We start from the raw sequence: 99687 nt of genomic DNA, 5'->3' as shown, positions 1-99687 counted from the left end.
GGTCAGAAGGGTGTTGATGTCTGTCGTCACAAACGGATCATCAACACCCTTCCCCCGTCTCCGCAGCCCCGAATGACTTCGGACTTACTCGTCTAGAGGGTTCGGGCGAGCCGGTCGGCGAGGATCCGGGTGAACCGGGACGGGTCGGCCAGCTCCCCACCCTCGGCGAGCAGCGCCATGCCGTACAGCAGCTCGGCGGTCTCGGTCAGGGCGGTGCCGTCGGCATCCTGCTCGTGGGCCTTGCGCAGCCCGGTCACGAGCGGGTGGGTGGGGTTGAGCTCCAGGATCCGCTTGACCTGCGGCACCTCCTGCCCCATCGCCCGGTACATCTTCTCCAGCGTCGGCGTCATGTCCTGCGCGTCGCCCACCACGCAGGCCGGCGACGTGGTGAGCCGGGTGGAGAGCCGGACCTCCTTGACGCTGTCGGCGAGCGCGCCGCTCATCCAGGTGAGCAGGTCGGCGTACTCCTGCCGCTCGGCCTCGGCCTTCTCCTTCTCCTCGTCGGTATCCAGGTCGACCTGGCCCTTGGCGACCGAGCGCAGGGCCTTGCCGTCGTACGCGCCGACCCGCTCGACCCAGACCTCGTCGACCGGGTCGGTGAGGATCAGCACCTCGTAGCCCTTGGCGCGGAACGCCTCCAGGTGCGGCGAGTTCTCGATGGTGGCCCGGTTCTCGCCGGTGGCGTAGTAGATCTCGGACTGGCCGTCCTTCATCCGCTCGACGTAGTCGGACAGGGTGGTCAGCTCGGCCGGGTCGTTGGTGGACGCAGCCCGGACCAGGTCGAGCAGGGCCTCGGTGTTGTCGAGGTCCTCGATCAGGCCCTCCTTGACCACCGCGCCGAACTCGCTCCAGAAGGTGCGGTACGACTCCGCGGACATCTCCTTGAGGGTGGCCAGGACCTTCTTGACCAGGCGGCGGCGGACGGCGCGGATCTGCCGGTCCTGCTGGAGGATCTCGCGGGAGATGTTCAGCGACAGGTCGTGCGCGTCCACCACGCCCTTGACGAAGCGCAGGTAGTTCGGCATCAGCGCGTCGCAGTCGTCCATGATGAAGACGCGCTTGACGTAGAGTTGCACGCCTCGGCGGCCCTGCGGGGAGAAGAGGTCGAGCGGGGCGTGCGAGGGCAGGAAGAGCAGCGCCTCGTACTCGAAGGTGCCCTCCCCGCGCATGTGGACGGTCTCCAGCGGGTCGGCCCAGTCGTGCGCGACGTGCCGGTAGAACTCCTTGTACTCGGCCTCGTCGACCTCGTCCCGGGAACGGGCCCAGAGCGCCTTCATCGAGTTGAGGGTCTGCTCGTCGCGGGTGGTGGCGCCGTCCTCGCCGGACCGCTCGACGGTCATCCGGATCGGCCAGGCGATGAAGTCGGAGTATCGCTTGACGATCTCCCGGATGGTCCACTCGGCGGTGTAGTCGTGCAGGTTGTCCTCGGCGTCGGCGGGCTTGAGGTGCAGGGTGACCGAGGTGCCCTGCGGCGCCTCGTCGACCGACTCGACCGAGTAGGTGCCCTCGCCGGTGGACTCCCACCGGGTGCCATCGCGCTGCCCGGCCCGGCGGGTCAGCAGCGTGACCTTGTCGGCGACCATGAACGTGGCGTAGAAGCCGACACCGAACTGGCCGATCAGTTCCTGTGAGGCAGCGACGTCCTTCGACTCGCGCAGCTTGCGCAGCAGCTCGGCGGTGCCTGACTTGGCAATCGTGCCGATCAGCGCGACCACCTCGTCGCGGGACATGCCGATGCCGTTGTCCCGCACGGTCAGCGTACGGGCGGCCTTGTCGACCTCGAGCTCGATGTGCAGGTCGGAGGCGTCGACCTCGAGGTCCTTGTCGACCAGCGACTCCAGCCGCAGCTTGTCGAGCGCGTCCGACGCGTTCGAGATGAGTTCACGCAGGAAGACGTCCTTGTTCGAGTAGATCGAGTGGACCATCAGCTGGAGCAGCTGACGGGCCTCGGCCTGGAACTCCAACGTCTCGACCCGGTCGCTCACGCCGACTCCCTTCCATGTCTCGGGCTTCCGGCGGAAAGGATACGGGGTGTGACGGCGACGGCACCGTCGGGCCGCGTCGGCGCCGGCCGTCACCGGCGGCGGCCCGCTTCCGCCGCCCGGCGGTACGCGGCGCGCACCGCGGCCACCGCGTGGCTCGCCCCGAGCTCCCGGCGCAGCCCGAGCAGGTAGCCGGTCGGGTGGGCCTGCCGGAGCTGGTTGCGGCCGCCGAGCATGGTGGCCGTCGCACTCACGACAGTGGCCGCCACCGCCCCCGATCCGGTCACCACCGGGGGAAGGTCCAGCGCGCCGCCGAGCATGGCGAGGGCCGCCGGCGGGACCAGCGTCTGGGTGGTGAGCAGCGCGCGGACCGGCTCCAGGCCGAGCTTCGACAGCTGCCGGCCGGTGGCGTCGATCCGGTCGACGATCTCCCGCTCGACCAGCATCTGCAGATGCGCCGACCGGACGGCCGGGTCCGGCACCGAACCCAGCTCGGCGAGGGCGGGCGCCAGCGAATCGAGGTAGGCACGGTAGGCGAGCAACTCCGGCTGGAGCCGACGCCGAGCCTCGATGATCCGACGCACCGGCACGTTTCGCAGGCCCTTCGGTACGGCCACCGCCAGCGCCAGAACGGCGAACGACTGGGCGGGCTCGGGGCGGGCGAACGAGGCCGGTTCCGGATCGTCCAGCAGGACGGCGGCCATCGAGTCAATGGTCCATCCGCCGCTCGCCGCCAGGGTCACCGGCAGGTCGGTGACCATCGCCATCCGGTTCTCGGCGGCCACGGCGTCGGCGAGCACCGCGAGATAGAGGGTTGCGAGGTCACGGTGCAGCCCCAGATAAGGGAGCGGCTCACGCCGCCCGTCGTCGCGCTGACGTTGGAGCTGGACCAGCAGGCCGCTGTCGGCCAGCCGATCCGCCAGCGACCACAACACCTTGCCGGGCAGCATCGATGCCAGGCGCGGGTCGCGTGGCTCGACGCGGCCGGTGCCGGCGCGGTCCTCGGCGATCGGATCAATCCCGAGGCGTCGGACGCCGTACCGGGGAAGCAGCGCCGCCAGGTGCAGGTCGAGGAACCGGAAGAAGAGTTGTTCGACCCGGTCGAGCGGGCCACCGTAGTCCCGCTGCCGAAGACGTACGTCGACTATGCAGTCAAGCTCGTCCCGGAACTGTCGCACCGCCTCAGAGTCGCCACTGGTCCAGGTGGTGTCGGGGACCATCCGAGCGATCTTCGGCCAGTAGAGGACGGCGCCCTTCAGCCACGCCTCATCGCGGAAGTCAACGTACGGGTGGTAGAGGGCGATGTCACTCACCGCTCCATTGTTGAGCAACGATGCCGGCATGGCGACGAGACTCTGGTCCAACCAGTTGACGGGTTGATGTGTCGGAGACCACACTGCCCGCATGGCCTTCGCCCCCGTACCCCGTACCTCGGTCTCCGACCACGTCTTCGGCCAGCTCCGCGACGCCATCGTCAGCGGCCGCTACCTGCCGGAGGAGACGCTGCCCGGTGAACGCGAACTGGCCGCCGCGTTCGAGGTGAACCGGCACGCCGTCCGGGAGGCGTTGCGCCGGCTCCAGCAGCTCGGCCTGGTCCGGGTCAGCCAGGGCGGCGCGACCCGGGTGCTGGACTGGCGGGTGCACGCCGGGCTGGACCTGGCGTTGTCGCTGGCCCGCTCGGTCGACGTACTCCCGGTGGAGACGCTGGTCCGCGACATGCTGGAGATGCGGGCCTGCGTCGGGATCGACGCCGCCCGGCTCTGCGCCGAGCGGGTCGTCCCGGCGGTGACCACCGCGCTGGTAGCCGCCGCCGAGGAGTACGGCTCGCTCGCGCCCGACCTTGCCGCGATGGCCGAGGCCAACATCGCGATCTGGCGGCTGGTCGTGCACGGCAGCGGCAACACGGCCTACCTGCTGGCGTTCAACAGCCTGGTGGCCGGCACCTTCGCCGTCGGGGACGTCCCGCCGGACGCCCGCGCCGCCGAACTGCTCGACGTCGCCGGCCATCGCCGGCTCGCCGCCGCCATCGCGGCCGGCCAAGGTACGGCCGCCGCCCGGCACGCCCGGGCCCTGCTGACCGCCCCGGTCACCACGCCCACCACCCCCGCCCCCCGAAGGGAAGCCCGAGCATGATCCCCGCCGTGCTCTACGCCGTCCCGGCGTTCCTGCTGCTCATCATCATCGAGGCGGTCTCGTACCGGTTCCTGCCCGACGACGAGGAACGCGGCTACGAGCTGCGCGACACCACCACCAGCCTCTCCATGGGGCTGGGCAGCCAGATCATCGGCGTGCCGTGGAAGCTGCTCACCGCCACCCTCTACGCGGCACTGTGGCTGGTCGCGCCGTTCCACCTCTCCCCCGGCGACTGGTGGACCTGGGTGATCGTCTTCTTCGCCGACGACCTCGCCTACTACTGGTTCCACCGACTGCACCACGAGGTCCGCGTGCTCTGGGCCAGCCACGTGGTGCACCACTCCAGCGTCTACTACAACCTCTCCACCGCGCTGCGGCAGAGCTGGACCCCGATGACCTCGCTGCCCTTCTGGCTGCCCCTGGCCCTGCTCGGCATCCCGCCCTGGATGATCTTCCTGCAGCAGTCGATCAGCCTGCTCTACCAGTTCTTCCTGCACACCGAACGGATCAGCGTGCTGTCCCGGCCGATCGAGCTGATCTTCAACACCCCGTCGCACCATCGGGTCCACCACGGCTCCAACGCCGAGTACCTGGACCGCAACTACGGCGGCATCCTCATCGTCTGGGACCGGCTCTTCGGCACCTTCGAGCCGGAACGCGCCGCGGTCCGGTACGGGCTGACCAAGAACATCACCACCTACAACCCGCTGCGGGTGGCCACCCACGAGTTCGCCGCGATCTGGGCCGATGCCCGCTCCGCCCGCTCCTGGCGAGATCTGTTCGGCTACGTGTTCGGCCGGCCCGGCTGGCAGCCGTCCCGGTGAGGCGCCTCTGGTTGCCCCTGTTCGGGGCCGTCGCCGTGGTCGAGCTGGTCGGGGTGGCGCTTGACTCGACCGCGGTGCAGTGGGTGGCCAAGCCGCTGCTGGCCCCGCTGCTGCTGGCGTACCTCTGGTCGGTCCAGCGGCGGGTCGACGGCGTCGCGGTCGGCCTGGTGTTCGCCACCGCGGGGGACGTGGCCCTGCTGGTGCCGGGCCAGGCTGCGTTCCTGGTCGGCATGGGCTGCTTCCTGGTCACCCAGCTGGGCTTCCTCACCGCGTTCCTCCGGCACCGCCGGCCGCGGACCCCGGCGATGGTCGGCTACCTGCTCGTCTGGGCGGCGGCGAACGCGCTGCTGTGGGGTGCGCTGGGGCCGCTGAGGCTGCCCGTGCTCGGCTACAGCCTGGCACTGTCCCTGATGGCCGCCGCCGCGACCGGGGTGTCCCGGCGTACGGCGGCCGGCGGGGCGCTCTTCCTCGTCTCCGACCTGCTGATCGGGGTGGGCGCGGCCGGGGTTCACCTGCCGGGCCAGGGCCTGCTGGTGATGACGACCTACCTCGCCGCGCTGCTGCTGATCACCACGGGCTGGGCGGCTGCCTCGGCCAGCCCCGAACCGGCCCGTCGCCGGTCACCGGTCGAATCCGGCCGCCCCTGAGCGGCCCTGGGGCGACCGCCGAAAGGCCGCCGTCCGGCTCGGTGAGCGGGACGGCGGCCTCGGCGCCGGCGGCAAGCCCGCAGACCGCTACTTCTTCTTCGCCTTGGGCGGCAGCGTCGCGACGTACGCCTGTGCCTTGTTGAGCCACGTGGCCGCCTGCTCGGCGGTGAATGACGGGGGCAGGGACAGGTATCCGCCCATGGGCCGCTCGGCCGGGCCGAACGGTTCCGCGCCTTCGATCGTCGCCAGTTCGGCCAGCTCGTCGGCGGCGAGTTTCACGCCGACCGACGACCCGAACAGCCCGGCGAACATGTTGCCGTTGACGAACGCGCCGAGGTTGCCGAACATCGGCTTGACCTCGACCCCCGGCACGTCGGGGACGATGGACCGGAAGAACTGCTTGTCGGCGTCGGTGGCCTTGGGCATCTGCATGTCGGAATCCTGTCAGGCAGCCACGGGGCGACGGCCGGTGTAGGCGGCCAGCCGCTCCATCGGGTCGGCATCGGCGGACGGGGCGACCTCGTCGGCGAACGCGGCACCGCGGGCACCGGGGACGATCTGCTCGGCGATCTTGTGGACGTAGGCCGCCACCTCCTCGCTGACGACCAGGGGCGTGCCGCTGCCCTGGGCCATGTCCCACGCGTGCAGCAGGAATTCCACGGGCATGATGCTCGCCGCGACCCTGGCCGGCATCTCGCCGCCGCCGGGGGCGGGGACGGTGCCGTCCAGACCGCGGGCGCGCCATCCCTCGATGGCCTGGGCCGCCATGGTGGCCACCCGGTTCTCCAGCGAACCCGTCTCGGGGTTCACGACCTCGACGCCGGCCATGGCGCCGAAGGCGACCATGGAGCCGAACAGATGCTCGGCGAGGTCGTGGCAGGTGAAGTCCGCGCACGGGGTCTGCTTCGGGCGGTCCGCAGCGGTCAGCTGGCGCAGGACCGTCTGGAGCACGGCCAGGGTGGCGTCGGCGGCGGACAGTTCGTCGAGCCGCTCGGGAGCGGCGGACCACTCGTCGGGGCCGGCGTCCCCGGCGGCGGCGGCCTTCTCGAGACGACCGAAGTAGTGGTTCCAGCCCTCGGCGTGCATCGCCGCCTGCTCGTCGGTCAGCCCCTCGTGGGTGAGGGTCACCTGGGTGCCGTCGGCGACCGGTTCGACGGTGATGGTGACGGTCGAGGCGTCGGGGGCGAGGTCCGGGTTCCCTTCCCAACCCCAGCCGAACACGACCCGCTTGCCGGGCTCGACCTCCCGGAACGTGCCGGCTGCCACGTGGCCGGGGGTGATGGTCCAGCGGTAGTCACCACCCGCGCGCAGGTCGACCCGGGCCGACACGGTCTGCCAGCGGCGCAGCCGCTCCGGCTCGGTGATGAGGGCGAATGCCTCGTTGAGGTCGACGGGAAGGACGACGGTCTTCGTGAACATCAGATATCTCTTTCCATCCGTGGAGACTTCAGGGCGTGGGCGTCGGCGACCAACAGGTCGAGCTCGGCGGTCCAGAACCGGTCGATCTCGGCCTGCAACTGGCGGAGTCCCTCGGGAACAACGCGATAGATGCGCTCCCGGCCGACCTTCTCGGCCTCCACCAGGCCGACCTCCGCCAGCAACAACAGGTGCTGAGAGATCGCCGACCGGGTGACCGTGAACTCCGCGGCGATGCTGCTCACCGTGCGGGGCCGCGACGCGAGCAGCTGAAGGATGCGTCGCCGCGTCGGCTCGGCAGCGGCGGACAGCGCGTCGATCACCCGAAACACGTTAGCGGCGGCTAACGCTTTCGTCAACACGGCGGACGACCGGGCGACCCACCGGCCCCGGGTATCCTGCTCCCCGTCAACCAGACAGCTGCGCCATCGGGAGGTCGACGTGCCCAGGGAGACGGAGCGCAAGCTCGTTGCCTCCAACAAGAAGGCGCGGCACGACTACACGATCTTGAAGACCTACGAGGCCGGGATCGTGCTGGCCGGCACCGAGGTGAAGTCGCTGCGCGAGGGGCGGGTGTCGCTGGTCGACGCGTTCGCCCAGGAGCGCGACGGCGAGATCATGCTCTACGGCCTGCACATCGCCGAGTACGGCTACGGCACCTGGACCAACCACCAGCCCCGGCGTACCCGCAAGCTGCTGCTGAACCGGATCGAGATCGCCCGGATCCTGGAGAAGCTGCGCGACGACGGAATCACCCTGGTCCCCCTGTCGATGTACTTCGCCAACGGGTGGGCCAAGGTCGAGCTGGGCCTGGCCCGGGGCAAGAGGTCGTACGACAAGCGGCAGGCCATCGCCGAGCGGGACGCCAACCGGGAGATCGCCCGCGAGGTGGGCCGCCGCCTCAAGGGCCGCCGACCCGCCTGAGCTACCGATGCGCCACCCCGCGCTCGCTGCCGTCCCCAAATACAAGACTTCTTGTACATCGTTTGTTGTGGGTCTAGGCTGACGGCATGGCAGACGAGCCGGAGACGCTGCACCTCACCGATCCCCGCGCGATGCGGGCACTGGCCCACCCCACCCGGCTGCGCCTCCTCGGCGAGCTGCGCGTCCGCGGCCCGCAGACAGTCGGGATGCTCAGCGAGATCGTCGACGAGGCGGTCGGGTCGGTCAGCTACCACCTGGGCAAGCTCGCCGAACACGGCTTCGTGCGGGAGGCCCCCGAGCTGGCCCGCAACCGCCGGGAGCGCTGGTGGCGCGCGGCCCACGCCCGCACCGACTGGGAACCGATCGAAGCGCTCGCCGACCCGGAACGCAAGGCCGCCTCCGACCTGCTCCGCCGCGCCATCCTGGACCGGTACGTCGACCGGTTGAGGGCGTACCTCGACGCCGAGGCCACCCTCGACCCGGACTGGGTACGCGGCACCGTCAGCAGCGACTCCTGGCTGCACCTGACCAGCGACGAACTGGTCGAGCTGCGGGCGGACCTGGAGGCCCTGGGCGCCCGCTGGCAGGCCCGCAGCGATCCAAACCGGTCCGACGCCCGGACCGTCACGCTGATCTACCACGCCTTCCGGGACCCGCGATGACGTCGACGCCTCGCCGTTGGTCCCCGCTGCTCGGGTTGCTCACCGGGCACGTGGTCTCGCTGACCGGCAACATGCTCACCCTGATCGCGCTGCCGCTGTACGTGCTGGCCGAGACCGGATCCCCGGCGGCCACCGGACTCGCCGGCGCGTTCGCCACCGCGCCCGTGGTGCTCGGCGGCGCCTTCGGCGGCGTGCTCGTCGACCGGATCGGCTACCGCCGGTCCAGCGTCCTCGCCGACCTGGTGTCCGGTGTGACGGTGGCCGCCATCCCGGCGCTGCACGCCACCGTCGGGCTGCCGTTCTGGGCGCTGCTCGGGCTGGTCTTGCTCAGCGGCCTGCTCGACACGCCGGGCCAGACGGCGCGTACCGCTCTGCTGCCGGAGGCGGCGACCGCCGCCGGCGTACCGATCGAGCGGGCGATCGGCTGGTTCGAGGCCACCGAGCGCGGCGCCCGCCTGATCGGCGCGCCCGTCGCCGGGCTGCTGGTCAGCGCGCTCGGCGCGCTGCCGGTGCTGGCGGTGGACGCGGCGACGTTCGCCGTGTCCGCCTTGGCGGTCGCCGCCCTGGTGCCCGCCGCCATGCGACCGGCCGTCGACCCGGACGCCGGGTCCGGCGGCTACTGGCGCGAGTTCGCCGCCGGGCTGCGCTTCCTGGTCCGCGAGCCGCTGCTGCGCGCCATGGTGCTGCTCGTCCTGGTCACCAACCTCTTCGACGCGACCAAGAGCAACGTCCTGCTGCCGGTCGTCGCCGCGCGCGACCTCGGCGGGGCGACCGCGTTCGGTGTGCTGGTGGGCGCGATGGGCGGCGGCGCACTGGTCGGCTCGCTGCTGTTCAGCGCCGTCGGTCACCGGCTGCCACGCCGCGCCACCTTCGTGATCGCCTTCGCCGTCGCGGGCGGGCCGCCCTTCTGGGCGCTGGCCGCCGCGCCCCCGCTGCCGGTCGTCGCCGCGGTGTTCGCCGTGGCCGGCCTCGCCGCCGGCGCGATCAACCCGCTGATCGGCGCGGTGAAGCTCGAACGGGTACCGGTGCACATGCGGGCCCGGGTCTACGGGGTCATCGGCGCGGGCGCGTGGGCCGCCATGCCGCTCGGCGCGCTCGGCGCCGGTCTGGCCGCCGACCATGTCGGCACCACCGCCACGCTGCTCACCGTCGGCACCTGCTACGTCCTGGTCACGCTCACCCCGCTGCTCGGCGGCCCGTGGCGGACGATGGGTCGGCCACAGCTCCCGGAGCAGCGGCCCGCGGAGCGGTCGAGCCGGCTCCGGAACCGGGTCGAGGCGGCTCGGTAAGCGCTCTCTTGGCAGCCGCTTCCCCCCTCGGCGGGACGACCGGAATGCCCAGGGCCGTGCGCAGCAGCGGCTCGCGGGTACCAGGAAGCGCAGCAAGGCGGCGACCTGTCGCGTGCGAGGGGGCGCATCGGGTACTCACCTGCGGCCGGTCAGCAGGAGTGCGGCAGGTCGACCGCGCCGGGCCGCCGCTCGCCGCTCACCCGAGGAGCACGTCTGATGAGTATCACCGAGTCGAGGCGCCTCTCGCCGAAAGTGTCCCTGGTCCTGCTCGCGTCGATCCTGGTGTCCTTCCTGGCCGCGTCGGCGGCACCGAGCCCCCTCTACGGGATCTACCAGGCGCGCTGGCACTTCTCGCCGATCACGACCACGGTGGTGTTCGCCGTCTACGCCGTCGCGGTGCTGGCCTCCCTGCTCACGTTCGGCAAGCTGTCCGACCATGTCGGGCGGCGGCCGGTCCTGCTCATCGCGACCGCGGTCCAGATAATCTCGCTGGTCATCTTCATCTTCGCCAACGGCGTACCCACGCTGCTGGCCGCCCGTGTCGTACAGGGGCTCGCGACCGGCGCCGCCACCGGCGCCGTCGGTGCCGCCATGCTCGACATCGACCGCTCCCGCGGCACCCTCGCGAACTCGCTCGCCCCCGGCATCGGAACCGGTACCGGCGCCCTGCTCTCGGCCCTGTTCATCCAGTACCTGCCCGCGCCGACGCGACTGGTGTACATCGTCCTGCTCGTCATCCTCCTGATCCAAGGCGTCGGCCTCGTGCTGATGCGGGAAACGGTCACACCGATGAAAGGAGCGCTGCAGTGCCTGCGGCCGGAGATCAAGCTGCCCCGCGCCGTGCGCGGGCCGGTACTGGTCGTCCTACCGGTAGTCTTCGCCGTCTGGGCGCTGGCCGGATTCTTCTTCGCGCTCGGCCCGGCGCTCGTGCGCGCCCTCATGAACAACTCGATCGTGGTTGCCGGCTTACTCCTCTTCGTCTTCGGCGTCGTCGGGTCCATCACCGTTCTCCTGCTGCGCAACGCTGCCGCGCGTACTGTGATGCTCACCGGAATCACCGCCCTCATCCTGGGCATGATCATCACGCTGGTGTCGGTCATGATCGAGTCCATCCCCGGCTTCTTCATCGGCCTCGCGCTCGGAGGCGTCGGCTTCGGTGGCGGTTTCCAGGGCAGCCTCAAGACGGTCATGCCGCTCGTGGAGGCGCACGAACGCGCCAGCGTGCTCTCCCTGCTCTACATCGTCTGCTACGTCGGCCTCGGCCTACCCACCGTCATTGCCGGCTTCCTCGTGGTCTACGCCGGCGGCCTGCCCCGGACCGCCGACGAATACTCCATCGCCATCATCCTCCTCGCCCTGGTCGCCCTCCTCGGCCTGCGCCGGGCCACCAGGACAGCACCCGGCTGAGTTCCACCAGGCGGCGGTCCCGCCGGCGTCCGCTCAGAACGGGGCGTCCACCGACAGCCGCCGCACCTGGGTCAGGTAGGGGTCCAGCTCCCCCACCTCGAACCGGCAGGTGCCGATGGCGTGCCAGAACTGGCCGCCCGGGTCGCCGTCCAGCTTGTACCGGCCGTCCGGGCTGACCGCGGCCCAGCCGTCCGGCAGGCCGATCAGAGTGGTCCGCAGCTGGGCGTGCTCCGGGTCGGCGACGTCCCACAGCCGGACCGTGCCGTCGTCGCCGGCGCTGGCCAGCAGGCTGCTGTCCGGGCTGAACGCCACCGACCAGACCCGCCGGGTGTGCGCGGCCAGGGTGCCGTGCAGCCGCCCGGTGCCCGGGTCCCACAACCGGATGATCAGGTCGTCGCCGGCGGTGGCGAGCAGGGCGCCGTTGCCGCTGAACGCGCAGGACCAGAGCCGGCCGGTGTGCTCGGTGAGCACCGTACGCCGCTCGCCGGTGAGCACGTCCCACACCACGGCGGTGCCGTCGTTGCTGGCGCTGGCGAGCAGCGACCCCTCGGCGTTGAAGCAGACCGCGTACACCCGGTCGGTGTGCTGTTCCAGGGTGAGCCGGCAGGTCGCGGTGGCGGCGTCCCAGAGCCGGACGAGCTGGTCGTCGCAGCCGGTGGCGATGGTCTCGCCGTCCGGGCTGAACGCCATGGCCCGCACCCGGCCCCGGTGCGGGGTGAGGGTGGCGAAGTGCCGGCCGGTCCGCCGGTACCACAACCGGACCGTGTCGTCGTCGTTGGCGGTCGCCAGGGCGTCCCCGTCGGGGCTGAACGCGGCTGCCCAGACGTGGTCGGTGTCCACGTTGAGCTCACGTTCGTCGACGCCGGTGTCGGTGTTCCACAGGTGCACCCCGCCGTCGCCGCTGGGCGACGCGACCAGCGACTCGCCCGGGCAGAAGACCACGGAGAGCAGCCGGTCGGCCGGGCTGGCGAGCTGCCGGACCAGCTGGCCGGTACGCGGCTCCCACAGCCGGACCACGCCGTCGTTGCCGCAGGCGGCCAGCACCTCACCGTCGTCCCGGAAGGAGAGCGCGGTGACCCGGCGGCCGTGCCCGCGCAGGGTGTGCTGGAGCTGCCCGGTGTGCACGTCCCACATCCGGGTGGTGCCGTCGTTGCTGCTGGTCGCCACCTGGGCCTGGTCCGGCCGCCAGACGACCGGCCAGACCGAGCCGCGGTGCCGGGTCAGCTCGTGTCTGAGCTGGCCGTCGGCGGTGTCCCAGAGCTGGATGCCGCCGTCGCTGGCGGCCGTGGCGAGCAGGGAGCCGTCGGCGTTGAACCGGACACTGTAGATCGCGCCCCGCTGCCGGCCCAGCACCCGCACCGGCCGGCCGGTCGCCACCTCCCACAGCCGCAACGCGCCGTGGGTGTCGCCGGTGGCCATCAGGTCGCCGTCGGGGTGCACGTCGAGGGCGTACACGTCGGCCTCGTGGCCGCGCGGCTGGCGCACCAGTTCCCCGTCGGTGGCCCGACGGATCCACACCCGGCCGTGCTGGCCGACCGCGACCAGCGACCGGCCGTCCGGGGTGTGCACCACCCGGTAGACCACCTCCGGCTCGCGTACCTCGAAGGCGAGCTTCCCGGAGGCGATGTCCCAGCCCCGGACCACGCCGGCGCTGTCCACCACCACGACCCGGCGGCCGTCCGGGCTGAACGAGGTGCCCCAGATCGGTGCAGCGTGCCCGGGCCACTCGTGGCGCAGGCGTACGGTGCGGGTGTCGTAGAGCCGGACCACGCCCGCCGCGTCGCCGACCACCAGCCGGCCCCGCGCGCCGTCGGTGAGCAGCGGCCACACCCAGCCGGCGAAGACGTCCTCGATGACGTGCCGCACGTCGCCGTGGTCGGCGTCCCACAGCCGTACGCTGAGGTCGGCCGCGCCGGTGACGAGCTGGTGCGAGGCGGCGTCGAACCGCACGGCGTAGACCCGCCCCCGGTGCCCCTGGAGGGTTCGCACCGGCAGGCCGGTGGCCGTGTCGCAGATCAGCACACCACCGTCGTCGCTGCCCACGGCGAGCACCGCCCCGTCCGGGCTGTACGCCGCCGGCACGGGCAGCCGGCCCACCTCGAAGCCGTAGGAGACGCCCACGGCGGGCGGGGCGAGGCCCGGCGCCACCGGGCGGCCGGGGGCGATCACCGCGCCGCGCAGCTCCGGCGCGCGCAGCAGCGCCGCGTCGGCGCTCACGTCGATCAGCGCGGCCCGGTGCCAGCTGCTGCCGGAGATCCGGGCGCCACGCAGGTCGGCCCGGAACAGCCGGGCCCCGGCCAGCTCGGCGTCGCGCAGGTCGGCCCCGCTGAGCCGGGCCTGGTCCAGACGGGCGCCGCGCAGCCGGGCGTGCTCCAGCCGCGCCTCGGTCAGGTTGGTGGCGACCAGGCGGGTGTCGGTCAGGTCGGCGCCGGTCAGATCCGCACGGGTCAGTTCCCGGTGGGACAGGTCCTCGCCGCGCAGCACCGCGCCGCGCAGGTCGGCCCGGTCGGGCAGCCTTAGCCGGGCGCTGAGCCGCAGCGCGTTGGCCCGGACCGTCTCCCCGGCGGTCTCGTCGCCGAGCACCCGGGCGGTCCAGGCGGCGCACCGGGCCGGGTCGGCGAGGTCGCCGAGGAACTCCACGGTCAGCGCCGACAGCGGGCGCACGGCCAGCGCCGAGGGCTCCTCGCCCCGGTTGATCTGGGCGGCGATCCCCTCGGCGACCAGCCACTCCATCACCGAGGTGTGGATGAACCCGAAGAGCCCGTCGTCGGTGCGGACCAGCAGGGTGCCGGCGCCCACCGCGTGCGCCGCCTGCGGCCCGGAGAGCCGGGACTCGGCCAGCCCGGCGAGTTGGCCGGCGGCCTCGGCCAGTTCGGCCAGCCGCAGGTACGACTCGCCGCTCTCCCAGAGCTGAAAGGCCAGCCGGCTCACCGCGTGCCACAGCTCGGGACGGCGCAGGCTCACCGGCACGCCCGGTATCCCCTGGGTGCGCCGTTCCTCGAAGTCCAGCCAGGACTCCAGGATCTCCCGGTAGAGGGCGGCGGCGCTGAACGTGCCGCCGGCCCCCGCCACGGCGGCCAGCCGACCCTCGTCGAGGTTGGCGATGAAGCCGAGCATCCGCGGATTGCGGGAGAGGCCGAGCAGGTCCTTCACCCCGGCGAGGAGGTCCATCCGCTCCCGCGCCGCGCGCTCGTCGCCGCCGTACCGGTTGCGCAGGAAGGCCTCGATCTGGCCGGGGGTGAAGTCCTCGATGGCCAGCACGCGCCGGTGCGGCAGCAGCCCGACCCGCTCGCCGAGCGCGGTCAGTACCTGGGAGTTGGTCTTGAAGTGCTGGGTGCGGCTGCTCACCACGACCTTGGCGTTTCCCTCGGCCGCCTGGAGCAGCGTCTCCAGGTGGTCCGCCGCCCGGTCGTACGTCACCCGGGCCACCAGCTCGTCGAAGCCGTCGAAGAGCAGCACGATCCGCCCCTGGCGGAGCATGTAGCGGAACGCCTTGAGGTCGATCACCTGCTCACCGTGGTTGGCCAGGTGCGCGGCGACCAGGCCGTCGACCGAGTGCGCCTTGTCCAGCGCGCGCAGCTCCACCAGGATCGGGATCACATCCGGGGCGGCGGTGGGCAGCCGGCGGGCCACCTCGCGCAGCGCGAACGTCTTGCCCCGGCCGAAGTCGCCGAGCACCAGCACGAACCGGCCGTCCGGCGTGGAGACCAGTTCGAGCAGCTCGTCCACCACGTCCTCGCGGACCCGCTGGTCGGCGCCGACCAGGTGGCGGTAACGCTGCGGCACGTACTGGCCGGGCGGGTAGAGCCGGTCGGCCTGGAGCCGGGCGGTCTGCGCGGCGACGTACTCGCGCAGGTCGAGCAGGCCCTGGAACTCGGTCAGGTGCAGCACCCGTACGCCCTGCCGCCGCGCCTCCTCGGCCAGCCCGCGGGGCACCCGCTCCCCGTCGTAGACCAGCTCGGACGGGATGTCCGGATCGGTGGCGTGCACCCGGCGGGCGAACTGGTCGACGTCGGCGGCGGTCGGGGTGCCGACGTGCCCGCCGACCCGCTGCTGGCGGACCACCCCGTCGGCCCGGTAGGTGACGAACAGGTGCGGCGGCTCGGCCGGCACCCGGCGGACCAGCACCCGGTCGTGGCGCGCCTCGCAGACCTCGGCGAGACGATCGAGCAGGCGGTCCAGCGGTGCCGGCGGCACCACGGCGGGGGCGGCGGCCGGACCGTCGGCTGGCCGGCCCTGCGCCGGCCCCTCGTCGACGGTGGGCCGCCGCGGGTCGGGCACCTGCGCCGGCCCGGCCGCGCCGAAGGTCGCCTCCGCCCGGGGCCAGCTCACCACCGTCGGCTCACCCAACTCCTGCCGGTCGTCCCGGCCGAGCACCCAGCGAGTCATCCCGTCGGCGGCCAGCCGCAGCACCTGCGCCCGGCCGTCCCGCGAGGTGGTGGCCAACGGCACCGCCGGGTCGACCTGCCCGCCGGGCGCGGCGTCGGCGAGGAGCAGGTTGAGCATCGGCCCGACCAGACGGTGGAACGAACCCCGGTCGCGCAGCGTCACCCCGTCCGGGGCGGCCAGCTGGTCGGCGTACGGGGTGCGCGGGCCGGGGGCGTGCGCCATCGCGCCCAGCCGCAGCCAGCCGGACTGCTGGTAGTGGCGCATCCGCTGGGCGAACCAGGTGGACTGCGCCTCGCCCAGGAAGCCGTACCGGTCCTCCTCGCGGTGGGTGATCGCGACGGTGGAGTTCAGCCCCGCCACCACCACCCGCAGGTCGGGCACGGAGAAGAGCGTCCACGGCTGCTCGCTGTCGAAGATCCGGTCGTCGAGACCCTGGTAGAGCTCGTCGAAGAGGCGCGCGTAGTGCCGCCACTTCGGCCAGTACGGCGGCTGCGGGTCGACGTCGTCGGCCTCGCAGGTGGCGAAGTACGCACGGCTGGCGGCCATGGTGACGTCGCGTGCGCCGGGCACCACGACCAGCCGGTGCGGCTCCAACCCGAGCAGCACCCGCAGCCCGGTGAGGAAGGTCAGCGCGTCGGAAAACTCGCGCGGGCTGCCGGACTCGGTCAGGTTGCCGGCCACCACCAGCAGGTCCGGCCGGGGAACCCCGTCATTCATCAGCAGGGTGAGGTCGCCCATCAGGTGTTCCTGCAACTCGCCCGGGGTGACCGGGGCGCCGGGAGCGATCACGCCCCGGCCGAAGCGCGGCCCGGCCACCTGGAGCACGCTCAGCGTGCCGCGGGCCACCGGCACGGCGGTGGCGGCGGGCGGGAACGGCGGCGGGTCGATCGGCGTACGCCGGGCGCGGCGCGGCGCGGGCGGGCCGGCGACGGGAGTGGCGAGCACCCCGGCCGGGTCGGCGGGGTGGTGCGGAAAGGCCGGTTGCAGGTCGGGCTTCGCCCGGCCGTCGAGCGCCTCCCGGATCCGGTCGAGCACCCGGCCCCGGGCCCGCGCCGGGTCGGTCACCCCGACCAGGTCGACGTAGGTGATGGTGGCGAGCAGGCCGTCGATCGGGCAGTCCTCCACCCGCACGGTGACCAGCTTGTTGCCGGTGCCGTCCGGGTCCGCGCGCAGCGCGGCCTGCCACTCCAGCTTCCCGTACGTCGAGTGCAGGTAGCGCTCGGAGAGGACCGCCACCACGACGGCCGCCTCGCGGACGCCCCGATCCATGAAGTCGATGAAGTTGGTGCCGGCGACGAAGTCCCACGCCTGGAGCAGGGTGCGGTAGCCGGCGGCCTCGAACTCCCAGGCGAGCCAGGTCGCCCAGCGCTCGTCCGCGGGCGAGTAGCTGATGAAGAAGTCGATGGGGCGGTCGGACCGGGAGGGGTGCACGCCTACAGCCACGTGGCCATTATGGCCACTCACCGTCGATCCGTGGCCACCCTCGGCAGCCGCGTCGGGCGGGCCTGCCCGGCCGCCGGTGTGCGAGGATCATCCCTCGTGGAGACCGTCGGGGAGCCGCCGTCCGCCGCGCCGGACCGATCCCGCTGGGGTCGGCTGCACGTGCTCGACTGGATCGCGATCGGGCTGGCGGTGGTCGGGCTGGCCTGTGTCCTCGGCGGACTCCTCCCCCGCGCGGACGCCGAGGCCACCGTGCGCCGGATCGTACCCATCCTGATCTTCCTCGGCACGGTGGTGGTGCTGGCCGAACTGACCGCGGTGGCCGGGGTGTTCGACGCCCTCGCCGCGCGGGTCGCGATCACCGCGCGGGGCAGCTACCGAGCGCTGTTCTGGCTCTGCGTCGGGTTCGCCTCGGTCACCACCATCGCGCTGAACCTGGACACCACCGCGGTCCTGCTCACCCCGGTGATGATCGCTCTGGCCCGCAAGCTCGGTGTGCCGCCGACACCGCTGGCGATGACCACGGTCTGGCTGGCGAACACGGCGAGCCTGCTGCTGCCGGTGTCCAACCTGACCAACATCCTGGCCAGCGACCGGATCGGCCTGGATCCGGTGCCGTGGGCGGCCCGGATGTGGTGGCCGCAACTGGCCGCCATCGTGATCACGATGCTGCTGCTCTGGTGGTGGTACTGGCGGCCCGCCCGGTCGGGCGCGGACCCGTTCGTGCCCCCGCCGCCGCACGTGCCGCCGGACCCGGTGCTGTACCGCACCGCCCTCGCCGCGTGCCTGCTCTTCGTCGCCGGGATCCTCGCCGGCGTCGAGATCGGACTCGCCTCCGGGGTGGCCGCCGCGATCCTGGTCGCCGGCTTCGCGGTCCGCGCCCGGGGCAGCCTGAAGCTCGCGTTGATCCCGTGGCGGCTGCTGGTCTTCGTGACCGGGCTGTTCCTGGTGGTGCAGACCATCGGCCGGCACGGGCTGGACACCGTGATGGGCGCGCTGATCGGCGGCGACCCCGGCGCGGCGGGCGCGCTGCGGGCCGGCGGCGTCGGCGCGCTGGTCGCCAATGTGGTCAACAACCTGCCCGCGTACGTGGCCGGGGAAGCGGTCATCGCCGCCGACCACCACACCCAGCTGCTCGCCCTGCTGGTCGGCACCAATGTCGGTCCGCTCGCCACCCCGTGGGCGTCGCTGGCCACCCTGATCTGGTACGAGCGCTGCCGGGCCGCCGGGGTGGCCGTGCCGCTGGGCCGCTTCGTCGCCACCAGCGCCGCGCTGGCCGCCCTGGCCACCACGGCCACCGTCGCCGCCCTGCTGATGGGTCCGTGACCCGCCGGGGCTACGCCCGCCGCTGCCGCGCGGACGGCTCCGGCACGGCGCCCGCGTACCGGGCGCGCATCACCTCGCTCGCCGCGGGGCCGGCGGCGAAGACGAAGTTCTCCGGGTCCAACAGTCGGCCGGTGGCCCGGTCCACCACGGCCGGCTCGACCTCGGCGCCGGTCTCCCGGTCGACGAGGATCATGCTGCGCCGCTCGGGCTCCAGTCGGGAGTTGCCCCAGGCGGCGAGCGCGACGATCACCGGGCGCAGGCTGCGGCCCAGCTCGGTGAGGACGTACTCGTGGCGATCGGGGTGCGTCTGGTAACGGCGGCGCTCCAGCAGCCCATTGGCCGTGAGGGTCCGGAGCCGGCTGGTGAGCATGCTGGAGGAGATCTTCAGATTCTCCTGGAACTGCTCGAACCGGGTGTACCCGTCGAAGGCGTCGTGCAGGATCAGGAGGGTCCACCACTCGCCCACCACGCCGAGGGTCGCCGAGAGGGGGCACTCGCGGTCCTCGAGGCGGATCTTTCCTGCCATGCGCGCTCCTCGCCGAGTGGGTGCTAAAGTCACAGTGACTGACTTCTAGTTTAGCAGTAACATCGCGACGCCGCCGCGCGTCCGTCCCGTGCTGCCCGAGGAGAGGACATGTGATGGCGCAGCTCCTGCCCGCCCGGGACTCGCTGGCCGGCCGGCGGGCCCTGGTCACCGGCGGCACGAAGGGTGCCGGCGCGGCGATCGCCGACCGGCTGCGCGAGGCCGGCGCGACGGTCTGGGTCACCGCCCGCAACGAACCGCCCGACCACCCGTACCCCGACCAGTTCATCGCCGCCGACATCGCGACGGTCGGCGGCGCGGAGGCGGTCGCCGACCGGCTGTCAACGGTCGGCGGCGTGGACATCCTGGTGCACGTGGTGGGCGGCTCGCACGCCCCGGGCGGCGGGTTCGCCGCTCTGGACGAGGCGACCTGGCTCGAGGAACTCAACCTCAACCTGCTCGGGGCGGTCCGGCTGGACCGCCGGCTCGTCCCCGCCATGATCGAGTCGGGGCGGGGCGCGATCGTGCACGTCTCGTCGATCCAGCGGCGCAAGCCGCTGTACGAGGCCACCCTGGCGTACGCCGCGGCGAAGGCCGCGCTGACCACGTACAGCAAGGGGCTGGCCAACGAACTCGCCCCGCACGGCATCCGGGTCAACAGCGTGGCACCGGGGTTCATCCAGACCTCGGCGGCCGACGCGCTGATCGACCGGCTCGCCGCCGCGTCGGGCATCGACCGCGACGCCGCCCTCGACCAGCTGATGGACAGCCTCGGCGGCATCCCGCTGGGCCGTCCCGCGTACCCGGCCGAGGTGGCCGACCTGGTCGCCTTCCTCGTCTCGGACCGCGCCTCGGCGATCGTCGGCGCCGAGCACGTCATCGACGGCGGCACCATCCCGACGGTCTGACCTGCCACGACCACCGAGGAGCAACCCATGCGCACCGCACCCGACATCATCCGCCGCTACTTCGCGCTCGCCGGCCAGCCGGACAAGGACGCCTACTTCGCCCTCTTCGCCGACGACGCCGTCGTGGAGGACGAGGGGAAGACCCACCGGGGCATCGAGGAGATCCGCGCCTGGCGCCGCGAGACGCCGCTGGTCTCGTACGAGATCACCGACGTCGAGGACAGCCCGGCGGGCACGGTGGTGACCGCCACCATCAGCGGCGACTTCCCCGGCAGCCCCTTCGCCGGGCTGCGGTTCCGCTTCGCGGACTACGACAACGCCCGCATCCGCCGGCTGCGTATCGCCCCCTGATCCGGCGGGACAGGCGGCGGGTCAGCGCCCCCGGCGGGAGAGGCGGCGGGCGGCGTACAGCAGCGCGCTGGGGGCGAAGAGCACCGCGCTCACCGTGAGCCACTGGCCGAACCTCGCCCGGGGCGCCATGCCGGTCGCCGAGAGGTACGTGCCGTCGCCGAGACCGAGGATCCCGGGCAGGTAGACCAGGAGGAGCAGCCCGGCGCCGAGCGCGGGGACCCGGACGTGGTTCAGCACCGACGGGACTCCACCGCGACCCCGCGCGGCCCCCAGCGCCCGGTCGACCGACGCGTACGCCGGGAAGAGGACCAGGTCGTGCGCGATCGCCGCGCCCACGAACCACGCCAGCATCCGGCCGGCCATCGGCTCGCCGGCCAGCCGCAGCGCGATCCAGCCGGTCACCGCGAAGCAGCCGAGCAGGAGCAGCAGGTGCCAGGACGCCGCACCGTACGCCCGCCGGAACTCACCCATCGAACGTGATCTCCTCAACCCACTTGGTGCAGTGCACCCCGGGCAGCGCGGGCACGATGACCCGCGCCGGATAGCCGTGGTCCGGACTGAGGTCGACGCCGTTGACCCGCAGGGCGAGCAGCGCGTCGCCGTCGGCCACCTGGTTGCCCTGCAGGGTCGCCTGGCGGAACAGGCCGGCCCGCTCCAGCGAACGGACCCGGGCCGCGGCCGGCGCGGCAGCCCCGACCAGGGCGGCGAGGTCACGCAACCGGACCCCCGTCCAGGTCTGGGCGGTGGACCAGCCCTCCACGCAGGCGATCGGCAGGGTCGCCGTGTGCTGGGCCATGGCGAGCAGCCGGGCGCGGTCCAGCGTGACGGTGCGACCCCCGCCCCGCAGCGTCAGCCGCCAGCCCGGGCCGGACTGCTCCGGGGTGACGCCGGCCGCGGCGACGCTGCGGTTGACCGGGAACCCGTTCGGTCCTTCGCCGATCCGCCGGCCCCGGGGCAGCAGCAGCGCGGAGCGCCGCAGCGCGTCGACGCTCTGCCCGACGGTCAGCGCCGCCAGCAGCAGCGCCCCGCCGCCGACCAGGGCCAGCACCCCGCGCCGGCTCATCGTCGCCGGCCCGGGCCGGCGGGCCACCAGACCGTCGGGATCCGGCGGCTCCGGCCGGGTCCGCTCGACCGGGGTACGCCCGGAGCCGGGCCCACGCAGCGCGGTGACCAGCCGAGGCAACTTGATCGCCACGTGGGTGACCAGAGCTGCGGTGAAGACCCAGGCGCCGAACCAGTGCGCGGTGTAGAAGTCGAAGCCGAACAGGTACGAGTACTGGATGTTCAGCAGGCCGGCCGCCGTCTGGAAGAGGATCCCGCCGACCAGCAGGAGCAGCGACAGCCGCTCCAGCACCTGGGCGACCGAGCGGGCCGGCGGCCAGTCGAAGAGCTTGGGCACCACGGACCAGAGCTTGCCGAGGACCACCGGCACCACCACGATCCCCAGCGTCACGTGCAGCCCCTGGGTGACCCGGAACAGCCAGGCGGGTCGGGTCGGCCAGTCGAACACCGGTGGGTGCAGCCACCCCACTTCGCGGGGGAGCGCCTGGCCGAACCGGGGCCCGTAGGCGATCCAGTCGAGCAACCCGGTGACGATCACCAGCGGCAGGGTGGCGAGCAGCACCACCCCGAGCACCGAGGTCAGCCAGGGCCCGCGGACCGGGCTGCGCCAGCCGTCGCTGACCGCGTCCGCGCCCGGGGGGCGGTGCCGGTCGAGCCACCGCCACAGTCGCGCCGGGGTGGCGGGCGGCGGACCGTCCGGACCGGCCGGTGCGGATGGGCTGGCGGACACGATTCCTCCTGTGGTGCGCGCTCCGGGCTCCAGCCCAGACGCTAGACGCCGCAGCCGGCGATCGGTCCGCTTTGCCGCATTACCGAAGCCTTACCAGCAGCTCTTACGGACTGCTGACGTCCGCCGTGAACCGCCCGACCGGGGCCGCGCGGTGCCCTAGCGTGGGCCCATGCGGGTACTGGTCACCGGCGCCGCCGGTTTCATCGGATCGCAGGTCGCCGACCTGCTGGTCGCCGAGGGGCACGAGCCGGTCTGCCTGGACGCGCTGCTGCCCCAGGCGCACGGCGGCGCGCTGCCGGAGTGGTCCCGGCGGCACGACCCGGTGGTCGGCGACGTACGCGACGCCGGACTGCTGGACCGGCTGCTGTCCGGGGTGGACGTGGTCTGCCACCAGGCGGCCATGGTGGGGCACGGGCTGGACCCGTCCGACGCCCCCGACTACGCCAGCCACAACGACCACGGCACGGCGGTGCTGCTCGCCGCGATGCACCGGGCCGGGGTGTCCCGGCTGGTCATGGCCAGCTCGATGGTGGTCTACGGCGAGGGGTGCTACACCTGCCCCCGGCACGGCGTGGTCCGACCCGCCCCGCGCCGCGCCGCCGACCTCGCCGCCGGCCGGTACGACCCGACCTGCCCGGACTGCGGCGGCACCCTCGCCTCCGCCCTGGTCCACGAGGACGCCCCGCTGGAGCCGCACAGCACGTACGCGGCCAGCAAACTCGCCCAGGAGCACTACGCCGCGGCCTGGGCCCGGCAGACCGGGGGCGGGGTGTGGGCGCTGCGCTACCACAACGTCTACGGCCCACGGATGCCCCGCGACACCCCGTACGCCGGGGTCGCCTCGCTGTTCCGGTCGGCGCTCGCCGACGGACGGCCACCCCGGGTGTACGAGGACGGCCGGCAGCGCCGCGACTTCGTGCACGTCACCGACGTGGCCCGGGCCAACCTGCTGGCGCTCGACGCGCCTGATCCGGACGGGCTGGTCCCGGTGAACGTCTGCTCCGGCGAGCCGCACACCGTCGGCGACCTGGCCGCCGCGCTGGCCCGGGCGATGGGCGGTCCCGAGCCGGAGGTGGTCGGTGGGGCGCGGGCGGCCGACGTCCGGCACGTGGTGGCCGATCCGACCCGGGCCCGGGAGCTGCTCGGCTACACCGCCCGGGTCGGCTTCGTCGACGGGGTGACCGCCTTCGCCACCGACCCGCTGCGCGAGCCCGCCGCCCTCGTCGGCTGACCCCCGCCGGGCCGCTCAGGAGACGGTGAACAGCAGGTGGTTGACGGCGAGCGCGGTGAGCACCTGCCCGGCCAGCCACCAGCGGCGGGCCGGCCCCGGCAGGTGCGCGGCGCCGATCAGCAGCCAGACCACGAACGGCAGCCAGATCCGCTCCACCTCGGCCTTGCTCATCCCGGACAGGTCGGCGGTGAGGACCGCCAGCGTGGCGGCGGCCGGCAGCAGCACGGTCGGCCCGAGCGCGGCGAGCTCTCGTCCGCGCGCGGTCAGCCGCGCCAGCGGCCCCGGTCCGGCCCGGCCCCCGCCGGACCCGGGCCGGCCGGCGGCGGGACGGGCGCCGGGCGACCACCAGGCGACCCGGGCGGCGAGCACCGTGCGGCGCAGCGCCGGCCCGAGCACCGGCCCGGCGGAGAGCAGCAGCGCCGCCAGGTTGGCCCAGACCCAGTAGCCGTACGGGCGGTCGGCCGCCCAGCCCTGGTAGTAGCGCTCGACGACCCGGCCGTACCCGTCCCACCAGCGGAAGCCGGCCAGCACGAACAGGGCGGTCACCGCGGTGATGCCGGCCGTCCCGGCGAGCAGCGCGGCCGGGCGGCGGTCCCGACGCGCCACCAGCACGGCCCCCGCCAGCGCTCCGACCAGCACGAACCCGTACGACAGGTGCAGCGCGAAGCCGAGCGCCAGCCCGCCGAGAAGCGCGGCGACCGGCCCACCGACCGCCAACAGGGCGAGCCCGGCGGCGACCACGCCGGTGAAGATCGCGTCGCCGGAGGCGCCCAGCCAGACCGCGCCCGGCAGCAGCACCAGAAACGGCAGCACCGCCCGGGCCGCGCCGGCGGCTCCCAGCGCCCGCAGGGTGACCGGGACCGACACCACGGCGGTCGTCCCGACCAGCACGCAGCACAGCGCCGCGGCGGTGCCGCCGCCCAGGCCGATCCGGTCCAGCCAGACGAAGACCAGCAGCGCGCCCGGCGGGTGGCCGGCGGTGTGGGTGGACCAGGAGTCGGGCTGGAGGTCGAGGATCCGGTCGGTGAAGCCGGCCAGCATCCGGGGGATGTCGACCACCCCGGGCACCTCGTGCAGGTACTCCGCCTGCGGGGTGAGCCGCCGGGTCAGGCCCGCCGACCAGCCGTCCACCAGGGCCAGCGACAGCGTCCACGCGACCGCCGCCAGCCAGCCGGCGGCCAGCAGCGCCCCCCACCGGGCGGTCCGGGCCCAGCGCAGGCCCGGCCCGAGCACGACGACGGCGACCAGCACCGCGAGCGGGGTGCCCCAGCCGACGTGCGGCCGCCAGGTGGCGTAGAGCGGGGCGGCGTCCGCGTGCAGGCCCACACCGCGCCGGTTGAGCACCAGCCCGACCACCACCGCGGCGGCGAGCAGCACCGCCTCGACGGCCAGCACGAGCAGGTCGCCCCGGTCCCGGAGTGCGGGCCGGTCCACGCCGGAGGTGCGGGGCAGGGTGGGTGCGGGTCTCATGACGACCGGACGGTACGGCGTGCCCGCGCGCGCCGTGGGCCGAACCGCCGACCCGTCATCGGACGGTAAGAATCACCTGGTCGGTAAGGGTTCCGTAAGCACGATCGGGGCGTACGCGAGCCGGTGCCGGCCTAGCGTCGGCGGCATGCGGACACAGATCGACGTGGTGCTGCCGTGCCTGGACGAGGCCGCCGCCCTGCCGGGTGTGCTGACCGCGCTGCCGCCCGGCTACCGAGCGATCGTGGTGGACAACGGATCCCGGGACGGCTCGCCGGAGGTAGCCCTCCGGCACGGCGCCCGGGTGGTACGCGAACCCCGCCGGGGCTACGGCGCGGCCGTGCACGCCGGGATCGAGCACGCCGAGACGGAGCTGGTCTGCGTACTCGACGCCGACGGCTCCTTCGACCCCGGTGAGCTGCCCGCCCTCGTCGCCCCGGTGGCGGCCGGCACGGCGGACCTGGCGGTGGGCCGGCGTCGGCCGGTGCGCGCCGGGGTCTGGCCGTGGCACGCCCGGGCCGGCACCGCGCTGGTCGCGGCGCTGCTGCGGCAGCGGGGCGTGCCGCTGCGGGACCTCAGTCCGATCCGGGTCGCCCGGCGGGAGGCGCTGCTCGCCCTCGGGGTCACCGACCGGGCGTTCGGTTACCCGCTGGAGCTGATGATCCGGGCCGCCGCGGCCGGCTGGCGGATCCACGAGCGCGACGTCACGTACGCGCCGCGCATCGCCGGCACCCGGTCCAAGGTTTCCGGCTCGGTACGCGGCACGCTCCGCGCCACCCGCGACTTCGTGGCCGTGCTGCGCAGCGTGGACGGTCGACGGTGACCATCCTGCTGGTGATGGCCAAGGCACCCGTGCCCGGGGCGGTGAAGACGCGGCTCTGCCCGCCCGCCACCCCGGCGCAGGCGACCCGGATCGCCGTCGCCGCCCTGCGCGACACCCTCGACGTGGTCGCCGCCACCCCGGGGGTCACCCCGGTCCTCGCGCTGGCCGGCCGGTTCGCCGACGCCGAGGACGGCGCGGACCTCGCCGCGGCGGTCGCCGGCTGGCCGGTCCTGCCGCAGCGCGGCGAGGACTTCGCCACCCGGCTCGTGCACGCCCACGCCGACGTGGCGGCGGCGCACCGGGGACGACCGGTGCTCCAGATCGGCATGGACACCCCACAGCTGACCTCGGCGGGACTGGCCGCGGCGGTACGCCGGCTGGGCGCGGCCGGAACCGACGCGGTGCTGGGCCGGGCCGCGGACGGCGGCTGGTGGGCGCTGGGCCTGCGCGACCCGCGGCACGCCTCGGCGCTGCGGGGGGTGCCGATGTCCACCCCCGCTACCGGGCGGCTCACCTGGGCCGCGCTGGCCGCGCGTGGCCTGCGGGTCGGGGCGCTGCCGGTGCTGCGGGACGTGGACGGTTGGGCCGACGCCCTCGCGGTGGCCGGCCTGGTGTCCGGCGGCCGGTTCGCCCGGGAGGTGGCCGCGATCCGGTGCAGCCTGGTGCCCGGGGGCCGGCGGTGACCACCGACGGCTTCGGCACCACGCTGCGGCACCGGGCGGTCGGCACCCACTGGCTCGTGCACGCCGACGGGACGCGCAGCCGGCTGCCGGTGGAGCGGTGGCACGGGCCGGCCGAGGCGGCGACCGCCTCGGTGGTCGCCCGCTGCGCCGGCCCGACGTTGGACCTGGGCTGCGGGCCGGGCCGCCTCACCCAGGCACTCACCCGCGCCGGGCTCACCACGGTCGGCGTGGACGTCTCGGCCCGGGCGGTGGCGCTGACCCGGGCGCGGGGCGCCGTCGCCATCCAGGCGGACCTGTTCGATCCGCTGCCGGCGGAGGGCCGGTGGCCGCACGTGGTGCTGCTGGACGGCAACATCGGCATCGGCGGCGACCCGGGGGCGCTGCTGCGCCGGTGCCGTGCGCTGCTCCGCCCCGACGGCAGCGTCCTGGTGGAGTTGGACCCGCCCGGCAGCGGCACCTGGCAGGGACAGGCACACGTGGTGTCCGGCCGGCACCGTGGGCCGAGCTTCCGCTGGGCGCGACTGGACACCCGCGCGGTGCACGACGTGGCCGCGGCGGCCGGGCTGGCCGTCCGCGAGGTCTACCCGGTCGGTCGACGCTGGTTCGCCGACCTGTCACCGAGTAGCGGTCCGGCCGGGTCAGTCGGCGAGCCCGGCGAGGTCGAGCCGGCGCAGCCGCGCCGGGTCGGCGATCACGTCGATGGCGGCGATCTTCCCGCCGGCGACGGTGAAGGCCATGACGGACAGCGGGCGACCCGCCGCGGTGACCAGGACGCCGGCGGCACCGTTGACCAGCACGGGTCGCGCGAACGGTGAGAACCGTCCGAAGGTGGTGGCCTGCGCGGCCACGGTGCGGGCTCCGGTGAGCACGGTGGTGTGTCGGGCGCGGGTGGCGCCGCCGTCGGCGCGCAGCACGACGTCGGGGTGCAACATGGCGACCAGCCCGTCGAAGTCGCCGTCGTGGGCGGCGGCGAGGAACGCCGACACCACCGCGCGCTGCCGGGCGAGGTCCGGGTCGGGGGCGGGGGCGCGGCCCTGCACCCGGCGACGCGCCCGGCTGGCCAGTTGCCGGGCGGCCGCCGGGGACCGGTCGATCATCTCGCCGATCTCCTCGAAGGGCACGGCGAACATGTCGTGCAGCACGAACGCGAGCCGCTCCGTCGGGGTCAGGGTGTCCAGCACCACCAGCAGCGCCAGCCCGACCGAGTCGGCCAGCACCGCCGCGTACGCCGGGTCGTCCGCCTCGTCGGTGCGCACGACCGGGTCGGGCATCCGTACCTCGAGGGGCTCCTCGCGGCGGGCGGTGCGGGCGCGCAGGGTGTTGAGGCAGACCCGGGCGACCACGGTGGTCAGCCAGGCCGCGAGGTTGTCCACCTCGTCGGCGTCGGTACGGGCGAGCCGCAGCCAGGCCTCCTGGACGGCGTCATCGGCCTCGACGTGGGAGCCGAGCATCCGGTAGGCCACCGCCCGCAACTGGGGCCGGTGCTGCTCGAACCGCTCGGCCAGCCAGGTGTCCTCGCCCATGTCCCGTCCCTTCCTCGTCCGCTTCCACCGGTCCGACCCGGGCGGACCGGCCGGCGTGACGGCATGTGTCCCCGATCACAGCGGTCACACTTTCCGGTCGCCCCGGGTCGAGGCGGTGAAGGCACGAAACCTAGCGGACCCCGAACCCGGAGGACGACATGAACGCACCCATCCTGGTCACCGGCGGCACGGGCACCCTCGGCCGGCTGGTCACCCCGCTGCTGCGGCACGCCGGTCACCCGGTGCGCGTGCTCAGCCGCCACGGCGGCCGCCCGGGCGACGGCGTCACGCACGTCACCGCCGACCTGCTCAGCGGCGACGGCGTCGAGCCGGCCGTACGCGGGACGGAACTGGTCCTGCACCTGGCGGGTGGCCCCAAGGGTGACGACCAGGCGACCCGCAACCTGGTCCGGGCCGCGCAGCGGGCCGGCGTGCGGCACCTGGTCCACATCTCGGTCATCGCGGCCGACCGCGTGCCGCTCGCCTGGCTGAGGTCCAAGCTCGAGGCGGAGCGGGCGATCGCGGATTCGGGCGTGCCCTGGACGACGCTGCGCGCCGCGCAGTTCCACGACCTGGCGCTGACGATGGCGGAGAAGATGGCGAAGCTACCCGTCGTGCCGGTGCCGGGCGGGCTCCGCCTCCAGCCGGTCGACGCCCGCGAGGTGGCGGCCCGGCTGGTCGAGCTGGCGCTCGGCGCGCCCGCCGGGCTGGTGCCCGACCTGGCCGGTCCGGCCGTCCACGGAATGGACGAGCTGATGCGCGGCTACCTGCGGGCGGTCGGCAAGCGCCGGCTGCTCATGCCGGTCCGGCTGCCCGGGAAGGCCGGGCGGGCGTACCGGAACGGCGACAACCTCACGCTCGACGGCGGCAACACCGGGGTACGGAGCTGGGAGGCGTTCCTGGCGGAGCGGCTGCCGGAGCGCGGCGGAGCGGAGCGCGCCGCGGCCGCCCGGCGGTGAGCCGCGCCCCCACGTTCCCGTCCTCGCCGCACGGTCCGACGGCGAGAGCGCACGACCGCCCGGTGCGGCGCCGTGACGGGAGCCACCCTGGCCGAGCCGGCCAGGGTGGCCGGCGATCCGACAGGGTGGGCGCATGATCGACAGCGAGGTGACCCGCCGGGTTGTCGGGGACTTCATCATGTACGTCCGTTCGGGCCGGGAGCCGCACCGGGCCGCCGAGTTCATGGCCCCCGTCGTGCTGGCCCACCAGGTCCAGTCGGAGGACGAGGTCACCATCGCGCGGCCCCCCGACGACTACGCCGAGCACGTCCGGGAGATGACCTCGACCTGGGGCGAATTCGCGCTGACGGTCGACGAGCTCCTGGTGGACGGGGCACGGGCGTACGTGCGACTGACCCAGGTGGGACGCCACCTCGCGCCGGTCGACGGCCTTCCTCCGACGGGCCGCACCGTACGGCAGATCAACTCGATCGTGTACCACGTCGCGGACGGCCTCATCACCGAGTACTGGATGCAGATCGATCGGGCCGGCCTGCACGCCCAGCTCCACGCCACCGCCTGACGGGACCCGTACCCGCAGCCGCCCGAGCCACGGCAGCCGGACATGCCTGCCGGTGGCTGTTACGAGCGGGTCGAATCGGGTGGCCGGAGCGGGCCGAAGGCATGCCGGACCATCGAGTTCGCGTCGTCCTGCGAGACCCCGCTGGCGACGATCAGGTCGCTGACTGCCGTGCGGACCTGGGCAACGACCACCGCTCCCGAAAAGCCCACGCCGGCCCGGTAGGCGCGGCCGGCCTCGCTGACTGCGCTCAGCGCCTGCTTGCGAGCCTTGTCAGGCTCGGCGCCGCGGGTGAACTGGCGGCGCATCATCCGGACGGCATCGGCAAGGGCCGACACGGCGGCCGGCATCGGCGGCGGGATGGGTTCCCCGTCCTCGATCAGGGTCACGGCGCGGCGGATGAGGGTTCCGCTGTTGCGCATGGCTCGGTCAACGGGGTCCACCGCTTCGGCGAAGCGGCTGATGGTTCCTTGTCGGGTGTCCCACCGTACGGGTGACAGCGTGTTTGTCTCCCGGGCTGCCGTCGCGGCCTCGGCGAAGGCGGCAAGTTCCTTCTTGTTGTCGCGCAATCGCTCGAGAGCGGCCTGCGCACCCGCGGCGTCCCGGCGCTTCAGCGCGGCGACGGTGGCTTCGAGTTGATCGACCAGCAGATCCATTGCCGGTCCGGCGGCACGGTTGATGACCCGGAGTGGGTTCAGCGGGAGCAGTAACGAGCTCACGACAATCGTCACCGCACCGCCGATGAGCGCGTCAAGGATGCGAGGGGCCTCAAGATTCGATATCGACGGACTCAGGGTGCCGATGAGCACCGCCGTCGCGGCCGACTGGATCACCAGCGCGGGACTGCCGCCGATGAACGCGCCCACCAGCACGGCAACCACCACGATCAGGCCGAGTTGCCACGCCCCGGTCCCCAGTAGGTAAATCAGAAGATCGCCGATCCCGACCCCAACGGACACTCCGATGACCAACTCGACCGTACGGCGCAGCCGCTGGCCCACCGACGCCGCCAACACCACGACCGCCGAAATCGGCGCGAACACCGGTTGATGCACGTGTAACAGACTGTGGGCCACCCACCAGGACAAACCCGCCGCCAGGCCCGCCTGCCCCGCCAACCCGACACCCGCTCGGACCCGGCGCATCCGGTCCCGAAACGCCTGCGCCGACCGGCCGAGAATCGCAGCTCCGCCGTCACGGTCCTGGCGCCCGCGTCCACTGCCATCCTTGGGCGGACCACCATCGACCATGGCCGCGGCTACCCCGTCGGGGACCTCTCAAGCGTCTCTGATCAGCTAAGCGATCCTGAGCTGGACTGAGTGTCCGGGATCGTTTCCCATCTGGGTGGGGAAGCATGGGCATGCAGGTGGAATCCCGCGCCCAGTGCTGCTCCTCGCGGCTGGTGGCCGGTGGTGGGTGTGCTGATCGTCGTCGCGCCCTGGTGTCGGTGGGCTGCGCGGGGCAGCCGGGTCCGGTCCGTTGGTGCGTGTCCCTCCGGACGCTTGCCAGCTCGGCTGTGGGGCCGGGTGGGGGAGGGTGCCCTGCGTCGCCTGGGCGCGGGGCGTGGTGGCTTGTGTCGGGTGGGGCCAGTTTTCGACCGGTCGGTCCGACTGGTTCTTGTGATGACCGCTGAGGCTTCGAGCTTGTCGACCACGGCGCGGATCACCATCTGCCCGCTGTTGTTGTCGGTGATGGTCGTGGTCTGGTGGGTCAGGCCGCGGGCCGCGATGCGGCGCCATGCTCCGTTGTCGCGGTCGCCCTGCCAGCGGCAGGACTGGTTGGGGCAGATGGCCCACTTCCAGCCCGCGGCGGTCGGCTTGTCGGGGGCTTTGCGGTGCCGTAGCGGGGTCAGGCAGTGGGGGCAGTGTTTGGAGGTGTTCTGCGCGGGCGCGGTGACGACGGCGATACCGGCCTCGGCGGCGAGGTGCCGCATGCGGTCGGTGATCTGCCCGCGCACCTGCTGGGACAGCCGCGTGTTCATGGTGCGGCCCATGCCCTTGGCTTCCATCGACCGCAGGTCTTCCAGATAGATCACGGTCGCCCCGGCGGCGATCGCCTGGTCCACGGCCCACCTGGCGGCGGCCCAGGCGAGCGCGTCGTTCAGGTTCGAGCGGCGCTGGGACACGTGGCGGATCTCGTCGCGCAGTACCGCCTGCTTGCCGACGAGTAGATGCTGCTCGTTATCGCCGATGAGCCGCTGGTAGTGGTCGGCCTTGGCGTGCAGCCGCTCACTGTGGCGGCGGAGGCGGTGCTGCTTCGCGAGGACGCCGGCGGCCCGGAACTGAGCACCTGCCCCCAGAGCGGTGATCCGGCCGTCGGGGTGCAGTCGCAGGGCTCCGGCGGACAACAAGGTGTTCAGGCCCCAGTCCACGCCGAGCCCGACCGTATGACCGGTGCGCCGGGCTTTCGGCACGGCGTGGGTGTATGCCATATCGGCGCGCACCTTGCCGCCCGCGGCACGCAGGGTGGGCAGGTGCACAACCGCGCCCGCAGGGACTGTGGGCGGCAGGGTGATCGGACAGGCTACCCACGTCCAGTCCCGGTAGGTCCGCGGATCCGGTCGTGAGGGAAGCTGCAACCTCAGCAGCACCCTGCTGGGGTCGGTCTCGCTGCGTTCGATGGTGGCCTGCTGCCTGTCACAGGTGGCCAGCAGCAGCATCCGCGGGACCTTCGGGGTGCCTTCCAGTTCGAACACGTCCACCGGCAGGCGGCCATGCGCGGCAAGGAACGTGGCGGCCTGCCGAGTGCGGGACGTGATGACGCCAGACGGCAGATGCTCTCCGCCCGGAACCGCCCTGCGTACCTGCTCCCACTCCTGCGGAGTGCGCTTGCGCGGATCGGCTGGCCAGGTCGACAGGACCCCGGCGGTCAGGTCAGCACGCCACTTCACCGAACGAAGAGCACGCCCGGCCTGTTCCTGGGCCATACGCACGATCCGGTCGTTGACCTTCACGCCCTCCGGGGCGGTGACGGTCCAGCCCAGGCGCCGCAGAGCCATCCAGGCGTGCGACGGCAACTTCCGGCCACCCGCGTCCTCACCGCAGGCGAGCACATCAACCTCGCCTGCGTTCCACTGCTCAGCCAGCAACGCGGAGACCATCCCCGCCACCAGGTCGGCGCACCAGCCCACACGCTCCGCGAGCACGGCCGCAGGGAGGACCTCGCCGGACTTCTCGTCCACCCCTGCCCGCAGCACGGCGCGGGCACACGCGGTACGAGAGGTCTCGCCCTCGGCGAGCGGCAGCTTCCGGCTCACCGGCCACCACCGTCCACGCACTGCCCGGACTCGGCAAGCAGGCGACGCCGATTCTCCGCCGACCGCATCCCGTACAGGCGCCCGGCGAACGTCGTGACCAACGAAACGAAGTCTTCGAGGAGTTCTTCCCGCCCACCGAGCTTCTTCGGGTGGAGCACCTCGAGGGTGGCCCCGTGCACGGCGAGCAGGTGTTTGAACCAGCCGACACCGAACCTTGCAAGCCGGTCCTCATGCGTGACGCGGACCACGGTGACGCTTCCGTCGGCAACCGCCCGCAGCAGCACGTTGAGGCCGGGCCGGTCCTCCCGCAAGCCCGAGGCCCGGTCACGGAAGACCTTGACGATCTCGCCGGTGGCCGAGGCCCGCAGCGCGTTCTCCTGCGCCTCCAACGAGGACTCCTGCCCACTGGAGCCGGAGACCCGCACGTACAGGCCCTCCAAACGACAACGCTCACCGCCCGTGGACACCTTCATCGCCTCGACATCAATCGAGGAGAACCGCCGCTCACGGGCCGACCCAAGTCACTGGAATCTTCCCCGAATCAGCCGAAAGAAGAAGCGTCACGGGATGAACGCCGAGACGCCTCGCGGCCTTTGACAGCCGAAGAAGTTCCACACGATCACTCTACGATCACTAAGGATTCTTAATCAGATCAGTTAGCCTCCACCGGCCCGGTCGACAGAGCTGCGGGAAGGCCGCACGCCCGCCCCCCATCGAGGACGGGCGTGCAGAGCGTGACGGTCAGCAGCAGCGCCCGGCGGTTCCGCTGGCTGCGGGCTCCCTGCCGGATTGCGGGGTGCAGCAGGAACTCTCGGCGGCCTTTTCCAGCTGGGCGGAGTCGGCCTTGACGGTGTAAACCTCCCAGGGCTCGTTGCCGGGGCCGCGCACCCAGACCTTGTCCTGGAGGGCGTAGCAGCACTCGGTGTCGTTCTCCGCCAGGGTGATCAGGCCGGCGTCGGTGAGGCGGGTGGTGGTGGCGGCGACCTCCTCGGTGCTGAACACCTCGACGCCCAGGTGGTCCAGGACGGTGGGCTGGTCGGCCTCACCTTCGAGCAGGACGAGCTTCAGCGGCGGGTTATCGACGGCGAAGTTGGCGTAGCCGGGGCGACGCTTGGCCGGTTCGACGCCGAACAGCTTCGAGTAGAAGGCGACGGAGCCTTCGAGGTCGGACACCCGCAGGGCGAGCTGGACACGGGACATGGTTCTCCTCCTGACGGGACGGCGACGGAACAGCTTGATCATCGCTTCGTCCTTGTCTAGATGTTTTTCGAAGCAGGCCCCACGTTGTACCCTGTTTTCAGATCTGTCAACCTAGAGGCATGTCGAAACAGACCCTGCCGGTGGTGGACCTGAGTGCGGTCGCCTGCTGCTCCCCGATCGCGGCCAGCCCGATGGACGCCGATCAGGCGGCCGTCGTCGCGCCGATGTTCAAGGCCCTGGGTGACCCGGTCCGGCTGCGGCTGATGTCAATGATCGCCTCGGTGCCGGAGATCTGCGTCTGCGACCTGACCCCGGCATTCGACCTGTCCGGGCCGACCATCTCCCACCACCTCAAGGTGCTGCGAGAGGCCGGCCTGGTCGACTCCGAACGGCGCGGCACCTGGGTCTGGTACCGGGTGAAGCCGGAGGCGTTCCGCCAGCTCGGGGCGCTGCTGGAGATCTCCGCCACCGCCGCCGGCAGCGCCGCGTGAGCCTCGCCCTGCCGCGGCGGGCATCGGCGGAGTTCGCCGGCACCGCCCTGCTGGTCGCCGCCGTCGTCGGGTCCGGGATCGCCGCCGCCCGGCTCTCCCCTGCCGACGTCGGGCTCCAGCTGCTGGAAAACGCGATCGCCACCGCCCTCGCGTTGGGCGCGCTGATCCTGACCTTCGGCCCGTTATCGGGCGCGCACTTCAACCCGGTCGTCTCCGCCGTCGACTGGTGGCTCGGCCGCCGGGCCGGCACCGGTCTGACCGCGAGGGACCTCGCCGCCTACACCGCCGCCCAGGTCGGCGGCGCGATCACCGGAGCGGTCCTGGCCGACCTGATGTTCGGGCTGCCCGCAGTCTCGTGGTCGCAGACGGATCGGACCGGGGGCAATCTGTGGCTGGCCGAGGTGGTCGCCACCGCCGGTCTGGTCGTCCTGGTCTTCGCCCTCGCCCGCAGCGGGCGCACCTCCGCCGCCCCGGCCGCCGTGGGCGCCTACATCGGTGCGGCGTACTGGTTCACCTCGTCCACCTCGTTCGCCAACCCCGCCGTCACCATCGGCCGGGCGTTCACCGACACCTTCGCCGGCATTACCCCGACCTCGGTGCCCGGCTTCATCGCCGCCCAGCTCGTCGGCGGCCTGGTCGCCGTCGCCGCCCTCGCCGCCTGGTACCCGCACGCCGGAGACGCCGCCGACGCCGTGGTGGTGCCCCACCTCAACCGGGAGACCGAAGCTCGATGACCGACAAGCCCATCGTCCTGTTCGTCTGCGTCCACAACGCCGGCCGCTCGCAGATGGCCGCCGGCTGGCTCCGCCACCTCGCCGGCGACACTGTCGAAGTCCGCTCCGCCGGAAGCGAGCCCGCCGACCAGATCAACCCCGTCGCCGTCGAAGCCATGCGCGAGGTCGACATCGACATCACCGGCCGGAGCCCGGCCCGGCTGACCTGGGACACCGCCGAAGCCAGCGACGTCATCGTGACCATGGGGTGCGGCGATGCCTGCCCCGTGTTCCCCGGCAAGCGCTACGAGGACTGGAAACTCACCGACCCGGCCGGCCAGCCCCTCGACGTGGTCCGCCAGGTCCGGGACGACATCAGGAGCCGGGTCACGGCACTGTTGACCGATCTCCGGGCCGAGGGCGAGAGACGTTGACGCTGAGGGCTGCATCCCGAGCCGGTACGAGCGCGCAGGTACGCACCGACGGGCATACCGCGAGTCGTTCCGCGGTGCGACGTGGCACGATCGGCAGGTGACCAGCAAACCCGCCGCAGAGCAGCGCCTGCGCGACCTCGCGCTGCTGCGCCGTGTCCGCGACCGGATCGACCGCGAGTACGCGCAGCCGCTGGACGTCGAGGCGCTCGCCCGGGGCGTGAACGTGTCGGCCGGGCACCTCAGCCGCCAGTTCCGGCTCGCCTACGGAGAGTCGCCGTACTCCTATCTGATGACGCGGCGCATCGAGCGCGCGATGGCGCTGCTGCGTCGTGGCGATCTCAGCGTCACCGAGGTCTGCTTCACGGTCGGCTGCTCGTCGCTGGGCACCTTCAGCAGTCGCTTCACCGAGCTGGTCGGCGTGCCGCCCAGCGTCTACCGAGTCCAGGCGGCGGACGCGACAGCGGGGATGCCGTCCTGCGTGGCGAAACAGGTCACCAGACCGATCAGGAATCGAGAAGCACCGGCCACCGAGCCGCAACTAGCGTGACTGCCATGGACATCACCATTCACTCGAGCTTCCTCCCGCACACCGACCCGGACGCCTCCCTGGCCTTCTACCGCGACACCCTCGGCTTCGAGGTCCGCAACGACGTCGGATACCAGGGGATGCGCTGGATCACGGTCGGCCCTGCCGGCCAGCCCGACACGTCCATCGTCCTGCACCCGCCGGCCGCCAACCCCGGCATCACCGACGACGAGCGGGGCACCATCCTCGATCTGATGGCCAAGGGCAGCTACTTCGGCGTCAACCTGGCCACCGCCGACCTCGACGGCACCTTCGAGAAGCTGGCGGCCAGCGGCGCCGAGGTGGTCCAGGAGCCGACCGAGCAGCCGTACGGCATCCGCGACTGCGCGTTCCGCGATCCCGCGGGCAACATGATCCGCATCCAGCAGTTGCGCTGATCCGTCGAGCGGCGCGCGCTCGCCACGCCGTACCGCTGGTTCCGCATCTCCCGGCGCCGCACCCGGGCTTGGCGCGAGGTGAACGAGATGCCCGACGGCCGCTGGTTGGTCTGACGCCCCGGCCGGGCGGGGCACGTGGCCGGGGCCACCGGGGTTCCACGGGCCGAAGCTGCGTGGATACGGTGGTTCCTGCGCCGAGCGCGACCCGACCAGCGTCAGCGAACGGCGTCGCGCCACCCCGACCGACACCGCCCATCAGGTAAGCAGCGACCGCGCCGACGACCCAGACCAGACATAACGCTCGAAGGCCGACGGAGACCGCGCAGGCGGCCCCGCCCACCACATGGAGACACGATGAGCATGGCCACGAGGACGGACACGCAGTCGCCTGCGCTGTACGTTGCCGACAGCCACGATTTGATCCGCGTGCACGGCGCGCGCGAGAACAACCTCAAAGACGTCAGCGTCGAGATCCCGAAGCGCCGACTGACGGTGTTCACCGGCGTCTCCGGCTCGGGCAAGAGTTCTCTGGTGTTCGGCACGATCGCCGCGGAGTCGCAGCGGCTGATCAACGAGACGTACAGCGCCTTCGTGCAGGGCTTCATGCCGACGCTGTCGCGGCCGGAGGTCGACGTCCTCGACGGGTTGACGACGGCGATCATCGTGGACCAGGAGCGGATGGGCTCCAACCCCCGCTCCACGGTCGGCACCGCGACCGACGCCAACGCGATGCTCCGCATCCTCTTCAGCAGGCTGGGCGAGCCCCACGTCGGCTCGCCCAACGCGTACTCCTTCAACGTCCCGTCGGTGAAGGCCAGCGGTGCGATCACCGTCGAGCGCGGCGAAGGCAAGACGAAGACGGAGAAGGCCACCTTCACCCGGCTGGGCGGCATGTGTCCGCGGTGCGAGGGCATGGGCTCGGTCACCGACTTCGACCTGCCGGCGCTGTACGACGACAGCTTGTCGCTCAACGAGGGTGCGCTCAGGATCCCCGGCTACAGCATGGACGGCTGGTACGGCCGCATCTTCCGCGGCAGCGGCTTCTTCGACCCCGACAAGCCAATCGGCAAGTACACCAAGAAGGAACTGCACGACCTGCTCCACAAGGAGCCGACCAAGATCAAGGTCGAGGGGATCAACCTGACGTACGAGGGGCTGATCCCGAAGATCCAGAAGTCGTTCCTGTCCAAGGAAGTCGACGCCCTGCAGCCGCACATCCGCGCCTTCGTGGAGCGGGCGGTGACCTTCACGACCTGTCCCGAGTGCGACGGGACCCGGCTCAGCAAGGAGGCCCGGTCGTCGAAGATCAAGGGAAAGAACATCGCCGACGTCTGCTCGATGCAGATCAGCGACCTGGCGGAGTGGGTCCGCGAGCTCGACGAGCCGTCGGTGGCCCCACTGCTCACCGGGCTGCAGCACCTCCTCGACTCGTTCGCGGAGATCGGGTTGGGCTACCTCTCCCTCGACCGGCCGTCAGGCACCCTCTCCGGAGGCGAGGCGCAGCGCACCAAGATGATCCGCCACCTCGGTTCCTCGCTCACCGACGTCACCTACGTCTTCGACGAGCCCACCATCGGCCTGCACCCCCATGACATCCAGCGGATGAACGACCTGCTGGTGCGGCTGCGCGACAAGGGCAACACGGTGCTCGTCGTGGAGCACAAGCCGGAGGCGATCGCCATCGCGGACCACGTCGTGGACCTCGGCCCGGGCGCCGGCACCGCCGGTGGTGAGGTGGTGTTCGAGGGCACGGTCGACGGGCTGCGCTCCAGCGGCACGCTCACCGGGCGCCACCTCGACGACCGCGCCTCCCTCAAGCCGTCGGTGCGGACACCGTCGGGGGCGTTGGAGGTGCGCGGCGCCGGCACCCACAACCTGCAGGACGTGGACGTCGACATCCCGCTCGGCGTGCTCGTCGTCGTCACCGGGGTGGCGGGCTCAGGCAAGAGCTCACTGATCCACGGCTCGGTCGCCGGCCGCGACGGCGTGGTGGTGATCGACCAGGGCGCGATCCGCGGTTCGCGACGGAGCAACCCCGCGACGTACACCGGCCTGCTCGACCCGATCCGCAAGGCGTTCGCGAAGGCCAACGGCGTGAAGCCGGCACTGTTCAGCTCCAACTCCGAGGGCGCCTGCCCCACCTGCAACGGCGCCGGTGTCATCTACACCGACCTGGGCGTGATGGCCACCGTCGAGTCCACCTGCGAGGAGTGCGAAGGGAAGCGGTTCCAGGCGTCGGTGCTCGAGTACACCCTGGGCGGCCGGAACATCGCCGACGTGCTCGCGATGTCGGTGACCGAGGCCGAGGAGTTCTTCCGCGCCGGCGAGGCGCGCACGCCGGCCGCGCACAAGATCCTCGACCGGCTCGCCGACGTCGGACTCGGCTACCTCACCCTCGGCCAGCCGCTCACCACGCTGTCCGGCGGCGAGCGGCAGCGGCTCAAGCTGGCCACCCAGATGGCCGAGAAGGGCGACGTCTACGTCCTTGACGAGCCGACCACCGGCCTCCACCTCGCCGACGTCGAGCAGCTGCTCGGCCTGCTCGACCGGCTCGTCGACTCCGGCAAGTCGGTCATCGTCATCGAGCACCACCAGGCGGTCATGGCACACGCCGACTGGCTCATCGACCTCGGCCCCGGCGCCGGCCACGACGGCGGCCGGGTCGTCTTCGAGGGCACACCCGCCGACCTCGTCGCCGCCCGCTCCACCCTCACCGGCGAGCACCTCGCGGCCTACGTCGGCACCAGCGATTGAGGCGAGGGGAGCGAGAGCCCGCTCTCGCTCCCCAGCCCATTGAGCTCGTGAGCGGCCCTGCTCACCAGCCGACCGAGGTGAGGCTGATCGGGGTGAGCCGGCGCACCTGCGGCTCGATCCACTGGGCCGCGGTGACCAGCTTGACCAGCCGGTCGATGGTCTCCGGCGGGCCGGCGACGAAGCTGCGCCGCTCGGCCGGGCAGCCGTACCGGTCGTCGAAGCAGCCGCCGTCGAGGGCCCGGACCACGATGCCGGCCTCGGCGGCCAGCAGCATCCCGGCCGGCAGGTCGACCGCCTCCGGGCGGTAGCCGACGATGCCGTCGATGTCGCCGCGGGCCAGCATCACCCAGGACAGCAGCGGTGCCCACAGTTGCAGCACCCGCCGGGCGGTGGAGTCGAGCACCACCTTCAGGGCGCGGGCCGTGCTGTCGTCCCGGCGCACCTCGTGACCCTGGGTCCAGGCGAGCACCGGCGCCGCCGGCACCGGCCGCTGCGGCGCGCGCAGCGGCCGGCCGGTTTCGCCGCCCGCGTGCACGAATGCGCCCTGGCCGCGTACGGCCGACCAGGTGCGGCCGGCGACCGGATCGTGCACCACGCCGAGCACCGGCGAGCCCCGCTCGCAGAGCGCGATCCCGACCACGTACGCGGGCAGCCCGATCGCCACGTTGTTGGTGCCGTCGAGCGGGTCGACCAGCCACGCCCAGGACTCGTCGGGGGCGTACTCGCCGCCCTCCTCGGCGATCACCCCGTGCCCGGGCCAGCGGGCCCGGATCCGGTCGACGATCAGCCGTTCGGCGGCCAGGTCCAGGTCGGTGACCAGGTCGCCGGAGGCGTTCTTGGCCCGGGCGTGCAGCTCGCCCCGGGTGCCCCGGCGCAGCAGCCGCCCGGCGGCGCAGGCAGCCTCCACCGCGAACCGGTGCGCGTCGCGCAGGTCCGGCGTGTCTCTGCTCGGCTCCACGTCCATGGCTCCTCCAAGCCGGTCAGCCCGGTGCCAACAGTCGGGCGATCTGCCGCGCCACCCGCGCGGTCTCCATCGGGTCGCAGCGGTCCCGGTGGACCCGGTGGCTGCGCCCGTCCACCGCGCCGAGACTCAGGTCGCAGGCGCCGGGTGTGGTCCGGCCCAGCGCCACGGTCACCGCCGGCTGGCCCGGGTCCACCTCCGAGGTGTGGAAGCCGCCGGCGCGCAGCGCGTACGAGTCGCCGGCCGAGTGCGTCTCCACCGTGGCGGTCACCGCGGTGACCAGCCGGTCGGTGGCGGCCATCTCGTCGAGGTCGCCGCGGCTGTGCACCTCGTACACCCGCCAGACCGGGTTGACCGGCGCGTCGGTCACCTCGATCAGCTCGTTGCGGACCTGCCCGTGCAGCACGTGACTGAGCAGGTCCCAGCTGTGCGAGTGCATCGTGGACGTGGTCGGCCGCACCGGTCGCGGGTCGGCCGGCCAGGCGTGTACGCAGACGCCGTCCGGGCCGGCGCGTTCCACCGGCAGGCAGGTGAAGCCGAGCGGGTGGCGGACGGCCCGCAGCGGCCGCCGCCCGTGCGCGACGTCGTCGAGTACGTCCAGCACCCAGCCGCGCAACAACTCCGGCCGGGCGCCCCGGTCGATCTCCCGTTCGAGGTCGGCGTAGCTCATCATGCGTACGGGTTCCTCGCCTGGATGGCCCGGCCCACGATGTCGGCGACCTCCCGGTCGCCGAAGGACCGGGGTAGCGGCAGCCCGAGCGCGGTGAACAGCCGACGAACCTGCTCCACCGAGGGCTCGTCGTCCAGCTTGACCTGTGCGGCGGCCTCGATCGGCACCCGTCGACTCTGCTCGCGGCTGTACTGCAGCTCGATGTTGTAGCGGTTGTAGTAGAGCTCGTTGCGGTCGATCCGCAGCGCCGGGGTCTGCGGATTCTCCTGCGTGATGATGACGCAGGTCGACGAGAGGTCGTACCGGAAGGTGGTCATCTGGGCGGAGAGCCGCACGTCGATGGTGAGCAGCCCGGTGCGTTGCAGGTGCCAGCAGGCGGCCAGCACGGTGGCGTACGACTCCTTGCGGGTGCGGTCGACGGTCCACCGCTCCTCGCGGGGGTCCGGGGCGAGGCTGCGCCGGAACCGCGCGTACCGCTCGCAGACCGCCTCGTCGGTCGGGTCGATGATCTCGAGGGCGACGTGCAGGGTGGCGTTGCGGCGCCGGGCCTGCTCCAGGCATTCGGGCAGGGTGACCGCCCGGGTGTAGGTGCCGGTGCCACCCTTGAACGTCCAGCGGTCGGTGTGCCGGCGGGCCTCGGCCAGCGCCTGCCCGACCTCGCTGCCGTGCAGCACGCGGACCATGGAGACGCTGTCGATCGCCTCCCGGGCCCGGTTCAGCGCGCCTTCCGGCCCGGTGATCTCCCGCATCTGGGGCACCAGGTCGGTGAGCCGCTCCCGGGTGTCGGTGAGCACGTTCCGCACCTGGTACTCGGCGGTCTCCCGGCGCAGCCGGTCGCGCAGCATGGCCTGCGCGAGCAGGGCGAGGATCAGCAGGATGGCGCTGTTCACCACCCCCTGGCTGACCGTGTTGGTCAGCCCGAGGACCGCGACGATCACGGCGATGAGCAGCCCGATGAACGCGTCGAGGTTCTTGACGACCCAGGTGAACAGGCGCGTCATGACATCCCCCGGTCGACGACGGAACCCCCATGATAGCCCTTTGTCAATATCGCCATCACTCACCGTTCGGCGGAATGGTGACCCTCGGTGACGGCGGATCGGGGCCCCGCCGGGCCGCGCAGATCAGGGAGCCACCGAGCCCTGGCGCGAGGCGGGCGAGCAGCCGGGAGGTGACCCAGCGCCCACCCGGCAACCGCCAGCCGACGTGGTTGGAGCGGATCGCCAGCGGCGTGAAACCGGCCCGGCACAGCACCCGCCGCAGCAGCGACGCGGTGAACGGGCGGATGTGCAGCCAGAGGTACGGGTGCAGCGGATCCACCTGGCGGGGAGCCCGTCCGAAGAGGAACGCCAGCCGGTCCTGCACGGGGGCCAGGTTCGGGGTGGTGAGCACCAGCAGGCCCCCTGGGGCGAGCACCCGGTGGCATTCGCGCAGCAGCGCCACCGGGTCGTACACATGCTCGATCAGCTCCCCGGTGAGCAGCCCGGCGAAGCTGCCCGCGCGGAACGGCAGGCCGCGGGTGGCGTCCAGGCAGACCGGCAGCGCCCGGCCGCCGTCGGACCGGCGGGCGTCGCCGAGCGCGGCCTCCGCCATGTCGGCCACCACCAGGGGGCCGGGCAGCTCCGCCGGGTCCAGCATGCTGCGGGGACCGGAGCCCAACTCCAGCACGGGTCCGCCACCGAGGACGCCGTCGACCATCAGCCGGGCCGCGACCGCCCGCCGGATCCGATGGTACGGATCGTCGACGTACCCGTTGACCTGTGCGCCGTCGTAGTAGCTACGCCGGTTGGCGCGGCGGCCGTGCGCCTGCGCGCTGCGCGACGGGACCCCGATCGACGGCTCGGCCATCGCACCCTCCACTGCGGTCGTCGCCCGGCGGCGGCACGTGGCCGCGCCCGGCGTCCAGCCTCGCACCGTCCGGCCGTCCCGGCGCACATCCGGCATGACGGTGTCGAGAGCCACCGGCAACCTCGGCGGGTAGCGGTCCCGCCACTGTCGGCGATCGCCCCGGCGTCATCGGTAAGCTGGCCGGGACGGGGAGCGGCAGGGTGCCAGGAGGAGCGGCGGCGATGACCGGTGGCATCCGGCGGGGTCCCGCGGGCGGGCCGGACCGGGACGCGTGCCTGGCGGCCGTGGCCCGCGCGGCCAGCGCCGACGCCGGCGGCGTGCCGGTCGACCTGCTCGGTGACTACCTGTCGCTGCTGGCCGAGGCGGCGGTGACCGGCCGCCGGCCCGGTCGCGCCGAACTCGACGCCGTGGGTGTGCTCGGGCGACGCGCCGCCGAGCAGGGCGTCTCGGCCGGACGGGCGGTCCGGCTGTACCTGTCGGCGGCCCGGCGGCTGTGGCAGCAGCTGCCGCAGCTGACCACATCCGGCGACAGCGAGGTGGTACGCGCATCGGCGGAGGCCGTGCTGCACGTCGTGGACAGCGCGGTGGCCACCCTCGCCGAGGGTTACGCCGCGGCCCGCCGCGAGCTGGTGCGGCGGGAGGAGACGCTGCGCCGGGAACTCGTGGACGACCTGCTGCGCGGCGACTCCGACCTGGGCGGCCTGGTGCAGCGGGCCGAGCCGTTCGGGCTGGACCTGGCCAGGGTGCACCAGGTGGCGCTGGCCGCGCCCAGCCGCCGGCTGCCCGACACCGACGCCGCGATCAGCGCCCTGGAGGCGGTCATCTTCGACCGGCTCGGTGACCGCGACGTGCTGGTGGCCACGAAGGAGGGGCTGCTGGTGGCGATCGCTCCCGCCGACGCGGTGACCCCCGACCGGGGCGCCCGCGGCCGGCAGCCGGTCGGCGACCTCGGGCGGCTGATGCACGCCGAACTCGACCGCCTGCCGCGCGGCGGCCCGTGGCAGGTGGCGGTGGGCCGCCCGCACCCCGGCCTGTACGGCATCGCCCGCTCGTACGAGGAGGCCCGCGAGGCGCTGACGATGGCGCAGCGACTGAACACCCGGACGCCGGTCATCCACGCCGACGACCTGCTCGTCCACCGCGTCCTGCTGCGCGACCAGCCGGCCATGGTCGACTTGGTGCAGGCGGTGCTCAGCCCGCTGCGCCACGCCCGCGGGGGCGTCCAGCCGTTGCTGGACACCCTCGACGCGTACTTCGCCACCGGCGGCGTTGCCACCGAGGCGGCCCGCCGGCTGCATGTGTCCGTACGCACGGTCAGCTACCGGCTGAGCCGGATCCGGACGCTCAGCGGGTACGACCCGAACGACCCGGGCGACCGGTTCACCCTGCAGGCCGCGGTGTACGGCGCGCGGGCGCTCGACTGGCCGCACCACCCGCTGCCCGGCCCCACCGGGTAGCCGGCGCGACCCTCACCGGGGCGGCCCGTCCCCGGCGACGACCTCGAGCACGTCCACGAGGCCCAGCAGGCGGGCCAGCGCCACCGCCTCGGACCGGGTGAGGCGCAGGTCACAGGTGCCGTCCGGATCGTTCGGGTCGTCGTGGAAGACGTCCCGACGGTCCTGCCCGCGGTACGCGACCACACCGATCCGGCGGCCCTGTGCGGTGGTGAAGGTGTGCCGCACCCCGATCCCGGGCAGCGGCGTACGTTCGATCTGCATGGGTGCTCCGTACGGGAAAGGCTGGCGACGGCGACCGCTGGTGGGCGGGCCGCCGGCTTCCGGAGCCCGCGCGACCCTGCCGGGGCACGGACCGGTGGCGGGGTGCGCCGCCGTCAGGCGACGGCGCGACCGCCCGGCGGTGCCCGGTCGGCCGACCAGGCCGGAACACATCCGGGAACGACCTTCACCAGCCTGACCACGATGCACAGCCCCACGGTCCGGCAGGCGTGCCGGAGCGCGGTGAGCACGGCCACCACGACGAGCACCGCCAGCGCGCGGCGCTCGGCGGTGTCGGATCGGTGCCGGGGCCGGGACATGCGGCCACCATAGCCGTCCGCCCCGCGCCCACGCCGGTGCCGCCGTAGCGCGGCGCCGCCGGCCCGCAAGGTCGCCGGTGGCCGGCAAGCAAACCGCCGGATATTGGCCGGCCGCAGGCCATGTCAGTCCGTCGGTTCCGACCGACGCTGGAGGTCCGACAGGTTCCGCGACGGCGAGGAGGCGGGTGATGACGACCAGCATGGCGGCGCGGCCGCCCGTGCCCGCCGGTCGACCCGGTCGCCCCGCCGGCAGCGGTCGCCGGTCCGCCGCCGCAACGAGCGGGGACCGCCGTCCAGCACCGCGCCTGCTGGCCCGCCGACCGGGGCCGCCCGGAGCGGCGCCGTTGCTCCGCAGCTGACCCCGCCGTCCGGCCCAGCGACCACGGGTCAGCCCGCTTCCCTCGTCCCCCGCCGCCCCGTCCCGGGCGGCGGCATCGGCACATCCACCGTCAGAAAGAGGTCGGCATGCCCGTCGTCCAGGCCTCCACCGGTCGCCCGCCGGCCGGCGGCGCCTCCGTCCGCACCGGCACCGTCGGGGCCGCCGCCACCCGCCCCAGCCCGGTCGCCGTCGACCTCGGCAGCGGCCAGCTCCGGATCCGGCTCGCCGACCACGGCACGATCAGCACCCCGGTCGGTGACCGGTCGATCCGCCGCCAACCGGTGGTCCGCCGAGGCCAGGTCGTCGACGGTGCCGGATGCGCCGCCGTGCTGTCGCAACTGCTCCGGGAGCACCGCGTCCGGGTACCGGCCCGTCCACTGATCGTCGCCTGCCGCCCACTGCTGGCGACGGCCACCGACCAGGATTTGACCCGACGGGTCCTCGACGCCGTGTTCGCGCCCGCGCGACTGCTGTTCATCGACACCGTGCGCGCTGCCGCGATCGGCGCCGGCGCCGGCGCCGGCACGCTGCTCGTCGCCGACCTCGGCACCGAGGTGACCGAGGTGGCCGTCCTGCGGGACAGCCGCGTCGTCGCGGGCCGCCGGGCGAACCTCGGCACCGGCGACCTCGCCCACGGAGCCACCGTCGGGACGCTCGCCGACACGCTCACCCGCCTCGTCCGGGAGCTGGTCCGGGGTGCCGGCGCCGCGCCCGCAGCCGCCACCGCCCTGGCCCGCGGCATGGTCCTCGTCGGGGACGGTGCCACCCGGCCCGATCTGCGGGACTGCATCACGGCGACGACGGGAATCCCGGTCCATCGGGCCGCGGGACCCCGGACGGCCGCGCTGACCGGGGCGAGCCTGGCCGCCGCGGCCGCCGCCCGCCATCCGGCCGCCGACTGGACCGAGCCCGGCCCACCCTCCCCACCCGTTCGCACCGGTCCCGTGCCGGCGCGCGCACGGAAAGGCACCACGTCATGAGCGACACCCTGCACGAGAGCACCGAAGCCCTACGCGCTCGCCTCGAGCGGCAGTTCCAGGTGCACACCGGCCAGCTCACCGAGCTCACGGTGCACAGCCGGCGGCCCGGTCACGGCGGCTACGACCCGGACACCCTGCGGGGGCTCATGGAGACCGCCCGCCAGGGCATCGCGGACACCGCCGAGGCGCTGCGCCGCATGTCCGAGGGCACCTACGGCCGGTGCGAAGGCTGCGGCGGTCAGATCCCGATCGCCCGGCTGGAGATCCTCCCCTGGGCTCGTCACTGCGTCCCGTGCCAGCAACGGCACCGCGGCTGACCGGCCTCGCCCAATCCCGCTGACGCGGCGGCCCGGAACCCGGCCGCCGCGTGGCGCTCCACAAGGGATGCTGACCGGCGGGCCGGATGGCCGGTCGGACGAGGGCCGATGCAGCCGGACCGAAGCGACACCCCAGGCAACCCTCATCCGGCACTAAGACCGCCGTCACGGGTCGTTCCTAGCGTCTGCGGCCATGGCGACACCACCCGTGCCACCGGCGACCGCTGCCTGGCTGAGCTGCGCGACGCCGCGTCCGAGCGCGCCGCTGCGTCTGGTCTGCCTGCCCTACGCGGGCGCGGGCGGTGGGGCGTTCCGGCCGTGGGCGGCCGGACTGGCCCCGGACGTGGAACTGTGGACCGCGCAGCTACCGGGCCGGGAGCGCCGACTGGCCGAACCGCCGGTGACCACCATGGACGAGCTGGCCGCACCGCTGGTGGACGCCGTCGCCGACCAGGTCCGGCCACCCTTCGCGATCTTCGGGCACAGCATGGGCGGCCTGCTCGGCTACGAGGTGACGCGCCGGCTCGTCGCCGGGGGCGGCCCGGCACCGGCCCGGTTGGTGGTGTCGGCCGCCCTGCCGCCGCACCGCGCGGCCGGGACCGGGGCGGCGCACACCCGCGACGACGCCGGCCTGACCGCCTGGCTGCGGGAGCTCGGCGGCGTCCCGGACGAGCTGGTCGCCGACCCCACCCTGCTCGGACTGATCCTACCCACCGTGCGCGCCGACCTCGCCGTGGTCGCCTCGTACCGGCGGTCGGTGGTGCCGGCCCTGCCACTGCCGGTGGACGCGGTGGCGGCGGCCGACGACCCGCTCGTCGACCCGGACGCGGTGGCCGGCTGGGCCGCCTGCACGACGGTCGGCTTCTCCCTCACCGTCGTCCCCGGCGGCCACCTCTACCTGCACGACTCCCCTCCCCCGCTGCACCGCCTGCTGGCCGGCCGGCCCACGCCGGACCGGGCCGCCCACGCGTACGCCGAAGGGGCCACGCCATGACCCAGGACCTGCACCCGGACCTCGCCGACCTCACGCCCGAGCAGCGGGAGCTGCTGGCCCTGCGGCTGCGCCGGGCACGGGAGCGGCGCCCCGACCCGGGCGCGCCCCGGCCCCTCTCGGCCACCCAGGAGCAGCTCTGGTTCCTCGACCGGCTGGATCCGGGGACGCCGGTCTACAACGTGCCGTTCGCCGAGCGGATCACCGGGCCGCTGGACGTGCCGGCGCTGCACCGGGCGGTCAACGCGGTGGTGGCGCGGCACGACGCGCTGCGGGTGGTCTTCACCGAGGCCGACGGCACGGTCACCCAGCGGGTCCGGGAGGCCCTGGAGGTGCCGCTGCCGGTGGTCGACCTGCGGACGGTGCCGGAGCCGGCGCGGCGGGAGGCGGCGGAGCGGGAGACCGTCGCGCACGCCGCCGTCCGGTTCGACCTGACCGCCGGCCCGCCGCTGGCGGTACGCCTGCTGGCCCTCGCCGGCGACGAGCACCTGCTGCTGGTGACCGTCCACCACATCGTCTTCGACGCCTGGTCCGCCGGGCTGTTCCGGGACGAGCTGGTCCGCTGGTACGGGGAGTTCGCCGGCGGCGCAGCCGCCGAGGTGCCGGCGCTGCCGGTGCGGTTCGTCGACCACGTGGCCGCCCGGCGCCGGCCCGACGGCGAGGCGGCGCTCGCCGGGCACCTGGCGCACTGGCGGGAGCGGCTGACCGGCGCGCCGGCCCGCTCGACGCTGCCGCCGGACCGACCACGCCCGCCGGTGCAGACCCACCGCGGCCGGAGCCTCCCGTTCACCGTGGACGCGCCGGCCGTCGCCGCCGTCGACGGGCTGGCCCGGCGGGCCGGCGCGACCGTCAACGCGGTCGCCCTGGCCGGGCTGACCGCCCTGATGCGGCAGGCCACCGGGCAGGACGACCTGCTACTCGGCATGCCGGCGGCCGGGCGGTCCGGCACCGAGCTGGAACCGCTGATCGGCTGCTTCGCCAACATGCTGGTGCTGCGGATCGACGCCTCCGGCGACCCCACCGTGCGGGAGTTGGTCAGCCGGGTGCATCGCACGGTCAGCGACGCGTACGCCCACCAGGAGGCGCCGTACGCGCGGGTGGTGGAGGAGGTGCGGCCGCCCCGGGACCCGAGCATCAACCCGCTGTTCCAAGTGCTGGCCACGATGACCGACGGCGACGCGGCACAGCGGCACGGGGCCGGCGCCGTCTTCACCCCGTACGCGGCGGAGAACGGGCTGACCGACTTCGACCTGTTCGTCAGCCTCACCCGGCACGACGACCGGATCGAGGGCGCCGTCGACTTCAACGCCGACCTCTACCTCGACGAGACGGTCGCCCGGACCGTCGGCCGGCTGCCGGAGCTGCTGCGCGCGATGGCCACCGCCCCGGACCGACCGCTGTCCGAGGTGGCGGGCCTGCGCCGGCACCGGGTCGCGCTGGCCGCCACCTTCACCGTCGACCCGCTCCGCGACCCGGTGGAGTTCTGGCTCCGCTTCCTGCGGATGCTCGCCGGCGTCGAGCTGGTCGGCTACGGCCAGCTGGTCGCGCACCTGCTCGCCGGACCGGCGGCCGACGCGACCGTCTGCCTGCTGCGCTGGGAGGACTGGCTGCGCCGGCAGGACCGGGACGAACCGACGGTCCTGGACCGGGCGATGGACGACCTGGCCGCGGCGGTCGGGGCGTACCGGGCCCGTACGGCGGCACCGCTGCTGCTGGTGGTCTGCCCGCCATCACCGGACCACGCCGGCCGGCGCGCCCGGACGCTCGCCGGCCGCCTGGACGACCGGCTCTCCGCGCTGGCCGCGCAAACCCCCGGGGTGCACGCGGTCTGGGCCGCCGACCACGCCGGCACGTACCCGGTGGGCGAGGTGTTCGATCCGCGGGCCGACGAGCTGGGGCACGTGCCGTACACCGCCGAGTACTTCGCCGCGCTGGGCACGGTGGTGGTGCGTGAGCTGCGCCGGGCCGTCGGTCAGCCCCACCGGCCGGTGCTGGTCGGCGCCAGCCTGCCGGTGGACCGGCTCGCCGCGGCGCTGCCCGGTCACGACGTCCGGCCCTGCCCGCCCGGCGGGTACGCCGCCGCCCTCGCCGACGTCGACCCCGGCACGGTCGTCGTGCTCGACCCGGACCCGGCCGCCGTCGCGGCGCTGCGGGAGGCGGATCCGTCGGTGCTGGCACTGACCGTCCCCGAGGGGTGGGACGAACTGTCGCGGTTCCTCGCCCACGTCTGGCCGCTGGACCCGCCCGCACCCGCCGCGCCGGGCGTCGACGGGCTGGCCGCGCCGATCGGGGCGGAGCGGGCGGCGTACCTGGCGGAGGAGCTGAGCACCGCCGCGACGGTGGCCGAGCGGTGTCGCCCGACACCGACCGCCATCCCGGACGGCGACGACGCGGAGCTCGTCGCGCCCCGCACGCCCACCGAGGAGCGGCTGGCCACCCTCTGGGCCGGCGCCCTCGGCGTCGACCAGGTCGGCGCGACCAGCGACTTCTTCGGCCTCGGTGGGCATTCGCTGCTCGCCACCCACCTGCTCTCCCGGGTGCAGGCGGAGTTCGGCCGGGAGGTGTCGCTCTACACCCTCTTCACCCACCCGACCGTCGCCCAGCTCGCCACCGTGCTCGACGGCGACGGGGAGGGCGCCGCCATCGAGGCGCTCACCCCGGCCCCGCCCGGCGCTCCCGCCGTGGCGTCGTCGGCGCAGGTCCGGCTCTGGGCCCTCGACCAGCTCGGCGACGACGTGGTACGGCACAACACCGCCGCCGCCGTCGAGCTGCGCGGCGACCTCGACACGGACGCGCTGCGCCGGGCGCTGCACGACGTGGTCGCCCGGCACGAGGTGCTGCGCACCACCTTCCGCGACCGGGGCGGCGAGCCGGAGCCGGTGGTCCACCCGCACCTCGACCCGTGGGTGGATCCGCTCGATCTCACCGCGCTGTCAGACGCCAAGCAGGCCCGGGCGCTGCGCCGGGCGGTCACCACCCACGCCGCGCACCGCTACGACCTGGCCACCGGCCCGCTGCTGCGCGTCCGCCCGGTCCGGCTCGCCGCCGGGCAGCACCAGCTGCTGCTCGGCATGCACCACATCGTCTGCGACAACACCTCGTGGAGCATCGTGCTGGCCGAACTCGCCGCCCGGTACGCCCACCACACCACCGGGTCCGGCGAGCCGCTGCCACCGCTGCCCGCGCAGTTCGGCGACTACGCCCGCCACCAGCGGGACTGGCTGGCCTCCCCGGCCGTCGAGCCGCACCTGGCGTACTGGCGGGAGCGGCTGCGGGACGCGCCGCCGCTGCTGGAGCTGCCCACCGACCACCCCCGCCCCGAGGAACGCTCCGACGTGGCCGGCTACCACGCGCAGCGGCTGCCCGCCGGGCTCGGCGCGGCGGCACGCGAGCTGGCCCGTGCCGAGGGGGTCACCCCGTTCGCCGTGCTGCTGGCCGGCTTCGCCGCACTGCTGCACGCCGAGAGCGGCCAGCCGGACCTGGTGGTCGGGGTGCCGACCGCCGGCCGGGACCGGGCCGAACTGGCCCCGCTGGTCGGCTGCTTCGCCGACCTGCTGCCGCTTCGGGTGGACGTGGCCGGCCGGCCCACGTTCCGGCAACTCGTCGGGCGGGCGTACCGGAGCGCTCGGGAGGCGTACCGGCATCAGGGAGTGCCCTTCGCGACCGTGGTGGAGGCGCTGCGGCTGCCCCGGCAGGCCGCGTACCACCCGCTGTTCCAGTGCGTGCTCAACGTCATCGACGGCGCGGACGAACTGCCCGACTTCGCCGGCCTGGCCGCGTCCGCGCTGGACGTGCCCAGCGTCGGGGTCGACTTCGACCTCTTCCTCAGCCTCACCTGGCAGGACGGGGAGCTGCACGCCGACCTGGCGTACCGCGCCGACCTGTTCACCCCGGAACGGACGGCCCGCCTGCTCACCTCGCTCGGCCGGGTGCTCGACGAGGGGCTGCGCCGCCCGGACGCCCCGCTCGGCGGCCCCGCCGCCGTGGCACCCCGGCCGGCTGCCCGGCCCACGCCCCGGCTGGTGGTGGGCGGCACGGTGGACGTACCGGGGCTGACCGAGACGGTCGGATTCTGGTCCGCGCTGCTGTCCCTGCCGTACGCCGTGCGGCCGCTGCCCGCCGGGGCGCTGCTGCGACTGCTGCGCGACCCGGCCGCCGGCCTGGCCGTCGCCGCCACCGACCGCAACGCGCTGCTGCTGCGCTGGGAGGACCGGGTCTCCCCCGGCCCGCTCGGCGCGGCCACGGTCGGGCTGCGGGCCTTCCGCGCCGAGCTGGAGTCCGCCCTGGACGGCTACCGGAGCTGGTCGGCGGCCCCGCTGACGCTGCTGGTCGGCCCCGCCTCGCCCGCCTACCAGGCCGCGCCGTGGGCGGGTGTCCTCGCCGACCTGACCGAGGAGCTGCGCGCCGGCCAGGCGGACCGGGACGGAGTGGACGTGGGGTCGGTGTCGGCGTGGGCCCGCCGCTACCGGGTGCCGCAGCTGTCCACCGGGGACGACTGGTCGCCGGAGCTGTCGGCGATGGTCGGCACCGTGCTGGTGCGGCGGGCGCTGCGGCACCCGGCGGTCGACCGGCTGGTCGTACCCCCGGGGCCCGCGGGCGGGCAGGCGGAGCTGGCGCCGCTGCTCGCGGCGCAGGCCCGGGCCGGGCGTCGGGTCCTGGTCACGGACGCGCCGCAGGCCGCCGAGCTGGCCGCGCTGGTCGCCGCCGGGGTGATCGGGTATGACCCGGCACCGGCCGCCGACGCCGGCACCCTGGTCCTGCACCCGGCCACCGAGCCGGGGCCGGCGGATGCCCTCGCGGTGCCGTTCGACCCCGGGGCCGGCCCGGCCGCCCTGCTGCGCGGGCTGTGGCTGCTGGACACCGCGCCCGGCGGCCGGGCCGACGGGCAGCCGGTCGACGTGGGCCTGCTCGCCGAGGTGGCCACCGAGCTGGCCGACGCCACCGCCGTACGGGCCGCCGTCGAGGACGGTTACCGGCGGCGGGACGAGCGGGCCGCCGCCGCTCCGCGCACCGACCCGGAACGGCAGCTCGTGGCGATCTGGTCCAACCTGCTGCGCACCGGCCGGCTCGGCATCCACGACGACTTCTTCGCGGCCGGCGGCGACTCGCTGCTGGCCATGCAGCTCGTCGCCCGGTGCGCCGAGGCCGGCATCACGATCACCCCGCGGCAGCTCGTCCAGCACCCCACGGTCGCGGAGCTGGCCGCGAGCCTCGGCGCCGCGACCACAGTGGACGCCGAGCAGGGCGAGGTGACCGGGGACGCGCCGCTGACCGGGGCACAGCGCTGGTTCACCGACCTGATCGCACCCACCATGGCCCGGCCGTCCCTGTTCAACCACCCCTACTACCTTCAGCTCGCCCGCCCGCTCGGCGCCGACCTGGTCCGCGAGGCGGTACGCCGGCTGGTGGCCCAGCACGACGCGCTGCGGCTGCGCTTCACGCGGCAGGCCGACGGGAGCTGGTGGCAGCGCCACGCCGACCCGGGCGACGCCGTCCCGTTCACCAGCCACGACCTCACCGGCCTGCCGGTCGGGGACCGCGCGGCGGCGGCCGAGGCCCGGTGCGCCGAGGAGCAGACCGGGCTGGACCTCATCGCCGGGCCGCTGGTCCGGGTGGCGCACCTGCGGCTCGGGCCGGAGCTGCCCGACCGGCTGCTGATCGTCGCGCACCACCTCGTGGTCGACGCGGTCTCCCGGGGGCTGCTCCTGGCCGACCTGGAGACCCTCTGCAGCCAACTGGAGCGCGGCGAGGAGCCCGCGCTGCGGGCGAAGACCACCTCCTACCGGAGCTGGGCGGAACGGCTGGCCGGGTACGCCGGGTCGGAGCGGCTGCGCACACAGCTGCCCTTCTGGCTGGCCCAGGCCGACGACGACGGCCTGTCCCGGCTCGCGGACGTCCCGGACGACGGGCCGTACCGGCTCGGTGACCTCGGCCTGACCTCGGTCAGCCTCGACGCGGCGACCACCCGAGGGCTGCACGCCGCCGTCCGGCGGCTGCGAACCAGCGTCCGGGATCTGCTCGTGTGGGCGGTGGCGGCCACGGTCGCCGCGCGCACCGGCGGCCCGGTCACCGTGGCCACCACCGGGCACGGCCGGGAGCCGCTCTTCGACGACGTCGACACCACCCGGACCACCGGCTGGTTCCAGATGCTCTACCCGCTGCGGCTGGAGCTGCCCGGCACCGGCGGCCCGACCCGCTCGGTCCAGTCGGTGATCCGCCAGCTCGGCCGGGTGCCGGAGAACGGCATCGGGTACGGGCTGCTGCGTCACCTCTGCCCGGACGCCGACGTGCGCCGGCGGCTCGCCGCGGTCCGGCCGCCGTCGATCGCGGTCAACTACATGGGCGGCTTCGGCTTCGACGACGTCTCCCCCGGCAGCCAGCTCCTCGACGTCTGCACCGAACCGTTCGGGCCCACCGAGGACGCGGACGGCCACTGGCCCTTCCCGTTCGACGTGACGGGCGCGCTCACCGGCGACCGGCTGCGCGTCGACCTCAGCTACGCCACCCCGGCCTTCCGGCCGGCAACCGCAGATGACCTGCTCGACGGCGTCCGGACCAGCCTGCTGCGCCTGGTCGGGGACCACGGGCAACCGCCACGGCAGTAGGAGGATTCCCCATGGCGTTCCGACGCCCGTCCCGGTTCGCCGGGTTCACCACGATCTGGTTCGGCCAGTTGCTGTCGGCGCTGGGCACCCGGATGACGAACTTCGCCCTGAGCATCTGGGTGTGGGACGCCACCGGCCGGGCCTTCGACCTGACCCTGCTGATGGCGTTCGCGTTCGGCGCGACCGTCATCTTCAGCCCGATCGCCGGTGCCCTGGTCGACCGGTGGAGCCGGCGGCTGACCGTCGTGCTCAGCGACGTCGGCTCGGCCGTCACCACCAGCGTCCTGCTGCTGCTCTTCCTCACCGACTCGGTGCAGATCTGGCACCTCTACCTGGTCAACCTGGTCACCGGCGCGTTCCTCGCGTTCCAGCTGCCGGCGTACCAGGCGACCATCACGGTGATGATGGAGAAGGGCCAGTATCCGCGGGCCAACGCCATGATGTTCGCGGTCCGGACCATCCCGGTGATCTTCGCGCCCGGCTTCGCGGCGGCCCTGCTCGGGCTGATGGACATCAAGGTCATCCTGCTCATCGACGCCCTGTCGTACGTGGTGGCGATCGGCGCGGTGCTGCTGGTCCAGCTGCCGCCGGTGCCCCGCGCCGCGCACGACGACGGCGGGTTCTGGTCCGACACCATCCACGGGTTCCGCTACATCCTGGCCAGCCGGGCGTTCACCGGGCTGGAGGCCATCCTGTTCGCCATCAACGTGCTGGCCGCCGTCGGCTTCGCCCTGCTCGTGCCGCAGATCCTGGCCCGTACGGACAGCAGCACCAACGCGGTCGGCCTGGTGCAGACCATCGGCGCGATCGGCGGGGTGGCCGGCGCGACCCTGCTCGGTGTGCTGCCGAACACCCGGCACAAGATCCGCCGGATGCTCCTCGCCATCCTGGTGTTCAGCGTCCTCGGCCGGATCCTCTACGGCGTCGGCGACACCGTCATCGTCTGGTCGATCGCGCTGCTCTTCCTGCACCTGGCCATCCCGTTCATCGACGGGTACGCCCAGTCGGTCTGGCAGGAGAAGGTCGAGCCGTCCGCGCAGGGGCGGGTCTTCGCCGCCCGCCAGTTCATCGAGGACCTGGCGTACCCGGGCGGCACCGCGCTGGCCGGCATCGCCGCGGACCGCTGGTTCGAGCCGATGATGCGCGACGGCGGCCCGGGCGTGCCGCTCTTCGGCTGGCTGGTCGGCAGCGGGCCGGGCGCCGGGATGGGCCTGATCTTCGTCATCGTCGGCGTGCTCGGCATCGGCGTCGCGGCCGCCGGCTTCCTCTCGCCGAGCATCCGCCGGATGGAGGTCGACCTGCCCGACCACGACGAGCCCGAGACCGGGGCGGCGCCGCTGCCGTCGCCGACCGGCACCGACGAGCTGACCGACGACCGTGCGGTGGTGGCGAAGTGAGGCTCGCCGAGGTGGTGGCCGGGGTGCTGGAGGTCGACCCGGCCGAGGTGACCGACGAGTCCGGGCCGGAGAGCATCGCCACCTGGACCAGCCTGCGGCACCTGCAACTGGTGGTGACCCTGGAGGAGGTCTACGGCCTCTCCTTCGCCTTCGAGGAGATCCGCGACGTGCGCAGCGTCGGCGCGCTGCGGGCCGTCCTGCGGGCAAAGGGGACGGAGGCGTGAGGGCGAGGAGTGAGCCGGGTTTGCGAGCCCCGCAGTCGCGAACCAAGGGGGCATCGTGAGCGCGAGGAGTGAGCCGGGTTTGCGAGCCCCGCAGTCGCGAACCAAGGAGGCATCATCGTGAGCGCCGACCTGTTCGCGCTGCGGACCCGGTGGCAGGCCGTCGTCCGGGAGGATCCGGCCCCGGTGCTGCGGATCGGGCTGCTGGCCAGCTACACGGTGGACCCGCTGGTGCCGTACGTGGGGCTGGCGCTGCACGACGCCGGGCTGCCGGCCGCCCTCACGGTCGGGCCGTTCAACCAGGTCGTGCAGCAGTGCCTGGCCGACGACGGCTTCCCCGCCACCGCCCGCCCCGACGTGCTGCTGGTCGCCCAGCGGCTGGAGGAGGCCGGCGCGCCCGGGCCGGCCGGTGCCGGTTGGGCGGAGGAGCTGCTGGCCGGCGCCGAGGCGGCCGTCGCCGCCGCCCGCCGGCAGGGCGCCCTGCTGGGGTACGTCCTGCCGGCCGTCCCCGAGGCCCGCCCGAGCGGGTACGGGGATCCGATGGACGCCGACGGGGTGACCGCCGCCGCCACCGCCGTCCGGGAACGGCTGCGCGAGCGGCTGGCCGGGGACCCGTGGGTGCTGCTCGTCGACGCCGAGGAGGCGGTCCGGGCGGTGGGTACGCGGCACGCGTACCACCCGGCGCTGTTCCGGTTCGCCAAGATCCCGTACACCGAGGAGGTCTTCGCGGCGCTCGGCGCGGCCGCCGCCGAGCTGCTACGCCGCTGGTACGGGGCGGGCTGCCGGGCGCTGGTCCTCGACGGCGACACCCTGGCCGACCCGACTCCCCTGCTGCCGGCGCTGCGGGAGCTGCGCGCCGCCGGCCTGCGGGTGGCGCTGCGTGCCGGTGGTCGCGGCTTCCGGCCGGCCCTGGCCGGCCCGGAGCTGCTGACCCTGCTGGACGGCTGGGTCAGCGACGAGCGGCCGGTGCCCACCCAGCTCGCCGAGATCGCCGCCGAACTGGACCTCGCCCCGGCGCAATTGGCCCTGGTCACCGCGCCGACGCCGGCCGACAACCGCCCCGAAGGGCAGGCGGGCGACGCTGGGACGATCACCCTCGGCGCGGATCCCCGGTCGTGGGGGGACGCGCTACGCGCGGCCGGGCTGACCGACCGGATCCCGGATCGCCGGTGGACCGGCGGCACGCGGCGGGCCATCGCAGTCGCCGGGGCGCCGGCCGGGCTCTCCCTGGCCGACTTCGTTTCCAGCCTGGACGTACGGGTGGAGTACCGGCCGGTCCCGCCCGCCGAGGTGCCACAGGTCGCCGAGCTGGTGGCCCGGGCGCACGACTTCGCGCTCCGGCCGGCCCCGCCGGCGACCGCGCTGGCCGGGCGGGCCGACGACCTGCTGGCCATCCGGGTCCGCGACCGGCTCGGCGACTACGGCACCAGCGGTCTGGTGGCGGTGACTCCGGACCCGGGCCGGTGGACGGTGGACCTGTTCTCGCTCTCCTGCCCGGTGCTCGGCAAGGGTGTCGAGACGGTGGTGCTGCGCGAGGTGGCCCGCCGGGCGGCGGCCGTCGGGGCGGGCGAGGTGCAGGTGCGCTGGACCGACACCGGGCGCAACGGGACGGCTGGCCGGTTCCTGTCCGACCTGGACGGGGTCACCGACGCGGCGGTGCCGGTCCGGGTCGTCCGGGTCGAGCCCGCCGAGGTCGGCGAGCCGGTCGGGGTGGCCCGGTGATCGCCGGGCCGGGTGCGCCGCCGGTCGCCCTCGGGGTGGCCGCGCTCGCGCACGTCCTCGGCGAGCCGGTCGACGTGGCCACGGCCGCGCCCGGGTACACGGCCGACCTGGACCGGGTGCGCTCCTGGGAGTACCGCACCTTCCACCGGGCCGCCGAGCAGACCGGGGTCACCGACCTGGCGGTGGTGGCCGGGGGTACCGCGCTGGACCGCGCCGGGGTGTCCGCGGCCGAGGTGGACCTCGTCGTGCTGGCCGTCCCCGACCTGGTCGAACACCTCTACTGGGACGCGGCCGCGCACACCCAGGCCCGGCTCGGCGCGCACCGGGCCGAGGCGGTGCTGCTCAACCAGGCGTGCGGCGGCGGGGTGGCCGGGTTCGACACGGTGGCCGGCCGGTTCGCCACCCATCCGGCGTACCGGACGGCGCTGCTGATCGGCGCCAACCGGGTCTGCGAGCCGTACTGGAACCGGATGGAGATCAACACCAGCGTCTTCTCCGACGGCGCGGCGGCGGCGGTGCTGGTCCGCGACCACGACCGGTGCCGCTGGCTGGCCACCGAGACGATCAGCGACGGCCGGTACGCCGGCTTCATGCGGATGCCGGTCGGGGGCGCGGCGGCGCCGTACCACCCCGAGGCTGGCATCCCGCGCGTCGGTGACCCGGCGGAACGGCTCAACGAGTTCTTCGCCGGGGACGTGCGGCGGATGTTCGAGTTCGTCGCCACCATCCGGGAACGCAACCGGCGGGTGGTGGCGGCGGCCTGCGCCCGGGTCGGCGCGGAGCCGGCCGACGTCCGCCGGTTCGTGCACTTCCATGACAACGCCCGGCAGTTCGCCGAGCTGGCCAAGGACCTCGGCGTCGAGCTGGACCGCACCAACGTCGAGCTGGCCCTGGACCACGGCCACGTCGGCTGTGCCGACCAGCTCATCGGGCTGGAGCACCACCTCCACAGCGGCGACCTGACCGACGGCGACCTGGTGGCGCTGACCAGCACCGGCAGCGGCATGCACTGGGTCTGCACCCTGCTGCGGGTCTGACCGCCCGCCCCGACCGACGAACCGCCCCGCCGGCCCGCGTGGGCGAGGAAGGAAACGTGATGAGAGTCGAGGAGGTGCTCCTCCGGATCCGGCGCCTGCGCCGCCCGGACGCGGCGCCCGACCCGGAGCTGGCACCCGCCCTGATCCACCTGGACGACGCGCCGGTGACCACGCTCGCCAGCGCCGGCCGGTTGCTCGCCGACGTCCCGGCCGAGAAGCTGGCCGGCCCGGACTTCCCGCTGCGGCCACTGCGGGTCGCGATCACCGGGACGTTCACCCCCGGTACGGTCGAGCCGCTGCTGCGCGTGGCGCTGCTGCGCATCGGGATCGCCGCCGAGATCCACGTCTCCGGCTTCGACCAGCTCGTGCTCGACCTCAGCGACCCTCGCTCCGCGCTGGCCAGGTTCCGCCCCGACGTCACGCTCTGCCTGCTGCACGACGGGTGGTTCCTGCCGCCCGAGTGGGACCCCGGCGACCTGGCCGGGCTGCGGGAGACGCTGACCGACCGGGCGGAGGTGCTCGCCGCCGCGGTCCGCGGCCACACCGCCCGCAGCGACGGCGCGCTGCTGCTGCACACCGTGCCGTTGTCGCCGCTGGAGCACCGCAGCCTGATCAGCTTCCGGGCCCGGGCCGAGCTGGGCCGGATCTGGCGGGAGCTGAACGGGCGGCTGCTGGAGCTGGGCGAGCGGGACGGGACGTACACCCTGGACCTGGAGACACTGCTGGTCGGCCACGACGGGCCGGTGCGCGACGAGCGCCTCCACCGGTTCGCCAGCATGGCGTGGACGCCGAGCGTCGAGCGCCGGTACGCCCACGAGGCCGCCACGTTCTGCCGGGCGGTGCTCGGCAAGGCGGCGAAGGTCCTCGCGCTGGACCTGGACAACACCCTCTGGGCCGGGGTGCTCGGCGACGACGGGCTGGCCGGCATCAAGCTCGGCACCGATTACCCGGGCAACTGCCACCGCGACGTGCAGCGCCGCGCCCTCGCGCTGCGCCGGCAGGGCGTGCTGCTCACCGTGTGCAGCAAGAACGACCCGGACCTGGCGGCCGAGGCGTTCGCCCAGCACCCCGACCTGCTGCTGCGCGCCGACGACTTCGTCGCCCAGGCGGTGAACTGGGGCCGCAAGGACGAGAACCTGCGCCAGCTCGCGCAGACGCTCAACCTGGGGCTGGACAGCGTGGTGTTCGCCGACGACAGCCCGTTCGAGTGCGAGCTGGTCCGCCGGGAGCTGCCCACCGTACGGGTGGTGGAGCTGGCCGGCGACCCGGCGGGCTTCTCCACCCGACTGCTCACCGAGGGCCACTTCACCGTGCTGGCCACCGGCGCCACCGATCGGGAGCGCACCGCGCTGTACCGGGCCCGGGCCGGGCGGGAACGCTTCGCCGCCACCTTCCGGTCCGCGGAGGACTACCTGCACGAGCTGAAGCTGCGGGTGGCCATCCGTACGGTGGACGAGCTGAGCTTGCCCCGGCTGGCCCAGCTCGGGCTGCGAACCAACCAGTTCACCATGACCGACCGGGCACACACCGAGGCGCAGACCAGCCAGCGGGCCGACTCCCCCGACCACCTGGTGCTCACCGTCGAGGTGGCCGACCGATTCGGCGACGAGGGCCTGGTCGGCGGGGTGTGGCTGGACCGGGGCGACCGCGACCGCTGGGTGATCGAGAACTTCGTGCTGAGCTGCCGGGTCTTCTCCCGTGGCATCGAGCAGGCGGTGCTGCACCGGGTGGCGGAACTGGCCCACGCGGCGGGCGCCGGCCGGCTGGAGGCGCTGTTCCGGCCCACCGCCCGTAACAAGCCCGGCGGCGCGGTCTGGCCCGCCGCCGGGTTCGCCGTCGCTGCCGAGGAGGACGGGACGACCCGGCACGTGCTGCCGCTGGCCCCGCCGCCCCGGCTGCTGCCCGCGTGGATCGTTCTGGAGGAGGGAGACGTCCGTGCCTGAGCTGTTCACCACCGTCGCGGACCTGATCGAGCAGGTCGCGGACGTCCCGGCCGGGCAGGTCCGGCCCGACGTCCGCTTCGACGCCCTGGCCAACTGGACCAGCCTGGAGGCGCTGCGGCTGCTCGCGGCGCTCGAGGACGACCTCGGCGTCCGGCTGGACCTACGCGAGTTCCTGGCAGTGACCGACGTGGCCGGGCTGGTCGAGCTGATCGCCGTCGAGCACGACGGGGGTCCCCGGTGACCGCCGCCGCCACCGAGGCACGGCCGACCGCACCGACCCGGCTCGACGACGCCGACCTGGACCTGCTGCTGCTCATCCGGCACTTCGAGCTGACCCTGCTGGACATGTTCGGCCGGGGCGAGCTGCACGGCACCACCCACACCTGCCTCGGTCAGGAGTACGTCCCGGTGGCGCTGCGGCCGCTGCTCGCCGACGGCGACCACGTGTTCAGCAACCACCGCGGCCACGGGCACTACCTGGCCAGGTTCGGCGACCCGCACGGTCTGCTCGCCGAGGTGATGGGCCGGCAGGGCGCTGTCTGCCATGGCGTCGGCGGCAGTCAGCACATCCTGCGCGACCGGTACCTGTCCACCGGGGTGCAGGGCGAGAGCGTCCCGGTGGCCGCCGGGGTGGCGCTGCACCTGAAGCGGGCCGAGCCGGGGCACCTGGCGCTGGTCTACCTCGGCGACGGCACCTGGGGCGAGGGCGCGGTCTACGAGGGACTGAACATGGCCGCGCTGTGGGGGCTGCCGCTGCTGCTGGTGGTGGAGCACAACGGCATCGCCCAGTCGACCCCGACCAGCGTCCAGCTCGCCGGCGGCATCGCCGGCCGGGCCGGCGCCTTCGGCGTCGACCACCGGCTGGTCACCTCGAGCGACACCAACACCGTCCGGGCCGAGCTGGCCCCGGTGCTGCGCCGGGTCCGCGAGCACGGCACCCCGGCGGTGGTGGAGCTGCGTACCCACCGGGTCGGCCCGCACAGCAAGGGCGACGACAGCCGCCGCCCCGAGGAGATCGCGGACGCGCAGGCGCACGACTGGTACGCCCGCTACGCCGAGGCGTACCCCGCGCAGTTCGCCGCGCACGACGAACGACAGCGCCGGTACGTCGCCGAGGTCGTCCGGGAGGTCGCCGGGCAGCCGGCGAGCAGATGGGAGGAGACCGACCGTGGCTGAGCGGGTGGTGGAGAACCTCAACCAGGCGCTGCACGCGCTGCTGGCCGACGACCCCGGGCTCTACCTGCTCGGCGAGGACCTGGTCGACCCCCACGGCGGGGCGTTCAAGGTGACCCGGGGACTGTCCACCCGCTGGCCGGACCGGGTGCTGTCCACGCCGCTGAGCGAGGGCGGCATCGTCGGGGTGGCCGGCGGGTTGGCCCTGGCCGGGCAGCGGGCCATCGTCGAGATCATGTTCAGCGACTTCGTCGCGCTGGCCTTCGACCAGATCCTGAACTTCGCCAGCAAGTCCACCGCCATGTACGGCCGGGCGGTGCCGATGCGGCTGGTCGTGCGCTGCCCCACCGGCGGCAACCGCGGGTACGGCCCGACGCACAGCCAGAGCCTGCAGAAGCACTTCGTCGGCATCCCCGGCCTGACGCTGCGCGAGGTGTCCCCGTTCCACGACAACCGGGCGGTGCTCGCCGGGATGCTCGACTCCGGAAGGCCGGGGCTGCTCTTCGAGGACAAGGTCCTCTACACCGGCCGGATGTACGCCGACGGCGTCGTCGACGAGCTGTTCCGCTACGACTTCCTCGGCGCCGAGGCCGACGTGGCCCGGGTCTGGGTGGACGACCCCGAGCAGTGCGACTGCATCCTGGTGGTCCCCGGCGGGCTGGCCGTCCGGGCCGTCGTGGTAGCCCGCGAGCTGCTGCTGCGCGACGACATCGTCTGCCAGGTGCTGGTGCCGTCCCGGCTCTGGCCGCTGGACATCGCGGCGCTGCTGCCCGCGGTCTCCCGGGCCGGCCGGGTGGTGGTCGCCGAGGAGAGCACCGCCGGTGGCACCTGGGGAGCCGAGCTGGCGCAGGCCGTGCACAGCCGGCTGTGGGGGACGCTGCGGGCACCGGTGCGGCTGGTGCACTCCGCCGACAGCGTCATCCCCACCGCCGCCCACCTGGAGCGCACCGTGCTGGTGCAGAACGCCGACATCCACCGGGCTGTGAAGGAGGTCGTCCACGGTGCGTGACCTGGTCGTCCCGAAACTCAACAACAACGACACGTCGTACGTGCTCACCGACTGGCTGGTCGAGGACGGGGCGAAGGTCGCCGTCGGCGACCCGGTCGCCGAGGTGGAGACCTCCAAGGCCGCCGAGGAGCTGCTCAGCGAGCACACCGGCGTGCTGCACCGGCGCACCGAGGTCAACGCGGAGTGCGCTCCCGGCGACGTCATCGGGCACGTCTTCGATGACGAGGAGGCCCGGCGGCGCTGGCTGGCGCAGGCCACCCCCGCCGTGCCGGCCGCGCCCGACCCCGACGGGGCGGCCGGGCCGGTGCTCACCGACTCGGCCCGGGAACTCGCCACCGCGCACGGCCTCGGTGACGCCGAGCTGCGGGCGCTGGGCAGGGCAGTGGTCCGGCGTACCGATGTGGAGCACCTGCTGGCCGAGCGGTCCGCGACCCCGGAGCCGGCGGCGGCGGTCGTCGCCGCCGGCGACCCGCCGCAGGCCGACGATCCGCGCCCGGTCCACCCGCTCCCCCGGTCGCAGCGCGCGGTGGCCGCGGTGGTCACCGAGTCGCACCGCGAGGTGCCCGCCGCGCTCGCCGTGATCAAGGTACGCGTCGACGCCGCGCTCGCGCTGGCCCGGCAGCTCACCCGCGCCAACCGCACCCTGGTCGGCCTGCCGGAACTGCTGGTCAAGGCGGTCGGCGGGCTGCGCGAGGACCACCCGTTGCTGTTCGCCTCCCCCGCCGACGGCAACACGGTACGGCTCGCCGAGGGGGCGCACGTCGGCGTCACCATCGACGTCGGCACCGGCCTGTTCATCCCGGTGATCCGCGACGTCGAGGAGCTGACCTGCGCGGAGATCGCCGAGACGCTGATGGACTTCCGCACCCGCGCCGGCGGCGACGGCTTCCGGGCCGGCGAGCTGACCGGCGGCGTCATCGTGGTATCCCTGCACACCGACCCGGACGTGGTGCTCGCCGGGCCGATCGTGTTCCCCGGCCAGACCTGCGTGGTGGCGATCGGCGGCACCCAGGACGAGCTGGCCCTCGACCCGGCCGGCCAGGTGGCCGTCCGCAGGTTCGTCAACCTCAGCGCCATGTACGACCACCGGGTGGTCAACGGCCGGGAGGCGGTCGCCTTCCTCCAAGCGGTGAAGGCGGCCCTGGAGTCACCGGACCGGCTCGCGGAGGAGTGACGCCGTGGGGTGCCCGCGGTGGGCCGCCGGCACCTCTCACCGTGTGGCATCGAGCAGCCGGTCCAGCAGGGTGGCCGTGGTGATCAGCGCCAGGTGGCTGAACGCCTGCGGGAAGTTGCCGACCTGCTCGCCACTCGGCGCGACCTCCTCTGAGTAGAGGCCGAGCGGGCTGCTGTAGGTGAGCATTTTCTCGAAGGTCAGCCGGGCGTCGTCGAGGCGGCCGGACTCGGCGAGCGCCTGGACGTACCAGAAGGTGCACATGGTGAAGGTGCCCTCGCTGCCCGGCATGCCGTCCGGGGAGGCCTGCGGGTCGTACCGGTAGACCAGGCTGTCCTTGACCAGATCCCGGTCCATCGCCCGCAGGGTCGACTGCCACATCGGGTCACTCGGCGCGACGAACCCGACGGTCGGCATGGCGAGCAGCGACGCGTCGAGGATGTCCGTGGCGTAGTGCTGAACGAAGGCTCCCCGGCCCCGGTGGAAGCCGCGCTCCATGATCTGGTTGTAGACCGCGTTCTGTGCCGCCGTCCAACGGACCACGTCGGCGGGGCGACCGAGGTCGTGGGACAGCCGGACGGCCCGGTCGAAGGCCACCCAGGACATCAGCCGGCCGAAGGTGAAGTCCTGCCGGCCGCCCCGGGTCTCCCAGATGCCGTCCTCCGGCTGGTCCCAGTGTTCGCAGAGCCAGTCGATCACCCGGGTCACGTTGCACCACTCCTCGTGGGAGCCGCGCAGGCCCTCTAGGCCGGCCAGGTGCAGGCAGTTGAGTGCGTCGCCGTAGATGTCCAGTTGCAGCTGGCGGGCCGCCTCGTTGCCGATCCGCACCGGCGCGGAGCCGCGGTAGCCCTCCAGGTGCGGCAGCAACTCCTCCGAGAGGTCGCGCGAGCCGTCCACCCGGTACATGATCTGCACCGACTTGCCGCTTTCGTCGGCATCGCGGATGCGCTGGGTGAGCCAGTCCAGGTACCCCTGCGCCTCGGCGGTGAACCCCAGACCCAGCAGGGCCTGCACCGAGAACGACGCGTCCCGGATCCAGGTGTAGCGGTAGTCCCAGTTGCGCTGACCCCCGACCTGCTCCGGCAGGCCAGCCGTCGGAGCGGCGACCAGGCCACCGGTCGGCGCGTACGTCATCAGCTTCAGCGTCATCGCCGAGCGCTCGACCACCTCCCGCCACCGGCCGGTGTAGCGGGAACAGTCGAGCCAGCGCCGCCAGTGGTCCCGGGTCCGCTCGTACATCTCCGTGACCTCGGCCGGGCTCGTCACGCGGGGCGGCTCGGGGGACGCGGTGTACAGCACCGCCCCGCCGGTGTCGCCCTCGTGGAGCACGCCGGTGAAGGTGATTCCGTCCTGCTCGTCGGCTCGTAAGTCCCCCTCGTCGAGCAGCCGCTCGCTGTGTTGGACCGGGTTGACCGTGAGGCTGAGGTGGCGGCTGCGAAAGACGGCGCCATCGACGCTGAAGTCGACGGTGTGAGCTTCCCGGCCGTAATCGAAGCGCGGGCGGCAGACCACCCGGAACCGCATGCTGCCCCGCACCACCCGGACCATCCGGACGATGCAGTGCTGGTCGGTGGCCACCTCCCCGGCCACCGGCATGAAGTCGATGAGCTCCCCCACCCCGTCCGCGCTGAGGAAGCGGGTGATCAGGATTGGTGTGCCGGGCAGATACAGCTGTTTGCTGACGTAGTCGACCCCGACAGGTGAGATCTCGAAGTATCCGCCCCGCTGCCGGTCCAGCAGGCCTCCGAAGATGCTCGGCGAGTCGAACCGGGGCGCGCAGAACCAGTCGAGGGTGCCGTTGCGGGTGATGAGCGCGGCCGTCTGCAGGTCACCGATCAGCCCGTGGTCCTCCACCGCCGGGTACGACTCCACCGCCAACCTCCCCAGGTCGGGCCCTGCGTACCCGCTCTGGCCCGAGCCATGCCGGCCGGGCATCATCAGGGCATGACGCACGACAGGGCCGACTGGGTCACGGTGGCCGGCTACGAGAACCTGCCGGGATGCCCGACGCCGATGGCGGCCGTGCGGGGTTGACTGCGCGACCGGGGCATCGACTGGATGCCGTTCCAGCCGGGCGAGATCCGCTGGGACCTGGCGTGCGGGCCACGCGCGGACGGCCGCTGGCACGGCTGGTACCGGGTGATGGTCGACGCCGCGGCGCTGCGTTCGCTCGGCCTGCATCCCGACCAGCCGACGTCGGTGGTGGACGGACCGTCCCCGCCCGGCTGGTGGCACGCTGCCGCAGAGCGTCACATGCGGTGACGTCGACAGAGGCGGCGAGCCCGGACCGACGGGCGCTCGCGGACGGGCCGGATGTGGGCGCCGCGACAGGTGGTCTTCGGGTCCGTGACTCACGCGGGCCCGGTCCGTCCTGCTCGGGGCGAACCCGAGACGCTATCGGCGGGCGTCGCGGCCGGCAGAATCCGGCGGGTCGAGGGAGTCGGCGAGTTCGGCGACGGCGGCGCCGTACCGCGGATCCGTGTGGTACGGCCAGTGCGCCTCGATCGGCGGCGGGACGGTGTCCATCGAAGGGATGGTGACCGCCCGAGGGTCGCGCAGGCGTACGTCGACGCGACCGGCCGGCCCGCCGACGGCCGGCGGGTCGCCCGGCCGGTGGGTGGAGAAGATCGCCCCGCCGACCGGATCGGTGGTCCGCCACAGGTTGCGCCAGCGCCACCCGATCCGCTCACCGATCTCCCGCATGACGTCGTCGCCGAAGTAGGCCGGCATGAGGTGGCCGTAGAGCCGGCGCAGCGGGGAGCCGTACGTGAGCAGGGCGACCCGGCCCAGCGTCTCCGGTGGCAGTTGCAGGATGGCCGCCGCAGCCAGCGCGGAGCCGTGGCTGTGCCCGGACAGCAGCACCTTCTTCTCCCGGCTCAGGGCGCTCACCCGCCGCGCCAGCTCCGGCACCGCGCGTTCGGCGTAGCAGGGCGGCGCGAACGGGTGGGTGGTACGGGGGAAGAAGGTGCCCAGGTCCCACAGCACCCCGACCGCCCGCCGCACCTCCGGGGAGAAGTAGGCCATCACACCGATCGTCAGCAGCCCGAAGACGATGAGCCCGAGGGAGAAGGTCCCCGCGTCGGTGAGGTAGGCCGCGAGCCCCACGAACGTGCGGCGGTTTCCGCTGAGCTGTTGCGCCAGCTGGGTCGGCCCGATCTCGGCCAGATCGAGCGCGGTGAACGCGAGACTGAGCAACGCGAGCACGAAGTAGACGATGAGCAGTGGGCTGAACTGCTCCGCGAGGCGGGACCTGCTGATCACCCGGCGCACCGCCCGCAGCCGGGTCGCCGCCTCCGGCGGGGCGTCGGGGAAGTCCTCCTGGCTGATCCGGGCCGCCAGCCGCTCGCGCCGGCGCCGGCTGAACCGGCCGGCGTACAGGCCCACGACGGCGACCAGCAGCACGGTGGCGAGCGCGCCCAGCGCGTCCCACCGGTAGGCGATCGGCGGGTCCAGCGGCGGGGCGCCGGGCGGGGGCGGATGCTCCGGGCCGGGGATCGCGCCCCGGTCCAGGACGTCGGCCGCCCGGTAGACGATGCCCGCGGTGAAGGTCGCCGAGAGCCCGGCCGAGATCGCCCCGAACACCGGGGCGCCCAGACCTCGGAAGAACGCGCGCGCCGCGGGCGGTGCCCCGCGCTGCTGCCACACGGCGACCGCGGCGAGCCCCGCCAGCAGCGCGGCCTGGCCGAGGATCACCACGTTGACGCTGAGGGCGAAGCCGGGCAGCGCCCCGCCCACCGGCGCGGTGGGACGCGGCAGGAGGGCGTACCCGACGGTGAGGACGGTGACCGCGGCGACGGCCACGCGCAACGGCCGGATGACCGACCGGGTCCAGTCCCAGCCGGTGTGCGGAGCGTTCAGCGCGGGCAGGCAGAGCAGCACGAGGCAGGCCGCCAGGAGCAACAGGGTCACGGCGAGCAACGCGATACCCACCGCGCTGGGCTGCCGGGCGGTGAATGCGACGAGGATGCTGAGGTCCAACGTGAAGTACGCGATCGCCACGTGGATCGACCGGAGCCGTCCGACCAGCACCTCTCCCCGCCAGAAGCCGTCCGCGTCGAGCCGGTCCCCGGGCGGGGCTCCGGAGGCGCCGGACGGGGCGTGGAACTCCTCGTACGCCCGCGCGGACCGGGAACCGATCCACCAGACGAGCCGGATGGCGGCGGCCGGCAGCACGGCGAGGACGACCAGCCGTGGCCCGATCGGCAGCTCCTCGAGCCAGCCCAGGTACCCCCGCCCGGCCCTGCACGGCTGGTACGACACGCACTGCCAGCCGATCAGATCCAGGAAGACACCGATGACCGCCAGCACGAACATGGCCGTGATGGTGGCCCCGAGCAGCCGACACAGGGCCTTCACGGTGCCACCGCCACGGGCCGGGGGCCGGAGCCACGCCGCAAGGTTGCTGAACATGAAGGGCAGCAGGAACAGCAGCGCCACGGTTCGGGCCACGGTTCCGACGGTCAGGTTCCGCCACTGGTACGCCTCGATGGTGACGCCGGCCGGCCCGGTGGTGACGCCGAACCCCGGGCGGGGTCGGTAGAATCCGGCGCTCCGGTCACCAGCGACCCGGACCACCACCGGGTGGTCCAGCAGCGCCTCGGCCCGTACTCCGGAGACCCCGTGTACGCGCAGCTCAACCACATCTCGCGCCATCTGCCCCTGATCACGCCGTCGGGTCGGCCCCGGGCCGCCGCAGGCCCGTTCGGACCCGCCGGGCGCGCATACCCCGGAACGGAGCCGCCATGCCCGGGAGGAGCCGCGCCACCCCGGGTCAGGGTTGAGTGGCGGCCAGGTGGTCGCGGACGCTGCGCGGGCGCATGTCGGTCCAGGTGCGGTCGACGAAGTCGAGGCAGTCCTGCCGGCTGCCGGCGCAGCCCGCGTCCCGCCACCCGGGCGGGATCTCCTTGTGCCGGGGCCAGAGCGCGTACTGCTCCTCGTCGTTGACCAGGACCCGGTGCTCGTCAACCATCGCCGTTCCTCTCCTCGCGTCGGGCCAGGTGCAGCTCGCGGGCCAGGCGCTCCGGCGGGAGCGCCCGGATCTCCGCGAGCAGGTCGGTCAGCGTGTCGTCCGCCGGCGGCAGGTCGTCGGCCGGTTCGCGCGGCGCCGGCACCGGGGTGGCCAGCGCGGCGACCGTTCGGGCCAGGGCGGCCGGGGTGGGCGATTCGAAGATCGCGCCGGGCGGCAGGTCGACGCCGAGCGCGTCGCGGATCCGGGCCACCACCCGGGTGCCGAGCAGCGAGTGCCCGCCCAGCTCGAAGAAGTCGTCGTGCGGGCCGACGTCGTCCACCCCGAGCAGCTCCACCCAGATCCGGCGCACCGTCTCGTACGGCTCTTCGCGGACCTCGGTGGTCGGCACCGGCTCGGCGGGCGGTGCGGCGTCCGGCAGCTCGGGCGCGGCCGGCGCCGAAGGTGCCGTCGGCGGCCGCTCCACCCAGTGCCGCTGGCGGGCGAACGGGTACGTCGGCAGCGGCACCCGCCGGCGTGGGAGGTCGCCGTCGGGCCAGGCCAGCGGGACTCCGCCCAGCCAGAGCCGGCCGAGCGCCCCGGTCACCGCGGCGTCCTCGCCGGCCGGGGAGCGGTCGGCGGGGAGGGTGGTCACCACGGTGGTCCCACGGGCCGCCTCGTGCTGCCGGGCAAGGGTGGCCAGGGTACGTCCCGGACCCACCTCGGCGAGCGCGTACCGCTGGGCCAGGAGCAGCTCCACCCCGGCGCTGAAGCGGACCGGCCGGCGCAGCTGCCGCACCCAGTAGTCCGGGTCGGTGGCCTCGTCGTCGGTCAGCCAGCGGCCGGTCACGTTGGACACCACGGGCAGCGCCGGCGGGCGCAGTGGCACGCCCCGCAGGTGGGCGGCGAAGCCGGGCAGCGCGGCGTCCATCATGGCCGAGTGGAAGGCGTGCGAGGTGCGCAGCTCCCGGCACGCGACGCCGCGTCCGCGCAGCTCGGCGGCGAGCGCGGCGACGGCGGCGGATCCGCCGGAGACGGTGGTCAGCCGGGGCGCGTTGGCGGCGGCCACCGACACCTCCGGGGACAACAGCACCTCGACCTCCTCGACCTGCAGGTCGACGGAGAGCATCGCGCCGGGCTCCCGCGCCTGCATCAGCCGGCCTCGTACGGCGACGGTGGCAAGCGCGTCGGAGAGGGTGAAGACGCCGGCCAGGCAGGCGGCGACGTACTCGCCGAGGCTGTGCCCGGCCAGCGCCGCCGGCCGCAGACCCCGGTGCCGGAGGAGCTCGGCGAGGGCGTACTCGACGGCGAACAGGGTCGGCTGGGTCAGCCAGGTCTCGTCCAGTTCCGGGGTCGCCGGGACCGCGTCGCCGGGCGGGCAGAGCAGCGTGCGCAGGTCCACGTCCAGGTGGGGACGGAGCAGCGCGGCGCAGCGGTCGAAGGCGGCCCGGTAGACCGGCTCGGTCCGGTGCAGGGTGCGGCCCATGGCCGCGTACTGGGCGCCCTGGCCGGGGAAGAGCAGCGCGACGCCCGCCGGGGCCTCCCCCACCACGCCGGCGCGGACCAGCGCCGAATCGCGGTCGGCGAGCTGCGCGCCGGCCTCCTTGGCGCCGCCGGCGACCGTGACCAGCCGGTACGGGAACTCCCGCCGGCTGGTCCGCAGGGTGTACGCGACGTCGGCGAGCGGCAGTTCCGGTTGCTCGGCGAGGTGGGCGGCGAGCCGGGTGCGGGCCCGGTCGAGCGCGTCGGCGTCCCGGGCGGAGAGGACGAGCAACTGCGGCCCGTCGGCGGCCGGCGCGGCGGGCGTGGCGGCGGGGGCGGCCTCCAGCACCACGTGCGCGTTGGTGCCGCCGATGCCGAAGGAGCTGACCGCGGCGCGTGGCGGCGCCCCCAGATCCGGCCAGGGCAGCGGCGCGGTGTTGACCCGGAACGGCCCGTCGGCGAGGCCTGGGTGCGGCTGGGTGCAGTACGGGCTGGGCGGCACCACCCGGTGGTGCAGTGCCAGCGCCGCCTTGATCAGCCCGGTGACCCCGGCGGCGACGTCGAGGTGGCCGAGGTTCGCCTTGACCGAGCCGAGCGCGCACCGGCCGGCGCCGGCGCCCCGGAACGCCTCGCCGAGCGCGCGCAGCTCGATCTGGTCGCCCAGGTCGGTGCCGGTGCCGTGCGCCTCGACGTAGCCGATGGTGGCCGGATCGACCTCGGCGACCTGCTGGGCGGCGCGGATCACCGCGACCTGCCCGTCCACCCCGGGGGCGGTGAAGCCCACCTTCATCCGGCCGTCGTTGTTGACCGCGGAGCCGCGGATGACCGCGTAGATCGGGTCGCCGTCGCGGCGGGCGTCGGCGAGCCGGCGCAGCACCACCAGGGCCGCGCCGTCGCCGCCCACGGTGCCGGTGGCGCGGGCGTCGAACGGGCGGCAGTGCCCGTCCCGGGACATGATGCCGCCGGCCTCGTACCGGTAGCCGGTGCCGCCGGGCAGCCGGACGTGCGCGCCGCCGGCGAGCGCCACGTCGCACTCCCGGGCCAGCAGTCCCTGCACGGCCAGGTGCACCGCGACCAGCGACGAGGAGCAGGCGGTCTGCACGGCCACCGCCGGCCCGCGCAGGTCCAGGTGGTACGCCACCCGGGTGGGCAGCGAGTCCTTGTCGTTGGCGAGCATCAACTCGTACTCGGAGACGGAGTCCAGGGCCGGGTTGCGGAACAGGTGGTGCAGCAGGTAGCCGCTGGCCGCGCAGGCGGCGTAGACGCCGACCAGGCGGTTCGGGTCGCCGGTGAGGTGGCCGGACCGTTCCAGGGCCGCCCAGGCGCACTCGAGGAAGATCCGTTGCTGCGGATCGATCAGCCGGGCGTCCCGCGGCGAGTAGCCGAAGAAGGCGGCGTCGAAGCGGTCGACCTCGGGCAGCGCGCCGTGCGCCGGTACGTGGTCGGGGTGGTTGCGGTCCTCTTCGGACACCCCGGCGACGGCCAGTTCCTCCGGGTTGAACCGGGTTATCGCCTCCCGCCCCGCCAGCACGGTCCGCCACAGCTCGTCGACGTCGGCGCCGCCCGGGAAGCGGCCGGCCATCCCGACGACGGCGATCTCCAGCCCGGTCTCCTGCGCGGTCATGGCCGTCCCTCCCCCACCGGCACCGGGCGGACCCGCCGGGCCCGGTCGGCCAGCGCCTGCTTACGTTCGTCCCGTCGCCGGGCAGCGGCGGGCTCCCCGGCCGGCGCGGCCGCCCGCGTCGCGTCCACGCCACCCAGGTAGCGGGCCAGCAGCGCGACGGTCGGGTGCCGGAACAGTTCGACGGCGGGCACCGGCCGGCCGAGCCGCTCCCCCAGCCGGGTCTGCACCCGGGCCAGCAGCATCGAGGTGCCGCCCAGGTCGAAGAAGTTGTCGTGCGCGCCCACCTCGGCCACGCCGAGGACCTCCCGCCAGGTGTCCGCGACGGCCCGTTCCAACTCGCCGTCCGGGGCGACGTACGTGCCGGCGGAGCGGATCACCGCGGGAGCTGGGAGCCGGGCCGGGTCGAGCTTGCCGCTGGCCGTCATCGGCAGGTCGGGGACCAGCACGAACGCCGCGGGCACCAGGTAGCGGGGCAACTGCCGGAGCAGTTCCCGGCGTACCTCCTCCACGTCGAGTCCGTCGCCGACGAGGTAGCCGACCAACCGCCGCCCGCCGGGCTGGTCCGTCCGCACCACGGCGGCGGCCCGGCGTACCCCGGGGCAGTCGCGCAGCCGGGCCTCCACCTCGCCCAGTTCGATCCGGTAGCCGTTGATCTTCACTTGGTCGTCGGCCCGGCCGAGGAAGACGAGCTGACCGTCGGCGCGCCAGCGGACCAGGTCGCCGGTGGCGTACATCCGCTCGCCGGGGACGTACGGGTCGGGCAGGAAGCGTCGGGCGGTCAGCGCCGGGTCGCCCAGGTAGCCGCGGGCCACCCCGGCACCGGCCAGGTGCAGCTCCCCGGGCACCCCGGACGGGACCGACCGGAGTTCGGCGTCGAGCACGTACGCGCGTACCCCGGACAAGGGCCGGCCGATGGGCAGCTCGACGTCGTCGGGGACACAGCGGGCGGCGGTGGCGGTGACCGTGGCCTCGGTCGGGCCGTACCCGTTGACCAGCAGCCGGCCGCGCGACCAGGCGGCGGCGACGTCCGGGGCGCAGGGTTCGCCGCCGACGGTGAGCGCCCGCAGCTCCGGCACGGCGGCCGGGTCGAGGGCGTCGAGGACGACGGGCGGCAGGTCGGCGACGGTGATCCGATGCCGGGTGAGCGCGGCGGCCAGGTCCGGGCCGGGAGTGCGCTCGTCCGGGCCGGGCAGTCGCAGGGTCGCGCCGGCGGTGAGCGCGGTGACCATGTCGGACAGGGACACGTCGAAGCTGATCGAGTGGAACTGGAGGACCCGGTCGTCGGGGCGTACGCCGACGAGCCGGGCCTGCGCCGCGGCGAGGTTACGCAGCCCCCGGTGGGTGCCGATCACCCCCTTGGGCCGGCCGGTGGAGCCGGAGGTGTAGATGAGGTAGGCGGCGGCGTCCGGGTGCGGGGTCGGCAGCTCCAGGTGGCCGGGCGGACCGGGGTCGTCGAGGCGCAGCAGCGGTACGTCGGTGCCGGGCAGCGCCTCGTCGGCCCCGGTCGCGGTGACCACCAGCCGCACGTCGGCGTCGGCGAGCAGGTGGGCGAGCCGGGCCGCCGGTAGCTGCGGGTCCAGCGGCAGGTAGACCGCGCCGGCCCGGAGGACGGCGAGGAAGGCGACCACCCACTCCGGGCCGGTGGGCAGGCACACCCCGACGGTGCTCTCGTCGTGCACCCCGCGGGCCCGCAGCGTGCGGGCGAGCCGGGTGGCCCGGTCGTCCAGCTCCGCGTAGGTCAGGGTCCCGTCGAGGTACGCCACGGCGACCGCGTCCGGGGTCGCGGCGGCCCGGCGGGCGACCAGGTCGGGCAGGGTGAGCCGGTCGTCCGGCGGCGGCGCGGTAGCGGCCCACCGGGCGACCAGTTCCCGGCCGGCGGCAGGGGTGAGCAGCGGCAGCCGGTCGACCGGGGTGTCCGGGTCGGCGAGCGCGGCGGTGAGCAGGGTGTCGAGCTGGTCGGCGAAGGCGCGGGCGGTGGACTCGTCGAAGAGCCGGGTGCGGTACTCGACCCGCCCGTCGATGCGTCCCTCGCGGGGAATGACGGTGAGGGTCAGGTCGAACATGGACGTACCGGTGTGCGTCTCGCCGCTGGCCAGCACGGTGAGCCCGGGCAGGGTGAGCCGCTCCTCCCAGCCGTCCTCGACGGCGAACATCACCTGGGCGAGCGGGTGGCGGCCGCGGTCCCGGTCCGGCCGCAGCTCCTGCACCAGGGCGTCGAAGGGCACCGGGTCGGTGAGCGCGCCGAGCGCCCGGTCCCGGAGCTGGTCGAGCAGGCCGGCGAAGGTGAGCCCGCCGTCGACCCGGCTGCGCAGCACGAGGGTGTTGACGAAGAAGCCGACCGCGTTCTCGCTGTCGAGGGTCTGCCGGTTCGCCACCGGGGTGGCGATCAGCAGGTCCGGCTGCTGGCTGCGCCGGTGCAGCAGGGCGGCCCAGCCGGCCGCGAAGATCATGTACGGGGTGACGCCGGTGCGCCGGCCGGCCTCGGCCACCCGGTCAGCCAGTGCGGTGCGCCAGGAGAACTCGATCTCGTGGCCGGCGTCCTCCAGCTCGGCCGGGCGGGGCCGGTCGGTGCGCAGGTCGAGACCCGGCGGCGCGCCGGCGAGGGCGTCGCGCCACCAGTTCAGGCGGCGGGTCAGCTCGGCCGGGTCGAGCTGCCGGTCCTGGGCGAGGGCGGCCGGCACGTCCCGCGGCACCGGCGGCAGCGCCGGCTCCCGGCCGGCCCGGCGGGCCGCGTACGCGGCGGAGAGCTCGTCGAAGAGCAGGCCGATGCTCCAGCCGTCGCAGACCACGTGGTGCAGGGAGAGCAGCAGCGTCCAGTCGACCGGGCCGGTGCGGCACAGGGTGGCCCGGACCAGCGGCCCCCGGGCCAGGTCGAACGGGCGCACCGCCTCGGCGGCCGCGTACGCGTCGATCTCCGCCGGGGCGACCTGGACCACGTCCAGCGGCAGCCCGGCCGGCGGCAGCACGAACTGGTACGGCTGGCCGTCCAGCGGCACGAAGACGGTGCGCAGCGCCTCATGCCGGGCCACCACCAGGTCCAGCGCCGCACGTAGCGCGACCACGTCCAGCTCGCCGCGCAGGTCCACCCGGTACGGCACGTGGTAGGCGGGGCTGCCCGGGCGGAGCTGGGCCAGCAGCAGCATCCACTCCTGCGCGGCGGTGAGCGGGTGCACCCCGTACCGGTCGCCGTCGGCGCGGATCGCGGACCGGAAGGCCCGGCGCCGCTCGGGCGGCAGGGCGTCGACCCGGTGGCGCAGCTCGTCGGGGCCGAGGGTGGCGCTCACCGGGTGCCCGCCCCGTGTTCGAGCTGGTCGAGCAGGCCGGCGAGGTCGGCGGCCGGCGGCCCGTCCGGCAACGCCCCGGCGGTCCTGGCGGGGACCGCCGGCCGGCCCGACGCGGCGGCGATCTCGTCGGCCGCGGCGGCCAGCGCGGCGACGGTCGGGTGGTCGAAGACCAGCCGCAGCGGCACCTCCGCCCCGATCGCGGCGGAGAGGCGGGACCGGACCCGGGTGGCCTTGAGCGACCGCCCGCCCAGGTCGAAGAAGTCGTCGTTGCGGCCGCGCACCGGCACGCCGAGCACGTCCTGCCAGATCTCGGCCACCGTTCGCTCGGTGGAGGTACGCAGCGCCGCCGCCCCCGGCTCGGCGGCCTCGTCCGGCGCGGGCAGCGCGGCGGTGTCGACCTTGCCGTTGCGGTTGAGCGGCAGCGCGGCCAACGGCACGAACACGGCCGGCACCAGGTGGTCGGGGAGCTGCTCACGGGCCCGGGCACGGACCGCGGCCACGTCCACTCCGTCGGCCGGCACCACGTAGGCGACCAGGCGGCAGTCGCCGGCCGCGTCCCGGTCGGCCCGGACGTACGCGTCGCGGACCTGGCCGCCGCCGCGCAGCGCCTCGGTCACCTCGCCGGGCTCGACCCGGTAGCCGCGGATCTTCACCTGGTGGTCGACCCGCCCGACGAACTCGATCAGCCCGTCGGGGCGTTGCCGCACCAGGTCGCCGGTGCGGTAGAGCCGGCCGCCGGGGCGCGGCCCGAACGGGTCGGGCAGGAACTTCTCGGCGGTCTGACCGGGGCGGCCGAGGTAGCCGCGGGCCACCCCGTCGCCACCGATGAACAGCTCGCCGAGGACGCCCGGCGGCACCGGCTGGAGGTGCTGGTCGAGCACGTAGACGCGGGTATTGGCGATCGGGCCGCCGATCGGCACCACCGGGTCGGCGTCGGTGAGCCGGGCACAGTCGTACGTGGTGGTGTAGGTGGTGCCCTCGGTCGGACCGTACCCGTTGACCAGGGCGGTGTCCGGGCAGGCGGCGCGCAGCCGGCGGACCGCGGTGCGGTCGGCCTGCTCGCCGCCGAAGGTGAGGTAGCGCAGGCCGGCGAGGGCGTCGGGCGCCTCGGTCGCCAGCTGCCGGGCCACCGAGGTGGCCAGGAACATCATCGTCACGCCGGCCTCGCCCAGCCGTTCCCGCAGCCGGTCCGGGACGATGACGTCATTGATGTCCAGATCGGCCAGGCAGGCGCCGTTGAGCAGCGCGCCCCACACCTCGAGGGTGGCCGCGTCGAAGGACATGGTCGCCGCCTGGCCCATCACGTCGTCGGGGTGGACGTCGACGAAGTCGGTGTCGCGGACCAGCCGGACGATGTTGCGGTGGCTGACCCCGGTGCCCTTGGGCCGGCCGGTCGAGCCGGAGGTGTACATGACGTACGCGAGCTGGTCGGGGTGGACGGTGACGGCCGACGGCGCGTCCGGTCCGGCGTCGGTGAGCCCGTCCAGGGCGAGCCGGGGGGTGCCGTCGTCGGGCAGCCGGTCGGCCAGCGCGGCCGGGTGCAGCAGCACCGCCGGGCGGGCGTCGGCGCACATCAGACCCAGCCGCTCGACCGGGTACCCGGGGTCCAGCGGCAGGTACGCCGCCCCCGCCTTGAGGGTGGCCAGCGCGGCCACCACCCAGCTGGCGGTGTCGGCGAAGCAGAGACCGACCAGGGACTCCCCGCCGATGCCGAGGGCGCGCAGCCGACCGGCCAACCGGTTCGCGCGCCGGTCCAGCTCCCGGTAGCTGAGCACCCGGTCCCCGTCGCGCAGCGCCGGGGCGTCCGGGCGGCGGGCGGCCCACTCGGCGAACAGCTCCGGCACCGACCGGTCCCGGGGGTACGCGGTGTCGGTGGCGTTCGCCGCCACCACGGTCCGCCGGTGGGTGTCCTCGTCCAGCAGGGACAGGTCGGACAGTCGCCCGTCCGGCCGCGCGTCGGCCCGGGCGAGCAGCAAGGCGAGTTCCGCGGCGACCGGCCCGGCGTGCCGGTGGCGTACGGTCACCACCGCTCGGCCGTCCGCCTGCCCGACCGTGAGTCGCAGCTCGCCCCGGGCGTCCGGCGGAAGCGGATCGGCGCTGACGGAGGCCACTGGCCGGTGGACCTCGACGACCGTGCCGTGCTCCCGGCTCGCCGCCAGCCCGGCGTGGACCAGGTCGCACAGCTCGCGCCAGGTGGGGTCGGCGGGGAGCCGGACCGGCACCGGCAGCCAGCCGCCGCCGGCGGGCACCTCGGCGAGCAGGTCGCGCCGGCCGGTGCGGCGCTGCAGCAGCGCGAGCAGCCCGGCCAGGGCGGCGACCAGCGGCTCGACCGGCCCGCCCGGCACCGCCGCGACGGCCGTGTCCGCGCCGGTCGGGGCCGGCGGGTACGGCAGCTCGGGCGGCTCCGGCACGGCGCGGACCTGCGGCTGTTCGGTCATCGGATCTCAACTCCGATCGGCAGGTGACATGCGACGACCGGGATTCTGCGGACGGCCCGTGCCGGTTGCTTGTACGGCCTCTGCGGGTGCCGTTCCGGCACCCTGACGGAACCCTGAGCGTGGACATAGGCCAATAGCGCATAGCAGTCAGTAAGTACACCGACTCTTTTGGTTATGGCGATGATGGTCGATGGGGGCAATGATCGTGCCCGGGGAGGCTAGACCGGGCGACCACGCGTATCGCGTCGGTTCCTCTCCGCACGCCCGATCCTCCACGAGAGACCCCAGGAGCGGTGGATGTCCGGAGACCAGGTCAGGCCGGTCTGGCGCGCGTCGACGCCCAGCCGGAGCGGACGGAAGGACGAGCGACGGATGTTGCGATCGCCGGACGACCGCGCGCCGGGCGACGCCGAGCTGGGCAGCGCGCTGCGCCGGTTGGCCGACGCCGGTGATCGCGTCGCCGCACACCTGTGGCTGGTGGCCCAGCCGGAGCTGTTCGGCCCCGCCGCGCGCCGTCACCCACTGGGCGACACCTGGCGGGGCGCGCTGCGCCGGCACCTCGCCGGGGAGCCGGACGAGGCACTGGCCCGGCTGGTCGGCGCGCCGATCGGTGCCACCGGCGTCGACGCGGTGCAGGTCCACTGCTTCGCCGGCGCGCATCACCTCGTCGCCGGCGAACTGGACCGGGCGGCGGCCGACGTCGAGGAGGCCGAGCTGGCCGCCGCCGGCTGCCGGATGCCCGCGGCGGCGGAGGCGATCGCCCGGCTCGGCGTGCTGCTGGCGGCGGCGGGCGGCGACGAGGCGGCCGCCCGGGGCGGCCCCGACCCGGCCGCCGGGCTGGCCCGCGGGGACCTCGGGTTGTTCCGGCTGATGGTCCACCTCGACCTGGCCGACCACACGCTGGGGACCGGCGACGCCGGGCGCGCGCTGCGGCACGCCGAGGCGGCCGTCCGGCTGACCGAGGCGACCGGCTGCACCGGCCACGAGCCGTACGCCCTGAGCCTCGTCGCCGCCGCCAAGTGCCAGCTCGGCCGGCTGGAGGACGCGCTCGCCGACGGCGCCGCCGGGCAGCGGCTACGGGACCTGGCCGGGGTCGCCTCGGACGAGGGGTTTGCGCTGGCCACCCTCGGGACGGTGCACCGCCGTCGGCGCGAGCCGAGGCAGGCGCGGCAGGCGTTGGAGCAGGCCCTCGCCGCCCTCGACGCGGGTCCCCGCCGGCCGTCGCTGCGGGTCGGGGTCCTCGCCGAGTTGGCCCGGGTGCGCGCTGCCGACGACCTGCGCGCCGCCCGGGAGCTGGCCGAGCGGGCGGTGACCCTGGCCGGGGACGCCGAGCGGCCGTACGCCCTGCTGGCACGCGGTTGGGTGGCGCTGCTGGCCGGCGACACCGCCCGGGCCCACCACGACGCGGCCGACGCCCGCACCGGCGCCACCCTCGACCGGCGGCAGGCCACCCTGGTCCAGGCGCTCCAGCTGACCGTGCTGGCCGCGGCGGACCCGCGGGCCGCCACCGGGCTGCTCGACGATGCCGCGGCCCTCTGTCAGGAGCTGGGCGACCGGGCGGAGGAGGCGGCGATCCGGCTGATCGCCGCCCGGTTGCAGGGCCGGCGGGCCCGCCGCGGCGCCGAAGGCGCCGAGCAGCAGCTGCGCCGCTGCGGAGTACGGCTGGACCCGGGCGTCGCCGACGGGCTCACCGCGATCACGCTGCGGGTGCCGGCCGTGGTGGTGCACACCCTCGGCGACTTCCGGGTGTTCCGGGCCGGGAAGGTCGTCCCCTATGGCGAGTGGCAGTCGAAGAAGGCCCGGGACCTGCTGAAGATGCTGGTCGCGCACCGGGGCCGGGCGGTGCCCCGGAGCCGGCTGATGGAGCTGCTGTGGCCGGACGAGACGCCGGCGCGGACCGGCAACCGACTGTCGGTGCTGCTGTCCACGCTGCGCCGGGTGCTCGGCAGCCGGCAGGGGGACGGGCGCGGCGCGGTGCTGGCCGACCGCAGCTCGGTGGCGATCGACCTGAACGTGGTGGACGTGGACGTCGAGGCGTTCCTCACCGCCGCCGAGGAGGCGCAGGCCGCGCAGCGCGCCGGGGCCCCGGACGCGCCCCGGTTGCTGGTCCGCGCCGACGAGCTCTACGGCGGGGACTTCCTCGCCGACGACCCGTACGACGACTGGGCGCAGCCGCTGCGCGAGGAGGCGCAGGCGGCGCACACCAGCGTGCTGCGGGGGCTCGTCCAGCACGCCGCGGACACCGACCAGCAGCTGAGCTACCTGATGCGGCTGGTGCACAGGGACCCGTACGACGAGGACGCGCACCTGGAACTGGTGCAGGTGCTCCGCTCGGCGGGCCGGCACGGCGAGGCCGAGCGGCGCTACCGCGCGTACGCCGATCGGATGCGGGAGCTGGGCATCACCCCGGCCGGCCGCCCCGCGCCGGCGCAGCCGGCCCGGCCGGCCGCCGAATCGGCCCGCGGATCGGGGCCGCCGGGAGCCCGCCGGGTTCCGGCCCAGCGGCCTCCGTCGTGGTCGGAAGTCGGGGGCGGCACCCACCCGCCGGTGCTGTCCTTCCGGCCGGGTCCGGCCCGCCGAGCCCTGATCCACCACTCGGCCTGAGGGGTTCCGCGTGGACGGTTCCGGCCAGGTCAACCCGCCAGCGCCGCGCTGATCGCGCGTACCTGGCGGGGCGCGACCGACCGCCAGTAGTCGCCGTCGTGGCAGCCGGTGCCGATCTCCACGACGCCGGGTTCGAGCAGTCGGTCGCGCAGGGTGCGTACCGCCGGGGTGAACGGGTCCGCCGCGCCGATGGCGATCCGCACCGGCAGCCCGGCGAACTCGCGGGCGCGGGCGGCGACGTCGTAGCGGGCCCACTCCTGCGGGCTGTCGAAGGCGCCGGCGTTGACCCGCCGGGCGTCGGAGTACGAACGGAAGACCGCCGGCGAGGTGGCCACGACCAGCCGGAACCGGTCGGGGTGGGTCAGCGCGGCGAGCAGCGCGCCGTAGCCGCCCATCGACCAGCCGGCCACCGCGAACCGGTCGGTCCGCAGGCCGCGGTCGGCGAGCAGCGGCAGGAACTCGTCGACCAGCATGCCGAGCGGGTCGTCATCCGCGTGCGGATGCCAGTACCCGTTCCCGCCGTCGGGCGCGGCGAGGGCGAACGGGGTCGCCCCGTCGGGCAGCGCGCCGGCGAGGAACCCGGGGTACCCGGCCGCGCCCACGGCGGTGCGGGCGTCGGCCGCGTACCCGTGCAGGGCCAGGCAGACGGGCAGCGGCGCGTCCGGGGCGTATCCGGGTGGGTAGGCGATGGCGAAGCCGACCTCCCGGCGGCGCGCCGCGGAGCGGAAGCTGCCGGTGACCGGCGGGGGCGCCGCCGCGTGCGGCGCGTCCGGCGGGTGGGCGTCGCACCGGCCGAGGGCGTGGTTGAGCACCGAGCGGCCGGGCAGCACCTCCGCGTCGACCAGCGCGACGCCGCCTGCGCCGAGGCCGGTGAGGCCGGCGGCGGCGCCGAAAGCCTGTAGGAGTCGGCGGCGGGTCAGCGGCATCCGGTCACAGTAAACGGTCGAGGTGCTCCGGCAGCAGGGCCAGGGTCGGCGCGAGCTGCGAGTGCAGCGGCGCGGGCAGCGCGGCGCGGGTGTACCAGCCGAGGCGGTCGAACTTGTGCGGCTCGCCGATGGCGACCGTGGCCGGGTCGACCCGAACGGCGAAGACCACTGCCACCCAGTGCGACGGCGGGTCGTCGCGCAGCACGTTGCGGACCCCGAGCAGGGTGATGGTCAGCGGCGAGGCGATGTACTCCTCGCGGACCTCGCGGGTGACGGCGGCTTCGAACGTCTCGCCGAACTCCAGCGCGCCCGCGCCGGTGTCCCAGGTGCCGGGCTCGTCGCGGGCGCCGGGGCCGCGCCGGGCGAGCAGCAGCCGGCCGGCGCCGTCGTGGCAGACGAAGACGCAGGACACCAAGGGGGTACGGGCGGACATCCGTTCATTCTGCGCGACCCGGTTCCGCGGCCGGGCCGGCCCCCGCGATCAACGCCTCCGCGGAGCTGGTGCGGGTGGGCCGGGACCGGCTGGTGGCAGCGAACTCCCTGTTGATGACCACCAACGCCACCGTGCAGATCGGTGGCCGGGGGTTCGGTGGCCTGATCGTGCAGTGGCTCGGTGCACCGGTGGCGCTGGCCGTGAACGCGGTCACCCACCTGCTCTCCGCGCTCGCCCTCGCCCGGGTACGCCCCGCGGCCGCGACCGCGACCGGGCGCGACCGGCCGGCCGGCGGCTTCGTCCGGCAGCTCACCGAGGGGGTACGGCACGTGCTGGGCAACCCCCTGCTGCGCCCGCTGGCCGTCTCGCTGGCCGGCATCAACCTCACGGTCAACCTGATGACCACCATGCTGCCGGTGCTCTTCCTGCGCGAGCTCGGGCTCGGCGCCGGTCTGCTCGGGCTCTTCCTCGGCGCCGGTGGGGTCGGCGCGTTGCTGGGCGCCGTGACGGCCCGTCCGTTGGCCGCTCGGATCGGGCACGGCCGCGCGCTGTGGCTGCCCGGGGTGCTGGTGGCGCCGGCCGGCGCGCTGGTCGCGCTGGTCGACACCGGGCCGTGGCTGTGGCTGGCCGGGTTCGGCTGGCTGGCGTTGGCCTGGCGGACCGGGATCGGCAACGTGATCGGGGTGAGCCTGCGGCAACGGGTCACCCCGGACGGGCTGCTCGGCCGGATGAACGCCACCTTCCGGTTCCTGCTGACCGGCGCGATCGCGGTCGGCGCCGGGTTGGCCGGCCTGCTCGGCCAGTACGCGAGCCCGCGTACCTCGGTCTGGGTCGGCGCGGTCGGCGCGGCGCTCACCTGGCTCCCGGTGTTCCGCTCGCCGCTGCGGGCCCTGGCCGACCCGGCGGCGCTGCCGGCGGTGGACCGCTGACGCCGGCCCGGGCCGGCGGTTCGCCACGGCTGTTACCCGGCGGTTACCCGGCTGCGAAGCCACTGTGGCACGACGGGTCGACCGTCGAGTCCGGGACCACCGGAGACGGTCCGGTGGCCGTCCGGAGCATCGACAGGAGGACAGCAATGAGACTGAGGAGAGCACTGCTGGCGCTGGTGGTCGCCCTCGGCGGACTGGTCGCGGGCGCGGGCGGCGCCACGGCGGCCGCCGCACCGTACTGCGGGATCACCTGGGGCAGCACGGCCAAGGCGGGCGGCGCGCTCAGCACCGATCCGCTGGTCGAGGTCCGCACCGGGCGGCACGAATGCTGGGACCGGGTGGTCTTCGAGTTCGCCGGCCCGGCGAACGGCTTCTCGGTCGCGTACGGGGAGACGTACACCGAGGGGCAGGGGCTGGCGTTGTCCCCGTACACCGCCGGGGGCGCGCTGCTGCGGGTGTCGCTGCGGGCGCCCGCGTACGACGACAGCCACGTCGCCACCGTGCCGTACCGCGCCGGTGAGCACGCCGCGACCGTGCTCGGCTACCGCACCCTGCGGGACGTGGTGTTCGGCGGCAGCTTCGAGGGCTACACCACCTTCGCCGTCGGCGTCCGTGCCCGGCTGCCGTACCGGGTCTTCGTGCTCAGCGGCCCGGGTACGCACAGCCGGATCGTCCTCGACGTGGCCCACAAGTGGCAGGCGTGAGCCCGTCGACGGTGATGGGGGCCGACCGGTCCCCATCACCGACCGTTGCGTCAGGGATCCGCGGCGTCGCACCGGGCTACCCTGAGCGTGTCATGGAGGGCCGCGTGCTGGTGGTCGAGGACGATGCCTCCATCCGGGAGGTCACCGCCCTCGGTCTGCGGCGGTCCGGGTTCCGAGTGGAGACCGCGGTGGACGGGCCCGCGGCCCTCGCCGCCTGGCGGGCCCGGCCGGTCGACCTGATCGTGCTCGACGTGATGCTGCCCGGCCTCGACGGCTTCGAGGTGTGCCGGCAGATCCGGCGCACCAGCCAGGTGCCGATCCTGATGCTCACCGCCCGCACCGACACCATCGACGTGGTCGTCGGGCTGGAGTGCGGCGCGGACGACTACCTGCGCAAACCGTTCGACCTGCCGGAGCTGGTCGCCCGGGTCCGCGCGGTGCTGCGCCGGACCGTCGCCCCGGTCGAGGAGACCACCGTGACGGCCGGTCCACTGGAGATCGACCCGACCCGGTTCGTGGCCCGCAAGGCGGGTCGCGAGCTGCCCCTCACCACCACGGAGTTCCGGCTGCTGCTGGAGCTGGCCCGCCGCCCCGGCCGGGTGTTCACCCGCGAACTGCTGCTCGACCGGGTGTGGGGGCACACCTACCTCGGCGACTCCCGCCTGGTGGACGTGGCGGTGCAGCGGCTGCGCGCCAAGGTGGAGGACGACCCCGGCGCCCCGACACTGATCAGGACCGTCCGCGGGGCGGGTTACAAGCTCTCGACGGGGTGACGTGATGACGGCGGGGAGCGTCGCACCCGGACGCCTGCGGCGCCGGCTCGTCATCGCGTTCGTCCTCATCGCCGGGGTGTCCGCCGGCGCCCTCGCCACCGGGTCGTACCTGATGCTGCAGCAGGCCCGGTTCGACGGCTCGCTGCAACGCGCCGCGGCCGACGCCCGCTATCAGCTCGTCCTCGCCGCGCAGTTCCTGCCGCTGACCGACACCCGCCGGGCGGACCTGCTGGCCAGCTTCGCGCAGAACGGGCGGCCGGTGCTGCTGGTCACCGACGACGTCCAGGCGTCGAACCCCCGGTACGCGACGACGCCCGGCCGGGCGCTGCGGGACACTGTCGCCGCCGGACAGCTGGGCTTCCAACGCACACCCGACGGCGCCCGGCCGCAGCTGCTGGTGGTCGGCGGCCGCATCCCCGGCTCCACCGCCGAACTGTACGTGGTGACCGTGGAGGACGACCTGGTCGACGACCTCCACCAGCTCCGCACCGCGCTGGCGGTCGGTTGGGTCGCGGTGGTGCTGCTCGCCGCCGCCGTCGGCAACACGCTCGCCCGGCGGACCCTGGAACCGGTCGGCCGCGCCAGCCGGGCGGCGCGGGCGGTCGCCGAGGGGCTGTTGCACACCCGGCTGCCGGTCGGCGGCCGGGACGAGTTCAGCGTGTGGGCCGCGTCCTTCAACGAGATGGCCGAGGCACTGGAGACGAAGATCGAGGCACTGTCCCAGGCGCAGGCCCGCGAGCGGCGGTTCACCGCCGACGTGGCGCACGAACTGCGTACCCCGGTCACCGCCCTGGTGGCGGCGGCGTCGCTGCTGGCCGACCAGCTGGACACCCTCCCCGCCGACAGCCGCCGGGCGGCCGAGCTCCTCGTCACCGACGTGGTCCGGCTGCGCCGGCTCGTCGAGGAGCTGATGGAGATCTCCCGCCTGGACGCCGGGCGGGAGGCCGTGTCGGTCCGGCCGGTGGACGTGGTCGCGCTGCTGCGCGGGATCGCCGAGGCGCGAGGCTGGGCCGACCGGGTGACCGTGGCCGGCGCGGCGCCCCCGACCGGCATCGACCCGCGCCGGTTGGAACGGGTGCTGGCCAACCTGATGTCCAACGCGGTCGAGCACAGCGGTGGCGAGGTCCGGGCCGAGGTACGGCACACCGGGAAGTCGCTGATCGTCGAGGTCATCGACCAGGGGGCCGGCATCCCCGCCGAGCACCTGCCGCACCTGTTCGACCGCTTCTACAAGGTCGACCCGTCCCGCACCGGCGCCGGCAGCGGCCTCGGCCTGGCCATCGCGCTGGAGAACGCCCGACTGCTCGGCGGGCGGCTGGAGGTGCGCAGCGAGGTCGGCCGAGGCACCTGCTTCCGTCTCGAACTGCCCGCCGATCACGGAGGTGACCGGTGCGACGCCTGATCGCGCCGCTCGCGGCGCTACTCCTGCTCACCGCCGGCTGCGCACCGGCCCGAACCGGCACCCTCGGCCCGGCCCCGGCCGCCCCGACCACCCGGACGGGCGCGACGCCCGGCTCCCCCTCCCCAGTGCCGTCGACCAGCCGCCAGACCCCGTCGGCGTCCGCCGCCCCGAGCAGCACCGCGTCGCCGGGTCCGGACGGGACGATCACCGTGCAGCTCTGGTTCACCCGCGACGGGAAGCTCGTGCCGACCCGGCGTACGCTGCCCGCCACCCTGGCCACCTCCCGGGCGGCGCTCACCGAACTGGCCGCCGGTCCGTCGCTGGCCGAAACGGCCACCGGAATGACCTCGCTCATCCCGCCCGGCGTTCAGGTGAGCCGCATCGCCGGCCACGTGGCCACACTGGCCCCACCGACCGGGTTCGACAGCGGCGGCGCGGCGACCGTCCGGCTCCGCCGGGCGCAGGTGGTCTGGACGCTGACCCAGTTCCCCACCGTCCGGCGGGTGGCCTTCACCTCGACCGACACCGCGCCGACCGGACGCGACGACTACGCCGACCTGCTGCCCCCGATCACGGTGACCGGCCCGTCCATCGGTGACCGGGTCACCAGCCCGATCACCCTCACCGGGACCGCCGAGGTGTTCGAGGCGACGGTGAGCGTCCGGGTGCTGGACGGCGCGGGCCGGGAGATCGGCACCGCGTTCACCCTCGCCACCTGCGGCTCCGGCTGCCGGGGCGACTACCGGGTCAGCGTCCGCTACCGGCGGGCCACCGCCGGCCCGGGCAGCATCGAGGTGTACGAGGTGTCAGCGCGCGACGGCTCCCGGATCAACGTGGTGGCCATTCCGGTGATCCTGGCCGCCAGCGGTTAGGGTCCGCCGCTACCCGGCAGCGCCCTCGGGCGCCTCGTAGATCCACGATTCGGCTGCGCCCTCCGGCGCGCGCTCCGCCCGCCGGTACTCGACGACCTCCGTCGCCTCATGCGCACCATGAAGTTTGAGCTCATACGTCGCCGGTGGGTCGTCCGCATCCGGCACGTCCCAGTTCACCGGCATCCCGTCGTACGGCCCGCCGCGCAGGCGCACTTTCGCGATCGCCACGCTACTGACCGTAGCGGAGCGGGAGGCCGCGCGGGCGGGTTGGCGGGGTAGGCGCCCGATCGCCTCGCTCTCTTGGTGCCATGCAATGGCCGTCACGCCAGCGGCACCGTGACCAGCGGATCGGTGCTTGGCTGCGCGGAGCCGGCGGCCGGTTCGACGGTCAGCGCCACCAGCCTCTTGCCCCGCACTCCCGTCACCACCGCGGTGTCGCCGCTTACGCCGGCGGTCAGCACCCCCGCCGGTCGCGCGGTCGGTCCATCCATCAGCCACAACTGGTACGCCTGGTCGTCCGCGATCGGCGGCGCCCCGGCCAGCAGCACGACGCCCGCGTCCCGCGCCACGGAGCTCGCGACCGTCAACTGTCCGCCGCCGGCCACCGGCTCCTGCCGGACGACCAGATCCGGCGCGCCGAGAATCTGTCGTATCCGCTCGGTGTCGGCGCGGGCGGCGGCCGTCACGGCCCGCTCGTCGCGCAGCCGTTGCTCCTGCACCAGGTAGGTCACCGTACCCGCGCCTGCGGCCAGGACACCGGCGGCGACGGCCGCAGCGGTCAGCGTGCGCCACCGGCGGTCGGCCGCGCGGCCGTCCCGGCCCGGTCGGCGCCCCGGCCGCTCCTGCGGGGTACGGGCCACCTCGGCGAGCACCTGGGCCCGCAGGCGCGGCGGCGGCATTGACCAGACGTCGTCGGCGAGCCGGGCCGCAGTCGCCAGCAACTCGTCGACCTCGCTCGCGCACGAGAGGCACTCGGCCAGGTGCCGGGCGAACGCGGCCCGTTCGACATCGTCGACGGCGTCGAGCACGTACGGGCCGGCCAGCGCGTGGATGTCAGTCATCGCGTCACGTCCACGCCGAGACAGTCGCGCAGCCGGATGAGCCCGTCCCGCATGCGGGTCTTCACCGTCGCCAGCCCGACGTCGAGTAGTTCGGCGACCTCCCGATAGGTGTGTCCGCCGTAATAGGCAAGCGTGATCGCCTCCCGTTGCAGGCCGGTCAGGTCGCCGAGGCAGCGCCGTACCTGTTGCTGCTCCAACCGCCTGGTCGCCTGCTCGACCACGTCGTCGTGCCCGGTCTCGGCCAGGTCCGCGGCGACCCGGACCATCCGTTCGGCGCTGGCCTGCTCGGACCGCACCCGGTCGACCGAGCGCCGGTGCGCGATGGTGAACACCCAACCGGTCGCCGAACCGCGCGCCGGATCGAACCGTCCGGCGGTCCGCCACACCTCGACGAACACCTCCTGAGCCACCTCCTCGGCCTGCGCCGGATCGCGCAGAACCCGCCGAATCAGCCCGTACACCCGGGGGGCCAGCAGGTCGTAGAGCCGGCCGAACGCTGCGTCGTCGCCGCGGGCCACCACGCGCAACAACCCGTCCACGTCGTCGGGACGGTCGCCGTCCGGCCCTGGCACCCGGCCGAGACGGTCGGGTCGGCGCCGCACGCCGCTGGGCTCCGTCATGACACCAGCCTTCCGAGACACGACGGTATTCGACACGGCAGCGCGCCCGGATGGGTGCCATCCGCAACACACGTCCCCGACGTGATCCGGCCGATGCTAACGCCCGTCCGCCCGTGATCGGACCAGCCGACGGGGTGCCCACTGTGCACCTCCCGGCGGATGGCCGCGCCGCCCCCGGCCCACTCCCGATCCACAAGGGCGGCGCCTCCCGGCGGGATTCGGAGCCGACCACCGGGGCGGATGGGTGGTTGACGGGAATCTCACAGCGGGCCATCAGCTTCGGCGGCTCCTCCGAATCGCCTGCCAGACGACACCCAGCGTCTGCACCGAGAGTGGGAGGGCACGATGACAACGAACCCTGGCCAGGCGTCCCGGCGCCGGTCCACACGGCGGGCGGCCGCGGCGATGGTCGCCGCGATCGGTATCTCGCTCGCCGGAGCCTCGGCCAGCCTCGGGCCGCACACCGCGGGGGCGTCCAGCCACCGCGAGGCACCGCTGGTCGCCATGGACCCGGCGATCGACAACACCGACCTCTACGCCTTCGTCAGCCCGGAGCGGCCCGGCTACCTGACGTTCATCGCGAACTGGCAACCGTTCGAGGAGCCCAACGGCGGACCCAACTTCTACCCGTTCGCGACCGACGCGGCGTACAACATCAACGTCGACAACGACGGCGATGCCAGGGCCGACGCGACGTTCCGCTGGACGTTCCGGAACATCGACAAGCGACGCGGCTCCACCTTCCTCTACAACAACGGCCCGGTCACCTCGATCGAGGACGAGAACCTGCTGTTCCGGCAGACGTACAAGCTCGAATCGTCGTTCGACGGCGCGCCGTTCAAGACGCGGGTGGCCGCTGGACCGGTGGCTCCCTCGCGCGTGGGCAACGCCTCGATGCCGGACTACGCCACCCTGCGCGACCAGGCCACCACCACACTGCCCGGCGGCTGGAAGGTCTTCGTCGGCCAGGCCGACGACCCGTTCTTCCTGGACCTGCGGGTATTCGACCTGCTCTACGGCGGGGACCTGAGCGAGACCGGGCAGGACACCCTCGCGGGCTACAACGTGAACACCATCGCCCTCCAGGTCCCGTTCTCCGACGTGGCGCTGAACGGCGACGCCGAGCGCAACCCAGTGATCGGCATCTGGACGACCACCGACCGCGCCCGGGTGCGGATGTCCGGCGCCACCGGCCGCGCGCGGCAGGGCAACGACCGGGTTCAGGTCTCCCGGCTCGGCAACCCGCTCGTCAACGAGGTGGTCGTGCCGGCCAACCTGAAGGACGCGTTCAACTCCCTGTCCCCGGACAAGGACGCGACCATCCCCGAGGTGGTCCGGCGCGTCACGGACCCCGAGGTGCCGAAGCTCATCGAGACCATCTACGGCATCCCCGCCCCGGCCACGCCGCGGCAGGACCTGGTCGAGATCTTCCTGACCGGCATCACGACGAAGACGCCGGACGGTCCGATCAAGGTCGACCTCAACTCGCAACTGAACAACCAGGACGTCATGGCGAGCAGGTTCCAGCCGGCCGAGATGCTGCGGCTGAACCTGTCGACCCCGGTGACGCAGACGCCGAACCGGCTGGGCGTGCTCGACGGCGACCTCCAGGGCTTCCCGAACGGCCGCCGGCTGACCGACGACGCGGTCGACATCGCCCTGCAGGCGGTCGAGGGCGCGGCGCAGACCGGCCAACTGGTCGACGCGCTCGCCGCGGGCGACAAGGTGGACGCGAACGACAACCCGTTCAGTGACACGTTCCCGTACGTGGCGCTGCCTAACGTTGGCGCGGTCAACGGCGGCGGCGCCGGAGCGACCGGGGACGGCCAGCCGGACGCGACCCCGGAAGGCCAGCAGGACGAGTCACCCCAGCCCGCCCCGTCGGTTACACCGGCCGGCTTCCTCGGCCGCGAGACCGGCGACATGGCCATGACGATGGCCGCCTGGGGCGCCTCCGGCGTGGCGGCCGGGCTGGGCGGGTTGCTCTTCGCCGGCTGGTGGCGCCGCCGCCGACGCCCGGCCACCACGGCCCCCGCCGGGGACATCCCGGACATCGATCCCGACCGGACCCAACCGCTCTGACCACGTCCGGGGGCATGGCGTACGGCGTCATGCCCCCGGCCCGCACACACAGGAGAAGACATGTTGCGGCTACCGAGGATCCGGGCGCGTTCCCTGGCGGTGGTGGGACTCGCGGCCGTGCTGCTGCTCGGCATCGGCGGCGTGCTGGGCCGGCGAGCGCCGGCACCGGCCGGCGGGGAGGAGTTCGCCCGGGTCGAACGGCTCGCCGCCACGATCGACCGGGCGCAGGAGCGGCTGCGCCTGGTCCCCGGCGACTACCACACCTGGGCCGCCCTCGGCCTCGCCTACCTGGAGAAGGCGCGGGTAACGGCGGATCCCACCTTCTTCGCCAAGGCCGATGGCGCGCTCAACCGCTCCCTGGTGGTACGCCCGGACGGCAACAGCCAGGCGCTGGCTGGGCTCGGTGCGCTGGCGAATGCCCGGCACGACTTCGCCGGCGCGGCGCAGCGGGCCCGTGCGGCGCTGCGGCTCAACCCGTACAGCGCGGAGGCCTATGCGGTGCTCGCGGACGCCGAGACCCAGCTGGGCAACCCGGACGCGGCGAGCGACGCCCTGCAACGCCTACTCGACCTGCGCCCCGGACTGACCGCGCTGACCCGCGCCGCGTACGACGACGAGCAGCACGGCCGGATCGCCGAGGCGAGCGGCCTCATGCGCCAGGCCCTGGATGCGGCGGTCGACCCCGCTGACATCGCGTTCTGCCGCTACCACCTCGGCGAGCTGGCCTGGCGGTCGGGGGACCTGGCAGCCGCGGCGCGGGAGTACTCTGCGGGCCTCGCCGCCGACCCGTCCTACCTGCCGCTACGGCAGGGGCATGCGAAGGTTGCCGCCGCCCGGGGCCGGCTCGACGAGGCGCTCGCCAGCTACGCCGACCTGACCCGCCGGTCGCCGACCCCCGGCTACTTCCTCGAATACGCCGAGCTGCTGGACACGGCCGGGCGGGGCGAGGAGGCCACCGCCCAGCGGGACCTCGCCGATGCCGCACACCGGCTCTTCACCGCCAACGGCGGCGCGGACGACCTGACCGGCGCGTACATCGCGCTGGCCCGGTCACGCCCGGCCGACGCGCTGACCATGGCCCGCCGGGAGTGGCAGCGACGCCAGTTCGCCGACGTCGCCGACCTGCTCGCCTGGGCGCTGCACACCAACGGCATGGACGCCGAGGCGCTGGAGTACGCCCGGCGCGCCGAGGCGCTCGGGGCCCGCAACGCCGGATACGCGTACCACCTCGGAATGATCGAACTCGCCCTCGGCGACCGTGACGGGGCCCGCCGTGACCTGGGCCGCGCGCTCAGCATCAACCCGTACTTCTCGCCGCTGGACGCGCCGGCCGCCGCGCGCACCGTCGCCGGATTGGGGCTGTCATGAAACGGATCGCGCTCTTCGTCGCGGGCCTCGCGGTGGCGCTGGGCGGGGTGCTGGCCACCCCGCCGCGCCCGGCGAGCGCCCACCCGCTCGGCAACTTCTCTATCAACCAACTGGCGGCGCTGGACTTCCATCCCGATCGGGTCGAGGTCGCCGCCGAGGTCGACCTCGCGGAGCTGCCGACGCTCCAGGAGTCCGCGTCGGTGGACAGCGACGGCGACGGTGCGCCGAGCGAGGCGGAACGCGCCGCCCACGCGGCGGTCGGATGCGCCGCGTTCGCGCGGGACCTGGAGGTGACCGTGGCGGGCGATCGGCTGGAGTGGACGGTCGGCGACACCGGATTCGAGTACGTCAAAGGCGCCGCCGGCCTGTCGACGAGCCGGCTGCGGTGCCGGTTGGTGGCCGACGCGGCGTTGGGCTCGGCAACCACCGTGGAGGTCGACAACCGGGCGTGGGCTGACCGGGTCGGCTGGCGCGAGTTGACGGCGGTCGGGCACGGTGTGACGCTCGTCGACTCTCCGCTACCGGTGACGAGCGTGAGCGGCGGGCTGCGCGCGTACCCCGACGATCTGCTCAGCTCGCCGCTGGACGTCCGGTCCGCCCGCCTGAAGGTGGCACCCGGGCCCGGCGGCGCCGCAGCTGGCGCCGCGGTGCCCGCAGTGCGGGAGGGCCGGTCCGTCACCCGATGGACGACCGGCCTCGAACGCAGCCTGCGCGACGTCGTCGGCGACCGGGAGTTGACGCCACTGGTCGGCGTGCTCGCCGGGCTGCTCGCCCTGGTGCTCGGCGCCGCGCACGCCGCGTTGCCCGGGCACGGCAAGACGGTGATGGCCGCCTATCTCGCCGGGCGCGCCGGCCGCCCGCGCGACGCGCTCGCGGTCGGTGCCACGGTGACGCTGACCCACACCGGCGGGGTGCTCTTGCTCGGACTGCTGCTGACCACGGCAACGGGACTGGCGGGAGAGGTTGTCCTGGGCTGGCTCGGCGTGGTCAGCGGGGCACTCATCACGGCGGTCGGCGTGAGCATGCTGGTTGGCCTGTGGCGACGTCGCCGGCTTGCCGCCCACGATCACCCGCACCCCCACGGCGGCCTCCGTGCCGGCCACCCCGACCACGGCCACGGGTTCCGGCACAGCCACGGCCCCGTCGGTCACCACCACAGCCACTCCAGCCACCGGCCCGGGCCGGGGCACCGTCACGGGCCTGCGGGTCACCTTCACGGCCACCACACGGATCGGCCGAGCCGGCTCAACATCCTCGGTATCGGGGTGGCGGGCGGCCTGCTGCCCAGCCCGTCGGCGCTGGTGATCCTGCTCGGGGCGATCGGGCTCGGCCGTACCGGCTTCGGGGTGCTGCTCGTCCTCGCGTACGGCGTCGGCATGGCGGCGACCCTCACCGCCGCCGGCCTGCTGGTGATCCGGTTGCGGGACCGGTGGGACCGGCACCGGCGCATCCGCCCCACCGTGCGCCGGCTTCGGCTGGCCGGGCTGACATCCGCCGGACCGGCCGCGACCGCCGGCCTGGTCCTCGTCGTGGGGCTGGTCATGGCCGGCCGCGCCCTGACCACCCTCGCCTAACCACCCAGCCCATGCGCGGGGTCACCTGACAGGCCAGCGGGTCGCCTTCCGGCTGGTCCGCGATCATCTCCGGCTTGGTCGGGACCGCGGTGCGGATCCCGCGTGTTCTACTTCTGTGGTGCGCGTAGCAGACGACACGGGTATCCCCGAGGGGGCACGGGCCGGCGCGGCGATGCAGACCGGCCGCTCGGCGGAGTCCGAACCGGGGCCGGTGCGGTCCGAACCGAAGATTGTCGACCCCGAGCGGCTGGTCTTCTTCTCGGACGCGGTGGTCGCCATCGCGATCACGTTGTTGGCGTTGGAACTGCCGGTCCCGGCCGGCCACACAAACGCCGAGCTGTGGCGCGATCTGGGTCGCAACGTCAACGAGTACGTGGCATTCCTGATCAGCTTCGCGGTGATCGGGGGCCACTGGTTCGTGCACCACCGCACGTTCGGCCACGTAGCCAGGCTGAGTGGCCGGCTGGTCCGCTGGAACATGCTGTGGCTGCTCATGATCGTATTGACGCCGTTCGTCACCAGGGTCATCGTCGGCGACGGCGCGTTCGCCGCACGGTTCACCCTCTACGCGGCGATCCAGGCGCTCGCGTCCGTCGCCTTCCTGCTGGCGGTGCACGAGATGGACCGGCACGGGCTGACCCGGGCGGGCACGCCGCGTTCGCTGTTCGGCAACAGTTACCGCATCCTGTCGGTCGCGGCCGGCGCGTTCGCGGTGTCCATCCCGTTGGCGTTCGTGACGCACTGGGCGTACGCGTGCTGGGCGGCCATTCCCTTCGTCACGCGGGTGCAGCGTCTCGCCGCCGCCGCGCAGCGCCGTCCACGGCGCGCTGCGGTGTAGGGGGCCCGTCCTGCCGATCATGGAAGTCAGCTGACCGCGGCGTCAGCCCAACCCGGCCGCCGCCTCCGCGAGGTGGGTGAGAAATCGCTGTACCGCGGGCGGTCGGCTGCGTCCGGCGACCGTGGCGGCGAAGACCCGCCGGGACGAGGCGTCGTCGGGGTGCAGGCGGAGCAGGGCCAGGTCGGGCGGGGTGGCCCGGACGGCGAGCGCGGGCACCAGAGCGACCCCCAGCCCGGCCGCGACGCAGCCGAGCTTGCCGGTCCACTCGGCGGCCACGATGTCGACGCGGGGCTGGAACCCCGCCGGCAGGGTGGCCCGCAGCAGGGTCTCCTCGGCCGTGGCCGATCCCGCGATGAACGGGTCGTCGGCCAGCTCGTGGAGCCGCACGGTGCGGCGGTGAGCGAGCCGGTGCGTGCGAGGCACCGCCACCAGCAGCACATCGTCGACGAGGTGGAGCAGGTCGAACCGCTCGTTGTCGAGCGGCTGGTCGGGCGCCGCGCTCACCACGGCGGTGTCGGCGTCCCCGGCAAGCAGGCGGTCCAGCAGCCTCGGCGTCAACCCTTCGACGAGCTGCACCGCCACCTGGGGGTGGGCTGATCGGAACGCGGCCAGGGCACGTGGCACGAGCGCCGCCACCGCGGTCGGAAACGCGCCGACCCGTAGCCTGCCGGCGGTCAGGTCGCGCAGCGCGGCCAGGTCCCGACGGGCGGCGTCGAGCCGGTCGAGCACCGCCTCGGCGTGGCCCAGTAGGCAGCGGCCCGCTTCGGTCAGGGCGACACCGCGCGGCAGCCGGTCGAACAGGGGCGCCCCGGTCTCGGCCTCCAGCCCGGCGATCTGCCGGGACACCGCGGACTGGGTGTAGCGCAGGCTCCGAGCCGCCGCCGTGATCGATCCGTGCGCGGCGACGGTACGAAAGGTGTTCAGGGCGTCGGGCAGCATACCGACATCCTGCCATGCGCCACGGGCATGGCAGGGATGCGAGACAATCGCTGGTGGCATGGCTCGGCGCCCCCTAGCCTTCCCCGACATGGACGTCATCGCACTGCTCGGCACCGGCACGATGGGCAGCGCCATCGGCCGCCGCCTGCTGGCGGCCGGGCGACAACTCATCGTCTGGAACCGCACCCCAGGCCGGACCGGGCCGCTCGTCGCGGCCGGCGCACGCGCCGCCGCCACCCCGGTCGAGGCCGTCCGGGACGCCGACGTAGTGATCACCATGCTCACCGACGCGACCGCCGTACGCGAGGTGCTGGGCTCGGCCGCGACCGCCCTGCGGCCCGGCACCCACCTGGTCGACATGTCGACGATCGGCCCGACGGCCATGCCGGAGCTGGCCGCACTGCTGCCGGCGGGCGTACCGCTGGTGGACGCGCCCGTCGCCGGCAGCGCCACGGCGGCCGAAGCCGGTCGACTCACCGTGCTGGCTGGCGGCGAGGACGCGGCACTCGACCGGGTCACCCCCGTGCTGGACCTGCTCGGCACAGTCCGCCGCTGCGGGCCTCCCGGCCAGGGCGCCGCGCTGAAACTGGTGCTCAACACGGCCCTGGTCACCGCCGTCGCGGCCATCGCCGACGCGCTTGCGGTCGCCGAGGCGGTCGGCGTGGCCCGGCGTACCGCGCTCGATGCGCTCGCGGCCGGACCGCTCGGCGGCGCGGTCGCCCGGGCGACCGCCACGGACACCGCGTTCGGCGTCGCCCTGGCCGCCAAGGACGCCCGGCTCGCCCTCGACGCGCTCGGCGACGCGCCCGCGCCTCTCCTGCGCGCCGCCGCGTCGGTGCTGGCGGCCGCGCCACACCCACACCACGACATCGCCACCCTCACCGGCGTCCGCCCGGCGGACGCCACCGTCCCCGCCAAGGAGCAGGCATGACCATGACCCTGGACAACCCCGCAACCGTCCCCGCGCCGTTCGGCGACCGGTTCGCCCACGTCGCCCGCCTCGACCTGCCAGGCGGCACCCTGCTCGTCCTCTCCGGCCAGGTGGGCGTGGACGACCACGGCGTGATCGTCGAGCCCGGCGACGTCCGGGCACAGTCCAACCGCATCTTCACGCTGATCGGCGGCCTGCTCGCCGCGCACGGCGCCACCTTCGATGACGTCATGCACGTCCGGACGTTCATGACTGACCTCGGCGACCTGGCCGGCTACGCGGCGGTCCGCAGCCGGTACTTCCCGCACTCCCGGCCGGCCAGCACCACGGTGGAGGTGAGCCGGCTCTTCCTCGACGGCGCGGTCCTGGAGGTCGAGGTGACCGCCGCCGTCACCACGAGTTGACGTGACGGTGTTCGCGGGGCACCCCGCGCCGGGGCCCCGCCAGCGGTGCCATCCACCTGAACTGACCAGCCGCGACGTACGTCATAGAAGTGACCACCGGACGGGTGGAAGGGACGCGCGCTCGGGATGTGTGCTGAGGTGAGCAGGACGCAGGCGGGCCGGGCAGAGTGTGTCGGGTCGAGCCCGTCCGACACGGCGATCGAAATCCAAACGAGGTTAGTTCAAGCAGTCGGACCGAGTCGCATCTGGGCGATCAGGGAATCCGCGGAGTATGTGGTACACGTTCTGATGGGTCATACCGAAAGCGCGAGCGAGCGCGGGTCCAGACTCACCCGCGCGATATCGTTCGACGATAGTCTGATTGCGATCCGCTTTGGCTAAAGCGACAGGCCGGAAACCTAACAGACGAACGACCTGCTCCTGCCGTCTACCTCCGAGCATCGGGCGAACCCGGGAAGCAAGTTCCCGCGCGGAACCTCCGTAGATACCCGTGGACCAGATAGGCGTCCATCGGCCGCGTGCACACTCCCGGGTGACACGGCGTGCTCCCATCAGGGCAGCCGCTCGCCTGATCACGTCCTCATCGGTCATCCTCACCACTATGCCTCCCCGGAAACACGCCTCGCCCTCAAGCAGACCGGCCAGCCAGGCCATCTGCACGCATTCTCCGGCAGTGTCCGCCAGAAGGCGCTCACCTCTCCTGCTTTTGTCCGCCGAGGAAATCATTGTGTCTACCGGACGGTAGTCGCCGCGGAGACAGTTCCCGACTCCCTTGGGCGTCACCCCCAAGACATCAGCAATTTGGGCCCGAGAATAGCCTCGCCGCTCCAAGTCGATCATTTCGACGACATCAACCGCGTAGGGCACACGTCGCCCACGCCTCGACCATTTGCTTAGGGCACGATGGATTTGCTCCTGCCGACGCTGCCCCATGAGCGGCGCAAGGGCTTCCATCACCTCTACCGCGCGGCGGCCCCTCACGCGACAGACGAATGCGTCCTTGTGATGGTGGCGTTTCGCAGGGATGCGAAAGTAACGAGCTTCCAAGAAAAGGGCGGCGCGGGCAACGACATCTTCATCTGTCATTGACAGCGCGACGGCAGGGCAGCCCGGGTTCGAAGGACTAGGTGACAGAAAGGATCCTTCGCCCTCCAAGAGGCCCGCTAGGTAGGCTAGCGTCGTTGGCCGCCGAGCCGCTGCAAACATCAATCTCCCCATGCAATCATCTAAACACCACTGTGGACGACTTGACGCACAAGAGGTGCGACACAGCTTTCTGCGCCACAAAGCCAAGGTCCCTGGCCCACCGGGCGCATCCGGTCGTGATGATGCAGTGCCCCCGGCTGGATTCGAACCAGCGGCCTTCGAATTCGGAATCCGATGCGCTCTCCGCTGCGCCACGAGGGCATGAGCGGCGGGAACGGGTCCCGCCGTACGTACCCGGGGTGCGATTCGAATGCACACTGGCCGCTTCCTGAAAACGGTGCCTCTGCCGTTGGGCTACCCGGGCCTGAGCATCGTGCCCTCGGCGCGATTTGAACGCGCACTACGCGGCCGCTCAGACCGCTGCCTCTCCCATTGGGCTACGAGGGCTCAAGCTGCGAGCCGAGGACTCGAACCTCGAACCTCCCGTTTCAGAGACGGGTGTGCTGCCAATTGCACCAGCTCGCATGGTGTCCGCCGACGGCAGACCGTGCCCCGACCAGGATTCGAACCTGGGTTCTTCGCTTTCGTAGAGCGACGCGTTGTCCGCTACGCCACCGGGGCGGGATGACCGGCGCCCACCCCCTCGGGGCGCCGGTCGGTTCAACCCTTCACGCAGACGACCTGCTTGAGGTGGGCGACCACCTCGACCAGGTCCTCCTGCTGGGCCATCACCTGGGTGATGTCCTTGTACGCGCCGGGGATCTCGTCGACCACCCCGGCGTCCTTGCGGCACTCCACCCCGGCCGTCTGCGCGGCCAGGTCGGCGGTGCTGTACGTCCGCTTCGCCTGCCCGCGCGACAACCGCCGCCCGGCCCCGTGCGACGCCGAGCAGTACGCGTCGAGGTTGCCCTTGCCGCGCACGATGTACGAGCCGGTGCCCATCGAGCCGGGGATGATGCCCAGGTCGCCCTTGCCCGCCCGGATGGCCCCCTTGCGGGTCACCAGCACGTCCACCCCGTCGTACGTCTCCTCCGCCACGTAGTTGTGGTGGCAGCTGATCGGCTCACCGAACGAGACGTGCGGGAACTCGTCGCGCACCACCGCGCAGAGCAGGGCGAGCATGACGGCCCGGTTGCGGCGCGCGTACTCCTGCGCCCACCAGAGGTCCCGGCGGTAGGCGTCCATCTCCGGGGTGCCGGCGAGGAACACCGCGAGGTCCCGGTCGGGCAGGTCGACGTTGTGCGGCAGCCCGCGGGCCACCGCCATGTGCCGCTCGGCCAGTTCCTTGCCGATGTTGCGGGACCCGGAGTGCAGCATCAGCCAGACCTGGCCGTTGTCGGGGCCGCCCTGCTCGAGGCAGACCTCGATGAAGTGGTTGCCGCCGCCGAGGGTGCCGAGCTGACGCTGGGCCCGGGTCTCCAGCTGCGCCACCTTCCGGTCGAGGGTGGTGAAGCGCCGCCAGAAGTCGTCCCAGCCGCGCTGCTCCAGGCCACGGATCCGGCGCGGTTCGACCGCGTCGTCGCGCATGGCGAAGCCGACCGGGATGGCCGCCTCGATCGCGGTCCGCAGCGGCGCGAGGTCGTCTGGCAGGTCCACGGCGGTGAGCGAGGTGCGGACCGCCGACATGCCGCAGCCGATGTCGACGCCGACCGCGGCCGGCGAGACGGCCTGCCGCATCGCGATGACCGAGCCGACGGTGGCGCCCTTGCCGAAGTGCACGTCCGGCATGACGGCGACGCCCTGCACCCACGGCAGCGCACCGATGTTGCGCAGCTGCTGGGCCGCCTGCGCCTCGATGGTCCAGGGGTCGGTCCAGACCCGGACCGGTGCCCGGGTACCGGCCAGCGGGGTGAAACCCATCGTCGTCTCCTTGTTCGAGGGATGTCCGAGCGGCTGGCCGGATTCGAACCGGCGATCTTCACCATGGCGAGGTGACGCGCTGCCTGACTGCGCTACAACCGCGAGGTGGTGCCGGGGCGGGACCGGGCGTAGGCCGTACGGGACTCGAACCCGTAGCCTCCCGGGTGAGAACCGGGTGAGCTGCCAATTGCTCCAACGGCCCGTGCGGGACGGCGGATCGCCGTCCACGCGGAGTCCGGGACCGCGGAATCGAACCGCGTGTCTCTCGCGCCCAAGGCGAGCGGGTCAGCCAGCTCCCTCGTCCCGGATGCCCGGCCGGCGCGCAGGGCGCCGGCCGAGATCGTGCTCATGCCGTCCACTGTGGAGTTGAGAAGATCCGACGTCGCCGGCGGGAGGCCGGGACAGGTGGAGCAGGGGCGACAGGATTCGAATCAGCAACCGTCGGGTTTGGGGAATCCGGTGCTCTTCCGTTGAGCTACGCCCCTCGGGCGCCGGTGACGAAAAAGCCGCCCGGTCCCTGGTCGCGGGGCGGGCGGCTGCGCGTGTGTCGCGCCGGCGCTAGATGCGCCACCACCCCGGTTGCCACCGCTGCCGTCGGCAGCGACCCAGGCCACGTTCGGCCAGCAGCGCACCGCCGCGCGGCGTGGGCCGCGGGGCCTGGGTGCGGTTCTGCTGCGACACGGTGTGCTCCCTGGGTGGAACCGGTTGACGTTGCCCGTTTACGGTAGGCGGGTCGGCGGGCGGATCGCAATGGATATTCGTGCGCCCGGCATCAGCCGGTGCGAGCGGTCAGACCGGCCAGGGTGAACGCTAGTGGAAACCGCACTAGCTTGTTTTTTAACCTTTGCGTTTTTGCTGGTCGGCTTGGGTGCGGGCGCGGTGGAGGGTTTTGCCGACGTCGTGGCGGGGTGCGCGGTGTC

General features: G+C 73.9%; 83 protein-coding genes, 8 tRNA genes and 1 pseudogene. 50 read left to right on the top strand and 42 right to left on the bottom strand.

Going from position 1 to position 99687, the window contains the following annotated elements; translation table 11 throughout:
* Positions 1 to 92: 92 nt before the first annotated feature.
* Both htpG and ACFYOS_RS25020 read right to left on the bottom strand, forming a co-directional pair.
* The gene (gene htpG / locus ACFYOS_RS25025; RefSeq protein WP_387146227.1) at positions 93 to 1925 is read right to left on the bottom strand and encodes a molecular chaperone HtpG; all 1833 of its coding nucleotides are present in this window, start codon (positions 1923 to 1925) and stop codon (positions 93 to 95) included.
* Positions 1926 to 2074: 149 nt separating this feature from the next.
* Positions 2075 to 3295 (bottom strand): DUF6236 family protein, encoded by a 1221-nt coding sequence (locus ACFYOS_RS25020; RefSeq protein WP_387146221.1) that lies wholly within the window; start codon positions 3293 to 3295, stop codon positions 2075 to 2077.
* Between the two features lie 91 nt (positions 3296 to 3386).
* On the opposite strand from ACFYOS_RS25020, the gene ACFYOS_RS25015 reads away from it, so the two are divergent.
* The 3 genes from ACFYOS_RS25015 to ACFYOS_RS25005 are packed head-to-tail and all read left to right on the top strand — an operon-like array spanning position 3387 to position 5586.
* Positions 3387 to 4115 (top strand): FadR/GntR family transcriptional regulator, encoded by a 729-nt coding sequence (locus tag ACFYOS_RS25015; RefSeq protein WP_387146218.1) that lies wholly within the window; start codon positions 3387 to 3389, stop codon positions 4113 to 4115.
* A complete protein-coding gene (locus ACFYOS_RS25010) occupies positions 4112 to 4939 on the top strand; it encodes a sterol desaturase family protein (RefSeq protein WP_387146216.1) in 828 nt (275 codons plus the stop codon). The genes ACFYOS_RS25015 and ACFYOS_RS25010 overlap by 4 nt, the downstream gene beginning before the upstream one ends.
* 11 nt (positions 4940 to 4950) lie before the next feature.
* Complete coding sequence (locus tag ACFYOS_RS25005) at positions 4951 to 5586, top strand: lysoplasmalogenase (RefSeq protein ID WP_387146213.1); 636 nt, start codon at positions 4951 to 4953, stop codon at positions 5584 to 5586.
* 87 nt (positions 5587 to 5673) lie between these two features.
* On the opposite strand, the gene ACFYOS_RS25000 is transcribed toward ACFYOS_RS25005, so the two are convergent.
* Genes ACFYOS_RS25000 through ACFYOS_RS24990 form a run of 3 tightly spaced genes read right to left on the bottom strand, consistent with a single transcriptional unit; the run spans position 5674 to position 7325 of the window.
* Positions 5674 to 6018: a TfoX/Sxy family protein gene (locus tag ACFYOS_RS25000; protein WP_387146210.1), complete on the bottom strand. Its 345-nt coding sequence runs from the start codon at positions 6016 to 6018 to the stop codon at positions 5674 to 5676.
* Positions 6019 to 6030: 12 nt separating this feature from the next.
* The gene (locus tag ACFYOS_RS24995; RefSeq protein ID WP_387146207.1) at positions 6031 to 7005 is read right to left on the bottom strand and encodes a TIGR03086 family metal-binding protein; all 975 of its coding nucleotides are present in this window, start codon (positions 7003 to 7005) and stop codon (positions 6031 to 6033) included.
* Complete coding sequence (locus ACFYOS_RS24990) at positions 7005 to 7325, bottom strand: ArsR/SmtB family transcription factor (RefSeq protein WP_387146204.1); 321 nt, start codon at positions 7323 to 7325, stop codon at positions 7005 to 7007. Before ACFYOS_RS24990 ends, ACFYOS_RS24995 begins: the two co-directional genes overlap by 1 nt.
* A gap of 118 nt (positions 7326 to 7443) precedes the next feature.
* On the opposite strand from ACFYOS_RS24990, the gene smpB reads away from it, so the two are divergent.
* The 4 genes from smpB (at position 7444) to ACFYOS_RS24970 (ending at position 11284) form a co-directional block, all read left to right on the top strand.
* On the top strand, positions 7444 to 7926 hold the full coding sequence (smpB, locus tag ACFYOS_RS24985) for an SsrA-binding protein SmpB (protein WP_387146201.1): 483 nt from the start codon (positions 7444 to 7446) through the stop codon (positions 7924 to 7926).
* A gap of 86 nt (positions 7927 to 8012) precedes the next feature.
* Positions 8013 to 8588, top strand: a complete 576-nt coding sequence (locus ACFYOS_RS24980; protein WP_387146198.1) for a helix-turn-helix domain-containing protein — start codon at positions 8013 to 8015, stop codon at positions 8586 to 8588.
* On the top strand, positions 8585 to 9877 hold the full coding sequence (locus ACFYOS_RS24975) for an MFS transporter (protein ID WP_387146195.1): 1293 nt from the start codon (positions 8585 to 8587) through the stop codon (positions 9875 to 9877). The genes ACFYOS_RS24980 and ACFYOS_RS24975 overlap by 4 nt, the downstream gene beginning before the upstream one ends.
* Positions 9878 to 10093: 216 nt before the next feature.
* A complete protein-coding gene (locus tag ACFYOS_RS24970; protein ID WP_387146193.1) occupies positions 10094 to 11284 on the top strand; it encodes an MFS transporter in 1191 nt (396 codons plus the stop codon).
* Positions 11285 to 11317: 33 nt separating this feature from the next.
* Here the strand turns inward: ACFYOS_RS24970 and ACFYOS_RS24965 are convergent, their stop codons facing one another.
* On the bottom strand, positions 11318 to 17116 hold the full coding sequence (locus ACFYOS_RS24965; protein WP_387146190.1) for a TIR domain-containing protein: 5799 nt from the start codon (positions 17114 to 17116) through the stop codon (positions 11318 to 11320).
* Between the two features lie 30 nt (positions 17117 to 17146).
* On the opposite strand from ACFYOS_RS24965, the gene ACFYOS_RS24960 reads away from it, so the two are divergent.
* Complete coding sequence (locus tag ACFYOS_RS24960; protein ID WP_387146188.1) at positions 17147 to 18439, top strand: SLC13 family permease; 1293 nt, start codon at positions 17147 to 17149, stop codon at positions 18437 to 18439.
* Positions 18440 to 18449: 10 nt separating this feature from the next.
* Here the strand turns inward: ACFYOS_RS24960 and ACFYOS_RS24955 are convergent, their stop codons facing one another.
* Entirely contained in the window at positions 18450 to 18965 is a 516-nt protein-coding gene (locus tag ACFYOS_RS24955) for a winged helix-turn-helix transcriptional regulator (RefSeq protein ID WP_387146185.1), read from the bottom strand.
* Between the two features lie 113 nt (positions 18966 to 19078).
* Between ACFYOS_RS24955 and ACFYOS_RS24950 the strand changes: the two genes are divergently transcribed.
* Together ACFYOS_RS24950 and ACFYOS_RS24945 are read left to right on the top strand one after the other, a co-directional pair.
* Complete coding sequence (locus ACFYOS_RS24950; RefSeq protein WP_387146182.1) at positions 19079 to 19870, top strand: SDR family oxidoreductase; 792 nt, start codon at positions 19079 to 19081, stop codon at positions 19868 to 19870.
* A 27-nt stretch (positions 19871 to 19897) separates the two neighbouring features.
* Positions 19898 to 20221, top strand: a complete 324-nt coding sequence (locus ACFYOS_RS24945) for a nuclear transport factor 2 family protein (protein ID WP_387146179.1) — start codon at positions 19898 to 19900, stop codon at positions 20219 to 20221.
* Between the two features lie 21 nt (positions 20222 to 20242).
* On the opposite strand, the gene ACFYOS_RS24940 is transcribed toward ACFYOS_RS24945, so the two are convergent.
* Together ACFYOS_RS24940 and ACFYOS_RS24935 are read right to left on the bottom strand one after the other, a co-directional pair.
* Positions 20243 to 20692, bottom strand: coding sequence for a hypothetical protein (locus ACFYOS_RS24940; RefSeq protein WP_387146176.1), 450 nt, complete (start codon positions 20690 to 20692; stop codon positions 20243 to 20245).
* Entirely contained in the window at positions 20685 to 22013 is a 1329-nt protein-coding gene (locus ACFYOS_RS24935) for a molybdopterin-dependent oxidoreductase (RefSeq protein WP_387146172.1), read from the bottom strand. Before ACFYOS_RS24935 ends, ACFYOS_RS24940 begins: the two co-directional genes overlap by 8 nt.
* Before the next feature lie 169 nt (positions 22014 to 22182).
* Between ACFYOS_RS24935 and ACFYOS_RS24930 the strand changes: the two genes are divergently transcribed.
* A complete protein-coding gene (locus tag ACFYOS_RS24930; RefSeq protein WP_387146169.1) occupies positions 22183 to 23244 on the top strand; it encodes an NAD-dependent epimerase/dehydratase family protein in 1062 nt (353 codons plus the stop codon).
* A 15-nt stretch (positions 23245 to 23259) separates the two neighbouring features.
* Here the strand turns inward: ACFYOS_RS24930 and ACFYOS_RS24925 are convergent, their stop codons facing one another.
* A complete protein-coding gene (locus ACFYOS_RS24925; protein WP_387146166.1) occupies positions 23260 to 24714 on the bottom strand; it encodes a hypothetical protein in 1455 nt (484 codons plus the stop codon).
* Positions 24715 to 24859: 145 nt separating this feature from the next.
* On the opposite strand from ACFYOS_RS24925, the gene ACFYOS_RS24920 reads away from it, so the two are divergent.
* The 3 genes and pseudogenes from ACFYOS_RS24920 to ACFYOS_RS24910 all read left to right on the top strand — a co-directional run.
* Positions 24860 to 25534, top strand: coding sequence for a glycosyltransferase family 2 protein (locus tag ACFYOS_RS24920; RefSeq protein ID WP_387146164.1), 675 nt, complete (start codon positions 24860 to 24862; stop codon positions 25532 to 25534).
* Entirely contained in the window at positions 25531 to 26217 is a 687-nt protein-coding gene (locus tag ACFYOS_RS24915) for a DUF2064 domain-containing protein (protein WP_387146161.1), read from the top strand. Before ACFYOS_RS24920 ends, ACFYOS_RS24915 begins: the two co-directional genes overlap by 4 nt.
* Positions 26187 to 26645: pseudogene (locus ACFYOS_RS24910) on the top strand (methyltransferase domain-containing protein); the annotation flags it as partial. The gene ACFYOS_RS24915 and the pseudogene ACFYOS_RS24910, both read left to right, overlap by 31 nt.
* Positions 26646 to 26855: 210 nt before the next feature.
* Here the strand turns inward: ACFYOS_RS24910 and sigJ are convergent.
* Positions 26856 to 27740 (bottom strand): RNA polymerase sigma factor SigJ, encoded by an 885-nt coding sequence (gene sigJ / locus ACFYOS_RS24905; protein WP_387146158.1) that lies wholly within the window; start codon positions 27738 to 27740, stop codon positions 26856 to 26858.
* 158 nt (positions 27741 to 27898) lie between these two features.
* Between sigJ and ACFYOS_RS24900 the strand changes: the two genes are divergently transcribed.
* Positions 27899 to 28699, top strand: coding sequence for an SDR family oxidoreductase (locus ACFYOS_RS24900; protein ID WP_387146155.1), 801 nt, complete (start codon positions 27899 to 27901; stop codon positions 28697 to 28699).
* 133 nt (positions 28700 to 28832) lie between these two features.
* Positions 28833 to 29261, top strand: a complete 429-nt coding sequence (locus ACFYOS_RS24895; protein ID WP_387146152.1) for an ester cyclase — start codon at positions 28833 to 28835, stop codon at positions 29259 to 29261.
* A 59-nt stretch (positions 29262 to 29320) separates the two neighbouring features.
* Here ACFYOS_RS24895 and ACFYOS_RS24890 read toward each other — a convergent pair whose 3' ends face one another.
* From ACFYOS_RS24890 to ACFYOS_RS24875, 4 genes are all read right to left on the bottom strand, one after another.
* Positions 29321 to 30508 (bottom strand): aromatic acid exporter family protein, encoded by a 1188-nt coding sequence (locus ACFYOS_RS24890; RefSeq protein WP_387146149.1) that lies wholly within the window; start codon positions 30506 to 30508, stop codon positions 29321 to 29323.
* Positions 30509 to 30549: 41 nt separating this feature from the next.
* Positions 30550 to 32514 (bottom strand): zinc ribbon domain-containing protein, encoded by a 1965-nt coding sequence (locus tag ACFYOS_RS24885; protein ID WP_387146146.1) that lies wholly within the window; start codon positions 32512 to 32514, stop codon positions 30550 to 30552.
* Positions 32511 to 32954: a recombinase family protein gene (locus tag ACFYOS_RS24880; protein WP_387146143.1), complete on the bottom strand. Its 444-nt coding sequence runs from the start codon at positions 32952 to 32954 to the stop codon at positions 32511 to 32513. The genes ACFYOS_RS24885 and ACFYOS_RS24880 overlap by 4 nt, the downstream gene beginning before the upstream one ends.
* Before the next feature lie 301 nt (positions 32955 to 33255).
* Entirely contained in the window at positions 33256 to 33714 is a 459-nt protein-coding gene (locus tag ACFYOS_RS24875) for an ArsI/CadI family heavy metal resistance metalloenzyme (RefSeq protein ID WP_387146140.1), read from the bottom strand.
* Between the two features lie 119 nt (positions 33715 to 33833).
* Here ACFYOS_RS24875 and ACFYOS_RS24870 point away from each other — a divergent pair, with 119 nt between their 5' ends.
* The 6 genes from ACFYOS_RS24870 to ACFYOS_RS24845 all read left to right on the top strand — a co-directional run bounded on the left by ACFYOS_RS24870 (position 33834) and on the right by ACFYOS_RS24845 (position 39069).
* Positions 33834 to 34205, top strand: coding sequence for an ArsR/SmtB family transcription factor (locus ACFYOS_RS24870; protein WP_387146137.1), 372 nt, complete (start codon positions 33834 to 33836; stop codon positions 34203 to 34205).
* Entirely contained in the window at positions 34202 to 34939 is a 738-nt protein-coding gene (locus ACFYOS_RS24865; protein WP_387146134.1) for an aquaporin, read from the top strand. Before ACFYOS_RS24870 ends, ACFYOS_RS24865 begins: the two co-directional genes overlap by 4 nt.
* Positions 34936 to 35352, top strand: coding sequence for an arsenate reductase ArsC (locus ACFYOS_RS24860; RefSeq protein WP_387146131.1), 417 nt, complete (start codon positions 34936 to 34938; stop codon positions 35350 to 35352). Before ACFYOS_RS24865 ends, ACFYOS_RS24860 begins: the two co-directional genes overlap by 4 nt.
* A 97-nt stretch (positions 35353 to 35449) precedes the next feature.
* Positions 35450 to 35899 carry a helix-turn-helix transcriptional regulator gene (locus tag ACFYOS_RS24855; protein ID WP_387146128.1) on the top strand — a complete coding sequence of 150 codons (450 nt, stop codon included), beginning with the start codon at positions 35450 to 35452 and terminating at the stop codon, positions 35897 to 35899.
* Positions 35900 to 35904: 5 nt separating this feature from the next.
* Positions 35905 to 36315 carry a VOC family protein gene (locus tag ACFYOS_RS24850; RefSeq protein ID WP_387146125.1) on the top strand — a complete coding sequence of 137 codons (411 nt, stop codon included), beginning with the start codon at positions 35905 to 35907 and terminating at the stop codon, positions 36313 to 36315.
* A gap of 354 nt (positions 36316 to 36669) precedes the next feature.
* Positions 36670 to 39069, top strand: coding sequence for an ATP-binding cassette domain-containing protein (locus tag ACFYOS_RS24845; protein WP_387146122.1), 2400 nt, complete (start codon positions 36670 to 36672; stop codon positions 39067 to 39069).
* A gap of 61 nt (positions 39070 to 39130) precedes the next feature.
* Here the strand turns inward: ACFYOS_RS24845 and ACFYOS_RS24840 are convergent, their stop codons facing one another.
* The 4 genes from ACFYOS_RS24840 to ACFYOS_RS24825 are packed head-to-tail and all read right to left on the bottom strand — an operon-like array spanning position 39131 to position 42662.
* Positions 39131 to 40033 carry an inositol monophosphatase family protein gene (locus tag ACFYOS_RS24840; protein ID WP_387146119.1) on the bottom strand — a complete coding sequence of 301 codons (903 nt, stop codon included), beginning with the start codon at positions 40031 to 40033 and terminating at the stop codon, positions 39131 to 39133.
* 16 nt (positions 40034 to 40049) lie between these two features.
* On the bottom strand, positions 40050 to 40703 hold the full coding sequence (locus ACFYOS_RS24835; RefSeq protein ID WP_387146115.1) for a hypothetical protein: 654 nt from the start codon (positions 40701 to 40703) through the stop codon (positions 40050 to 40052).
* Positions 40700 to 41701, bottom strand: a complete 1002-nt coding sequence (locus ACFYOS_RS24830; RefSeq protein ID WP_387146112.1) for a hypothetical protein — start codon at positions 41699 to 41701, stop codon at positions 40700 to 40702. The genes ACFYOS_RS24835 and ACFYOS_RS24830 overlap by 4 nt, the downstream gene beginning before the upstream one ends.
* A gap of 55 nt (positions 41702 to 41756) precedes the next feature.
* A complete protein-coding gene (locus ACFYOS_RS24825; RefSeq protein WP_387146109.1) occupies positions 41757 to 42662 on the bottom strand; it encodes a class I SAM-dependent methyltransferase in 906 nt (301 codons plus the stop codon).
* Between the two features lie 107 nt (positions 42663 to 42769).
* Between ACFYOS_RS24825 and ACFYOS_RS24820 the strand changes: the two genes are divergently transcribed.
* Positions 42770 to 44005: a PucR family transcriptional regulator gene (locus ACFYOS_RS24820; RefSeq protein WP_387146106.1), complete on the top strand. Its 1236-nt coding sequence runs from the start codon at positions 42770 to 42772 to the stop codon at positions 44003 to 44005.
* Between the two features lie 12 nt (positions 44006 to 44017).
* Here ACFYOS_RS24820 and ACFYOS_RS24815 read toward each other — a convergent pair whose 3' ends face one another.
* Entirely contained in the window at positions 44018 to 44266 is a 249-nt protein-coding gene (locus ACFYOS_RS24815) for a potassium transporter TrkA (protein ID WP_387146103.1), read from the bottom strand.
* Positions 44267 to 44379: 113 nt separating this feature from the next.
* Complete coding sequence (locus ACFYOS_RS24810; RefSeq protein ID WP_387146100.1) at positions 44380 to 44583, bottom strand: hypothetical protein; 204 nt, start codon at positions 44581 to 44583, stop codon at positions 44380 to 44382.
* Between the two features lie 465 nt (positions 44584 to 45048).
* Here ACFYOS_RS24810 and ACFYOS_RS24805 point away from each other — a divergent pair, with 465 nt between their 5' ends.
* From ACFYOS_RS24805 to ACFYOS_RS24745, 13 genes are all read left to right on the top strand, one after another.
* Entirely contained in the window at positions 45049 to 45942 is an 894-nt protein-coding gene (locus ACFYOS_RS24805) for a cell shape-determining protein MreB (protein ID WP_387146097.1), read from the top strand.
* Positions 45939 to 46259: a TraR/DksA family transcriptional regulator gene (locus tag ACFYOS_RS24800; RefSeq protein ID WP_387146094.1), complete on the top strand. Its 321-nt coding sequence runs from the start codon at positions 45939 to 45941 to the stop codon at positions 46257 to 46259. The genes ACFYOS_RS24805 and ACFYOS_RS24800 overlap by 4 nt, the downstream gene beginning before the upstream one ends.
* Before the next feature lie 193 nt (positions 46260 to 46452).
* Entirely contained in the window at positions 46453 to 47253 is an 801-nt protein-coding gene (locus ACFYOS_RS24795) for a thioesterase II family protein (RefSeq protein WP_387146091.1), read from the top strand.
* Positions 47250 to 53855 (top strand): condensation domain-containing protein, encoded by a 6606-nt coding sequence (locus ACFYOS_RS24790; RefSeq protein WP_387146088.1) that lies wholly within the window; start codon positions 47250 to 47252, stop codon positions 53853 to 53855. Before ACFYOS_RS24795 ends, ACFYOS_RS24790 begins: the two co-directional genes overlap by 4 nt.
* An 11-nt stretch (positions 53856 to 53866) precedes the next feature.
* Positions 53867 to 55252 (top strand): MFS transporter, encoded by a 1386-nt coding sequence (locus ACFYOS_RS24785; RefSeq protein WP_387146085.1) that lies wholly within the window; start codon positions 53867 to 53869, stop codon positions 55250 to 55252.
* Positions 55249 to 55476: an acyl carrier protein gene (locus tag ACFYOS_RS24780; protein WP_387146082.1), complete on the top strand. Its 228-nt coding sequence runs from the start codon at positions 55249 to 55251 to the stop codon at positions 55474 to 55476. The genes ACFYOS_RS24785 and ACFYOS_RS24780 overlap by 4 nt, the downstream gene beginning before the upstream one ends.
* Before the next feature lie 117 nt (positions 55477 to 55593).
* Entirely contained in the window at positions 55594 to 57195 is a 1602-nt protein-coding gene (locus ACFYOS_RS24775) for a hypothetical protein (RefSeq protein ID WP_387146079.1), read from the top strand.
* Entirely contained in the window at positions 57192 to 58232 is a 1041-nt protein-coding gene (locus ACFYOS_RS24770; RefSeq protein ID WP_387146076.1) for a 3-oxoacyl-ACP synthase III family protein, read from the top strand. Before ACFYOS_RS24775 ends, ACFYOS_RS24770 begins: the two co-directional genes overlap by 4 nt.
* 59 nt (positions 58233 to 58291) lie before the next feature.
* Entirely contained in the window at positions 58292 to 60175 is a 1884-nt protein-coding gene (locus tag ACFYOS_RS24765) for an HAD-IIIC family phosphatase (protein WP_387146073.1), read from the top strand.
* Complete coding sequence (locus ACFYOS_RS24760; protein ID WP_387146070.1) at positions 60168 to 60416, top strand: phosphopantetheine-binding protein; 249 nt, start codon at positions 60168 to 60170, stop codon at positions 60414 to 60416. The genes ACFYOS_RS24765 and ACFYOS_RS24760 overlap by 8 nt, the downstream gene beginning before the upstream one ends.
* Positions 60413 to 61351 (top strand): thiamine pyrophosphate-dependent dehydrogenase E1 component subunit alpha, encoded by a 939-nt coding sequence (locus ACFYOS_RS24755; RefSeq protein WP_387146067.1) that lies wholly within the window; start codon positions 60413 to 60415, stop codon positions 61349 to 61351. The genes ACFYOS_RS24760 and ACFYOS_RS24755 overlap by 4 nt, the downstream gene beginning before the upstream one ends.
* Entirely contained in the window at positions 61344 to 62357 is a 1014-nt protein-coding gene (locus ACFYOS_RS24750) for an alpha-ketoacid dehydrogenase subunit beta (protein WP_387146064.1), read from the top strand. The genes ACFYOS_RS24755 and ACFYOS_RS24750 overlap by 8 nt, the downstream gene beginning before the upstream one ends.
* The gene (locus ACFYOS_RS24745) at positions 62350 to 63531 is read left to right on the top strand and encodes a 2-oxo acid dehydrogenase subunit E2 (RefSeq protein ID WP_387146061.1); all 1182 of its coding nucleotides are present in this window, start codon (positions 62350 to 62352) and stop codon (positions 63529 to 63531) included. Before ACFYOS_RS24750 ends, ACFYOS_RS24745 begins: the two co-directional genes overlap by 8 nt.
* Before the next feature lie 36 nt (positions 63532 to 63567).
* On the opposite strand, the gene ACFYOS_RS24740 is transcribed toward ACFYOS_RS24745, so the two are convergent.
* Positions 63568 to 65400 (bottom strand): glycoside hydrolase family 15 protein, encoded by a 1833-nt coding sequence (locus ACFYOS_RS24740; RefSeq protein ID WP_387146058.1) that lies wholly within the window; start codon positions 65398 to 65400, stop codon positions 63568 to 63570.
* Between the two features lie 186 nt (positions 65401 to 65586).
* Between ACFYOS_RS24740 and ACFYOS_RS24735 the strand changes: the two genes are divergently transcribed.
* On the top strand, positions 65587 to 65790 hold the full coding sequence (locus ACFYOS_RS24735; RefSeq protein WP_387146055.1) for a hypothetical protein: 204 nt from the start codon (positions 65587 to 65589) through the stop codon (positions 65788 to 65790).
* Positions 65791 to 65922: 132 nt separating this feature from the next.
* Here ACFYOS_RS24735 and ACFYOS_RS24730 read toward each other — a convergent pair whose 3' ends face one another.
* From ACFYOS_RS24730 to ACFYOS_RS24710, 5 genes are all read right to left on the bottom strand, one after another.
* Complete coding sequence (locus ACFYOS_RS24730) at positions 65923 to 68181, bottom strand: hypothetical protein (RefSeq protein WP_387146053.1); 2259 nt, start codon at positions 68179 to 68181, stop codon at positions 65923 to 65925.
* Positions 68182 to 68299: 118 nt separating this feature from the next.
* On the bottom strand, positions 68300 to 68497 hold the full coding sequence (locus ACFYOS_RS24725; protein ID WP_387146050.1) for an MbtH family protein: 198 nt from the start codon (positions 68495 to 68497) through the stop codon (positions 68300 to 68302).
* Positions 68490 to 71579: a type I polyketide synthase gene (locus ACFYOS_RS24720; protein WP_387146047.1), complete on the bottom strand. Its 3090-nt coding sequence runs from the start codon at positions 71577 to 71579 to the stop codon at positions 68490 to 68492. Before ACFYOS_RS24720 ends, ACFYOS_RS24725 begins: the two co-directional genes overlap by 8 nt.
* The gene (locus tag ACFYOS_RS24715) at positions 71576 to 74863 is read right to left on the bottom strand and encodes an amino acid adenylation domain-containing protein (RefSeq protein ID WP_387146044.1); all 3288 of its coding nucleotides are present in this window, start codon (positions 74861 to 74863) and stop codon (positions 71576 to 71578) included. Before ACFYOS_RS24715 ends, ACFYOS_RS24720 begins: the two co-directional genes overlap by 4 nt.
* Entirely contained in the window at positions 74860 to 77301 is a 2442-nt protein-coding gene (locus tag ACFYOS_RS24710) for an amino acid adenylation domain-containing protein (RefSeq protein ID WP_387146041.1), read from the bottom strand. Before ACFYOS_RS24710 ends, ACFYOS_RS24715 begins: the two co-directional genes overlap by 4 nt.
* A gap of 372 nt (positions 77302 to 77673) precedes the next feature.
* Between ACFYOS_RS24710 and ACFYOS_RS24705 the strand changes: the two genes are divergently transcribed.
* The gene (locus ACFYOS_RS24705) at positions 77674 to 79905 is read left to right on the top strand and encodes a BTAD domain-containing putative transcriptional regulator (RefSeq protein WP_387146038.1); all 2232 of its coding nucleotides are present in this window, start codon (positions 77674 to 77676) and stop codon (positions 79903 to 79905) included.
* A 29-nt stretch (positions 79906 to 79934) separates the two neighbouring features.
* Here ACFYOS_RS24705 and ACFYOS_RS24700 read toward each other — a convergent pair whose 3' ends face one another.
* Positions 79935 to 80831, bottom strand: coding sequence for an alpha/beta hydrolase (locus tag ACFYOS_RS24700; protein WP_387146035.1), 897 nt, complete (start codon positions 80829 to 80831; stop codon positions 79935 to 79937).
* Positions 80832 to 80835: 4 nt separating this feature from the next.
* Positions 80836 to 81264, bottom strand: a complete 429-nt coding sequence (locus ACFYOS_RS24695) for an NUDIX domain-containing protein (protein WP_387146032.1) — start codon at positions 81262 to 81264, stop codon at positions 80836 to 80838.
* Positions 81265 to 81311: 47 nt separating this feature from the next.
* Between ACFYOS_RS24695 and ACFYOS_RS24690 the strand changes: the two genes are divergently transcribed.
* The 5 genes from ACFYOS_RS24690 (at position 81312) to ACFYOS_RS24670 (ending at position 85944) form a co-directional block, all read left to right on the top strand.
* Entirely contained in the window at positions 81312 to 82193 is an 882-nt protein-coding gene (locus ACFYOS_RS24690) for an MFS transporter (protein WP_387146224.1), read from the top strand.
* Between the two features lie 146 nt (positions 82194 to 82339).
* Positions 82340 to 82897, top strand: coding sequence for a hypothetical protein (locus ACFYOS_RS24685; RefSeq protein WP_387146029.1), 558 nt, complete (start codon positions 82340 to 82342; stop codon positions 82895 to 82897).
* A 92-nt stretch (positions 82898 to 82989) separates the two neighbouring features.
* Entirely contained in the window at positions 82990 to 83670 is a 681-nt protein-coding gene (locus ACFYOS_RS24680) for a response regulator (RefSeq protein ID WP_387146026.1), read from the top strand.
* 4 nt (positions 83671 to 83674) lie between these two features.
* Complete coding sequence (locus ACFYOS_RS24675) at positions 83675 to 85072, top strand: ATP-binding protein (protein ID WP_387146023.1); 1398 nt, start codon at positions 83675 to 83677, stop codon at positions 85070 to 85072.
* Positions 85060 to 85944: a Gmad2 immunoglobulin-like domain-containing protein gene (locus tag ACFYOS_RS24670; protein ID WP_387146020.1), complete on the top strand. Its 885-nt coding sequence runs from the start codon at positions 85060 to 85062 to the stop codon at positions 85942 to 85944. Before ACFYOS_RS24675 ends, ACFYOS_RS24670 begins: the two co-directional genes overlap by 13 nt.
* Before the next feature lie 9 nt (positions 85945 to 85953).
* On the opposite strand, the gene ACFYOS_RS24665 is transcribed toward ACFYOS_RS24670, so the two are convergent.
* The 3 genes from ACFYOS_RS24665 to sigK all read right to left on the bottom strand — a co-directional run bounded on the left by ACFYOS_RS24665 (position 85954) and on the right by sigK (position 87625).
* Complete coding sequence (locus ACFYOS_RS24665; RefSeq protein ID WP_387146017.1) at positions 85954 to 86172, bottom strand: hypothetical protein; 219 nt, start codon at positions 86170 to 86172, stop codon at positions 85954 to 85956.
* A gap of 92 nt (positions 86173 to 86264) precedes the next feature.
* Positions 86265 to 87005: an anti-sigma factor domain-containing protein gene (locus ACFYOS_RS24660; RefSeq protein WP_387146014.1), complete on the bottom strand. Its 741-nt coding sequence runs from the start codon at positions 87003 to 87005 to the stop codon at positions 86265 to 86267.
* Positions 87002 to 87625 carry an ECF RNA polymerase sigma factor SigK gene (gene sigK / locus ACFYOS_RS24655; protein WP_387146011.1) on the bottom strand — a complete coding sequence of 208 codons (624 nt, stop codon included), beginning with the start codon at positions 87623 to 87625 and terminating at the stop codon, positions 87002 to 87004. The genes ACFYOS_RS24660 and sigK overlap by 4 nt, the downstream gene beginning before the upstream one ends.
* A 345-nt stretch (positions 87626 to 87970) precedes the next feature.
* Between sigK and ACFYOS_RS24650 the strand changes: the two genes are divergently transcribed.
* From ACFYOS_RS24650 to ACFYOS_RS24635, 4 genes are all read left to right on the top strand, one after another.
* Positions 87971 to 89707 carry a DUF4331 domain-containing protein gene (locus tag ACFYOS_RS24650; protein WP_387146008.1) on the top strand — a complete coding sequence of 579 codons (1737 nt, stop codon included), beginning with the start codon at positions 87971 to 87973 and terminating at the stop codon, positions 89705 to 89707.
* A 60-nt stretch (positions 89708 to 89767) separates the two neighbouring features.
* Positions 89768 to 91075: a tetratricopeptide repeat protein gene (locus ACFYOS_RS24645; protein ID WP_387146005.1), complete on the top strand. Its 1308-nt coding sequence runs from the start codon at positions 89768 to 89770 to the stop codon at positions 91073 to 91075.
* On the top strand, positions 91072 to 92649 hold the full coding sequence (locus ACFYOS_RS24640; protein WP_387146002.1) for a nickel/cobalt transporter: 1578 nt from the start codon (positions 91072 to 91074) through the stop codon (positions 92647 to 92649). The genes ACFYOS_RS24645 and ACFYOS_RS24640 overlap by 4 nt, the downstream gene beginning before the upstream one ends.
* A 172-nt stretch (positions 92650 to 92821) precedes the next feature.
* On the top strand, positions 92822 to 93487 hold the full coding sequence (locus ACFYOS_RS24635; RefSeq protein ID WP_387146000.1) for a TMEM175 family protein: 666 nt from the start codon (positions 92822 to 92824) through the stop codon (positions 93485 to 93487).
* A 42-nt stretch (positions 93488 to 93529) separates the two neighbouring features.
* Here the strand turns inward: ACFYOS_RS24635 and ACFYOS_RS24630 are convergent, their stop codons facing one another.
* Entirely contained in the window at positions 93530 to 94426 is an 897-nt protein-coding gene (locus tag ACFYOS_RS24630; RefSeq protein WP_387145997.1) for a LysR family transcriptional regulator, read from the bottom strand.
* An 88-nt stretch (positions 94427 to 94514) separates the two neighbouring features.
* Between ACFYOS_RS24630 and ACFYOS_RS24625 the strand changes: the two genes are divergently transcribed.
* The 3 genes from ACFYOS_RS24625 (at position 94515) to ACFYOS_RS24615 (ending at position 96850) form a co-directional block, all read left to right on the top strand.
* A complete protein-coding gene (locus ACFYOS_RS24625) occupies positions 94515 to 95357 on the top strand; it encodes an NAD(P)-dependent oxidoreductase (RefSeq protein ID WP_387145995.1) in 843 nt (280 codons plus the stop codon).
* Positions 95354 to 95761, top strand: coding sequence for a RidA family protein (locus ACFYOS_RS24620; protein ID WP_387145992.1), 408 nt, complete (start codon positions 95354 to 95356; stop codon positions 95759 to 95761). The genes ACFYOS_RS24625 and ACFYOS_RS24620 overlap by 4 nt, the downstream gene beginning before the upstream one ends.
* A gap of 903 nt (positions 95762 to 96664) precedes the next feature.
* Complete coding sequence (locus ACFYOS_RS24615; RefSeq protein ID WP_387145989.1) at positions 96665 to 96850, top strand: hypothetical protein; 186 nt, start codon at positions 96665 to 96667, stop codon at positions 96848 to 96850.
* A gap of 245 nt (positions 96851 to 97095) precedes the next feature.
* Here ACFYOS_RS24615 and ACFYOS_RS24610 read toward each other — a convergent pair.
* The 9 genes from ACFYOS_RS24610 to ACFYOS_RS24570 all read right to left on the bottom strand — a co-directional run bounded on the left by ACFYOS_RS24610 (position 97096) and on the right by ACFYOS_RS24570 (position 99074).
* Positions 97096 to 97168 (bottom strand) — tRNA-Arg (locus ACFYOS_RS24610).
* A gap of 30 nt (positions 97169 to 97198) precedes the next feature.
* Positions 97199 to 97271: transfer RNA gene (locus tag ACFYOS_RS24605), tRNA-Leu, on the bottom strand.
* Positions 97272 to 97281: 10 nt separating this feature from the next.
* A tRNA-Leu gene (locus ACFYOS_RS24600) sits at positions 97282 to 97354 on the bottom strand.
* Between the two features lie 5 nt (positions 97355 to 97359).
* Positions 97360 to 97432 (bottom strand) — tRNA-Gln (locus tag ACFYOS_RS24595).
* Positions 97433 to 97455: 23 nt separating this feature from the next.
* A tRNA-Arg gene (locus ACFYOS_RS24590) sits at positions 97456 to 97528 on the bottom strand.
* A gap of 39 nt (positions 97529 to 97567) precedes the next feature.
* Positions 97568 to 98767, bottom strand: a complete 1200-nt coding sequence (locus tag ACFYOS_RS24585) for an RtcB family protein (protein WP_387145986.1) — start codon at positions 98765 to 98767, stop codon at positions 97568 to 97570.
* Positions 98768 to 98795: 28 nt separating this feature from the next.
* Positions 98796 to 98869, bottom strand: a tRNA-Gly gene (locus tag ACFYOS_RS24580).
* A gap of 27 nt (positions 98870 to 98896) precedes the next feature.
* Positions 98897 to 98969: transfer RNA gene (locus tag ACFYOS_RS24575), tRNA-Glu, on the bottom strand.
* 32 nt (positions 98970 to 99001) lie between these two features.
* Positions 99002 to 99074 (bottom strand) — tRNA-Pro (locus tag ACFYOS_RS24570).
* Between the last annotated feature and the right edge of the window lie 613 nt (positions 99075 to 99687).

This window comes from Micromonospora sp. NPDC005806 (assembly GCF_042871425.1).
In the GTDB taxonomy this organism is placed as follows: domain Bacteria; phylum Actinomycetota; class Actinomycetes; order Mycobacteriales; family Micromonosporaceae; genus Micromonospora.
Note: the sequence above shows the minus strand (reverse complement) of the source record. Positions and strands in the feature narration are given on the sequence as shown.

What these genes read in the sequence shown, in the direction of transcription:
- htpG (WP_387146227.1), bottom strand. Translation starts at nt 1,925, where the DNA reads ATGGTCCACTCGATCTACTCGAACAAGGACGTCTTCCTGCGTGAACTC.
- ACFYOS_RS25015 (WP_387146218.1), top strand. Translation starts at nt 3,387, where the DNA reads ATGGCCTTCGCCCCCGTACCCCGTACCTCGGTCTCCGACCACGTCTTC.
- ACFYOS_RS25010 (WP_387146216.1), top strand. Translation starts at nt 4,112, where the DNA reads ATGATCCCCGCCGTGCTCTACGCCGTCCCGGCGTTCCTGCTGCTCATC.
- ACFYOS_RS25000 (WP_387146210.1), bottom strand. Translation starts at nt 6,018, where the DNA reads ATGCAGATGCCCAAGGCCACCGACGCCGACAAGCAGTTCTTCCGGTCC.
- ACFYOS_RS24995 (WP_387146207.1), bottom strand. Translation starts at nt 7,005, where the DNA reads ATGTTCACGAAGACCGTCGTCCTTCCCGTCGACCTCAACGAGGCATTC.
- ACFYOS_RS24980 (WP_387146198.1), top strand. Translation starts at nt 8,013, where the DNA reads ATGGCAGACGAGCCGGAGACGCTGCACCTCACCGATCCCCGCGCGATG.
- ACFYOS_RS24975 (WP_387146195.1), top strand. Translation starts at nt 8,585, where the DNA reads ATGACGTCGACGCCTCGCCGTTGGTCCCCGCTGCTCGGGTTGCTCACC.
- ACFYOS_RS24970 (WP_387146193.1), top strand. Translation starts at nt 10,094, where the DNA reads ATGAGTATCACCGAGTCGAGGCGCCTCTCGCCGAAAGTGTCCCTGGTC.
- ACFYOS_RS24955 (WP_387146185.1), bottom strand. Translation starts at nt 18,965, where the DNA reads ATGGCAGGAAAGATCCGCCTCGAGGACCGCGAGTGCCCCCTCTCGGCG.
- ACFYOS_RS24950 (WP_387146182.1), top strand. Translation starts at nt 19,079, where the DNA reads ATGGCGCAGCTCCTGCCCGCCCGGGACTCGCTGGCCGGCCGGCGGGCC.
- ACFYOS_RS24945 (WP_387146179.1), top strand. Translation starts at nt 19,898, where the DNA reads ATGCGCACCGCACCCGACATCATCCGCCGCTACTTCGCGCTCGCCGGC.
- ACFYOS_RS24940 (WP_387146176.1), bottom strand. Translation starts at nt 20,692, where the DNA reads ATGGGTGAGTTCCGGCGGGCGTACGGTGCGGCGTCCTGGCACCTGCTG.
- ACFYOS_RS24930 (WP_387146169.1), top strand. Translation starts at nt 22,183, where the DNA reads ATGCGGGTACTGGTCACCGGCGCCGCCGGTTTCATCGGATCGCAGGTC.
- ACFYOS_RS24925 (WP_387146166.1), bottom strand. Translation starts at nt 24,714, where the DNA reads ATGAGACCCGCACCCACCCTGCCCCGCACCTCCGGCGTGGACCGGCCC.
- ACFYOS_RS24920 (WP_387146164.1), top strand. Translation starts at nt 24,860, where the DNA reads ATGCGGACACAGATCGACGTGGTGCTGCCGTGCCTGGACGAGGCCGCC.
- sigJ (WP_387146158.1), bottom strand. Translation starts at nt 27,740, where the DNA reads ATGGGCGAGGACACCTGGCTGGCCGAGCGGTTCGAGCAGCACCGGCCC.
- ACFYOS_RS24900 (WP_387146155.1), top strand. Translation starts at nt 27,899, where the DNA reads ATGAACGCACCCATCCTGGTCACCGGCGGCACGGGCACCCTCGGCCGG.
- ACFYOS_RS24895 (WP_387146152.1), top strand. Translation starts at nt 28,833, where the DNA reads ATGATCGACAGCGAGGTGACCCGCCGGGTTGTCGGGGACTTCATCATG.
- ACFYOS_RS24890 (WP_387146149.1), bottom strand. Translation starts at nt 30,508, where the DNA reads ATGGTCGATGGTGGTCCGCCCAAGGATGGCAGTGGACGCGGGCGCCAG.
- ACFYOS_RS24875 (WP_387146140.1), bottom strand. Translation starts at nt 33,714, where the DNA reads ATGTCCCGTGTCCAGCTCGCCCTGCGGGTGTCCGACCTCGAAGGCTCC.
- ACFYOS_RS24870 (WP_387146137.1), top strand. Translation starts at nt 33,834, where the DNA reads ATGTCGAAACAGACCCTGCCGGTGGTGGACCTGAGTGCGGTCGCCTGC.
- ACFYOS_RS24860 (WP_387146131.1), top strand. Translation starts at nt 34,936, where the DNA reads ATGACCGACAAGCCCATCGTCCTGTTCGTCTGCGTCCACAACGCCGGC.
- ACFYOS_RS24850 (WP_387146125.1), top strand. Translation starts at nt 35,905, where the DNA reads ATGGACATCACCATTCACTCGAGCTTCCTCCCGCACACCGACCCGGAC.
- ACFYOS_RS24845 (WP_387146122.1), top strand. Translation starts at nt 36,670, where the DNA reads ATGAGCATGGCCACGAGGACGGACACGCAGTCGCCTGCGCTGTACGTT.
- ACFYOS_RS24840 (WP_387146119.1), bottom strand. Translation starts at nt 40,033, where the DNA reads ATGGACGTGGAGCCGAGCAGAGACACGCCGGACCTGCGCGACGCGCAC.
- ACFYOS_RS24835 (WP_387146115.1), bottom strand. Translation starts at nt 40,703, where the DNA reads ATGATGAGCTACGCCGACCTCGAACGGGAGATCGACCGGGGCGCCCGG.
- ACFYOS_RS24830 (WP_387146112.1), bottom strand. Translation starts at nt 41,701, where the DNA reads ATGACGCGCCTGTTCACCTGGGTCGTCAAGAACCTCGACGCGTTCATC.
- ACFYOS_RS24820 (WP_387146106.1), top strand. Translation starts at nt 42,770, where the DNA reads ATGACCGGTGGCATCCGGCGGGGTCCCGCGGGCGGGCCGGACCGGGAC.
- ACFYOS_RS24815 (WP_387146103.1), bottom strand. Translation starts at nt 44,266, where the DNA reads ATGCAGATCGAACGTACGCCGCTGCCCGGGATCGGGGTGCGGCACACC.
- ACFYOS_RS24810 (WP_387146100.1), bottom strand. Translation starts at nt 44,583, where the DNA reads ATGTCCCGGCCCCGGCACCGATCCGACACCGCCGAGCGCCGCGCGCTG.
- ACFYOS_RS24805 (WP_387146097.1), top strand. Translation starts at nt 45,049, where the DNA reads ATGCCCGTCGTCCAGGCCTCCACCGGTCGCCCGCCGGCCGGCGGCGCC.
- ACFYOS_RS24800 (WP_387146094.1), top strand. Translation starts at nt 45,939, where the DNA reads ATGAGCGACACCCTGCACGAGAGCACCGAAGCCCTACGCGCTCGCCTC.
- ACFYOS_RS24795 (WP_387146091.1), top strand. Translation starts at nt 46,453, where the DNA reads ATGGCGACACCACCCGTGCCACCGGCGACCGCTGCCTGGCTGAGCTGC.
- ACFYOS_RS24790 (WP_387146088.1), top strand. Translation starts at nt 47,250, where the DNA reads ATGACCCAGGACCTGCACCCGGACCTCGCCGACCTCACGCCCGAGCAG.
- ACFYOS_RS24785 (WP_387146085.1), top strand. Translation starts at nt 53,867, where the DNA reads ATGGCGTTCCGACGCCCGTCCCGGTTCGCCGGGTTCACCACGATCTGG.
- ACFYOS_RS24765 (WP_387146073.1), top strand. Translation starts at nt 58,292, where the DNA reads ATGAGAGTCGAGGAGGTGCTCCTCCGGATCCGGCGCCTGCGCCGCCCG.
- ACFYOS_RS24735 (WP_387146055.1), top strand. Translation starts at nt 65,587, where the DNA reads ATGCCGTTCCAGCCGGGCGAGATCCGCTGGGACCTGGCGTGCGGGCCA.
- ACFYOS_RS24730 (WP_387146053.1), bottom strand. Translation starts at nt 68,181, where the DNA reads ATGGCGCGAGATGTGGTTGAGCTGCGCGTACACGGGGTCTCCGGAGTA.
- ACFYOS_RS24725 (WP_387146050.1), bottom strand. Translation starts at nt 68,497, where the DNA reads ATGGTTGACGAGCACCGGGTCCTGGTCAACGACGAGGAGCAGTACGCG.
- ACFYOS_RS24720 (WP_387146047.1), bottom strand. Translation starts at nt 71,579, where the DNA reads ATGACCGCGCAGGAGACCGGGCTGGAGATCGCCGTCGTCGGGATGGCC.
- ACFYOS_RS24710 (WP_387146041.1), bottom strand. Translation starts at nt 77,301, where the DNA reads ATGACCGAACAGCCGCAGGTCCGCGCCGTGCCGGAGCCGCCCGAGCTG.
- ACFYOS_RS24705 (WP_387146038.1), top strand. Translation starts at nt 77,674, where the DNA reads ATGTTGCGATCGCCGGACGACCGCGCGCCGGGCGACGCCGAGCTGGGC.
- ACFYOS_RS24700 (WP_387146035.1), bottom strand. Translation starts at nt 80,831, where the DNA reads ATGCCGCTGACCCGCCGCCGACTCCTACAGGCTTTCGGCGCCGCCGCC.
- ACFYOS_RS24695 (WP_387146032.1), bottom strand. Translation starts at nt 81,264, where the DNA reads ATGTCCGCCCGTACCCCCTTGGTGTCCTGCGTCTTCGTCTGCCACGAC.
- ACFYOS_RS24685 (WP_387146029.1), top strand. Translation starts at nt 82,340, where the DNA reads ATGAGACTGAGGAGAGCACTGCTGGCGCTGGTGGTCGCCCTCGGCGGA.
- ACFYOS_RS24680 (WP_387146026.1), top strand. Translation starts at nt 82,990, where the DNA reads ATGGAGGGCCGCGTGCTGGTGGTCGAGGACGATGCCTCCATCCGGGAG.
- ACFYOS_RS24675 (WP_387146023.1), top strand. Translation starts at nt 83,675, where the DNA reads ATGACGGCGGGGAGCGTCGCACCCGGACGCCTGCGGCGCCGGCTCGTC.
- ACFYOS_RS24660 (WP_387146014.1), bottom strand. Translation starts at nt 87,005, where the DNA reads ATGACTGACATCCACGCGCTGGCCGGCCCGTACGTGCTCGACGCCGTC.
- sigK (WP_387146011.1), bottom strand. Translation starts at nt 87,625, where the DNA reads ATGACGGAGCCCAGCGGCGTGCGGCGCCGACCCGACCGTCTCGGCCGG.
- ACFYOS_RS24650 (WP_387146008.1), top strand. Translation starts at nt 87,971, where the DNA reads ATGACAACGAACCCTGGCCAGGCGTCCCGGCGCCGGTCCACACGGCGG.
- ACFYOS_RS24645 (WP_387146005.1), top strand. Translation starts at nt 89,768, where the DNA reads ATGTTGCGGCTACCGAGGATCCGGGCGCGTTCCCTGGCGGTGGTGGGA.
- ACFYOS_RS24640 (WP_387146002.1), top strand. Translation starts at nt 91,072, where the DNA reads ATGAAACGGATCGCGCTCTTCGTCGCGGGCCTCGCGGTGGCGCTGGGC.
- ACFYOS_RS24635 (WP_387146000.1), top strand. Translation starts at nt 92,822, where the DNA reads ATGCAGACCGGCCGCTCGGCGGAGTCCGAACCGGGGCCGGTGCGGTCC.
- ACFYOS_RS24630 (WP_387145997.1), bottom strand. Translation starts at nt 94,426, where the DNA reads ATGCTGCCCGACGCCCTGAACACCTTTCGTACCGTCGCCGCGCACGGA.
- ACFYOS_RS24625 (WP_387145995.1), top strand. Translation starts at nt 94,515, where the DNA reads ATGGACGTCATCGCACTGCTCGGCACCGGCACGATGGGCAGCGCCATC.
- ACFYOS_RS24620 (WP_387145992.1), top strand. Translation starts at nt 95,354, where the DNA reads ATGACCATGACCCTGGACAACCCCGCAACCGTCCCCGCGCCGTTCGGC.
- ACFYOS_RS24615 (WP_387145989.1), top strand. Translation starts at nt 96,665, where the DNA reads ATGGATTTGCTCCTGCCGACGCTGCCCCATGAGCGGCGCAAGGGCTTC.
- ACFYOS_RS24585 (WP_387145986.1), bottom strand. Translation starts at nt 98,767, where the DNA reads ATGGGTTTCACCCCGCTGGCCGGTACCCGGGCACCGGTCCGGGTCTGG.